The organism is Cohnella fermenti (assembly GCF_004801405.1).
GTDB classification, from domain to species: Bacteria; Bacillota; Bacilli; order Paenibacillales; family Paenibacillaceae; genus Cohnella; species Cohnella fermenti.
In genome coordinates this window covers 1-115,343 of the sequence record NZ_SSOB01000020.1, presented here as the reverse complement: position 1 = coordinate 115,343, position 115,343 = coordinate 1, and the positions used below count along the sequence as shown (strand labels likewise).

The 115,343-nt window shown below is 60.1% G+C and carries 81 protein-coding genes, 1 pseudogene and 2 riboswitches (1 of these 84 running past the window's edge); of the genes and pseudogenes, 16 read left to right on the top strand and 66 right to left on the bottom strand.

Features of this window, described 5'->3' with window-relative positions; all coding sequences use genetic code 11:
* The 17 genes from E6C55_RS16835 to E6C55_RS16755 all read right to left on the bottom strand — a co-directional run.
* Positions 1 to 2,092, bottom strand: partial view of a sialidase family protein gene (locus E6C55_RS16835; RefSeq protein WP_136370973.1) — the 5' portion only. Its footprint begins 1,817 nt before the window's first position; only the first 2,092 of its 3,909 coding nucleotides appear in the window; its start codon is at positions 2,090 to 2,092; its stop codon lies beyond the left edge, outside the window.
* A 168-nt stretch (positions 2,093 to 2,260) separates the two neighbouring features.
* Positions 2,261 to 3,040: a response regulator transcription factor gene (locus tag E6C55_RS16830; protein WP_168735698.1), complete on the bottom strand. Its 780-nt coding sequence runs from the start codon at positions 3,038 to 3,040 to the stop codon at positions 2,261 to 2,263.
* A 19-nt stretch (positions 3,041 to 3,059) separates the two neighbouring features.
* On the bottom strand, positions 3,060 to 4,817 hold the full coding sequence (locus tag E6C55_RS16825; protein WP_168735697.1) for a sensor histidine kinase: 1,758 nt from the start codon (positions 4,815 to 4,817) through the stop codon (positions 3,060 to 3,062).
* 49 nt (positions 4,818 to 4,866) lie between these two features.
* On the bottom strand, positions 4,867 to 6,573 hold the full coding sequence (locus E6C55_RS16820; protein ID WP_168735696.1) for an extracellular solute-binding protein: 1,707 nt from the start codon (positions 6,571 to 6,573) through the stop codon (positions 4,867 to 4,869).
* Positions 6,574 to 6,661: 88 nt separating this feature from the next.
* A complete protein-coding gene (locus E6C55_RS16815) occupies positions 6,662 to 7,552 on the bottom strand; it encodes a carbohydrate ABC transporter permease (RefSeq protein WP_136370969.1) in 891 nt (296 codons plus the stop codon).
* A 23-nt stretch (positions 7,553 to 7,575) separates the two neighbouring features.
* A complete protein-coding gene (locus E6C55_RS16810) occupies positions 7,576 to 8,376 on the bottom strand; it encodes an ABC transporter permease (protein WP_230986719.1) in 801 nt (266 codons plus the stop codon).
* Between the two features lie 332 nt (positions 8,377 to 8,708).
* The gene (locus tag E6C55_RS16805) at positions 8,709 to 10,472 is read right to left on the bottom strand and encodes a glycoside hydrolase family 2 protein (protein WP_136370967.1); all 1,764 of its coding nucleotides are present in this window, start codon (positions 10,470 to 10,472) and stop codon (positions 8,709 to 8,711) included.
* Positions 10,473 to 10,475: 3 nt separating this feature from the next.
* Positions 10,476 to 13,232, bottom strand: a complete 2,757-nt coding sequence (locus E6C55_RS16800) for an FG-GAP repeat domain-containing protein (protein WP_168735695.1) — start codon at positions 13,230 to 13,232, stop codon at positions 10,476 to 10,478.
* 106 nt (positions 13,233 to 13,338) lie between these two features.
* Positions 13,339 to 13,815, bottom strand: coding sequence for a YhcH/YjgK/YiaL family protein (locus tag E6C55_RS16795; RefSeq protein WP_136370965.1), 477 nt, complete (start codon positions 13,813 to 13,815; stop codon positions 13,339 to 13,341).
* A gap of 47 nt (positions 13,816 to 13,862) precedes the next feature.
* Complete coding sequence (locus tag E6C55_RS16790; RefSeq protein WP_136370964.1) at positions 13,863 to 16,838, bottom strand: DUF2341 domain-containing protein; 2,976 nt, start codon at positions 16,836 to 16,838, stop codon at positions 13,863 to 13,865.
* Between the two features lie 73 nt (positions 16,839 to 16,911).
* Entirely contained in the window at positions 16,912 to 17,832 is a 921-nt protein-coding gene (locus E6C55_RS16785) for a dihydrodipicolinate synthase family protein (RefSeq protein ID WP_136370963.1), read from the bottom strand.
* Between the two features lie 46 nt (positions 17,833 to 17,878).
* Positions 17,879 to 18,823: a succinylglutamate desuccinylase/aspartoacylase family protein gene (locus E6C55_RS16780; RefSeq protein ID WP_168735694.1), complete on the bottom strand. Its 945-nt coding sequence runs from the start codon at positions 18,821 to 18,823 to the stop codon at positions 17,879 to 17,881.
* A 51-nt stretch (positions 18,824 to 18,874) separates the two neighbouring features.
* Positions 18,875 to 19,615: an MBL fold metallo-hydrolase gene (locus E6C55_RS16775; protein WP_168735693.1), complete on the bottom strand. Its 741-nt coding sequence runs from the start codon at positions 19,613 to 19,615 to the stop codon at positions 18,875 to 18,877.
* On the bottom strand, positions 19,612 to 20,628 hold the full coding sequence (locus E6C55_RS16770) for a Gfo/Idh/MocA family protein (RefSeq protein ID WP_136370960.1): 1,017 nt from the start codon (positions 20,626 to 20,628) through the stop codon (positions 19,612 to 19,614). Before E6C55_RS16770 ends, E6C55_RS16775 begins: the two co-directional genes overlap by 4 nt.
* A 25-nt stretch (positions 20,629 to 20,653) precedes the next feature.
* Positions 20,654 to 21,859: a threonine synthase gene (locus tag E6C55_RS16765; RefSeq protein ID WP_136370959.1), complete on the bottom strand. Its 1,206-nt coding sequence runs from the start codon at positions 21,857 to 21,859 to the stop codon at positions 20,654 to 20,656.
* Between the two features lie 48 nt (positions 21,860 to 21,907).
* The gene (locus E6C55_RS16760; RefSeq protein WP_136370958.1) at positions 21,908 to 22,864 is read right to left on the bottom strand and encodes an aldo/keto reductase; all 957 of its coding nucleotides are present in this window, start codon (positions 22,862 to 22,864) and stop codon (positions 21,908 to 21,910) included.
* 232 nt (positions 22,865 to 23,096) lie between these two features.
* Positions 23,097 to 23,774 carry a FadR/GntR family transcriptional regulator gene (locus E6C55_RS16755; protein ID WP_168735692.1) on the bottom strand — a complete coding sequence of 226 codons (678 nt, stop codon included), beginning with the start codon at positions 23,772 to 23,774 and terminating at the stop codon, positions 23,097 to 23,099.
* A 240-nt stretch (positions 23,775 to 24,014) separates the two neighbouring features.
* Here E6C55_RS16755 and E6C55_RS16750 point away from each other — a divergent pair, with 240 nt between their 5' ends.
* Positions 24,015 to 24,692 (top strand): FadR/GntR family transcriptional regulator, encoded by a 678-nt coding sequence (locus E6C55_RS16750; protein ID WP_136370956.1) that lies wholly within the window; start codon positions 24,015 to 24,017, stop codon positions 24,690 to 24,692.
* On the opposite strand, the gene E6C55_RS16745 is transcribed toward E6C55_RS16750, so the two are convergent.
* From E6C55_RS16745 to E6C55_RS16700, 10 genes are all read right to left on the bottom strand, one after another.
* Positions 24,664 to 25,461, bottom strand: a complete 798-nt coding sequence (locus E6C55_RS16745; RefSeq protein ID WP_211093598.1) for an SDR family NAD(P)-dependent oxidoreductase — start codon at positions 25,459 to 25,461, stop codon at positions 24,664 to 24,666. The genes E6C55_RS16750 and E6C55_RS16745 overlap by 29 nt on opposite strands.
* A gap of 33 nt (positions 25,462 to 25,494) precedes the next feature.
* On the bottom strand, positions 25,495 to 26,313 hold the full coding sequence (locus tag E6C55_RS16740; RefSeq protein WP_168735691.1) for a carbohydrate ABC transporter permease: 819 nt from the start codon (positions 26,311 to 26,313) through the stop codon (positions 25,495 to 25,497).
* Positions 26,314 to 26,326: 13 nt separating this feature from the next.
* The gene (locus E6C55_RS16735) at positions 26,327 to 27,199 is read right to left on the bottom strand and encodes a carbohydrate ABC transporter permease (RefSeq protein WP_136370954.1); all 873 of its coding nucleotides are present in this window, start codon (positions 27,197 to 27,199) and stop codon (positions 26,327 to 26,329) included.
* An 84-nt stretch (positions 27,200 to 27,283) separates the two neighbouring features.
* Entirely contained in the window at positions 27,284 to 28,615 is a 1,332-nt protein-coding gene (locus E6C55_RS16730) for an ABC transporter substrate-binding protein (protein ID WP_168735690.1), read from the bottom strand.
* 345 nt (positions 28,616 to 28,960) lie between these two features.
* Entirely contained in the window at positions 28,961 to 30,115 is a 1,155-nt protein-coding gene (locus E6C55_RS16725) for a Gfo/Idh/MocA family protein (RefSeq protein ID WP_136370952.1), read from the bottom strand.
* Positions 30,115 to 31,005: a fumarylacetoacetate hydrolase family protein gene (locus E6C55_RS16720; RefSeq protein ID WP_136370951.1), complete on the bottom strand. Its 891-nt coding sequence runs from the start codon at positions 31,003 to 31,005 to the stop codon at positions 30,115 to 30,117. Before E6C55_RS16720 ends, E6C55_RS16725 begins: the two co-directional genes overlap by 1 nt.
* Positions 31,002 to 32,531 carry a M81 family metallopeptidase gene (locus E6C55_RS16715; RefSeq protein WP_136370950.1) on the bottom strand — a complete coding sequence of 510 codons (1,530 nt, stop codon included), beginning with the start codon at positions 32,529 to 32,531 and terminating at the stop codon, positions 31,002 to 31,004. Before E6C55_RS16715 ends, E6C55_RS16720 begins: the two co-directional genes overlap by 4 nt.
* On the bottom strand, positions 32,528 to 32,923 hold the full coding sequence (locus E6C55_RS16710; protein WP_136370949.1) for a RidA family protein: 396 nt from the start codon (positions 32,921 to 32,923) through the stop codon (positions 32,528 to 32,530). Before E6C55_RS16710 ends, E6C55_RS16715 begins: the two co-directional genes overlap by 4 nt.
* Before the next feature lie 18 nt (positions 32,924 to 32,941).
* Positions 32,942 to 33,733: an IclR family transcriptional regulator gene (locus tag E6C55_RS16705; protein WP_136370948.1), complete on the bottom strand. Its 792-nt coding sequence runs from the start codon at positions 33,731 to 33,733 to the stop codon at positions 32,942 to 32,944.
* Between the two features lie 18 nt (positions 33,734 to 33,751).
* Complete coding sequence (locus E6C55_RS16700) at positions 33,752 to 35,071, bottom strand: aspartate aminotransferase family protein (RefSeq protein ID WP_136370947.1); 1,320 nt, start codon at positions 35,069 to 35,071, stop codon at positions 33,752 to 33,754.
* Positions 35,072 to 36,328: 1,257 nt separating this feature from the next.
* Between E6C55_RS16700 and E6C55_RS34215 the strand changes: the two genes are divergently transcribed.
* A complete protein-coding gene (locus E6C55_RS34215; protein ID WP_136370946.1) occupies positions 36,329 to 36,571 on the top strand; it encodes a hypothetical protein in 243 nt (80 codons plus the stop codon).
* 399 nt (positions 36,572 to 36,970) lie between these two features.
* On the opposite strand, the gene melA is transcribed toward E6C55_RS34215, so the two are convergent.
* A complete protein-coding gene (gene melA / locus E6C55_RS16690; RefSeq protein WP_136370945.1) occupies positions 36,971 to 38,272 on the bottom strand; it encodes an alpha-glucosidase/alpha-galactosidase in 1,302 nt (433 codons plus the stop codon).
* A gap of 147 nt (positions 38,273 to 38,419) precedes the next feature.
* Here melA and E6C55_RS16685 point away from each other — a divergent pair, with 147 nt between their 5' ends.
* Complete coding sequence (locus E6C55_RS16685; RefSeq protein ID WP_168735689.1) at positions 38,420 to 39,262, top strand: AraC family transcriptional regulator; 843 nt, start codon at positions 38,420 to 38,422, stop codon at positions 39,260 to 39,262.
* Between the two features lie 82 nt (positions 39,263 to 39,344).
* Here the strand turns inward: E6C55_RS16685 and E6C55_RS16680 are convergent, their stop codons facing one another.
* Positions 39,345 to 40,427: a DUF3048 domain-containing protein gene (locus E6C55_RS16680; RefSeq protein ID WP_136370943.1), complete on the bottom strand. Its 1,083-nt coding sequence runs from the start codon at positions 40,425 to 40,427 to the stop codon at positions 39,345 to 39,347.
* A gap of 312 nt (positions 40,428 to 40,739) precedes the next feature.
* On the opposite strand from E6C55_RS16680, the gene E6C55_RS16675 reads away from it, so the two are divergent.
* Positions 40,740 to 42,482, top strand: a complete 1,743-nt coding sequence (locus E6C55_RS16675; RefSeq protein ID WP_136370942.1) for an alpha-glycosidase — start codon at positions 40,740 to 40,742, stop codon at positions 42,480 to 42,482.
* Between the two features lie 372 nt (positions 42,483 to 42,854).
* Here E6C55_RS16675 and E6C55_RS16670 read toward each other — a convergent pair whose 3' ends face one another.
* The 4 genes from E6C55_RS16670 to E6C55_RS16655 form a co-directional block, all read right to left on the bottom strand.
* Positions 42,855 to 51,689, bottom strand: coding sequence for a choice-of-anchor L domain-containing protein (locus E6C55_RS16670; RefSeq protein ID WP_136370941.1), 8,835 nt, complete (start codon positions 51,687 to 51,689; stop codon positions 42,855 to 42,857).
* 363 nt (positions 51,690 to 52,052) lie between these two features.
* Positions 52,053 to 53,342, bottom strand: a complete 1,290-nt coding sequence (ltrA, locus tag E6C55_RS16665) for a group II intron reverse transcriptase/maturase (RefSeq protein WP_230986718.1) — start codon at positions 53,340 to 53,342, stop codon at positions 52,053 to 52,055.
* A gap of 192 nt (positions 53,343 to 53,534) precedes the next feature.
* Positions 53,535 to 53,735, bottom strand: a complete 201-nt coding sequence (locus E6C55_RS16660; protein WP_136370940.1) for a hypothetical protein — start codon at positions 53,733 to 53,735, stop codon at positions 53,535 to 53,537.
* Positions 53,736 to 54,095: 360 nt separating this feature from the next.
* Positions 54,096 to 55,382, bottom strand: coding sequence for an MFS transporter (locus E6C55_RS16655; protein ID WP_136370939.1), 1,287 nt, complete (start codon positions 55,380 to 55,382; stop codon positions 54,096 to 54,098).
* A gap of 220 nt (positions 55,383 to 55,602) precedes the next feature.
* On the opposite strand from E6C55_RS16655, the gene E6C55_RS16650 reads away from it, so the two are divergent.
* Positions 55,603 to 56,538, top strand: a complete 936-nt coding sequence (locus tag E6C55_RS16650; RefSeq protein ID WP_136370938.1) for a LacI family DNA-binding transcriptional regulator — start codon at positions 55,603 to 55,605, stop codon at positions 56,536 to 56,538.
* Between the two features lie 457 nt (positions 56,539 to 56,995).
* Here E6C55_RS16650 and E6C55_RS34210 read toward each other — a convergent pair whose 3' ends face one another.
* The 9 genes from E6C55_RS34210 to E6C55_RS16610 all read right to left on the bottom strand — a co-directional run bounded on the left by E6C55_RS34210 (position 56,996) and on the right by E6C55_RS16610 (position 73,642).
* A complete protein-coding gene (locus E6C55_RS34210) occupies positions 56,996 to 57,601 on the bottom strand; it encodes a transposase (protein ID WP_211093597.1) in 606 nt (201 codons plus the stop codon).
* A complete protein-coding gene (locus tag E6C55_RS34205) occupies positions 57,570 to 58,184 on the bottom strand; it encodes a transposase (protein WP_211093596.1) in 615 nt (204 codons plus the stop codon). Before E6C55_RS34205 ends, E6C55_RS34210 begins: the two co-directional genes overlap by 32 nt.
* A gap of 194 nt (positions 58,185 to 58,378) precedes the next feature.
* The gene (locus E6C55_RS16640; RefSeq protein ID WP_136370937.1) at positions 58,379 to 58,963 is read right to left on the bottom strand and encodes a Uma2 family endonuclease; all 585 of its coding nucleotides are present in this window, start codon (positions 58,961 to 58,963) and stop codon (positions 58,379 to 58,381) included.
* A gap of 301 nt (positions 58,964 to 59,264) precedes the next feature.
* Positions 59,265 to 65,978: an S-layer homology domain-containing protein gene (locus E6C55_RS16635; protein WP_136370936.1), complete on the bottom strand. Its 6,714-nt coding sequence runs from the start codon at positions 65,976 to 65,978 to the stop codon at positions 59,265 to 59,267.
* A gap of 418 nt (positions 65,979 to 66,396) precedes the next feature.
* Positions 66,397 to 68,943: a glycoside hydrolase family 31 protein gene (locus tag E6C55_RS16630; protein WP_136370935.1), complete on the bottom strand. Its 2,547-nt coding sequence runs from the start codon at positions 68,941 to 68,943 to the stop codon at positions 66,397 to 66,399.
* A gap of 154 nt (positions 68,944 to 69,097) precedes the next feature.
* On the bottom strand, positions 69,098 to 70,450 hold the full coding sequence (locus E6C55_RS16625; RefSeq protein WP_230986717.1) for a sulfatase-like hydrolase/transferase: 1,353 nt from the start codon (positions 70,448 to 70,450) through the stop codon (positions 69,098 to 69,100).
* A 68-nt stretch (positions 70,451 to 70,518) separates the two neighbouring features.
* Positions 70,519 to 71,352: a carbohydrate ABC transporter permease gene (locus tag E6C55_RS16620; protein WP_136370933.1), complete on the bottom strand. Its 834-nt coding sequence runs from the start codon at positions 71,350 to 71,352 to the stop codon at positions 70,519 to 70,521.
* Positions 71,349 to 72,299 carry a carbohydrate ABC transporter permease gene (locus tag E6C55_RS16615; protein WP_136370932.1) on the bottom strand — a complete coding sequence of 317 codons (951 nt, stop codon included), beginning with the start codon at positions 72,297 to 72,299 and terminating at the stop codon, positions 71,349 to 71,351. The genes E6C55_RS16620 and E6C55_RS16615 overlap by 4 nt, the downstream gene beginning before the upstream one ends.
* A 14-nt stretch (positions 72,300 to 72,313) precedes the next feature.
* Positions 72,314 to 73,642, bottom strand: coding sequence for an ABC transporter substrate-binding protein (locus tag E6C55_RS16610; protein WP_136370931.1), 1,329 nt, complete (start codon positions 73,640 to 73,642; stop codon positions 72,314 to 72,316).
* 259 nt (positions 73,643 to 73,901) lie between these two features.
* Here E6C55_RS16610 and E6C55_RS16605 point away from each other — a divergent pair, with 259 nt between their 5' ends.
* Together E6C55_RS16605 and E6C55_RS16600 are read left to right on the top strand one after the other, a co-directional pair.
* Positions 73,902 to 74,669 (top strand): response regulator transcription factor, encoded by a 768-nt coding sequence (locus tag E6C55_RS16605; protein WP_136370930.1) that lies wholly within the window; start codon positions 73,902 to 73,904, stop codon positions 74,667 to 74,669.
* Complete coding sequence (locus E6C55_RS16600) at positions 74,659 to 76,428, top strand: sensor histidine kinase (protein WP_136370929.1); 1,770 nt, start codon at positions 74,659 to 74,661, stop codon at positions 76,426 to 76,428. The genes E6C55_RS16605 and E6C55_RS16600 overlap by 11 nt, the downstream gene beginning before the upstream one ends.
* 368 nt (positions 76,429 to 76,796) lie before the next feature.
* Here the strand turns inward: E6C55_RS16600 and E6C55_RS16595 are convergent, their stop codons facing one another.
* The 6 genes from E6C55_RS16595 to E6C55_RS16570 form a co-directional block, all read right to left on the bottom strand.
* Complete coding sequence (locus E6C55_RS16595; RefSeq protein WP_136370928.1) at positions 76,797 to 78,257, bottom strand: ABC transporter substrate-binding protein; 1,461 nt, start codon at positions 78,255 to 78,257, stop codon at positions 76,797 to 76,799.
* A gap of 156 nt (positions 78,258 to 78,413) precedes the next feature.
* Positions 78,414 to 79,229 (bottom strand): carbohydrate ABC transporter permease, encoded by an 816-nt coding sequence (locus E6C55_RS16590; RefSeq protein ID WP_136371003.1) that lies wholly within the window; start codon positions 79,227 to 79,229, stop codon positions 78,414 to 78,416.
* 94 nt (positions 79,230 to 79,323) lie between these two features.
* Complete coding sequence (locus tag E6C55_RS16585; protein ID WP_136370927.1) at positions 79,324 to 80,244, bottom strand: carbohydrate ABC transporter permease; 921 nt, start codon at positions 80,242 to 80,244, stop codon at positions 79,324 to 79,326.
* Between the two features lie 96 nt (positions 80,245 to 80,340).
* Positions 80,341 to 81,654 (bottom strand): response regulator, encoded by a 1,314-nt coding sequence (locus E6C55_RS16580; protein ID WP_136370926.1) that lies wholly within the window; start codon positions 81,652 to 81,654, stop codon positions 80,341 to 80,343.
* Between the two features lie 18 nt (positions 81,655 to 81,672).
* On the bottom strand, positions 81,673 to 83,481 hold the full coding sequence (locus E6C55_RS16575) for a cache domain-containing sensor histidine kinase (RefSeq protein ID WP_330999631.1): 1,809 nt from the start codon (positions 83,479 to 83,481) through the stop codon (positions 81,673 to 81,675).
* A 148-nt stretch (positions 83,482 to 83,629) separates the two neighbouring features.
* Positions 83,630 to 83,866 carry a cysteine-rich CWC family protein gene (locus tag E6C55_RS16570; RefSeq protein ID WP_136370925.1) on the bottom strand — a complete coding sequence of 79 codons (237 nt, stop codon included), beginning with the start codon at positions 83,864 to 83,866 and terminating at the stop codon, positions 83,630 to 83,632.
* 238 nt (positions 83,867 to 84,104) lie between these two features.
* On the opposite strand from E6C55_RS16570, the gene E6C55_RS16565 reads away from it, so the two are divergent.
* Together E6C55_RS16565 and E6C55_RS16560 are read left to right on the top strand one after the other, a co-directional pair.
* Positions 84,105 to 84,365 (top strand): DUF4183 domain-containing protein, encoded by a 261-nt coding sequence (locus tag E6C55_RS16565; RefSeq protein ID WP_168735688.1) that lies wholly within the window; start codon positions 84,105 to 84,107, stop codon positions 84,363 to 84,365.
* 25 nt (positions 84,366 to 84,390) lie between these two features.
* Positions 84,391 to 84,810: a DUF4183 domain-containing protein gene (locus E6C55_RS16560; RefSeq protein ID WP_136370923.1), complete on the top strand. Its 420-nt coding sequence runs from the start codon at positions 84,391 to 84,393 to the stop codon at positions 84,808 to 84,810.
* Between the two features lie 13 nt (positions 84,811 to 84,823).
* On the opposite strand, the gene E6C55_RS35080 is transcribed toward E6C55_RS16560, so the two are convergent.
* From E6C55_RS35080 to E6C55_RS16550, 3 genes are all read right to left on the bottom strand, one after another.
* Positions 84,824 to 84,955, bottom strand: coding sequence for a hypothetical protein (locus tag E6C55_RS35080; protein ID WP_269145551.1), 132 nt, complete (start codon positions 84,953 to 84,955; stop codon positions 84,824 to 84,826).
* Between the two features lie 299 nt (positions 84,956 to 85,254).
* Positions 85,255 to 86,076: a histidinol-phosphatase HisJ gene (gene hisJ, locus E6C55_RS16555; protein ID WP_230986716.1), complete on the bottom strand. Its 822-nt coding sequence runs from the start codon at positions 86,074 to 86,076 to the stop codon at positions 85,255 to 85,257.
* A gap of 103 nt (positions 86,077 to 86,179) precedes the next feature.
* Positions 86,180 to 86,611, bottom strand: a complete 432-nt coding sequence (locus tag E6C55_RS16550; RefSeq protein ID WP_136371001.1) for a MarR family winged helix-turn-helix transcriptional regulator — start codon at positions 86,609 to 86,611, stop codon at positions 86,180 to 86,182.
* A gap of 146 nt (positions 86,612 to 86,757) precedes the next feature.
* Here E6C55_RS16550 and E6C55_RS16545 point away from each other — a divergent pair, with 146 nt between their 5' ends.
* The 4 genes from E6C55_RS16545 to E6C55_RS16530 all read left to right on the top strand — a co-directional run bounded on the left by E6C55_RS16545 (position 86,758) and on the right by E6C55_RS16530 (position 91,503).
* On the top strand, positions 86,758 to 88,266 hold the full coding sequence (locus E6C55_RS16545) for an MDR family MFS transporter (RefSeq protein WP_136370921.1): 1,509 nt from the start codon (positions 86,758 to 86,760) through the stop codon (positions 88,264 to 88,266).
* A 141-nt stretch (positions 88,267 to 88,407) separates the two neighbouring features.
* Positions 88,408 to 89,169, top strand: coding sequence for an SDR family NAD(P)-dependent oxidoreductase (locus tag E6C55_RS16540; protein ID WP_136370920.1), 762 nt, complete (start codon positions 88,408 to 88,410; stop codon positions 89,167 to 89,169).
* Between the two features lie 28 nt (positions 89,170 to 89,197).
* Entirely contained in the window at positions 89,198 to 90,553 is a 1,356-nt protein-coding gene (locus E6C55_RS16535) for an LLM class flavin-dependent oxidoreductase (RefSeq protein ID WP_230986715.1), read from the top strand.
* Complete coding sequence (locus tag E6C55_RS16530) at positions 90,550 to 91,503, top strand: D-2-hydroxyacid dehydrogenase family protein (RefSeq protein WP_136370919.1); 954 nt, start codon at positions 90,550 to 90,552, stop codon at positions 91,501 to 91,503. Before E6C55_RS16535 ends, E6C55_RS16530 begins: the two co-directional genes overlap by 4 nt.
* Positions 91,504 to 92,414: 911 nt before the next feature.
* Here E6C55_RS16530 and E6C55_RS16520 read toward each other — a convergent pair.
* The 13 genes and pseudogenes from E6C55_RS16520 to gcvH form a co-directional block, all read right to left on the bottom strand.
* The gene (locus E6C55_RS16520) at positions 92,415 to 94,025 is read right to left on the bottom strand and encodes a gamma-glutamyltransferase family protein (RefSeq protein WP_136370918.1); all 1,611 of its coding nucleotides are present in this window, start codon (positions 94,023 to 94,025) and stop codon (positions 92,415 to 92,417) included.
* Between the two features lie 48 nt (positions 94,026 to 94,073).
* A complete protein-coding gene (gene cysK / locus E6C55_RS16515) occupies positions 94,074 to 95,009 on the bottom strand; it encodes a cysteine synthase A (RefSeq protein ID WP_136370917.1) in 936 nt (311 codons plus the stop codon).
* A gap of 72 nt (positions 95,010 to 95,081) precedes the next feature.
* Positions 95,082 to 96,944, bottom strand: a complete 1,863-nt coding sequence (locus tag E6C55_RS16510; protein WP_136370916.1) for an ABC transporter ATP-binding protein — start codon at positions 96,942 to 96,944, stop codon at positions 95,082 to 95,084.
* The gene (locus tag E6C55_RS16505; RefSeq protein ID WP_230986714.1) at positions 96,937 to 98,898 is read right to left on the bottom strand and encodes an ABC transporter ATP-binding protein; all 1,962 of its coding nucleotides are present in this window, start codon (positions 98,896 to 98,898) and stop codon (positions 96,937 to 96,939) included. Before E6C55_RS16505 ends, E6C55_RS16510 begins: the two co-directional genes overlap by 8 nt.
* A 6-nt stretch (positions 98,899 to 98,904) precedes the next feature.
* A pseudogene (locus E6C55_RS16495) lies at positions 98,905 to 99,660 on the bottom strand (class II aldolase/adducin family protein); the annotation flags it as partial.
* Positions 99,661 to 99,712: 52 nt separating this feature from the next.
* The gene (locus E6C55_RS16490) at positions 99,713 to 101,056 is read right to left on the bottom strand and encodes an LLM class flavin-dependent oxidoreductase (RefSeq protein ID WP_136370913.1); all 1,344 of its coding nucleotides are present in this window, start codon (positions 101,054 to 101,056) and stop codon (positions 99,713 to 99,715) included.
* A gap of 40 nt (positions 101,057 to 101,096) precedes the next feature.
* Positions 101,097 to 102,440, bottom strand: coding sequence for an LLM class flavin-dependent oxidoreductase (locus E6C55_RS16485; RefSeq protein ID WP_136370912.1), 1,344 nt, complete (start codon positions 102,438 to 102,440; stop codon positions 101,097 to 101,099).
* 17 nt (positions 102,441 to 102,457) lie between these two features.
* A complete protein-coding gene (locus tag E6C55_RS16480) occupies positions 102,458 to 103,531 on the bottom strand; it encodes an ABC transporter substrate-binding protein (protein ID WP_136370911.1) in 1,074 nt (357 codons plus the stop codon).
* A 50-nt stretch (positions 103,532 to 103,581) separates the two neighbouring features.
* A complete protein-coding gene (locus tag E6C55_RS16475; RefSeq protein WP_330999629.1) occupies positions 103,582 to 104,430 on the bottom strand; it encodes an ABC transporter permease in 849 nt (282 codons plus the stop codon).
* A 42-nt stretch (positions 104,431 to 104,472) separates the two neighbouring features.
* Positions 104,473 to 105,249 carry an ABC transporter permease gene (locus E6C55_RS16470; RefSeq protein WP_136370910.1) on the bottom strand — a complete coding sequence of 259 codons (777 nt, stop codon included), beginning with the start codon at positions 105,247 to 105,249 and terminating at the stop codon, positions 104,473 to 104,475.
* A gap of 16 nt (positions 105,250 to 105,265) precedes the next feature.
* Complete coding sequence (locus tag E6C55_RS16465; RefSeq protein WP_136370909.1) at positions 105,266 to 106,045, bottom strand: ABC transporter ATP-binding protein; 780 nt, start codon at positions 106,043 to 106,045, stop codon at positions 105,266 to 105,268.
* A gap of 734 nt (positions 106,046 to 106,779) precedes the next feature.
* Positions 106,780 to 107,526, bottom strand: a complete 747-nt coding sequence (locus E6C55_RS16460) for a hypothetical protein (protein ID WP_136370908.1) — start codon at positions 107,524 to 107,526, stop codon at positions 106,780 to 106,782.
* A 156-nt stretch (positions 107,527 to 107,682) separates the two neighbouring features.
* A complete protein-coding gene (gene gcvH / locus E6C55_RS16455; RefSeq protein ID WP_136370907.1) occupies positions 107,683 to 108,078 on the bottom strand; it encodes a glycine cleavage system protein GcvH in 396 nt (131 codons plus the stop codon).
* A gap of 325 nt (positions 108,079 to 108,403) precedes the next feature.
* Positions 108,404 to 108,512: riboswitch (glycine riboswitch) on the top strand.
* A 3-nt stretch (positions 108,513 to 108,515) separates the two neighbouring features.
* A riboswitch (glycine riboswitch) is annotated at positions 108,516 to 108,619 on the top strand.
* A 115-nt stretch (positions 108,620 to 108,734) separates the two neighbouring features.
* On the opposite strand from gcvH, the gene gcvT reads away from it, so the two are divergent.
* The 3 genes from gcvT to gcvPB are packed head-to-tail and all read left to right on the top strand — an operon-like array spanning position 108,735 to position 112,810.
* On the top strand, positions 108,735 to 109,883 hold the full coding sequence (gene gcvT, locus E6C55_RS16450; protein ID WP_136370906.1) for a glycine cleavage system aminomethyltransferase GcvT: 1,149 nt from the start codon (positions 108,735 to 108,737) through the stop codon (positions 109,881 to 109,883).
* Between the two features lie 9 nt (positions 109,884 to 109,892).
* Positions 109,893 to 111,254: an aminomethyl-transferring glycine dehydrogenase subunit GcvPA gene (gene gcvPA, locus E6C55_RS16445; protein WP_136370905.1), complete on the top strand. Its 1,362-nt coding sequence runs from the start codon at positions 109,893 to 109,895 to the stop codon at positions 111,252 to 111,254.
* Positions 111,251 to 112,810, top strand: a complete 1,560-nt coding sequence (gene gcvPB / locus E6C55_RS16440) for an aminomethyl-transferring glycine dehydrogenase subunit GcvPB (RefSeq protein ID WP_230986712.1) — start codon at positions 111,251 to 111,253, stop codon at positions 112,808 to 112,810. Before gcvPA ends, gcvPB begins: the two co-directional genes overlap by 4 nt.
* Positions 112,811 to 113,245: 435 nt before the next feature.
* On the opposite strand, the gene E6C55_RS16435 is transcribed toward gcvPB, so the two are convergent.
* Both E6C55_RS16435 and E6C55_RS16430 read right to left on the bottom strand, forming a co-directional pair.
* Positions 113,246 to 113,815 carry a TetR/AcrR family transcriptional regulator gene (locus tag E6C55_RS16435; protein ID WP_211093594.1) on the bottom strand — a complete coding sequence of 190 codons (570 nt, stop codon included), beginning with the start codon at positions 113,813 to 113,815 and terminating at the stop codon, positions 113,246 to 113,248.
* A gap of 186 nt (positions 113,816 to 114,001) precedes the next feature.
* A complete protein-coding gene (locus E6C55_RS16430; RefSeq protein WP_136370903.1) occupies positions 114,002 to 114,769 on the bottom strand; it encodes an SDR family oxidoreductase in 768 nt (255 codons plus the stop codon).
* Positions 114,770 to 115,343 lie beyond the last annotated feature (574 nt).

The window sequence follows — 115,343 nt, the reverse complement described above, 5'->3', positions numbered from 1 at the left end:
CCCGCTCGTACTCGAAGTCGTCTAGCGCCCCATGGCTCCGGTACAAATACCGGTAGAAATCCTCCACGAGAACGGAGCCCGTCTGCGTTCCCCCGGACCACGAGAACAAATACGCATTCTCGCCCGCCGGCACTTTGTCGGACTCGACGGCCTGCCGACGCTCGCCTTCCGAATACCAGCCCGGCGTCGACAGAATCGTCCGATCGAGCACATTCCGGTACCCGTCCCAAGTCAATGTCTCGTCTTGGCTGTAGGCAATCGTCAAGTCGTTGCGCTGATAGCTCGTTCCTCCCATCGCGTTGTGCCCCGACCAATTGAGCAGAATCGAACCGTCTTCGTCGCGGCTGAGCGCGGGGAAGGTATTGCTGCTTAGGATGTCGCTGTCCTGCGCCGCGGACCAGGTGGTTCCGTTATTGACGGATACGGACTCGGCCAGAGTCGTCTTGTCTCCTCGCTGCTGCCTGGCGTAGATGATCAGAGATCCGTCGGCACGCTCGATGATCGCCGTCTCCGATACGCCGCCTTCCCCGCCGATGGACGGGATTGTCAGGTCGGATGCGCTCTTCGTCCAGGTCAAGCCGTTGTCGTCCGAGTATGCGACTCCGGCGGCGAACGTGCCGTCGTCCCCGATCGCGAACCCGAACGTCACGACCAAGCGTCCGGTACTCGTCCGAATCGGATTGGAATAAGTAACCGCGTAATTCACCGGATTGCCAAGCGAGGACATCATCCCGCTCACCGCAACGGGAGCGCCGAAGCTCGGTTTCCCGCCGGAAAATCCGGTCGCCTTGACGACATACAGGTCCGAGCGACAGACAGAATCGTCCAGGCAACTGTGGACTCCGTCCCATACGCCGAAGTAATGGTACGAGTAGAACGCGACGAACAGGTCTCCAGTCGTCTCGTCCACGTAAGCCCCGCCCGGGCTATCGAGGGATATGCCCGAGCGGCTTCCCGGAGAGATCAGCGGCTCCGGCACCGACCACGTCATCCCGTCGTCGAACGAATAACGGGCATAAATCCCGTTGTCGATGTCGGTCTGCGCCATAAGCATCAACGTACCGTCCGGGAGCCGGACAGGCTTGATATTGGCTCCGAATTCCAAGCCGTCGTCACCTTGCGGAGTAAAGGTTTTGTTGCCGTACTCGACTTGCAGCGCCTCTTGCCCTCCTCCGCTGAAGGCGGCCTGCGGATTGCCGTAATAGAAGTATACCGTAGCCGTCGCGAGCGGCGCCATCTCCGGAAGCCGGACGTAGAAGCCTCCGTCGTCCTTGTAGAAGCTCAGTTCCCGCCCGGCCGCATCGGCGAACCGGACATCGCGGTAGTCCGCTTGCAGACGCCCGGCCGAGATTAGGGCGGAAGTGCCGAGCGAACTGCCGGACAGGTGAACCGGACGGTCGTATATCGTCTCGTTATTCGGATTCGTTACCGTCACGGCCTTGCGGTAACTCCACTCCCCTCCTCCGCTCGCGGTCCACGTCCCTGCCGGAAGCTCGTAAACTTCCAACATCGCCTGCAGGTTCGAGCCGGAGTACTCGGCATTCGTATCGTCGTAATGGCTATGAACCTTGACGTAACGGGCCGTCTCGGAGAAATTGTAGAGCAGCAAGGAGCGATCCAGCTTCAGGAAGTCCCAATCCGGTACTTTCTCGTACGTGACGTTGTCATCGCTCACGTACAATGACAAGTCCGCCTTCTCGACGCGATGGGTACCGTTGCCGTCCGAGTCCAGCTCGATCAGATTGAAGGTCTCCTCCGCTCCGAGGTCGGCGCCGAGGCTGTTCAGCCCGCTGTCCAGGGAGAATGCGCCTGTGGAACCGAACGAAGCCAGCGATCCTTGGTAGGGATTGCGCTCTCCCGTCGCCGAGCCGATCGACGCTGGAAGCTTATCCGTGCTGGACTGGTAACCCGAACTAAGTGATAAGGAATAGACGGAAGAGGAGACGGAAGAGGAGACGGAAGCGCCCGGGTCTGCCTGCGATTCTGCCGCAGCGGAAGGCGCGGCGGCTCCGGGTCCGAAATTCAGCGATGCCATAACGAGAGCGGCGCAGATCAGAAGCTTGCCTCTTGCCCTTGCAGCCAACGATGCCATTCGTTATCCTCCTAAGGGAACCAGCGATCCCATATTATGGTATGACCTCAATACTCAAGCAAAAGCCGTCTATCCCATTCCTGTTCGGATATTGTCTCAACGAGCCGAATCCCAATTGTCTCAGCCATCCGAGTCCTTATTGTCTATACCTTACGAATCCTAACGATCTCAGCCGACCGAATCCCTGCTGCTCCGATAATCCCGCGGGTTCACTCCCGTATAGAGCTTGAACTTCTCGTAGAACCAGTCCATGTCGTTGTAGCCGACCGCGGAAGCGACCTCGTACACCTTCAGATCCGTTCCCGCGAGAATCTCTTTGGCTTTCTCCATTCGCACCTGCAGCACGTACTCGCCGAAGCCGATGCCGGTCTGGGTCTTGAAGAGGCTTCCGAGGTACGCCGGATTCATGTATAGCTGCGCGGCGATGCCCTTTAACGTAAGCGGACTCGCGTAATGATCCTTCACCCACTGCTTGACGAACCGGGCCACTCCCTTCTCGTTGCCGAGATCGCCCGAAGGCGCCGCACGATCCTCTTCGGACGGGACGGGCTTGTCACGCTTATCCAATTCCCCTCTCACCCTGGCCAGCAGCCTCGCCAGATCATCCTCTTCGGCCGGCTTCAGCAGATAGTCCTTCACCTCAAGCTGAAGCGCCGCCCTCGCATAGGCGAAATCCTCGTATCCGCTCATGATCGCGACGGTAATATCGCTTCTCTCCCGAACGGCCGCAATGAAGGCAAGCCCCTCCATCTCCGGCATTCGAATGTCCGTAATGACGAAGGAATAAGGGTGCTCCGCGAGGCATTCCAGCGCCTGTCGGCCATTGGAGGCTTCTCCGGCGATCCGGAAGCCGGCTTGCTCCCAATCCAGCAAGTACTTAAGCGACTTGATCGCCCCGGGCTCATCGTCAACTAGCAGAACGTCGTACAGCTTGTTATGCTGCTTCACGCCAATGCCCTCCTTGTTGTCAGGTCGTGCCGATCCGTTCGTACAGGGGGATGCGCATCGAGGCCTCGGCTCCCTCTCCGGGCTTGCCCGCCAGACGGATTCCGTATTCGGAGCCGAAGCTCTGCAGCCGCTGATGCACGTTAACCAATCCGATGTGGTTCCCGTCCTCCGAAGACTCCGACAGCTTCGCCTGAATCTGCGCCGCCCGGGCGGGCTCCAGGCCGGCGCCGTCGTCCTCGACCCGCAAGAGAATCGCCTCGTCTTCCATCTCGGCCGAGACGACGATCGTCGTTGGAGACTCCTTGGGCTCGAGCCCGTGCACAATCGCATTCTCCACCAGAATCTGCAGGGACAGCTTCGGAACCCGCAGCCGCAGCAGCTTCTCGTCGACGTCGATGCGGTACCTCAGCCTGTCCGGGTAGCGGAAGGCCTGAATCCGGAGATAGGTCTCGACGATTCCGAGCTCTTCCGCGAGCGGGATCGTTCCTCCGCTCTTGCCGAGCATCTGGCGGAACGACTTCGCCAGCAGGCCGACGATCTCCGCGTTCGGCCGATCTCCGTTCTCCAGCAGGTTGCCGCGAATCGAATTCAGCGTGTTGTACAGGTAATGCGGGTTGATCTGCGTCTGAAGCGCGTACAGCTCGGCTTCCTTCGTGCGAAGCTGAAGCTCCTTCTCTCTGAGTTCCGATTCGTACACCTCGCCAAGCAGCCTCTGCATGCGATTCACCATGTCATTGAACATATGGCCGAGGTGGCTGACCTCGTCGTTGCCCCGAACGTGCCCGATCGGCTGCAAGGAGTCCATGTCGGTCCGCCTCATCTTCGACGACAACTGCCGAAGGCGCCTCGTGATGCGTCCGGACACGATAAAGTTGACGATGGCGAACGCGGCAAGCATAAGAAGGAAGAAGAGAATGGCCATCTGCCGGATGACGCTTGTCTTCGCTTCCAGCTCCGCAAGCGGAAGCAGGGAAGCTACTTGAAGTCCGTCCACACTGTTCCGGGAGGAGAGGCGCTGTGCATTAAGGAGGTAATCCTCCCCCTCCAGATTCACGATTCGCCCTCCCTCCGCCGATGCCAAGGACGCAATCAGCTCTGCCTTGCTCTCGGCCGATCCTTCCACACTGTCCATCACACTCGCCCCGTCCGGCAGCAAGACGAGGAAGCGGCTCCTCTCCCCCTCCATTTTGATCAGATCGGTCACTTTGCTTGCGTCCATCTCAATGTGAAGGAACAGACACGAACGGGAGTTCAAATGATTCAGTCTCTGCGTAAGCGCCAGACGCTCCGGATGATCGCGGGACACGCTCCATGTTCGCAGCGATTCGGTGCCGACCTCCCCTCCCTCAAGACAGGACTGAACCTGCGACAGCCCGAGACCGGACATCTCCTCAAGCGGCCTTATGCTGCCGACGTGGAAGGACGAGTTGTCCGTATAGATGGCGATATCCCGGATTTCCGTGGAGGAGCTGATCGAATACAACTGAGGCTTGACGGATTCGAAGTACTCCTCGTGGGCCTCCGGATACGTATCGAACTTCTTGAGCAAGCGATCCTGAAGAAGGTCGTCCATATAGAGGTAATCGGCTACTTGCTCGTAGGACCGAAGCGCGCTGTCGACGTTCTCGGCGAGCTGGGACAGAGAATGCCCTGCGCTCTCCTGGAGGGTGTCCAGCATGGAGCTTCTCGCGTAATTCTCCAGACAAAACGTCAAGGACGCGGTCAGAATAACAACAACCGCGCCGTTGGTCCAGAATAGCTTGGTGCGTATATTCATCCCGCATCCCATCCTTTCTGCCTTAGTTGCAATATTCGAATAAATCAACTCATTGTAAAATCGTTTGGTACCTCTCCATGGTAGTCGCCCACAATTGCTCGTACGCGTCCGTCGCCTTGGCCGCGCCTTCCTTCTCGAGCGACTTCTGCATGGAATCCCACTTGGCGTCGAACTCCTGCTCGTCCTTCGAGAAGATGATCTTCGGCGAATCCTTCAGCCATGCCTGCTGGAGCCGCTTCATATCCGCGCGGACGTCCTCGATATCCCCGAGCTGATAGAGCAGAGCGGGCATCAGTTGAATCTTCGGCAGGAAGTCCGACCAGACTTCTTTGCCATACTTGGCGAGCACTTCCTTCGTTCGGTCGTCATAGCCGCTTATGACGGACTCCTTCGTCGTCGGCGTCGCATAGTCCCCGTCCGCCAGCTTCGTGCCATGGTCGAGATAGATCGACGTTCCCATGAACGGGGAAGCGGTCTCCGTCCATTGAAGGTCCGGGTTGGCGGCCTTCTTCTCGTTAAAGTCCGCAAGCACGGTGCGCTTGCCGTCCTTCACCTCGAAGTGGCGGCCCTCGATGCCCCAGTTGATCAGGATTTGGCCTTCGTCGGAGAAGATGTAATCGAGAAGCTTCATGACTTCTTCCGGATGCTTCGACTTGCTGGAGATGACCCAGTTCCAGTTCGAACGCGTCATCAGGGAGGTGAACGACTTGTTCTCCGCGGAGCTGTCGAACGTGATCGGGAAGTAAGCGTACTGATGGTCGTAATCGCCGGATGCCCTGAGCACCTTCTCGACCTCAGGCTGAACCCACCAGGAAGGGAAGTAGCCGGCCAGGACGCGGCCTTCGGTAATCTTCTTGACCAGGCCCTCGGAATTAAGGGTGAAGAACTCCTTGTCCAGCATATTCGAGTTGTATAGCTTGCTCAGGAATTGATAGTACCGCTTCATCTCGTCCGTGGAATACAGAAGCTGCGCATTATTCTCGTCGTCGATCGTGAAGTTGCCTTGGTTGACCAGGCCCGATGCATCGAAGGTCGGGCTCGACAGGTTGTCCGCCCCGTTGCCGTAATAATCGAACCCCGCGAACGGGATCGTCTCCTTGCCGTCGATGGACGGGTTGCTCTCATAGAAGGTGTTCAGCAGATCATAGAGCTGATCGAACGTCTTGATCTCCGGATAACCGGCGTCTTCCAGCACATCGTAGCGGACGGCGAAGTTCGCTTGCAGCAGCGGAGACGGCTCCGTCGAGAGCTTGGGCACATACAGCGAATAGATATGGCCGTCGGAGCTGCGGAGCAGGTCGAAGTACTTGCCGTACTTCTCCTTGATGTTGGGCCCGTACTGCTCGATCAGGTCGTCGAGCGGCATGAGGGCTCCCGCCGTCCGGTATTTCTCGACGTAATCGGGCTTGAGCACGAGAGTATCCTCCGGATAATCCCCCGACGCCAGCCACAGGTCGAACTTCTGGTTGCGGTCTCCCGTGACGGTGATCAGGTCGAAGGTCGTGTTCGTGCGCACGGACAGCTCCTTCATGACCGGATTGTTCACGTCCAGATTGGGGAATAAATTGCCGATCTGGATCTTCGTCGGCTCCTTCGCGGCCGAAGGCGAAGCCGCTGCCGAACTCGACGGCGCTGCTCCTCCGCCCGACGCCGCCCCCTCCTGCTGCGCGCCATTCTCGGAGTTGTTGCCTCCGCATCCGGCCAGCAAGCCAAGCGACAGGGCCAGGACCGTTAGTGCGATTCCTTGTCTTCTCAATGAATCCACCCTTCCCATTCTATGATTATATCATCCGGACTAGCCGGCAGATATCCATCTGATTCTCGCCGATTCTCGCAAACCTCCGTCATCCCTTGACGGCGCCGAGCGTCATGCCCTTGATGAAGTAGTTCTGCATGAACGGATAGACGAACAGGATCGGAATCGTGACGATGATCGTCATCGTCGCCCGAATGGATTGGGGAGTCGTCATGCGCATCATCTCGGCGTCGACATTGTTGCCGGCGCCGGCGCCGATCTGATCGGTCGACTGCATCAGGATCTTCATCAGCTCGTATTGCAGCAGCGTCAGAGACTCGTCGGTATTGAACAGGTAATTGTCGAGCCAAGCGTTCCAGTGTCCGACGGACAAGAACAGAGTGATCGTCGCCAGGACGGGAAGGCTGACCGGCAGGACGACCCGGAACAAAGTCGTGAATTCGTTCGCCCCGTCCAGCTTGGCGGATTCGATCAGCCCCGGGGGAAGCTCATCGAAGAAGCTTCTCATGATCAGGACGTTAAACGCGCCGAGCAGCCCCGGAAGCAGATAGACGAGGAACGTGTTCGTGAGCCCGAGCTGCTTGATGAGGATGTAATAAGGGATCAGTCCGCCGTTCACGTACATGCTGATGACGAGCACCGTATTCAGAAGCTTGCGCAGCATGAACTCCCTTCGGCTAAGCGCGTACGCCACCATCGTCGTCGCGATCAAGGCGGCCGTCGTTCCGAGCAGCGTCCGCGCCACGGACAAGCCGGTTGCGGAGAACAGCCGTTGATTCTGGAAAATAAGCTTGTAGTTATCGAGCGTAAACTCCCGGGGAAGCAGGTAAATTCCTCCGCGCACCGTGTCCATCGAATCGTTGAGCGAGATTGCCAGCAGATTCAGGAAGGGGTAGAGAGTCCCCGCCCCGAGCAGGGCCAGCAACGCGCAGTTCGCAATCTGGAAGGCGGCGCCGCCCCATGTCCATTGAACTCTCATGAATGGTCACCTCGGATGTATCTTTATAGAACGTGGGACTGGCCGACCCGCTTCGCGATCGTATTGACCCCGAGCACAAGGACGATGCTGACGACTGATTTGAACATGCTGATCGCCACGCCGTACGAGTAATCCCCGATCGATAGCGAGTAGTCCAGCGCATACAGGTCGAGCACCTGGGAGTAATCCATGACGAAGCTGTTGCCCAGCAGCATCTGGGACTCGTAGCCCGTCGAGAGCATCTGACCGACCGCAAGGATGAGCAGCAGCGTAGCGGTAGGGAGAAGACTGGGAAGCGAGATGCGCCTCATCTTGGCGAAGCGTCCCGCTCCGTCGACGTCGGCCGCTTCGTACATCTCCGGATTGACGCCGGCCAGAACCGCGAGATAGATGATCGTGCTCCACCCAAGCTCCTTCCACAGTCCCGCAAGCGTATGGATGACCCAGAACCACTTCTCCTTGGACATGAAGTAGATCGGTTCGCCGATAACTTCGAGACCGGCCAGCAGCTCGTTCAGAGGCCCGTGATCGGGAGACAGCAGGTAGATGACGATGTTGGAGATGACGACCCAGGAGACGAAGTGCGGAATATAGACGATCGTCTGGATCGTGCGCTTGTACAGCGAGGAGCGGACTTCGTTAAGCAGCAAGGCCAGGCCGATGGCGCAGACGAAGCCGGCGATCAGGCTCATCCCGCTCATCGCGAACGTGTTCCGAAGAGCTTGGTAGAAGCGGCTGTCCCCGAACAATTCCGCGAACTGGCCGAATCCGATAAAGGGGCTTCCCAGAATGCCCAGAGGAATGGAATACTTCTGGAAGGCCATCAGCCAACCCCATAGGGGGAGATAGTGGAAAACGAACAATACGGCGATGAACGGCACGGACATCAGGATCAACTGGTATTGAGAGATGAGCTTGCGAAGCCGCCCCTGGCGTCCGGATGCGCGGGGAGCCGCTTGCTTCTTGACCGGATGCGCTTGAATGTCGATGATCTCTCTCCCCTTCGGATTAATGTTTCTTTAAGTATAGGAACCCGAGGCGACTGGGCCTATCCGGGAAGTTAAAGAGGAATGCCGGGGAAACTGCAGGGGATGTCACGGAAGCTTACATTACCGAAGAGCAACGCCCTTCCTCCATCGAGAAAGGGCGGCTCCGTTCAGTTGCCTTCGTTAATGGAACGAATAATTTCAAGCTGAATCTTCGGCTTCCGGTCATAGGTCAACAGGCCGTTGATCTCCTGCTCCACATCGGTCAATTGGGTGAAGCAATAGCCTTGAACGACCGTATCGGCAGCGTGGTACGGCCGGATGACCGCGCGCAGCCGGGACTCGTAATCCGCGTCGTCGCTCGCTCCCGAATAGCCCCAGCCTTCCTGCTCGCTTGTGCGATAGGCGATGCCTCCCATCTCCGTGACGAGGATGGGCTGCCCCTCGTAGGGATAGCCGTCCACGTACAGATTCATGCCCGCGGGAAGAGCGCTGACGGCCTTCGCCGCCGAGCGGTACCGTTCCGTCAGCAGCTCTTCGTTCCAGCCGTAGTCGTGGATGGTGAACAGATCCGTCTTCACGAGCTCCCAGCCGTCGTTCGAGACGACCGGACGGGAGCTGTCAAGAGATTTGGTCAAGTAATAGAGAGACATCGCGTGCGCCTCCTGCCTGCCGTCGCAACGGATGTCCGAAGCCCCCCAGCTCTCGTTCAGGGGCACCCAGACGGCGACGCACGGATGGTTATAATCCCGTTCGACCGATTCGATCCATTCGTTCGCGAACCGGCGCACGTTGGCGTCCGAGAACTCCATGGCGTTCGCCGCCTCGCTCCACACGAGAAGGCCCAAGCGGTCGCACCAATACAGATACCGCGGGTCCTCCAGCTTCTGGTGCTTGCGGGCGCCGTTGAAGCCCATCTCCTTCGTCAACTCGACGTCCCGGCGAATCGCTTCGTCGCTCGGAGGAGTGAGATTGCCATCTGGAAAATACCCCTGGTCCAGCACCATCTTGCTGAAGCAGGGGCGATTGTTCAGGTAGAAGCGCCCGTTCTCGACCGAGATTTTCCTCATGCCGAAGTAGCTCTTCACCTCGTCCAGCAGCTCTTGGCCGTCGTATAATCGGAAGGCGATATCGTACAGATTGGGCGTATCCGGGGACCATAATCCTTCCAATCCGGGAGCCCGCTCGTTGCCGTCGCGCAACGTCACGATCCGCTTCTCCTGCTCGTGCCTCACGCTGTAAGAGTCTTCCGCGACGCTCTTGCCGCCGAACGAGATCGAAGCGTGAAGCCTTAAGTCCCGCCCCTCCAGCTCGCCTTGGACGAAGGCCTGAATCTCTACCTGCTTCGCGTCGAGATTCGGCGTCAGCTTGACCCTGTCGAGGTGAACGGACGACACCGCCTCCATCCATACCGTCTGCCAGATCCCCGTCGTGCGCGTGTAGTAGACGCCCGCGGACTTCGGCTTCCAATATTGCTTGCCCCGTGGGAGCGTGCGGTCCCGACTGCAGTCGACCGCCTTGACGACAAGGACATTGCCGTTCTTATTCAGCAGCCGCGTGATATCCGCCTTGAACGGCGTATGTCCTCCTTCGTGCCGCGCGGCCAGTTGACCGTTCACCCAGACGCTCGCCTCGTAATCGACGGCCCCGAAGTGCAGGAGAATCCGCTTGTTCGCGAACTCCGCGGGGACATCGAAGCTCCTCCGGTACCAGACCGTGTCGTGAATGTCCGGATCGGCAATTCCGCTTAGTTTGCTCTGGAAGGCGAACGGCACTTGAATCCGCAACGGCAGCGGCTTGTCGCCCAACTGCCAGCGTTCTTCGTCTCCGGCATTGCCGTCGTCGAAGGCGAATTCCCATTCTCCGTTCAGATTGACCCAACTGTCCCGGACGAATTGCGGACGAGGATGCTCCTGTCTCGGCTGCTCGCTCATCTCTTATCTCTCCTCGATCTGGTCATAGATCAATCGAATTTCGCTTACGCGGGGCGTCCCTCCGCTGTTCAGGGCTCCAAGGGCCAGCTTGTATTGAATCCATGGGCCGGCTAGGGGAGCCGACGATTCCGCCCCGTTCCCGTACCAACTGTCGGCCGTTCCGTCCGGTCCTTGCCACGCTGCGCCAAGAAGCGATTCCTTGCTTGCGGCCGTGCGGATCTGCGCCTTGACCCAGGTCTTGGGAGCAAGGTCCGCCGTCCAGGAGATTCCGGTCAGCCCGCTTCCCATCGGCAGCTCAATCGCCCTCGACTCGTAATATTCCTCCGGCCCGCGGTCCATGACGTTGCCGATATCCGAGTGGGTAATCCCATGGGGACCGGCGGTCGGCAGCCGGGTGACGCGGCTCCTGGAGAAGCCTTCCGGGCCGTTATGCCAGACGAAGGACTCGCCCGGGTGATTGCCGAACGTCTTGTGGTTCGCCATCGCCAGGTCCACATAGCCGTCTTCGTCGAAGTCGGCCGCCAATACCCCTGCGGCGGAGTGGCCGGGGAACTGCGTTCTCTTCTCGACGGAGAAGCCCCCTCCCGGCTCTCCCCAATAAATATAGGAATCGATATCGCGGGTTCTCGTGCCGTGGTAGCAAGAGACGAACAGATCGAGAATGCCGTCGTTGTTGAAGTCGGCCACCGCGAGATCGGCCGCGAAGTGCGCCGGCAGCTCGGTCCGGCGGTCGTTCGAATACCCCTCCGGGCCTCCCCAATAGATAAACACGGACGTGCCGTACGGATCGCCGATATCGGGACCTTTGTAGCCGCCGATAATCAAGTCGAGCCAGCCGTTGCCGGTCAAGTCGGCGGCCCTGGAGCTGATGCCCGATCCTTCCGGAAGCAGGGAGCGGCGCTCGATATCGAAGCCGTCCGGTCCGCCCCACAGAATGAGCAGGTCGTCCGTCGCCCCGCAATCCGGAATAACGAGGTCCAGCCAGCCGTCGTTGTTCAGGTCGGCCAGCGTCATGAACCTCGGCTGCCTGTAGACGACTCCGTCCACGATCAGCCGGATGCGAACCGGCTCGTCCGCGAAGCCGTTCTCCGAGCCGTAGAAGATGAGCAGCTCGTCGTTGTTATGACCGACGACGATAAGGTCCAGATAACCGTCCCGGTTCAGGTCGGCGCAGACGCCGTTCATCGCATACCTGGTCGGCAGTTCGACTCTTCGGTCGACGGAGAACCCTTCCGGACCGTTGTAATACACGAACGAGCCGTTATCGAGATGCATCGCGTTCTCGTTGCTGTTGGCCATGAAGATGTCCGGGCAGCCGTCGTCGTCGAAGTCGCAGATCCGCACTTCCGTCGCGGCCCATCCCGGAAGCTCGAGCCTTCGCTCCGGCGAGAAGCCGTCCGGTCCGCCCAGGTAGATAAATACCGGCACGTCGCCTTGGACACGATTGGTCAAGTGGTTGAGGAAGATAAGCTGGGGCCGCGGCTCGTCCATCGTTCTCGCGACGAACGCGGCGATCGCGCAATGCGTCCGAAGCCGCGTCGGTTCCTCCAGCCTTCCATCCGGATTCGCCTTGAAGATAAGAGATTCGAAGGTATAAAGCCGCTCCGTCTTGTCCTGGCAGACGACGAGCTCCGCGCGGCCGTCGCCATCCAGGTCGGCGGCGATCACGTCGGCGGCGCTTCTCGTGACGAACGCCGTGCGATGTTCTTCGGAGTAGCCGGCATCATCGGTCTGCCAATAAATCCAGGAACGTTCGATCCCTTCCTCGTCCGCTCTCCGGGCAGAGAGGATCAGGTCCTCGCGGCCCTGCCCTCGCAGGTCGCCGACACACGCACTTGTGACTCCTTCGCAGCCGATCGCGAAGGGGGTTCCCGCACTTCGGTTCGGCAGGATCGGAATGAACGAAGCCCTGTCCGCCCTCCCGGCGAACAGATGGGGGATGCCTCCGAGCGAGAGCGCCTTGAGCTTGGGTCCCTTCGGCACGTTGCAGACGACGAGGGCTCCCGCTCCCGCGCCGCTCGCGGCGCTGTCGATTCCCGCATCCAACGGCTCTTCTCCCGTCAGATCCGAATCGATCCAGGTCCGATTGTCCGCGCGGATGCCCTCCGGCCCGCCCCAATAGATGACCAAGCGGCTGTTGCCGGTGCGGATGACCAAGTCATCGAACCCGTCGCCGTCCAGATCCATCGAGGCGAGCGAATCCAGCGTATGGTCCAATTCGAGGTCGACGTAACCGCGCGTACGGAATCCTTGAACGTCCTGGTAGAAGATTCTTAGCTTGTCGAAGCTGACGAAGGCGATATCCTTGCGCCCGTCCCCATTGAAGTCGCCGATCGCGACGCTGCGGACCGAAGGCGCCCAGAGGCGAAGCATCCGCTTCGTCCCGTACCCCTCCGGCGATCCGTAATACACCTGGGCGTAGACGTAATTCGACGCTCCGTCGTATTGATTGCCGATCACCAGATCGTCGTAGCCGTCTCCGTTCAGATCCGCGACGGCTCCGGCGAAGGCCCCGTCGGACGGAATCTCGATGCGCTTTCCCCCGCCCAGCGGATCGACGTACACGTAGGCAGGCACCCGCACCCCGTCGTCATGGGAATTGGCGAACGGCAGATCGATGTACCCGTCCCCGTTCACGTCGAAGAGATGGATTCTCTGCAAAACTCCTTTTTTGGATACGTAAAGATTGTGGCCCGCATTGCCGAACGTGCCTTGGCTCAAGGCTTCGAAGCCCCGGTCCCGTATGATTCCTTGTCCCATCCAGGCGATTCCTCCCGTCATGCCTTCCTTCCCGTTCATCTCCTACTTTAAAGAAAAAGCCTCCCGCGGGAACCCGGGGAAGCTGCAGAGAATCATAGGGGATAATTCAGGAATTCAGGCGATCCCGGTGAATCTTCACCACGACCTTGCGAAGCGGAGCCGGCGCTTCCAGATACATTCCCGGCCGATGAATCTCGCCCGGCAGGAAGACGGCATACATCCCTTGGTTCAGATAAAGGCAACTCTCTTCCTCCAACTTATCGTACAAGACGGCATCCTCCGTCTCCAGCAGATTCTGCTTGACCGATGCCCCGTCCGCTCTAAGGGCGAACCCCATCCGTTCCGTCCCCTTGAGAACATAGTGAACATCGGCGTAGACTCCGTGAGCCTCGCCGAGAGCTTCCTCGGGCGAACGTGTCACCGACTCCGACACGATGGCGTACATCCCGTCTCCGTCCAACTCGAGCCGGCCGGTCGGCATCGAGCCGAAGTCCGTCTCCCGCAGAACCTCCATTGCACGCCTCAGTCCCTCCGGTGCAGTTTTTCCTTGCTTAACCCAATTTTCCAAGCTTCCTGCCATCATGCTGTTGCTAATCCTCCTGTCACGGGAAAACCGAAGCTTCAAAATTCCTAAGCCGATTGCTCCGTCCCCACCGTTCCTGCCGTCGGAAGCCCCAATTCCGTGTTCCGGATCGTCAGATCGTCGATGTATACATCGGTTCCGGTCGCGGGCGTGCTGGACGAAGCTATGTTGAAGTGCGTAATCAGGTTGCCGCTCTTGTAGGTGCCGGCCGTTCCCTTGGAGACGCCGTCGACATAGACCGCGATCGTGCCGGCCGTCGCGTCGAAGCGAAGCTCGATATCGTGCCACGCGTCCAGCGTCAGATCCGTCGCCACCGGCAGCTCGACCCGGCTGCCCGCCGAATTGTACACCTTAAGCGAGCCGTCCGTCTCGACGAAGAATTGGAACATCGTCCCTTCTGCCGCGTGCACGTAGGAATAAGGCTCCCGCAGCGAGAAGGAGAACGAGTCGCCCAGGCTGTGAGCGTACAGGCTGAACTTGACGATGCCCTGTCTCATGCCGGGGAACAGACGGCTGCCTGCGGTCAGATTCGTCGTGTTGTCGTCCAGCAGACGGAGCGATCCGGCTCCGCTTCGAGCCTGGTTATGGCTGACTGCGATCGTCGAGCCGAGCTGCCACCAGTAATCGTTCTTCAGCTCTTCATATTCGAAGTCGTCGGACACCCCGTGCGATTTGTACAGATAGCGGTTAAAGTCCTCGACAAGAAGCGTCTGTGCGGTCGACAGGTTCGTCCCCCACCAGCCGAACAGATAGGTGTCGCTGTCGATCATCACGGTGGACGGCTGCGTCGCGGGACGGCTGATCGTATCGGCATTCACAGCGGGTCCGGACAGCCGGGTGCGGCCGAGCAGGTCGCGCATCGCGTTCCAGGAAGCCGTCTCGTCCTTGCTGTAGGCGAGCGTGAGCGGGTTGCGAATGTAGCTCGTTCCTCCGAACGCATTGTTGCCGGGCCACAGCAGCAGCACGTCGCCGTTCGAGTGGCGGGTCAGCACGGACTTCGTATTGGACGAGAACATATTCGCATCGACCGGAGTCGACCACGTCCGCCCATTGTCCGTCGAGACGCTCTCCGCCAGCCTGACCTTGGTCGCGACCTGCTGCCTCATGTACATTTGGAGCGTGCCGTCGGTCAATTGGATGATGGAAGGCTCCGACAGCCCTCCCTCGCCGCCGCTTGCTGCGACGGACAACTGGCTTGCGCTGCGCTGCCAGGTCGCTCCTTTATCCGTCGAGTAGACGACGCTGACGGCGAAGCCGCCGTCGGGGTCCTTCACATAGGCGAATGGGAGAACCCAGTCTCCGTTAGCGAGCTGAATCGGGTCCGCATAGGTAACGTTGTACTTGACCGGATAGGTGACGCCATCGTAGACGAGCGTTCCCGTGTCGATCTGCGCCGGAGTCTGGAACGTCTGCCCGTTGTCCGTCGATCTGGCCATGTACAGATCGCTCCGGCACGCGTTCAGGCAGTCGGTCGTGGTGTAGCCGTAATACGAGTAGAAGAACAGCAGCACATCGCCGTTATCCGGATCGACGAACAGTCCCGCCGGCTCGTCGCGGCCCGCGTTGTTCAGGTTCATGATCTCGACCGGCGTTGTCCACGTTCGTCCCCCGTCCTCCGAATACTTCGCATAGATGCCGCTGGTCGTCGACTGAACCCGATTGGCCACCATCATCAAGTCGCCGTCAGCGAGCAGCACCGGCTTGGCGTTGTCCTTGAACGGCGTCGTCGTGTGATCCTCCAGCGTCTTGTTGCCGTATTCCACCTGCAGCGCTTCCTGGCCGCCTCCCGTGAACGAAGCCGACGGATTGCCGTAATAGAGCCAGATCGTTCCGCTTCCGCCCGCCGCAAGGCTCGGGACGCGAACGTAGAAGCCGTTGTCGTCCATCTCGAACGCCAGCTCCCGCCCGGCGGAATCCGCGAAGCGAACGTCCGCGTAATCGTAGCCGAGCTTGCCCGCCGCCTGCAGCGCGCTTGCGCCGATCGCCGCCTTCGTCACGTACACGGCGCGGTCCTCCAGAAGCTGCGCCCCGCCGTTCGAGACGGAGATCGCCTTCTTGTACGCCCACGAGCCTCCGCCCCCCGCCGTCCACTGTCCGGCAGGCCGGTTCGCCGCAGAGAGCATCTGCTGCAGATTCGAGCCGGAGAACGTGAACGCCGCATCGTCAAAATGATTGTGTACTTTAATATACCGGGCCGTCGCGGAGAAATTGTACAGCACAATCCGGTTGTTCAGCTTGAGGAAGTCGAAGTCCGTCACCTTGGCGAACGTCGCGTTGTCGTTGCTGACGTACAGGGACAGGTCGGCCTTCTCGATCCGCGACGGTCCGGAGGCTTCCTTCAGCTCGACCGTGTTGAAGGAGACGGCCGCCCCCAGGTCGACGCCGATGCTGCGATACTGATAATCGAGCGCCGCCGCTCCCGTCGAGCTCCAATTGCCGATAGCGCCCGACGCCGGATTCCGGTCGTCGTTCAGGTAACCGACCGAGCCGCTCAGCGTCCCCGGCTCGGGTCCGGTATCGAGCACCTCCAGCAGGTTCTGCAGATTGGCTTGCTTCATCCAGACGTTCGTGCTTCCCGCATCGGAGAAGTTCGAATGGACTTTGACGTAGCGCGCCGTCGCGGAGAAGTCGCGAAGGACGATGGAGTTCCCCGTCTTGTCGAAGCTCCACCCGGTCAGCGGAGCATAGGTGACGTTGTCGTTGCTCGTATAGACGGAGAGGTCCGTGCTGCGGTTCACCCGGTTCGTTCTGTCGTCGTCGATGAGCCGAATCTCGTTAAACGATTGAATCGTCTGAAGATCGATGCCGACGCTGCGGCCGAAGTAATCGAAGGCCGCGGCCGCAGAATAGCCGAAGCTGCCGAGCGAGCCGCCGGTCGGCGAGCTGTCGCCGTTAAGGTAACCGACGCTGCCGGACAGTCGCTCGGCATACGCCGCCGGCACCTCCCCCGCCCACGGCGCGGGAACGAACGGAACGGCCGCGAGCGCGGCGAGCAGCAGACAGAGCTTGGATCGTTTGAACATGAATCAAGCACCTCTCTCATCGTCTATGAATGGTTGTGGCCTTTGCCTTGACTTGTCCCTTTGCCTCCCGGAGTTAGCGGACGGCCGCGAGCTCCCGGACGGCGAGCTCGATCTTCGCATGCAGCGCATCGATCTGCTCGGCATGGGCAGCCGACAGCTTCGGCAGCGGAGCCCTGACATCGCCGCAGTCGACTCCCCGACGGCGAACAAGCTCCTTCAACGCCGCATAGATGGGCACCGCCAGCATATCGGTAATGATATCGTTGATGCGGAACTGCACCTGACGGGCCGCCTCGATCCGTCCGGCGGAATACTGCTTCTCAAGCTGGACGAACAGCTCCGGCATAGCGCCGTACGTGCCTCCGATGCCGGCGTCCGCCCCCATGATCCGTCCGGCAAGGTATTGCTCGTCCGGGCCGTTGAACATCAGGAAGCTCTCGCCGCCCATCGCCTTGAATTGCTGAAGCTCGTACGTGCTGGCCGTCGTCGTCTTGATGCCGATGAACTTCGGATTGGCGAGCAACTGCTTCAGCAGCCCCTTCGTCAAGCTGAAGCCGGTCGTCGCCGGAATATGATAGATGATGAACGGCAAGTCCGCGCTGTCCGCGATAGCCGACCAATGCCGGCCGACCGCTTCCTCGGAATAGCCGTAGTAGAACGGCGCCACCGCCGACAATGCGGCAGCGCCCGCCTTCTCGGCATGCACGGCCAGCTCGATGCCGTCCTGCGTGCTGAGCGCGCCGACGTGTGCGATGATCGGCACCTCCCCGGCGCTCGCCTCAATCGCGGCCTCCAGGACCAGCTTGCGCTCTTCTACGCTCTGGAGCAGCCCTTCGCCGGTGCTGCCTCCGACATACAGCCCGTTGACCCCCTTGTCGATCAGGAACCGCGTCAGCTTCTTGACAGCGGCGGGGCTAACCCGGCCCTCCGCGTCATAGCAGGAATTCATGGCGACGATGACTCCTTTGAACTTCTCGGACCATTGAGCTGTCATAGTAAGATATCCTCCTGTAAGTCAAACCTGTTAGTGTGGAAAACAATCAGTCGCGAATAGGAGCAATCAGATAGATGGAATCCCCGCTTCGAACGATCGGCGTGCCCAGCAGCATCACCAGAACGCCGTCCGAGGAAGCGCGAACCTCGTCGAGCACTTCGCCGCCGTAGGATCGAATGGTGCCGATGCGCTCGCCGGCCCGAAGCTCCGCCAGCAGCGGAACATCCGGGACGAAGAAGCCGTCCGCGGCGGCGACGACCGATTCGTCGAAGTTGCCGTCGCCGTGGATCGTCCGAATCTCCGCCGGCGCCTCTCCAAGCTCGGCCGGATTCGAACGGGCAAGCATCCCGAGATGATTCATGAGACGCAGAGCCCCGCTGTAGAACAGGGCCGAATCCTCCGGCCGAATTCGGCGCCCGCCGTACGCTTCGGTGTACAGCCATGGAACCCCGAGCGCCTGGGCGGACGACACGCTTCTTCCCGGAGCGATGCTCTCGTGGCCCCAGAGCAGCGGGCTGCCGAACGCTTCGGCGGCAGCCCGGCAGCGGCGGCCGAACGCCGAGCCGGGGTCGTGATAATACCCGGCCAGCGTGGCGACGGAATAGTGGGTCCCTCCGCTGTGCAGATCGAGCAGGAAGTCGCTTCCGGCGATCAGTCCGTGCAGCTCATAGGCAAGCCGCTCCGTCACGGTGCCGTCCGGCTTGCCCGGGAAGACGCGCGCCAGGTTCTTGTCGTCATCGGGGCTGATGCGGACTCCCGCGCGGTAGGCATAAGGATTCGCAATCGGAAGCATGACGAGGGTTCCGGCCAGTTCCTCGGGCGAGAGCCTCTCGTAGAGACGAAGAATCGTCTCTACGCCTTCATACTCGTCTCCGTGCACGGCGGCGAACACGAGCAGACGCGGTCCGGCTGCCTGCCCCTCGATCGTGAGCAGCGGAATCGACACCGATTCGTCTCCGTTCTCCAGCTTGAGGAGACTGCTTCTTTTCACAGATGGTTCACTCCTTCCATGGTTGATGCAAGCCGCGGCCGCCTCCGTCGGTCACACGATGCTGAGCGGAGGCAGGCCCGCGGCGAACCGGGCGTTCGCCGCCGCGATGCTCGCGCCGCCGGCCGCCGTCAAGGGCGGACCGTGCCCGGCGTACAACTGCTCCACCTCCAGCTCCGCAAGCCGCGCAATCGTCTCCCGGTACGCCTTCTCGCTGTAATCCCGCGTCGTCTGCACCGCCAGCTTCCCGCCGGGGAACACGGCGTCCGCCGCGAACAACGCGCGAAGCTGCGGGCAATAGAGCGCGATCATATCGGCGCTGTGACCCGGCGCGGGCAGCACCTCCAGCGTCAGCCCTCTGCCAAGCCGCAGCGTCTCCCCCGGCGATAGAACCCGCTCGACAGGGCAAGCCGCGAACCGGTAGTCCGACGGATACACGCCCGCCGCCCGCGCTTCGATCAGGCCCATCCGCTCCTCGTCTCCGTTGCCGACGATATCGGCGGTCATCGCGGAAGCCGCCACGCTCGGTGTCTGCAAGCGAGAGCGCAAGCCGAACGCTCCGCCCGAATGATCGGCGTGGGCGTGCGTCAGGATCAGCAACCGGATGCGCTCCGGCTCGATTCCGTCCGCCAGCAGGTTGGCGACGATCGCTTCCGTCCCGAGCCCCGCTCCCGCGTCGATAAGAACGTAATCGTCTCCGGCGCGAAGTGCATAGACGTTGCAGTCGAGAGCGTCGCTGACGAGCGGGCCGAGCGCTCCCCCGCCCACCGCGAATACGTGCTCCGTCAGCTTCATGGCGCTCCCGCCGACTCGCTTAAGCGCACGGCCCTTCCTTCCGCGGCCGACCTCTCCACGGCGGCGGCGACCTGCAGCGCGCGAAGCGCGTCCCGGGGCCTGAGCACCTCGGAGGGACGCCCCGCCATCGCGCATTCGGCGAAGTGGCTCAGCTCGGCGGCGAGCGCTCCCCCCGTCTTGCCATGCAGGACGTAATCGTTAAGCAGGCCCTGAACGTCGGTTCTTCTATCGTTCGAATAATAGACTCCCGGCTCGGGGTCGATAATCGTGACCGCTCCTCTCTCCGCGGAGATCTCCATGCGCACATCGGCCGGGGCCGGCGCGCCTTCCGGGAGTAGCCAGTTGTTCTCCAGGATGCCGATGCCTCCGCCCCGGAAGGTCAGCATCGCCCAACTGACGTCCGGCGGGCCGTCCGCGCCCGGAGCGGAGCGCAGGGCGTACACCTCCTCAACCTCGTCGTCCATATACCAATGCATCAGGTCGATGTCGTGAATGCCGAGGATGTACACCGGATTAACCCGATTGTAGATGGGGAAAAAAACGCTGCCGTTGTTGCGCTTGGCGTAAATCGTGCGAATTCGTCCATACGGGCTCTCGGCCAGCCGGGTCTTCACCGCGGCGTACCTTGGATCGAAGCGCAGCACGTGCCCGATCATCAGCACCTTGCCGCCGTTCTCGGCCGCTTCGATCATCCGCGCCGCCGCCTCCGGCCGGTGGGCAATCGGCTTCTCCGCGAAGACGTGGGCGCCCGCCCGAAGCGCGGCGATCGCCGGTTCGTCGTGCAGATGCTCCGGCGTCAGCACGTCAACGGCGTCGAAGGTGCGGCTGTCCAGCATCTGCCGCCAGTCCGCATAGCACTCCGCCTCCGGGAACAACTCCTTGAACAGCGGGAATCTCGCGGCGTCGCTGTCGCAGAGCGCAGTCACCTTCACCCCCGGCATCTGGCTCCAGATGCGCGCGTGAAGCGTCGCGAACCTGCCGAGTCCGATAATTCCCAGCCTTAGCTCTCTCATCGCGTACCTCCTCGTTGCGAATGAATTATATGCCCAGCGCGGCCGCTTCCAGGAGCGGCACGTCCCGATCCTTCACCATCTCCTCCACGCTGGCCCCGTCCTTGAAGCCGACTCCGCTGACGATGCAGACAACCGGTCCGCTATCGAACGTCCTCCCGTTGTCCCGCTCGCGGATCAGACCCGCCAGAGCGGTTGCGCCCGCAGGCTCGCAGAAGATGCCTTCCTCTTCCGCCAGCATCCGCTGAGCCGTATAGATGTCGCCGTCCGCGACCGATACGGACGAGCCGTCACCCGCCGCCATCAGCGCAAGCGCGGCCTCTCCGTCCGGCGGGTTCGGCACCTGCAGGCCGGAGATGCGCGAGGTTGCCGGTCCGGGCGCCGGATGCTTCTCTCCCAGCTTATAAGCTCTCGCGATGTTGGAGCAGCCGTCCGGCTGCACCGCAACCATGTGGGGCTTGCCTGTGGCCAGCCCCAACCGGCTCAGCTCGTCGAAGCCCTTCCAGATGCCGACGTACAAGCCGCCGCCGCCCGCCGGGGAGTACACCCTCGCGGCAGCCGCTTCGCCCAATTGCTCCGCGATCTCGTAGGCGATCGTCTTGACGCCTTCCATCGCATAAGGGTTGAAGCGGAAGGCGGTCACCATGATCTCCCAGTTATGCTCCTTCGACGCCGCGACAACGCGGTCGAACACCTCCTCGCCCACCTCCGGGCTATAGCCGAAGCCGACCACCTTGCGGACGTCCGCTCCGTAGGCCAGCACCTGCGCCAGCTTCGCTTCCGCCATGTTCTCCAGCACGAAGAGATGGTACGGAAGCTTCGCACGCGCCGCATAGGCCGCCGCCGCCGCTCCGGCATTGCCGGACGAGGTGCCGATGCACGCCGCTTTGCCTTGAGCCAGCGCCCAGGAGACCCCCATCGCGGCGATGCGGTCCTTGTACGAGCCGGTCGGATTGCCGCCTTCATACTTGAAGTACAACTGCTCGATGCCCAGCCGCTTGCCTAACGACACGCTGCGCACAAGCGGCGTTCCGCCTTCGCCCAATTCGATTCGGCTGGAGGCGGGAACGTTCGGCAGCAAGGCTGCGTACTTCCAGATTCCTTGACGCGCTCCCTTGTTCCAGTTCCCGTCCGGACGCTCGTATTGAAGCAGCAGAGCGCCTCCGCAGAGGGGGCAGGAATACGGCGTTCCGGACGGAGCCGTGCTCCCGCAAGCGCTGCATATCGCGTTCATGACGTTCCTCCTCCTATTATGGTATGACCACCAAAGAGCTTTCAGCCCCTAACCTTTCCGCCACTGACCGGGAATAAGCAGCTCCTCCGGCACCTCGCCGAAGAGCTTGCCGATTGCCGCCAGCGCCCGTTCGGAGAGCGGTGGTCCGCTCAGCAGGCGGATGTTGGCGTCAAGCTGCTCCGGGCGCTCCATCCCGACGATCAGGCTGTCGATGCCGGGATAATCCCTGACGAAGGAGAACGCGAGCTGAAGTGTGGATACGCCTTCTTCCTCCGCCAGACGGCGCAGCGACCTTAGCGAAGGCTCGGCCTGCCGCAGCCCGCCCGGCAGCGAAGCGGGCTCCAGGGCGAACAAGCCCTGCAGGAACACGCTTCTCGCGACGATCGCCTTGCCCTCTTCGCGCATCCGTTCAATCGCGCCGACGCGGAGAAGGCGATGATCGAAGACATTAAACGGAACCTGGACGACCGTGTAGACGTCGTCGCGGATCTGATCCGCCAGCGCGAGGTATTGCTCGGCCGTGTGTCCCGTCAGAGAGACCCCTCCCGCAGCGATAAGACCTTCCGCCCTCAGCCGGCGCATCGTCCTCGTCACCGCGCTTCCGCAGCGTCCGAGCACGTCCGGATCGTGAAGCTGCAGCACGGACAAGCGCGGCAAGCGAAGCCGCTCCAGACTCGCCCTTACGCTGTCGTACATATAGGCTTCGATCTCTCGCTCGCTCATCGCCGGGTCGGCCGGCAGCTTGACCTTGGTCATGACCGTTCGCTCCGTCGGCGCCACTCTTCTGGAGAAGCAATCGCCGAGCCGCTGCTCCGAGCTCCCGTATTCCGGAGCCGTGTCGAAGGAGCGGATGCCGGCTTGCTCGCACGCCGCCAGCATCCGGTCGGCATCCACCTCCTCTGCGGCATTCGCGATGCCGTAGCCCTTCAGTCCGAGCTGCGCCGTTCCGAGCGTCAGCCTGGACAACGGTACGCCGCCCTCGTACCGTCCGCTCATTTTTATCATCCCGCCGCGCCTCCAATATGATGGTATGACCAAGTTCGCAGCTATCGCCGTGCTGGTCGATATTGCGCTATCCCTTTTCCAGAAAGGGTACCTTATCCCATGCGATCAGTATCCTAATTATTGGAAACCACCAGCCTGATCAGCAGGGATAAGGCACCCTTTTTCTGGAATGATAGATGGCAGATGCCCGCGTCCCTGTTATCGGACCCAATCGGACAACGGATCGAACCTGCTAGATAAACTTCTGAAGAGGGGCCAGGTGAATCTCCATCTCCCGCTTCGCTCTTGCCACGTCCTTCGCCCGAATCGCATCGATCACGTTCTGGTGCTCGTCAACCGACTTCCTCGAGCTCTCCACGGAATCGAAGTGCTGCGTGCGGATCTTGAGGAAGAAGTCGCTGATCAGCCCGCTCAGCTCCAGATACGTCTCGTTCCCGGTCGCCCGGAACAGCGTCTCGTGGAACGCCAGGTCCTCCTCGATCGGAGGCAGCCCCTGATCGACCTTCTCCGCCATCCGGCGATTCCACTCGTCCATCCGATCCAGGCAGGCGACATCATAGTTCTCGATCGCCATCTCCACGGCGCCCAGCTCCAGAATGCGGCGGGTCTTCACCAGCTCCGTCATCTTGCGCTCGTCCTGATGCCAGCGGAACGACACCTGCTCCAGAATCGGCTTCAGCGACGGCCCTCCGACATAGATCCCGTCGCCCGTCTTGATCTTGACGATGCCGAGCATCTCCATCGACTTCAACGCTTCGCGAACGACCGTCCGGCTTACGCCCAGCGCGTCGATAAGCTGCTTCTCGGAGGGGAGCTTGTCCCCTTCCCGCATGTCTTTCTCCAAGATGTATTCCTTGATTCGTTCGCTCACGATGTGGGACAGGTTCACTTTCTCCGACGAATTCAACATGCGCTCACCTCCGGCGATTCGCCACTCTATTGGACAATCCTTATGCCCCTTCACTGTTCTCCCAATCATTCTTCCAAATAATGTTGCTTCAACTCTACTAGCCGCCTCGTTCGCTGTCAATCGCCGCCCGTGCCTCTTCCTCCAATTGACAGAGTATGCAAAGCGGGGTACCCTTGTTTATAGTGGTCTGACCAACGGCGAAGCCAGCCGTTTCGTCGAACGCAGAAGGAGCTGCCGCCCATGAAGCCGATTGCCAAGAGCGAACGATACACGCTGACCGAGCTGATCGTTCGCAACCTGAAGACCTATATCATCAATCGCGAGCTGAAGCCGGGCGACAAGCTTCCGGCCGAACGCGAGCTTTGCCAGACGCTCGGCGTCAGCCGCGCCGTCCTGCGCGAAGCGCTGCGTTCCCTCGAGAGCGCCGGCCTGCTGCACATTCGCCACGGCGAAGGCAGCTATGTCGCCGTTCATTTCTTTAACCCGCTCTATGAACAGCTTCACTTTATCCGGCGAATGGACCCGAAGCGGCAGAGCGATGTGCAAGGCATCCGCTATATAATAGAAGCGTCCGCCCTCGAGCCCGCCTCCAGGCTTGACGCCCGCGAATGGGACAAATTGCTCGGACTTGCCGAACGCTTCGAGAGCGCCGACCTGTCCGATGCGGCTTCGCGAAGCGAGCTGGACACCCAGCTCCATCTGGCGCTCATTCGTTCCTTGGGCAACAGAACTCTCGAGGAGATGGCCGAAGCGTTCCTGCGCCTGGATGCCCGAATCGACGACACCGACGGGGAGCATCGCGCACACGCCCGCGAGCACGATCTCTACCTGGGCGCCATCCGCGAAGGGGACATGAAGCTCGCCAAGGAGCTGCTGGGGAAGCACCTGTCTACCAGTTGCTCCATCCCCCGTCCATAACGAGATTATGTCCCGTGATGTAGGATGAAGCGCGGGAGGCCAGATACACGACCGCGCCTTTGATATCGTCGTCGTCCGCCATTCTGCCGAGCGGCGTTCTTACCTTGTAATTCCGGAGGAATTCGTCGTTGTCGTCCTCCAACGCTCCGGACGGGTTATAGCCGCCGGGGCTTATGCTGTTGACCCGGATGTTGTACGGCCCGTAGTAATTGGCCAGCCACTTGGTCATGCCGACCAATCCCCACTTGTTGTACGTATATTCGATTCCGCTTGTTCGACCGGTGTTGCCGTATACGGGAAAATTCGGGCCCAGAATTCCTTGAATGGAGGAAATATTAATAATATTTCCTTCCCTCCGCTCTCTCATCGAGGGGACGACCGCCTTCGTCAGCAGCATCGTTCCGAGCCCGTTCACCTGCTCGGCCGCGCTCCAGCCGCCCGCCTCCGTCTGCTCCAGATCGGCCAATCCGACCCGCGAGACGGCGTTGTTGACCAGAATGTCGATGCGCCCGCAGCGCTCCAGCGTCTGCGCAACGAACGATTGAATGCTCGCTTCGTCGCCCAGGTCGAGCGGGAGCGCAACGGCGTCCGCGCCTTCGCCGCGAAGCTTGGCCGCCAGAGCTTCGCATTCGGCCACGCCGCGCGAAGCGATAACGACGGCAGCCCCCGCTTGCGCCAGAGCGGCAGAGATGTGGGCTCCGTACAAGCCGGAGCCTCCGGTCACGACCGCCACCTTGGAATCGAGCCGGAACAGCTCCATCACATTCATCGCAGCTCCTCCTCCTTTTTCCACACTCGTTCTTTATCCCTTCACGCTGCCAACCGTAATGCCCTTGACGAAATAACGTTGGAACGCGATAAATACGACAAATATCGGAATGAAGCCCATCGTGGCCGCAGCCATCTGCGCGCCGTAATTGGCCGAGAATTCGCTGACTAGAGTGGAGATGCCGACGTTGATCGTCATCTTCGATTCGTCGCTGAGCATGATGAGCTGCCACAGGTAGTCGTTCCAGGAGAACGAGAACACGAAGATGGCGAGCGCGCCGATTCCGGGCTTGACCACCGGCAGGAACAGCTTTGTGAACAAGGCAATCTCGCTGCAGCCGTCGATCTTGCCCGCCTCGAGCAATTCGTTCGGCACCGTCTGGCTGAACTGCTTCATGAGGAAGGCGGCGAACGGCAGAGCCATGACCGGAAGGATGACGCTCCAGCCGTTGTTGACCAGATGCAGGTTCTTCATCAGCGTGAACAGCGGCACAAGCCCCAGTTGGCGCGGAATCATCATTGTGACGATGACCAACCCGAACAGAACGGCCTGCCCGGTGAAGCGATGCTTGGTGAACGCATAGCCGGCCATCGTCGCCACGATGCAGGCGAGCAGCGTCGAGCCTCCCGCGATCAGCACGCTGTTGAGCAGCCAGCGGACCACCTCGCTCTCCGCGAACAGCTTCGTGTAGTTGGCTGTCGTCGGTGCGGAAGGGAACAGCTCCGGCGGAATTTGAACCGCCATCGACTGGCTCTTGAACGAGCCGGTGATCATCCAGTAGATCGGGAACAGGAAGAACAACGCGCATAGATAGAGCACCAGGTCGGCAGCCCATTTAAGTCCTTTGGTCATCGGCGGCGCCTCCTTAATACTCGACATCGGACCGGAAGAATTTGAATTGAATCAGGGAGAAAATCGAGATCAGCACAGCAAGCAAAACACCCATCGCGGAAGCGAGACCCAGATTGCCGTACTTGAAGGCTGTCTCATACAGCATGTACATGATCGTCGTTGTGGAGTAGTTCGGGCCGCCGCCGGTGAGCAGTTGGATGACGACGAACGTCTGGAAGGCGCCGATGGTCGTCGTCACGACGACATACAGCGTCGTCGGCTTCAGCAGCGGCAGCGTAATGCTCCAGAACTTCCGCCAAGGCGAGGCCCCGTCGATCGATGCCGCCTCGTAGTAGGAAGACGGGATGCCTCCGAGCCCGGCCAGATACAGAATAAACGGCTGTCCGACGCACCACGTAATGACGACGATGATGACCGCAACAAGCGTAACCGAGGAATCCGACAGCCACATAACGGGCTCTATCCCGAAGAGGGAGAGTCCGTAATTCGCGACCCCGGTCATCGGATTGTAAATCCACAGCCAAGCGATCGACAGGATAACCTGCGAGGTGACGATCGGCAGATAGAAGCTCGCCCGGAAGAACGAAGCGACCGCCGCCGACTTGTGGATGACGATGCTGGCCGCCGCCAGCGAGAAGCCTACCGATAGCGGCACGACTCCCAGGACAAGCAGGAAGGTGTTGCGAATCGACTTGAGGAACACGTCGTCCCCGAGCAGATGAGAGTAGTTGCCGAAGCCGATCCATTCCTTGCGTCCGATGCCGTAATCGAACAAGCTCAAATAAATCGCGTCAAGGAACGGATAAATCTCGAAGGCGGCGAACACGAGCAGGAACGGAAGGATGAAGAAGAAACCCCAGAATTCCCGGTAAGCTCTAGATGCCATGATCTTATCCCAACTCTCTTCATGAACTTGCCGGAGGAAGTCCGCTGCAGCGCTGAAGGCTCCCCCCGGCATGGCTCCTGCACCTTACTTGGAATTCGTTGCGATAATCTCGTTGGCCTTGGCAACCCAGTCGTCGAGCGCCTGCTGCGCGGTCTTATGCTTCGTGAACGCGGCTTGGAGCTCGGGGAAGAAGGCGTTGCGGGTCTCGGAGTAGCCCGGAATCGACAGCCCGATATCCTTCGCATAGGCAGACAGCTTGATCGTCTTGCCCTGCGGAGAATCCTCCGCATAGCTCGCCGCCATCGACTTGCGCGTCGCGATGACGCTGGCGGCCTCCGCCATCTTGGCCATGCTTTCCTTGCTGTTGACGAAGGTCGCGAATTCCTTGGCAGCGCTCATCTTCGCTTCGTCCTTCGTATTCCATACCCAGGTTCCGTAGCCGAGCAGCAGCGAATTCGAGCTCTCGCCGTCCTTGCTCGGGTAAGGGACGATATCGTAGTTGAACTTCTTGGCCGAGCCTTCCGCGAAGGCTTTGTCGAACGCGCCGAGGTTGGCCAGGCTTCCGAAGGTCATGCCGATCTTGCCCTGCAGGAACATCTCGTTGATGACCGCGCCCGCCTTGAGACCCGGTGTTCCCGGAGGCGTCAGCCCTTCGTCGATCAGGCTTGTCAGGTACTCAAGGCCTTCGACCCCTTCCGGAGAATTGAGCACCGCCTTCGTCTTGTCGTCCGACCAGGTGCTGGCGCCGAAGCCCCACAGGAACAAGTGATGACTCTGATCGCCGCCCGTATCGCCGGCATACGTGCCGAAGCCGTAGATGCCGTTGGCCGGGTCGTTGACGGCCTGCGCCGCTTCCTTGAACTGATCGTACGTCCATGTGGCCATGTTCTTCGGCAGCAGATCGGTTGCTCCCTTGGCTTCGAACAGATCCAGGTTCACCATCATGCCCGGTGCCGTAATGCTGTTGGGAATGATGTACAAGTGCCCGTCCACCGACAGCGAATCCAGAACGCCCGCCTCGAAGTCTTCCTTGTCGATAGCCTCCTCCAGCGGGACGAGCAGATCCTTCTTCGCGTAGGTGAGCGGCCAGCCGATCGCCCCTTGCTGAACGTCCGGAAGCTCTGCGGTGTTGATCGCGATGCTGATTCTCTCCGCGATCTTGTCGTCCGGCGTCTTGACGAGCTTGATCGTCGTGCCGGGATGGGCCGTCTCGTAATCGCCCTTGATCGATTCATAGGCGCTCTGCAGGTCCTCCCGCGCATCGACCCACCATGTCAGCTCCACCTTCTGGCCCGAAGCGCTCGCGCTTGCCGGAGAGCCTCCTTCCGCCGTCCCGCCATTCCCGTTGTTGCCGCAGCCTGCCATGAATCCGATCGATAAGACAAGTGCTCCCGCTGCCCAATTCGCTTTTCTCATGCGTATCCCCCCAAGGTTTGAAGTTCGAGTTGCCGCCTGCCGATTCCTCCTCCGCTCGATTCGGAACCGGCCCAAGTCCATAAGCCCCATCTCTTGATGCTCAAGCTCGTCTGCTGCTCAACCTTGCCGTATCTAACTTCCAACCGCAGCCTTTGTTTCGAGAGACACCTCCGAATTAGTATTATGGTCTTACCACTTAGTCCGAGCAAAAAATTCCTGTCTGCGATCCCGCCTAAATAGAGAGTATGGTATGACCAGATGATAGATAAAGCTTACACTTTCGCTCCATGCCTGTCAATCGTTTATGTGCACTTTGCGAAAATTATGTTAGGTTATCTGACATGGTTATCCAATGTAATCGCAATCATAGGATACGGATGTCATATCGAGAATGCGGCCTTCCGCGCCGGATCTCATCGCCGCCTCCGCCATCGCCACCGAGCGAAGCGCCGCCGTCCCGTCTATCAGCGCTTGAATATCCGCCTCAACCGGCCTTCCTCTCACGGCGGCGAGAAATACGAGCATCTCCCGCTTCATCGGAGCCTGAAGGAAGCTTGGCGGCCGTTCCTCCGGGCTTCCGAAGACAACTCCGCCGCCCCGCTCGCCGCGAAACAATGCGGCACGCTCCCCGTCCTCTTGCGCGTCCCCGTTCAGCCCGATGCGGACGGGCGCAGCCCCTTCTCTCCTAAGCTCGATCTCGGACTTATGCCAATCGATCCAGACGGAGCCGCCCGTCCCATTCACCTTCACCCAATGCTCGCCCCGGCGATAGCTCGTCCCGTAATGAAGCGTGCCGAGCGCGCCGCTCTGGAAGCGAAGGGTCAACAGCAGCACGTCGTCTTCGCCGGAGAAGCCGTCCTCCCCGCGATGGGCGACGTTGCCTGCCAGCATGACAAGACGCTCGACCGGCCCCATCAGCGACAGCAGCAAATCCAGCTCGTGAATATGGTGGAACAGTTGTCCCCCGGACTGGGCGCGTTGGCCCTTCCAACCCGGATGCGGGCGCACGTCCTCCCAGCCCGTTCGGGCCGCGTGAACGGCAACGAGCCGGCCGATCTCCCCCGCCGCCAGCCAGGCTTTGACTTGCCGGATGCCGGGAAGGAAGTGCAGAATATGGCCGAGCATCAGCCGCACGCCGTTCTCGCGGCACGCCTTCACCATCTCCCGGCAATCGCTCAGCGACAGAGCGGCGGGCTTCTCGCAGAAGACATGCTTGCCCTGCAAGGCTGCCGCGACAACGGCCTCCTTGTGCAGATGATTCGGGCTTGCCACGATAACGGCCTCCACGTCCGCTCGGCGGAGCAGACGATCCGCCGTCGACTCTACCTCGCAGCCCAGCTCGGCCGCAAGCCCGGAGAGGTCCCTGGCGCCTCCGCCGCAGATGGCCGCCACGCGGGCTCCCTCCAGCCCGCGAATAATCCGTGCGAACTCCGCGCCGAAGTACCCGCAGCCGATAACGCCGACGCCTATGACTCTATCGACTCCATCGCTCCCGCCCATCAGACCATCCGATTCGTCAGGCGGCCGAGCTTCTCGATCTCCACCGTCACGATGTCCCCGGACTTCAGGTAAACCTGCTTATCGGCCGGATAACCGAGCACGACGCCCTCCGGCGTTCCGGTCAGAATAAGGTCTCCCGGCTCCAGCGTCATGTGCCGCGACAGGTAGCTGACAATCTCGTCACAGTGGAAAATCATATCCGCCGTGTTCGACGATTGCCGGGTTTCTCCGTTGACGGTACAGGAGATGGCGAGCTCGTTCGGGTTGCCGACCTCGTCCGCCGTCACCAGATACGGCCCGATCGGGGCGAACTTGTCGCAGGTCTTGCCCAGCAGCCATTGGGACGTGCGCAGTTGCAGATCCCGCGCCGACAGGTCGTTGGCGTTGCAATAGCCGAAGACATAACCCAGCGCTTCCTCGCGCGAGACGTCCTTGGCCTTGCGCCCGATGACGACGGCAAGCTCCGCCTCATAATCGACCTTGTCCGAGACGGCGGCGGGCAGCGGAACGTCCTCCCCATGCGCGGCCAGGGCGTTGCCGTACTTGCTGAACAGAATCGGCGACTGCGGAATCGGCGCATTCGTCTCTTCCGCGTGCTTGCGGTAGTTCAGGCCTACGCAGATGATTTTGCCCGGCTTCGGCACGCAGGGGGCCAGTTCAAGCTCCTCCTCGCGAAGCAGCGACGCTCCGCTCGCATTCTCCGCCAATGATCGCAGCGCGGCGAGCGCCCCCTCGCCTCCTGCGATCGCTTCTTCGACGGTCGAAGGCAGGCTCGAGCCCGCTTCGCCGGCCGCCCCGCCGCGCGCCTCGGTCACGTCCAGCACGGAGCCTTCCGCAGCCTGAATGCCGAGACGGCTAACGCCGTCCCGAATAAAATGAACCAATCTCATCGACAATTGCTCCTCTCTCGAAAGACGGACAAGCGCGGACGCGGTTCTCCTTCGTCCAGCGGATAGACCGGCCGGGCGACGGACTCGTATCGGAAGTGGGCGAGATTCGCGCTGCAGCAGCCGGGGGAATCCACGTGAACGATGCCTTGGGCGAAGGGGCCGAAGGCGGTCTGCCAAGCGATGGCCGACTTGGCCAGGATAATGTCGTAATCGGCGGGCCACAGCCCCACGGAACGAACGTGGCCGAGATCCCACGGGGGCACCCGCTTCTCCGTCAGGACAAGCGTCAGGCTGCCGCACTCCACTACCGCCGTATGTCCCATGAACGCCAACTGTCCCGTCATATAAGGACCTACATGACGGTACTCGCCGTCGGACAAGAGACGGACCTTGCCCTCCACAGCCACGGGCGACCCGTGAAGCTCGTCGTGCCGCCCGCCGACCGCTCGCCGGAACGTCCCGCCGATTCCGGCGAGCGCGGCCGCCTTGACCGCCGCTTCGTCGCAGATCACGGCGAGAGCCCGCTTCGGAAGCTTCGTCAGGCACGCCAGCGTATGCGTGGCATCCGCCGGGGCGCCGCCTCCCACGTTGTCCGAGCCCTCGACGAGGACGATTGGACCTTGCGGGGCGGCAAGCGCGGCCGCGACCGCCTCGCCGGGAGGCAATGCCGACAGGCCGAACCTCGTCTTGAAGCCGACCGCCATCCTGCAGAGCTCCTTGGCATATCTGGCGGCGAGCTCTTCGTCACCGTCCGTCGTCACGATAAAGCTCATGCCCGCATCGGCTACGTCGCTATAGGGGAATCCCCCGGCGACCGTCACGTTAAGCACTCCTGCGGTTTTTTCCATCGCGAATGCCCGCTCCATCAGCTCCTTCATCGCACCCTGCTCCGTCATCATGGCTTGCGGAACGACAAGCATGTTCGTATGCGCGAGAGCTCTGGCCGGACGAATCTCCGCGTTCGCGCAGCCAACGAGCAGTTCGAACGCTTCCGCCGCGCGCTCGAACATATCGACGTGAGGATAAGTGTCATAGCCGACGATGATGTCGGCGAGCTCTGCCATATCGGCGCTGACGTTGCCGTGAAGGTCGATCGTCGCGACAATCGGGAAGCTTGCTCCAAGCTTCCCGCGAAGCCGGCGCAGCAGCTCGCCCTCCAGATCCGGATAGGAAGCGGCGACCATGGCCCCGTGCACGATGAGCAGCAGGCCATCCGATTCGGGGGAGACGGAATCGACGACCGCCTCCAGCAGCTCCTCTGCCGCCGTATCCGTCAACGTCCCGCTGGGCGTCGCAGCCGCATAGAAGCCCGGCGTCAGCTCGACTCCGAGCTGCTTCGCCGCGGCGATCGCGCCTCCCATCGAGGTGCGGGTTCCCTCATAGCGGCCGACAAAAGCTTCCGGGCCTGCGACGCGCTCACTGGCGAAAGCCTCGAGCTCCGTTACGAACGGGGCGAACGTGTTCGTCTCCTGATAAAGACCCGCCACGGCGAATTGCCGGGCGCTTCGCCCGTACTCGGACGTCATCGGGCTTCTCCCCGTACGGAAGGAGCGTGAGCGATCACGTCGATCTCGACCAGGTAGTCGCCGATGCCGGCATGAACCGTCGTTCGGGCCGGGTATGGCGCCTTCATGACGCTTGCGTACGCTTTGTTGTAGCCGGGGGAGTCTTCTCCCTTCGACAGAATCGCGTTGACTTTAATAACATGATCCAACGTCAGACCCGCTTCGTTAAGAATAAGTTCGATGTTGCCCAGCGCCCGAACGGTCTGGCTCTCGATCGTATCCCCGTCCTTCGCGAGCGTCTTCGGATCGACGCCGACCTGTCCGGAGACATAGACATAGTCTCCGGACCTGACCGCATGGGAGAACGGCAACGGGAATTGCGGCGCTTGGCCCGCTTGGATGCATTCGGACATGCTGATTCCTTCTTTCTGCTATTTAATCTGTCTGTATCCCATCTTGCGAGAGATGGCGTTCGCGGCCAGCACGACCTGCTCCGCGATCTCCTCCACCTTGTCCTTCCCGAAGCGATGCATCGCCCCGGACAGGCTGATCGCGCCTTCCACTTTGCCGTACAGATTATATACCGGAGCGGCGACGCAGCGCGCGCCTTCGACAATCTCCTGATCGTCCAGCGCATAGCCTCTGGCGCGTACCGTCTCCAACTCGGCGCGCAGCTTGTCCCACTCGCCGATCGTGTTCCCGGTCAGCCGCTTCAGGCCGTGTTGCTCCGCCAGCGCCAGCGCTTCCGCTTCCGGGAGCTGCGAGACGATCGCCTTGCCGATGCCCGTCGCGTGGAACGGCGAACGCGAGCCCACCGTATCGGTCATGCGCAGCGGGTACGAGCTCTCGATAATTTCGACGTACAGAACCTCGCCGTCCGCCAGCACGCCCAGATTGACCGTATCTCCGTATCGTTCCGACAGCTTCTTCATTTCCGCGAGCGCCGCCGTCCGCAGGTTGCTTCGCTCCAACATGCTGCGGGTCAGCATCAACTGCTTGTAGCCGAGGCAATACTTGCCGTCCTCGTCGTCCCGGTCGATGAAGCCCCGGTTCTGCAGCGTCAGAATAATCCGGTACGTCGACGACTTCGGCTGCTCCAGCAGCTCGGTCAGCTCGATCAGGCTAAGCGAACCCCGCTCCGCCAGCAGCTCGATCAGCGTCAGCGCCTTGTCGATCGTCTGGATCGTGTACCTATCCGGCTTGTCGGCCAAGTCCTTGTCCATCCCATTCGCTCCGTTTCATTATTGCAAGCCGCCGAGCACCCGATCGGCCGCCCGAAGCGTCGCTTCGATCTCGGCATCCCCGTGGGCCGCCGAGACGTACCATAGGCCGTTCGTGCGGACGAGCACCCCGGCGTCCAGCATCCGCTCCGCGAACAGCGCGTACTTGGCGGAGTCGCGCAGGTTAAACGACGCGAAGTCCTCGACGACGGACTGCTCCGTGAACATGAAGTGGAACACGGGGCCGATGCCGTTGATGACGCCGCGAATGCCGTGCTTGCCGAGAAGCTCCCGCAGGCCGACGGTCAGCTTGCTTGCGTTTTTCTCCATTTTAACATAAGCAGCTCCGTCGTCCTTCGCCAGTTCGCCGATCGTCGCCAGCGCGGCCGCCGTCGCGACGCAGTTGCCGTTAAGCGTGCCGAGGTGGCTCACCGTTCCGTTCTCGATCAGCGCCATCAGCTCGGCCCGGCCGGCTACCCCGCTCACCGCGAAGCCCCCGCCCATCGCCTTGCCGACCGTCACAAGATCGGGCTTGATGCCGAAGCGGCCGTGCGCTCCTCCGAGCCCGAGGCGGAAGCCGGTAATGACCTCGTCCAGAATCAGGACGATGCCGCGGCTTGCCGTCGCCTCGCGCATCAACTCCAGATAACCCGGACGCGGCAGAATGCAGCCGGAGTTGCACATGACCGGCTCGGAGATGACTGCCGCGATCTCGCCCTCATGCTCGTCGAGCGCCGCTTCGAGCGCGGCCGCATCGTTCCAGGGAAGCAGAATGACGTCCCGGAGGCTGAGCTCGCTCTGACCGGCGGTTCCCGGAGGCACGGCATGCTCTCTCTCGGCGGACGCAGATGCGGATGCGCTCGGCATGTCCGCACTCGGGAACGAGGTGTAGATCGAATCCGACCAGCCGTGGTAATGGCCGTGGAACCGGATAATCTTCGACCGTCCCGTGTACGCGCGGGCGAGCCGCAGCGCCAGCATGACGGCCTCGGTGCCCGAGCCGCTCAGCACCGCCTTGTCGGCGCACGGCAGCACCTCCGTCAGCAGCTTGGCGAGCTCGATCTCTCCCTTGTGCTGGAGACCGAACGTAATGCCGCACTGCATCGCCGCGTACACCTTCTCATTCACCGGGCCGTACGCGTGCCCCAGAATGAGCGGCCCATACGCGAGCAGGTAATCGACGTACTCGTTGCCGTCGACATCGCGAACAATCGCCCCTTGAGCGGATTCCGCGAACAGCGGCACCGGCTTCATCGCCGCCCGCAGCGAGCTGGCAACCCCTCCCGCCAGATAACGCTTGGACAAATCGTAGCTGGCTCTCGATAATTCGTACGTGCTCATCGCTCTGTTATCCACTCCTCGCAGCTATGTTTCACATATTAAAACTAATGTTTCATTTTTAATATAACATCAAAATCCCGCCTTGCCTATCCTCAAAATTCCCTCAACTCCTCCGATGGCCGCCGAAGCTCCGCTCATTGCTCCCCTCGGCACTCTGTACGGTCCCCTCCGGTAAGCACCACGACACCGTGAATCCCCGCGGTAATCCCGCGACATTCTTCCCCGACAATGCTATTTGCCCCCCTGGTCCGATGACTTTGACGATTTTATGTGGTTTAATACGAAAATTAACCTCCGCTAATGGCACATCGCCCTCGCCAACTGCCTCTTCGGAGCTCCGTTATACGGATTTCCCGTACATCTCCCTCTCCAACTTCCTCTTCGGAGTGGCGATGAGCGCGCGGAGGGACCGAGGTGGGTCACCATTACTCAAGTGCGGGCGTATGAGCAGGCATGGTGGGGGCAGATGAGTAACTCCACTAACTCTGCCCCCCCAGCCTCTTCACAGCAGGTTTTTACAGCCACGAAGACTGCGTACGGAAAATTTTCATTGCAGGGATGACAACGATCCCTGTTGTCACAGAGGTTAATACGGAAATACAGGTTTCCCGCACCTCTCTCTCTCCCACCGCCTCTTCGGAGCCCCGTTACACGGGTTTCTCCACTAACTCCGCTCCTGCTGCCCCTCCGCAATTGACTTTTCATCACTGCGGATGGCCGCATACAGAAAATTTTCATGGTAGGGGGTGACAACTGTCCTTTTTGTCATAGAGGTTTTTCGCATAAAAACGGGCAATGTGCCCGTTTTGGGGCAGTGCCAATGTGATTTAATACGAAAATCAAGTCCCGCCAATAGCGGTCTGTACCGGATTGAGACAGAAAAGTCCCGCCACCGTCTACCGTACCGACGCGATCGGCATGTTGACGGGTTGGCGAGTCAATTGCCATATTATGGTGACGATGGGGGCGCTATCCCTCTTCTGACCCCTTATGCCTCTTCTCCCCTTGGATCAGGAGCCTCCGCTTGCCGATCATGCGCTTGGGTCTTAGGACAGCCCATTCCCCTTGCTCCTCCTTATCCTGAGCGAAAGGGAGAAGAGACCTAATCCCGCCAGAGGGAATACACCCATGGGGGGAATTAGTGGGTTCGCATTTTGGTGGTTTCGGTGGTTTCGCTGGTTTCGCTGGTTTCGGTGGTTTCGCTGGTTTCGCTGAGTTCAGCGGGGTCAGCAGGGTCAGTGTGGAGGTTGTTGAGTTTTGTTGGGGTTAGTTGGTTTGCCGGTTTTGCCAGGTTTGCTGGGGTTGCTGGGGTTGCTGGGGTTGCTGGGGTTGCCGGGTTTGCTCGGTTCACGAAGATTTCCCACCCTGATCCGCTCCGATGTGCGCCGAGCCATTATGATCGAAATTTCGATCATAATATTTCCCGTTCGCCCGTTTCAGGCGAATAAGATCGGAATTTCGACTTTATTTCGCGGTCGATCGCCCGACCAGGGCAAATAAGATCGAAATTCCGACTATAATTTGCATTTGGAGCCCACTCCGTGCAAATAAGATCGAAATTTCGACTACAATTCCCCTTTCCGCCTGCCGAAGGAGTTTGGGGGCAATGTCAGAGTCGATGCCAGACAAGATAAGGCGCCCCGACACTTGTGCTTGCTGTTAATATCGCCAAAAACCGCCCGACCCGGGTTCCCCCGGATCGAACGGTCTATGGCCACGAGGCGGCGAACTCCGCCGAACTCGGCCCTCACTCGCCTCACTCAATCTCTCGCTTGCTTTCTCTCACTCGGTCCGCCTCACTCAATCTCTCGCTTGCTCTCTCACTCTATTCGCTTACTCAATCTCTGGCTTGCTCTCTCTCACCCGTTCCGCCTCGCGCAATCTCTCCGCCGAACGCCCTCACTTGAACGCCGGAAGCCAGTTCCCGTGAGCCTCGATCAGGTCGTCGCACAGCGAGACGATGTCGTCGATCGACAGCTCGGCGGCCGTGTGCGGGTCGAGCAGCGCTGCGTGGTAGATGTGCTCCTTCTTGCCGGTGATCGCCGCTTCGATCGTCAGCAGTTGCGTGTTGATGTTCGTGCGGTTAAGCGCTGCGAGCTGCGGAGGCAAGTTGCCCACGTAGGTCGGAGTCACGCCGGAAGCGTCGACCAGGCATGGCACCTCGACGCACGCCTCGCGAGGCAGGTTGGCGATCAGGCCGCCCGTGTTCATCACGTTGCCGCCGATCTTGAACGGTGTGTTCGTCTCCATCGCGTCGAAAATATACGAAGCATACTCGTGAGAACGTTCGTGAGTCAACGATTCGTTGTTCACCATGCTGTCGCGCATTTTCGCCCAGCCCTCGATCTGGTTCACACAGCGGCGCGGATACTCGTCCAGCGGGATGTTGAAGCGCTCGATCAGCTCCGGGTAGTTGCGCTTGATGAAGTACGGGTGGTACTCCGCATTGTGCTCGGACGACTCGGTCACATAGTGGCCGAACCGGTTCATCAGCTCGTAGCGCACCATGTCATGATGCTTCTCCTTCTGCCTCTCCGCCGCGCGACGTTTGATCTCCGGATACAGATCGACGCCGTCCTTCTTCACCTCGAGCAGCCACGCCATGTGATTGATGCCCGCGATCTTCGATTGCACGCCCGTATCGTCGAGCCCCAGGTCCTTGAACAGATGGGAGACGCACACCTGAACGCTGTGGCACAGCCCGACCGTCTTCACGCCGCCGTGCGTGTTCATGACGTTCGTCAGCACCGCCATCGGGTTCGTGTAGTTCAGGAACCACGCGTCCGGACACACTTCGCGGATGTCGCGGGCGAAGTCGAGCATCACCGGAATGGTGCGCAGATTGCGGAAAATACCGCCAATGCCGAGAGTGTCCGCGATCGTCTGGCGCAAGCCGTACTTCTTCGGCACCTCGAAGTCGATGACCGTGGACGGCTCGTAGCCGCCGACCTGGATCGCGTTGACGACGTACTTGGCGCCGCGCAGCGCTTCCTTGCGGTCCGAATAGGCGACGACCCGGCAGCGGCTTCCCGACGTCTTGCTCAGGTTGTTCAGCATGTTCTCCGAGTCCTTCAGCCTCGCCGAATCGATATCGAACAGCGCAAGCTCGAACTCCTGAAGCGATGGCGTCATCATGACGTCACCCAGGACATTTTTGGCGAAGACGGTGCTTCCCGCACCAAGGAACGTAATCTTGGACATCTGTGGCATCCTCCTGAATCACTGGTAGAATAAAGACTCTCTGCGTTTTATAATAAGGATATAGCGTTTCCAGGCATATGGATGAAAAAATGCGATATATGTACTTTTGTCTTCTCTACTCATCAACATCGACTCAGGAGGTTCACCATGCGCAGAAGACCGGTCAGCATCACCGCCGTTCACCCGTCGCCCCGTCCCGGAGCGCCGCTCTCCGTCCTGTTCTCCGGCCATTCGCAGACCGAGCCGGAGCATCGAATGGGGCCGCAGCGGCTCGAATATATGCTGATCCATACGGTCATCGAGGGGACCGGCTGGTTCCGCTGCCGCGACCGCCATTACGACCTCGCCGCCGGCGACAGCTTCGTGATCCTGCCGGGCGAGATGCACTCCTATCAAGCGTCGGCCGACACCCCCTGGCGCTATCGCTGGGTCGCCTTCCGCGGCATCGAAGCGGAGCGCTGGCTCGCCGCCGCCGGCATCCACGCGGACGCCCCCATCCTTCGCGGCGGGGCGGACGTGGCGCTCAAGGCGATGAACGAGATCGAGCGGACGTTCCGCAAGAAGGAATGGACCGCCGACTGGGAGGCGGAAGCATGGCTGAAGCTGGCCTTCTCCGCCTGGGCGAAGGCGAGCCACCCGAACGGGCCGCCCGTCGCCGCGAGCAAGAAGAGCATCGCCGCTGCGGAAGCGGACCGCGCCGCCCGCTGGCTGCAGGCGCAGGCCGCCTCCTCCGTCTCGATCGCCCGGATGGCGCAGGAGCTTGGCTACCATCGCACCTATCTGACGAAGCTGTTCCATCAGGAGATCGGCGTGTCGCCGGTCCGCTACCTGCAGCAGCTCCGCATGGATCGCGCCAAGCTGCTCCTGCTCGAGCCGCTCTCCATCGAGGAGGTCGCCCGCTCCGTCGGATACGCCGACCCGCTCTACTTCTCCAAGTCGTTCAAGAAGTGGTTCGGCATAACGCCCAGCGAGTATCGGAAGCAGTCGTAGCGGACAGCCGCCGCAACATACGGAAGCCCGACCGCCTTCTCCGGCGACCGGGCTCCCTCTTCCGTGCGTTGCGTCTATCTTCTCACTGGTACGTCACATGCTTCTCGAACGCGTCCGAATTCGGCACGATGTGGTAATACGTCACGCCCGGCACGAACGACAGCTCCTTGCCGTCCTTCACGAGCCGGATAATGTCGCCCTTCGTCCGCTGCCACTCGCACTCGATCACATAGCCCTTCTGGAACAGGACGGCCTTGCCGCCGCTGTTCAGGTCGATCTCCAGTCGGCCGACATCGTCGTAGGCCCGGTGCTTCGTGGACAGGACGACGAGGTTCGCCGCGGTCAACTGCTGCCCGTTGTTCAGGTCGATGTGCGGCTCGTTGTTGATCGAGCGATCATACAGCCCCGTCGACGCATCGAACGCGTACTCCACCTCGTAGCTGGACAACTGGAACTTGATGTTGATCTGCGAAGCCGGCGCCGCAGTCGACACGTCCGGCTGGTCGTTGAACGTCAGGAGCGGCACGTCCGCCGTCTCGTCGTACTTGTGCTTCGCCGCGCCCTCGCGCAGCTTCTCCAGCGTCGAGTACAGATTGTGCGGGGCCTTGCGCGAATTGTCCCGGTAGAAGTATGCGCCCGCGTTGTTGATCTCGTCGAGGTCGGCCTTGCCGGAATGCTGAAGCAGCGCAAGCGCGTCATTGCTCGCTCCGGCATGGACGAGCACGCCTCCGTAGCTCTCGCCGATGTCGATCAGGTACGGGCGGATGCTGCGGATCGGGCCGATCGGGTCCGTGAACTCCTTGCTTTGGAAAATCCCCACAAGACGCGTGATCCCCCCCTCTGCCAGAACCTCCCACACCGTGTCCGCCTGCGTCAGTCCCGATTGCGGGCGCGCGGCTGCGTAGTTGTTGATCATGATGGACAGAGGGCGCTTCGTGACGCTCGCCTCCGCCGGGAGTCCGGTCAGCGGCGCCAGGAACGCGGCCGTCGGCGCTTCGGATGCTTCCGGGCTGGAGGACGCCGATTCGCTGGGCGCGCTCTCCAGGGAAGGGGTCGCTTCCGCGGGCTTGTCGCCGCCCCCGCCGCATGCCGGCAGAACGAGCAAGCATGCCGTAAGGGCCAGTAGAACAGAGTAGCGCTTGGTCCGGTTCGTCGTTGCGGTCATTGTGCCGAATCCTCCGTCTTTTCGCGATAATTCCCCTTTTTCCCACAGGGGCTCTCTTCCTTATTAAACCACACCCTCTCCGCGCTTGTCTCGGTTCCCGATGTCAAAAAAGCATACAAAATTCCAAGAAACCCGGTATTGGCCTCCTGCGGCGCTTGCCTTATAATGAGGGAATGTAAGCGATGACAACCTAAAGGCAATGTTACCGATAAGGTACAACCTCGGCTCGCAAGACGCGGCGGGAGGATTGTGCCTTTTTTTGACGATTCCGGCCTTCCGACCCGCTCCATTCCACCTTAAGGAGAGATTCGCATGTTGAGAGAAGCGATCCACCACCGCCCGAAGCACAATTGGTCGTATGCGTACAACGGCAACACCATCCATCTGAGGGTTCGCACGAAGAAGAACGATGTCGACGACGTGAGCGTCATTGCGGGAGACAAATATGCCTGGAAGGAGACGAAGACCTCCGTGCCGATGCGACGCTTCGCCTCGGACGACCTGTTCGACTACTGGGAAGCGGCCGTTCGCCCTCCCTACCGCCGCCTGCGATACGCCTTCCGCTTCCGCCAGGGAGACGAGCAGTTGTACCTGACCGAGAAGGAGTTCCGCGAGAAGGCCCCGACCGACTCCGAGAACATGTTCGAATTCCCGTTTATCAACCCCGTCGACGTGTTCGCTCCTCCGGCCTGGGTTCAGGACGCGGTGTTTTATCAGATTTTCCCCGAACGGTTCGCGAACGGCGATCCTTCGATCAGCCCGGATAATGCCGAGCCTTGGGGCGGCAAGCCGACCCCGAGCAACTTCTTCGGAGGCGACCTGCAAGGCGTCATCGACCATCTCGACTATATCGAGCAGCTTGGCGTGAACGCGATCTACTTCACCCCGCTGTTCGAGGCGACGACGAATCACAAGTACGACACGCAGGACTACTTGAAGGTGGACCCGCACTTCGGCACGAACGAGAAGCTGAAGGATCTCGTGGACGAGTGCCACAGGCGCGGCATCCGGGTGCTGCTCGACGCGGTGTTCAACCATGCCGGGAAGACGTTCCCGCCGTTCGTCGATGTCCTTGAGAAGGGCGCGGATTCCCCTTATGCGAATTGGTTCCACGTGCGGGAGTTCCCGCTGACGGTCAAGGACGGCATTCCGACGTACGAGACGTTCGCGTTCGAGCCGATCATGCCGAAGCTGAATACCGAGAACGCCGATGTGCAAAAGTATCTTCTCGAGGTGGCCCGTTATTGGGTGGAAGAGATCGGCATCGACGGCTGGCGGCTGGACGTGGCGAACGAGGTCGATCATGAATTCTGGCGTCAATTCCGCAAGACGGTCAAGGCCGTCAATCCGGACGCTTACATTCTCGGCGAAATCTGGCATGATTCCATGCCGTGGCTCGAGGGCGACCAGTTCGACGCCGTCATGAACTATCCGTTCACGAACGCCGTGCTCGACTTCTTCGCCAAGGGCACCATCGACGCCGCAACGTTCGCCGGCCGCATCGGCAAGCAGCTCGCCTCCTATCCGCAGCAAGTGAACGAGGCGGCATTCAACCTGCTCGGCAGCCACGACACGCCGCGCCTGCTCACGCTGTGCAAGGAAGACGAGCATCGGATGCGGCTCGCGGCGCTGTTCCAGCTTGCGTATCCCGGAGCGCCGTGCATCTATTACGGCGACGAGATCGGCATGACAGGAGAGGGCGACCCCGGATGTCGCAAGTGCATGGAGTGGGATGAGGCGAAGCAGGACGCCGTGATGCTGAGCTTCTACCGCAGCACGCTCGCGCTGCGCGCCCGGCACGCGGCGCTGCGGAGCGTCGACCTCCGCTTCCTCCAGGCCGAGGAGGGCGGCAAGACGCTCGTCTTCGAGCGGCGCGCAGACAGCGGCGATCGGCTGATCGTCGCCATGAATGCCGGCAAGGGCAAGGCGCGCCTGAAGCTGGCCGCAGACGGCGAATGGGCGAACGCCTACTCCGGCGAACCCGTACCGTCGGCCAAGGGGAAGCTCGACCTCCGCCTTCCGGGCTATGGCTTCCTGGTTCTGAAGCAAGCGTAGAAGAAATGCGAGAGGGAATTCGCGGCTCTTCCCTCTGCTGGTCCTGCGACATTTTCGAATGTATATGAAATTTCGCATTCGTCGGCCAGGATTGAAGGGCATTGAGGTATTATGCGATTTTTAGCATATATGCAGAATTTCCGGCCTGAATTTCCTCCACGAATGCGATTTTTCGCATATAACCGTGCAAAGTATCCGTTATCGGGCAGTGCCAATGTGATTTTTCATATAAATCTTTGCAGATATCGTATCTCCAACCTATGGCTTTCCAAGCCCACACGTCTCCGTCGTCCTCTGACGCCGAAGTATCATTGACAAAGACGAGCATTGAAAAAGACGAGCCTGCAATCGGCTCGTCTTCTTGTCCTTATGTTACGGCTTCAACTGCTCTCCGCCTTCGGGGCGGATCTCGTAAGAGTGGTCGCGGGAAGCTTCTTCGATGTCCTTGAAGGCCCAATAAGCAGCCGGAACATCCTTCCACATCGGTGCGGTCACGCCATACAGCGGTCCCCGTCCCAGCATGCGGTTGATAATCGTCACAGCTTCGGCTCGCGTCAATAGCTTCTGAGCTCCGAAGGTGCCGTCCTCGAACCCGTTCATGATATTCGCCGCGCTAACCGCGTCGATCGCGCTTGCTGCCCAGTGGTTGCGGACATCCGCGAACTTCTGGGAATCGGCGAATCCGTCTGCGACTTGCAGATTCAGGTAACGGGCGACGAGCATCGCCATCTCCGCGCGAGTGATATTGACTTCGGGGAGGAAGTTGCCTTGCGGGTCTCCCTTCATCAATCCGGCATCCGTCACTTGGCTGATATACTCGGCTGCCCAATAAGCGCTCTTCACGTCCGGATACGATGTCGGATTCGCGTCGGAGCCTCCCGTCAGGTTGCGGGCGATCAGTGCAGCCAGCTCGGCTCTTGTGATCGACTGATTCGGACGGAACATTCCATCTTGATATCCTTTGATATAAGCGCTGTGTGAGCCGGTCTCCGTATGCTCGGCAATGCTCAGAACGACATACGTTCCGGACTTGGCTGCGGAGATTTGGACTCCATATCTTCCATTGCCCAGATCGACGATCGTCCCGGTTACCGTTCCGGTCGTTCCGTCTTTGTACTCCACAAATACGACAATTGATTTCAAATAGTCGTCGCGCGCCCCGGATTCCGATGGAACGAGGCTGGCATCGAGCGGAAGGACGATAGACACGGAATCAAGGGAACCGATGCCAAGCTCTACCGGGCGACCCGCCGACGACGGTGTATTCCCGTCCGCAAGCTGCTTAACCGATGCATCCGAAGCCGCTCGTTCGATCCATCCCTTCTGCTGAGTCTCATTTTTAACAGGTGTCAATGTGATCTCGATGTTGCCCGAACCTCCGGTCAACGAGCCGGACGGAAGAATGATCTCTCCACCGGATGTCGAGAAGACCAGATTGATCTTCGAGTCCGCCAGCTTATCCGCCGCGTCGCGATCCAGCACGACACGAGTGCTGGTGACTTCGTCCTTCGGATCAGGAATCGTAACCGTTACCCGGCCGACTCCGGACACCTTAGCCTGATCGATGATTTCCTGGGCTTGTTGGCTGGTCACCTTCACTTCATCGTTCACGCTTCCCGAAGAATCCCTCGTGCGTTGAACGTCCAGCTTCACTTCGCCTTCCTTGCCTGATGCACTCGTACCGGCTTGAACCGTCTCCGCGCCCGAAGATCCGGAAGAGCTCAAGGTCTGGAGATACACGATGGTAAAGGTACTGAACCGATCGATCTTGAATTGAATTCCGGTCGCATTGCCTGCGCCGTCCTCCACAAGCGTCCCCGTAACGAATTCCGTCGTTCCATCGCTGTGCGCGATGTAGATGCGCAGCTTCGACGTATCCAAGTTTGCCGTCTGGATGCCGTTCTTCGCGAACGGAATGGTCAGCGTCGTCTCGTAGTTGCTGTAATTCGTCTCGATCTCAAGCGAATTGCCCTGCGGCAAGACACTCAGCCCTTCATAGCTGCTCGGAATCGCTTGTTTGATCTCGCCAATCTTCGCGTTGTCCTTAATCGGAACAAGACGGAAGTAGAGGTCTGTCAAGCTGTCCCCCAGACTGCGAAGCACTTCCGCCGACAAAGTCAGCGTTGCATGCTCGGTTTGGATATTGAGCGAGAAGCCTTGTTCGGTCAGAAGGGCTACCGAATCCGTCGGGATCTCAACCGCCACTTCGTCGGGAGCATCGCCTGCCGGCTCGTCGACATAGATCGTCGCTACGTTCCCGGCCGCGTTCTGAACGACTTCTTCTGCTTTATTCGGCGCCAGTACGACCTTATCGATCAACGACGTCGTGCCGGTCGATCCATTGCTGACGGTTATGCGAGTAACCGGCAGAACTGCCGCAGAAGAATCATTGCCGTCCTTCACTTCGACAATACGGGTATCGGCTTGCTCCGTCTTCGTCTCCCCGATTGCTTTGACGACCAGCAGGAACGTCCGGGAGCGTGTTTTGCCGCCTCTGTCCAAGGACGCCGTCACAATGACGGTCTCTCCGGTAAGTTGTCGGTGAACCACCCCTTCGATCTCCGCTCCGCCGGTCCCCGGAATTTCAATCACGGATGGCTTGGAAGAGGTCCAAGTAACGCTAGAACCGTATATGCCCGTCGAGAGCACGTAAATTGAAGAGGTAATGCTCTCCCATGTGTCGCCATCGGTATAACCGACGCTAAGCGCCCGGACCTCTTGATCCAAATACTGATCGTCCGTGATCGTTACAGTCTTCTCGTAGGGTTCGCTCTCCAGCTTGCCTGGCTCGGTGAACGTTACCCGAATGACATCATCCTTGTTCAGAACGTCTTCGTCGAACGTAACGGTCACCGTCGCAGTGGACGAACCTTCATTGGAAGCCTCGGCAATGACATTGCCTTCCTCATCGTACACACGAATAACTGTGCCCGCCGGAACGGAGTCGACGATCAGGGTTCTGTCGAAGACGTTCTCTTCCAGCTTATTCTTCTCATCCGCCGGTCTGCCGCTCTGATCGCTGGCGGTTGCCGAAGTTTCCGTGCTCTCGTCCTTGTTCGCTTCGGTAATCGTCACCTTGACCGTATCGTTCTTGGTGAGTCCATTCGCGATGCTTACCGTGACAGAATCCGTCGTCGCTTCCGTGTTTGTCGCGGTACCGATCTTGTTGCCGGTGCTATCGTACACGGTAATGACTGCGTCCGCAGGTACGTCTTCTACCGTCACATTGTCCGTCGTCGCGTTGGCTACGATTCGATCCGCAGCCAATGACGCGCTCCTGTCATGAATGGCCGTCGCATCTGTCGCTGCACTCTCGTCCTTGTTCTCTTCGGTCAAGGTTACCTTGACCGCGTCGTTCTTGGAGAGTCCTTCGGCGATTGTTACCGTCACGGAGTCTGCCGACGTTCCCGTGTTCGTCGCCGTGCCGATCTCCTCGCCCGTGCTATCGTATACAGTTACCGTCGCGCCTGCCGGCACGTCCTGCACCGTCACCGTGTCCGTCGTCGCGTTCGCCGCGATCTTATCCGAAGACGGCGCTGTGCTAACTTCGAAAATAGCCGTTGCGTCTGTCGCCGTGCTCTCGTCCTTGTTCTCTTCGGTCACCGTTACCTTGACCGTTTCGTTCTTGAAGAGTCCGTCGGCAATCGTCACCGTTACCGGTCCCGGCTCCGTTCCCGTATTCGTCGCCGTGCCGATCTCCTCGCCCGTGCTGTTGTACACCGTTACGGTCGCACCTGCCGGTACATCCTGCACCGTTACGATGTCCGTCGTCGCGTTCGCTGCAATCTTATCCGAAGACGGCGCTGTGCTGACTTCGAAAATAGCTGTTGCGTCGGTCGCCGTGCTCTCGTCCTTGTTCTCTTCGGTCACCGTTACCTTGACCGCGTCGTTCTTGGAGAGTCCATCGGCAATCGTCACCGTTACCGGTCCCGGCTCCGGTCCCGTGTTCGTCGCCGTGCCGATCTCCTCGCCCGTGCTGTTGTACACAGTTACCGTCGCACCCGCAGGTACATCCTGCACCGTTACCGTATCCGTCGTCGCGTTCGCTGCAATCTTATCCGAAGACGGCGCTGTGCTGACTTCGAAAATAGCTGTTGCGTCGGTCGCCGTGCTCTCGTCCTTGTTCTCTTCGGTCACCGTTACCTTGACCGCGTCGTTCTTGGAGAGTCCATCGGCAATCGTCACCGTTACCGGTCCCGGCTCCGGTCCCGTGTTCGTCGCCGTGCCGATCTCCTCGCCCGTGCTGTTGTACACAGTTACCGTCGCACCCGCAGGTACATCCTGCACCGTTACCGTATCCGTCGTCGCGTTCGCCGCGATCTTATCCGAAGACGGAGCTGCGCTGACTTCCGAGATTGCTACGGCGTTGACCGTCGAACTCTCATCCTTGTTCTCTTCGGTCACCGTTACCTTGACCGTTTCGTTCTTGGACAAGCCATCCGCGATGGTTACCGTCACCGGTCCCGGCTCCGTTCCCGTGTTCGTCGCCGTGCCGATCGGCGTGCCCGCGTTATCGTACACAGTTACCGTCGCGCCTGCCGGCACGTCTTGCACCGTTACCGTATCCGTCGTTGCGTTCGCCGCGATCTTATCCGAAGACGGCGCTGCGCTCACTTCCGAGATTGCTACAACGTTGACGGTAGAACTTTCGTCCTTGTTCTCTTCGGTCACCGTTACCTTGACCGTTTCGTTCTTGGACAAGCCATCCGCGATGGTTACCGTTACCGGTCCCGGCTCCGTTCCCGTGTTCGTCGCCGTGCCGATCTCCTCGCCCGTGTTATCGTACACAGTTACCGTCGCGCCTGCTGGCACGTCTTGCACCGTTACCGTGTCCGTCGTTGCGTTCGCCGCGATCTTATCCGAAGACGGCGCTGCGCTCACTTCCGAGATTGCTACGGCGTTGACCGTCGAACTCTCGTCCTTGTTCTCTTCGGTCACCGTTACCTTGACCGTTTCGTTCTTGGAGAGCCCGTCGGTAATGGCTACCGTGACGGCATCCGCTTCCGTTCCCGTATTCGTCGCGGTACCGATTTCCTCTCCCATGCTGTTGTACACAGTTACCGTCGCACCCGCCGGTACGTCTTGCACCGTTACGATGTCCGTCGTTGCGTTGGCCACGATCTTATCCGAAGACGGCGCTGCGCTGACTTCCGAGATTGCTACGGCGTTGACCGTCGAACTCTCATCCTTGTTCTCTTCGGTCACCGTTACCTTGACCGTTTCGTTCTTGGACAAGCCATCCGCGATGGTTACCGTCACCGGTCCCGGCTCCGTTCCCGTGTTCGTCGCCGTGCCGATCGGCGTGCCCGCGTTATCGTACACAGTTACCGTCGCGCCTGCCGGCACGTCTTGCACCGTTACCGTATCCGTCGTTGCGTTCGCCGCGATCTTATCCGAAGACGGCGCTGCGCTCACTTCCGAGATTGCTACAACGTTGACGGTAGAACTTTCGTCCTTGTTCTCTTCGGTCACCGTTACCTTGACCGTTTCGTTCTTGGACAAGCCATCCGCGATGGTTACCGTTACCGGTCCCGGCTCCGTTCCCGTGTTCGTCGCCGTGCCGATCTCATTGCCCGTGTTATCGTACACAGTTACCGTCGCGCCTGCCGGCACGTCTTGCACCGTTACCGTATCCGTCGTTGCGTTCGCCGCGATCTTATCCGAAGACGGCGCTGCGCTCACTTCCGAGATTGCTACGGCGTTGACCGTCGAACTCTCGTCCTTGTTTTCTTCGGTCACCGTTACCTTGACCGTCTCGTTCTTGGACAAGCCATCCGCGATGGTCACCGTTACCGGTCCCGGCTCCGTTCCCGTGTTCGTCGCCGTGCCGATCTCATTGCCCTCGCCGTCGTACACAGTTACCGTCGCACCTGCCGGCACGTCCTGCACCGTTACCGTATCCGTCGTCGCGTTCGCCGTGATCTTATCCGAAGACGGAGCCGCGCTGACTTCCGAGATCGTCGTTACGTCGACCGTCGAACTCTCGTCCTTGTTCTCTTCGGTCACCGTTACCTTGACCGTTTCGTTCTTGGAGAGTCCGTCGGTGATTGTTACCGTCACGGAGTCTGCCGACGTTCCCATGTTCGTCGCCGTGCCGATCTCATTGCCCTCGCCGTCGTACACAGTTACCGTCGCACCTGCCGGCACGTCCTGCACCGTTACCGTATCCGTCGTCGCGTTCGCCGTGATCTTATCCGAAGACGGAGCCGCGCTGACTTCCGAGATCGTCGTTACGTCGATCGTCGAACTCTCATCCTTGTTCTCTTCGGTCACCGTTACCTTGACCGTTTCGTTCTTGGACAAGCCATCCGCGATGGTCACCGTTACCGGTCCCGGCTCCGTTCCCGTGTTCGTCGCCGTGCCGATCTCCTCGCCCGTGTTATCGTACACAGTTACGGTCGCACCTGCCGGCACGTCCTGCAGCGTTACCGTGTCCGTCGTCGCGTTCGCCGCGATCTTATCCGAAGACGGAGCCGCGCTGACTTCCGAGATCGTCGTTACGTCGACCGTCGAACTCTCGTCCTTGTTCTCTTCGGTCACCGTTACCTTGACCGTTTCGTTCTTGGACAAGCCATCCGCGATGGTTACCGTCACCGGTTCCGGCTCCGTTCCCGTGTTCGTCGCCGTGCCGATCTGCGTGCCCGTGTTATCGTACACAGTTACCGTCGCACCTGCTGGCACGTCTTGCACCGTTACCGTATCCATCGTCGCGTTCGCCACGATCTTATCAGAAGATGGAGCCGCGCTGACTTCCGAGATCGTCGTTACGTCGACCGTCGAACTCTCGTCCTTGTTCTCTTCAGTCACCGTTACCTTGACCGTTTCGTTCTTGGACAAGCCATCCGCGATGGTTACCATTACCGGTCCCGGCTCCGTTCCCGTGTTCGTCGCCGTGCCAATCTCCTCGCCCGTGCTGTCGTACACAGTTACGGTCGCACCTGCTGGCACGTCTTGCACCGTTACCGTATCCATCGTCGCGTTCGCCACGATCTTATCAGAAGATGGAGCCGCGCTGACTTCCGAGATCGTCGTTACGTCGACCGTCGAACTCTCGTCCTTGTTCTCTTCGGTCACCGTTACCTTGACCGTTTCGTTCTTGGACAAGCCATCCGCGATGGTTACCGTTACCGGTCCCGGCTCTGTTCCCGTGTTCGTCGCCGTGCCGATCTGCGTGCCCGTGTTATCGTACACAGTTACCGTCGCGCCTGCCGGCACGTCTTGCACCGTCACCGTATCCGTCGTCGCGTTCGCCGTGATCTTATCCGAAGATGGCGCCGCGCTCACATCCGAGGCTGCCGTGACGCTGACACTCGAGCTCTCCGTCTTCCCGCTCTCGGTGATTGTAACATCGACGTTCTGGCCGTTCGACAGACCGCCCGCAATCGTCACCGTTACCGGTCCCGACTCCGTTCCCGTGTTCGTTGCCGTGCCGATCGGCGTGCCCGCACTATCATACACAGTTACCGTCGCACCCGCAGGTACATCTTGCACCGTCACCGTATCCGTCGTCGCGTTCGCCGTGATCTTATCCGAAGATGGAGCCGCACTCACATCCGAGGCTGCCGTGACGCTGACACTCGAGCTCTCCGTCTTCCCGCTCTCGGTGATTGTAACATCGACGTTCTGGCCGTTCGACAGACCGCCCGCAATCGTCACCGTTACCGGTCCCGACTCCGTTCCCGTGTTCGTTGCCGTGCCGATCGGCGTGCCCGCACTATCATACACAGTTACCGTCGCACCCGCAGGTACATCTTGCACCGTTACCGTATCCGTCGTCGCGTTCGCCGTGATCTTATCCGAAGATGGCGCCACGCTCACATCCGAGGCTGCCGTGACGCTGACACTCGAGCTCTCCGTCTTCCCGCTCTCGGTGATTGTAACATCGACGTTCTGGCCGTTCGACAGACCGCCCGCAATCGTCACCGTTACCGGTCCCGACTCCGTTCCCGTGTTCGTTGCCGTACCGATAGGCGTACCCGCACTATCATACACAGTTACCGTCGCACCCGCAGGTACGTCCTGTACCGTTACGGTGTCCGTCGATGCATTAGCCGCAATCTTATCAGTTCCAGGAGGACTGCTTGGATCTGGAGTACTGCTGCCTGTAACGGGAATGTCCGCTAGGTTTACATTCGTGCTGTCCGGATCAATCGTCGCTCCTCCCTTCGGATTGGACAGAATGATCGTCTTTGTCGCCGAAGGAACCAGAATATCGATATCGTCCACGCCGTCCGGGAAAGTCAGCGTCCCCGAATCAACTGTCTGGCCATTATCGTCAACCGCTTTCCAATCGAAAGATACGGTTCCATCCGTTCCTTCCTTGCGCTTCACGTTGATATTGACTTTGCCGTCGCCATCCGGAGGATCTTTGGACTCGATATCGATGACGCCCGGCTGAGCCTCCCGGTCGTTCATGCTGCCGGCTTTAATAAAAACATTGGAATCATAGCTATTGTCCCCGCCGTCGGCAATAGCCAGTTTGATATGGTTCGTAACGCCTGCATTCACGGCAACGGATACCGACATGACAATCGTTAACCCGTCCGCCTGCGTATTGAGGTGCTTGTCCTCGTTATTGATGAAGTATTCACTGTTCTTAGCGTTGGTCCCAAGCGGATTGCCTCCATTGACCGTATTAATCGACACCGGAGTCAATATCACGGGAATCAGAGCTTGGTTGCTGCCGTTGACAAAGAATGCGAACGTATCGTTAACGGATTCATTTGCATATTCATTATATTCTTCTGACGCAAAAACATATTGGAAGGATATCTTGCTGTTCTGCGGAATAAAATCAAACTCTATAACCGCAGCGTCAAACGTATTCATTCCGGCCAGCGCTTTCAAATCGTTATCGCCGGACTTCCCATTATTTGTCGACTTGTTGGTAACATTATTCGGCCCCACCACATCCGCGGCTTTCCCGGTACTAAGAATGATACCGGAGTCGAACCCGATGATGTTGGCGCCTCCGCTGAACTTGCCGAAAGCCACGCCGACTCCCGTAGCTGTTATATTCGAGACCGCAATCCCTGTCCCGACGATGGTGTTTACCAATTCCGTCGCCTGCGCAACCGAAATTGCAGTTCCAGTCATCGCCGTAACGGATAAAGCATCCGCCGCATCCGCCTTTGGTCCCGGCAGCCACGGAAGCGCTATCGCTAACGCAAGCAACCAAACTGTCGTGAGCCGAAGTCTTTTCATCATGAAACAAGTCCCTCCCCGTTATTCTTGAGTTGCTCCCATTCCCTTAAACAAACGCAGATTATTGACTCTTTACCCCTTGATTCCCCAAGAAATTACAGCATTCAACATAATATATTTAATGGTAGCTTTCCGCACTTAACAAACACTGAAAAAGACCTATTATCCACACTAGAAATAGTTCCAAGAACCTACTTTTTTTGGTGTATTCGCACAAACTAAAAAGGGGGCATGCCTGGAAAGCCCTCCCCCTATCGCAATAGCCCTTCATCGGGCAGCAGCCGGAATCGAGTAGGCCCATGAATGAATTCATGGGCCTCTCACAGAACCAGGACGTGCGGGTCGTCGCATCCGGTTCCTCCGTGGCTATCCCCGCTGGGGATGTTGAATGTTGTAGATATCTACCAGGCTACACAGGCCGATCTCCTCAAACCACTGGTTGGGCATAGCATAGTGTGCTTGTTTACATTTTGAGTTGCGCCAAGCAGTCATTCGGATGCTTCTAAGTTCCCCTTTCCAGCCCCGCCTGCGCATCTCTCGTAATAATCTTCGCACTTTCCTCCAGCTTCGCATCTGCACCATTCTAAGCCGCCGCCTTATCCATGCGTCCAGTTGCGCGAACAACGTTTTACTGTCTCCGCCGCCGTAGTAGTTTCCCCATCCCCTGACATAGGGGTTGAGGACTTTCTTGACCAACGTGCTCACTTGGATGGTTTGGTTCCTCCGCGTAATTCCCTTTGTTCGTTCCTTGAATTTCCTAATGGCTTTTGAGGACGGTGTAATCCAGCCACCCGGTTTAAATGCATGGCCCAAGAATATGAATGTCTCTTCACGGGCATTCACAATCTTGGTTTTCTCCGGATGCACCTTTAACCCCAATTCCTCTTCCAAGAATCGGACAATGGTCTTTAGGACGCGCTCTGCTCCCTTTCGCGTTCTGCAACATATGACGAAATCGTCGGCGTAACGCGTCATGCGGTGCCCTCGCTCCTCCATGAGCTTATCCAGCGGATGCAAATATATGTTCGCTAATAGCGGACTACACACGCCCCCCTGAGGGCTCCCGACGTCACTTTCGTGTACGACCCCATTTTCCAACACGCCTGCTTTCAGGAAGCTTTCAAGGACTTTCAACACACTGCCATCCACGACTTCTTCCCTGACTTCCTTCAGCAGTCGTCCATGCGGAATCGTGTCAAAATACGATTTGAGATCGGCGTCAATCACATAGCTGTACCCCTCCAGCAAGTCTTTGCGGATGGTGTTTATCGCCATGTGCGCACGGCGTCCCGGGCGGAACCCATAGCTGCGCTCACTGAACTTGGCTTCGAAGATCGGCTCCAGTATACGCTTTACTGCTGCTTGCGCGATGCGGTCCACCACTGCGGGTATACCTAATGGTCTCTGGCTACCATCATTCTTTTCGATGTATACGCGCCGTACCGGTTTCGGGATATAACCTTTCGTTCGCAGGGCGGTTTGAAGGGCTCTTAAGTTGTCCTCCAACTTCGACTCATATGCCTTGATGGTCACTTTGTCCACGCCCGGCGCTCCCTTGTTTGCCTTCACCTCTTTGAAGGCGGCTAACAGGTTCGGCATCCCCCAGATTTTATCCATCAGGCTGTACCACTTGCGTCGCTTGGTTCCTTCTTCCACACGAAAGCTCCTCTGCGTTGGTCTCCTTACAGGTACTCGTTTGCTTCCGCTCCACGTCTTCGCCTGCTTTAGCCGTTCTTGCTGGCATTTCGGCGTGCGCCGAGCGTACTCCGCCTCAGACGGCCTACCCTTTTGTTCGGCCCCGGTTCTTCGCTCTTCTTGGCTCCCCGGCTTCTGCCTGATTACCTGTCGCTATTCCACGTTGGTTCGCTTTTCTTCCACGGTTCCAGGCTTCGCGTCAAGTCCTCGCCTTTTGAGTCGAGGCTTGCACCGGCAACAGCGTGCCGGTTCACCCGCCATTGCGGCTTTTCCTGCGGGCTTTCTCACTACTATCCCTTCATATGACTGCTCGCCGCCCATAGTCTCGGCCTTGATCTTCGCGATCTTGTCCATGGTTTACCGCCTCAAGCGGGGACGGCAGGGCTCTCCTTGGGTCACGTCAACCGACTTTCCCCCGGATCCAGTCCTCTTAACTTCCGAGATCCAACGGTGGTATTGGATGTTCTCTTCTTTGGCAGAGTTATCCGATCTCGTCAGCCAACACGGTTTCAGCCGCCTGTTCCGGGGTTTGCCTTCAAGCCCTCCGCACGCATCCTTTCGGACTACGCACTGCCTGTCAGCTATGCACTTCCGCCACCTGCGGTATGCTCGGGACTTTCACCCGTTAGTCGTTGCGCTGCCAAGCGCACCAAAAGGCAAACTTCTTCTTTAAAATTTGTATAAAGTTCATCAATCTATCCCGAATCCAGAGGCCTACCGATATTCTCGAATCGACTTCAGCAGATAGACGGAGAAAACGCCGCAAACGAACAGTCCCGCGCTCTGCCAAGCCAGCACATCCGCCGCTCCCCAGCGGTCCGCGAACACGGAAGCGACCGCGAGTCCGAGGGAAGGAGCTACGCTGGAGAACGCCCCGACCGTCCCGAAGACCCTCCCCTGCCACTCGCTGCTCGTTTCGCTCTTAAGAATGATCTGGGTGATCATCGAGCAGAAGGAGAACAGCAACCCTCCCATCAGCACAAGAGGAATCGCCGCATGCGGAGACTTCATCATCGAGATCAGCCCGTATACCGGGCCTAAGAGGAGAAGCCCCAGGAAGACCAACCTTCCCCGGCGGGTCAAGCGATGCCCGAAGGCGATCAGCAAGCCGGCTCCCGTCACGTAACCGAGCGGAACGCACATCTCGATCAGACCGAATTCGATCGGCCCCGCCTTCCAATCTCCTATTGCAATAACCTGTACCAGCATAATAGCCACTAGGAAAAACGCGGACAGAAGCGGGCTCAGAATGACAATCGACCGGATAAGGGCATCCCTCCGAATGTAGGACAGCCCGCTTCTCCAATCGCGCAGGAAGGAAGCTCCCGCCTCCCCCGAAGTTCTCGCCGCCGAAGGGAACCGCCCCGCCAGCAGCGTGCACACGAAGGATAACAAGTATGCCGCCGAGGTCGTCAGAATCGCCGCCAGCCCTCCGAAGGCCGACACGACGACGCCCGCCAGCGCCAGCCCCGAGATGCGGGCCGCATTGTCGAACAAATAGATCGAACTCGACGCCTGCTGGACTCGTCCCGCTCCGACCATCTGCGTCGTAGACGCATGGAAAGCCGGCCCGTGCAGCAGCCCCGCGAACATCGCAAGAGACACGAGGCCCAGCATTACAGGGAACGGGGCGTCCAGCACGAACAAACTCACTCCCAGCAGCGCCGCAATGACGCATCTCGCCCCGTCCGACAGCAGCATCAGCTTCCGCCGATCCATCCGATCCGCCAGCGTCCCCGCGAACGAGCCGAACAGGAACGCGATCGCCATCGAGCAGATTTGCACCGCCGCCATTCGCCGCGCACTCCCCGTCGTCTGCAGCACCCACAGGCTGAGGGCGATGCCGTTGAAGCTGTCCCCGAAGACCGAGGACGTAAAACCGGTCAACAACCACATATAAGGACGATTGCGCCAGATCGGCCGTTCCTGTTCCGACGCGGTCGCCGGTCGGGCATCCTCTCGCGGCGATCCGGCCGCCTCCTGGTGAAGCGGTGCCTCCATCCTATCTCCACTCCTCTGGCAACGATTCTACACTTAAACGTTTAAGTTACTTTAGTATAGGAACCTTTCCGTTGGCTGTCAATCCCGTTCTTCATGGCATCCTTCTCTGCTCTGCACGAATTCCCTGATCAACGCCCGCGCGGAAGCCGACTCCCGTCCGGAGCGCGATTATGATAGCATACGATAAGGGGATGTCGATGAAGGAGGCGAAGTACATCTAATGAAGAAAACAACGCTAAAAGACGTAGCCAACGAAGCCGGGGTGTCGATCGCGACTGCCAGCTATGTGCTGAACAAGGTGTCCGGCCAGACGATTCCCGAGGAGACCCGGCAGCGGGTCGTCGAAGCGGCAGCCAAGCTGAACTACGTGCGGAATCTGGCCGCCCGCTCTCTCTCCTCCGGCAGAACGAACCTGCTCGGCGTTCTTCTTGTCGGCGATGACGCCGACCCGGTGTCCAAATACGTCGGCTACGGCAAGTTCATCGACGGACTCGAACGAATCTGCCGCACGAACCGCTACCATCTCATGGTCGCTTGCATCGACCCAAAACAGCCCGACTTCTCGATCATCGCGGAGCGGAAGTTGGACGGCGTCTTCCTGATCGACGCCTGCGAGAGCTCCTTCTATCGGGTGTCGGAGAAGTTCCCCTACGGCTCTCCCGTCCTGCTCATCGACGGAACAATCGAGGATTCGCTGTTCCGCAAGCTAACCTCCGATTACGGGCAACTGTTCGGCGCTGTCCGAGAACGGCTGAACGGTGCCGACGAATTCGCGGTCCTTCATGAGCGTTACCACAACCAAGCGGTCGGTCAAGCAATTCGGGAAGCGAGCGGCTCCCCCCCGGACCGGATCACGGCGATAGACGGATCTGGCGGAAAAATTGAGCTGAGAGCGTTCGCGGAACGCCATCGGAAGCGGCCCGTCGTCGTGTTCGGCGAATTCCTTGCCCTTCGGCTGCTCGCCGTCGATCCTTCTCTCCACCTGCTCGCCGTCTGCACGTCAGGCTGCCCCGAATACTTGCCGGAGCGCGTCGATCGCCTCGTGCCCAAGCTGTCCAAGGCCGAAGCGGCGGCGGACATGATGTTCGGCCTGCTCGGCACCTCCGGCGGAGATGTGGCCGATCGGACGATCGCATTCGAATTCGAATTCGCCTAAGCGTTCGGGAGCTTGGGGCTGCGCCGAACATACGCGGCTGCTCAATCGGTGTCGCGCCGCAGCCCGTCCCGGCATTTTTATGCTATTTTTCACATTCATTCTCCGCCGAGCCGCCCATTCTACCGTTTCTATGTGAATTTTCACATTCATTCGCCTCTGAAGCGCCTCTACCCGGCGATTGTATGCGATTTTTCATATATATCCGTCTCCGAATCCCCTTCCCCCGCCAATCGTATGTGATTTTTCACATTCATTCGTCGCCCAACGAAGAAAAGAGCCCTCCCTCGCGGGATGTCATTAAGTTAGACACTAAGACAAGATCGGGAATAAGCAAGAACACCGAAACGGCATGGGGAAATCACCTATGCCGTTTATTTTTTGGGAGCAAGCAAAGAAAAAGGGGACAGCAAACAAAGCAGATAGAATATCCGCTTGAAAAATGTTCATGTGAAACGAATTATGCTACTCTGTAAACGAAGCTAACGACTGATTTCCAACGGATTTTGCGCACATTCTCCTGCCCCGGTCGGATGGGTCGAATCGGCAAAATGTTTTTGCGAATCAGCGCTTCAACATCGGGCGGGGGCCTATCGCCTCGAGAGCGCAAAAAATGTCTACAAACATGAACGGCAACCGTGAAATTGACGTGGTAGGCATGCCGTTTATCCATTTGCGAAATGACGACGTGCGAGGTCATCATTTCTGCGAAGTTGTAGAGGATCATTCTTGCGAACACCTCTTGGGCGATAGAGTCCTGTTTCTTTGCGTGAAAACTCGTCAGACCGACGGTGTACTTTAATGCCCGGAAAGAGGTTTCAATGCCCCAACGCATGTTATAAATGGACTTGATTTCATCAGGTGGGAAATCAGCGGCAGATAGATTCGTAATAACCGTTTCATAAGCGCCACTCGGCAGAACGAAACGTACAACCCGAATAGAAATCGGGTAAAACAAATTTTCATGCAAATCCAAAAAATCAAAGATAGACGAGGAAGAAAATATTCTGTATATCTCGGGATGGGCCTTGACTTCATTCGTTTGTTTTTTGGTGAGTGCTTTCATAACCGCGATCTGCAATCACAATGGTTTTGTCCTTGATGGGGGAGCGGTCGACCATGTCCGCTAGTGCTCGTCTCTCGTTGCATAGTCTTCGTGGCTGAACAATAGCATCCACATACAGTCTGTTGCAGAGGTCATAAACGGCATTCAAATGCAGAAGGTTAAAGCCCTTCGAATTCGGTTGACTTTGAAAATAGCTATCCAAGTCCGCAGGGTTTGTTGCGATATGCAAATCCGAACCGTCGATGGCAAGTAATCGATATCCCCGGTAATCCTTGATGTCCGTATACGATTGCGTAAATTCGTGAAACAAGAATTCCAAAGCAGACGGCAGGATTTTATTGCGTTGTTGAATAAAAGCAGAAGTGGTTGCGGTGTTTACATCATAGCCCTGCGATTCCAATAACTCTTTGTATAAGCTGTTGCCTCCCATAGAGATCAGGAGTTGCATAACCGTTTCAAAGGGCAGTTTTTTCTTGCGGGTAAAATCTTTTTCAGGGTTTTTGACATAAGGCGCAGGAGCATCTGCCATCCCTCTTATGAGTGATGTCAGTTTCGTTTTAAGCGAATGCGCGTACTCGTCCATCGGCGTACCCTCCTCGTTTTTTCAAAGGGGCTACGCCACACATTTCAAACTGCTTGTCAAGCTCTATTTTCCATTTTCGCGCAAGAAAAAGAGCAGGCTATCTTTTTGATAACCTGCTCTTTCCTTAACTTCAGCTCTTCACCTTAACTTAATGACATTGACCTCGCGGGACGGCCCTCCTTGCTTCTCGTTCGCTATACAATCTGCAAGCCGTCCTTCACGACGAACTTCACGCACGGAAGGCGTTCCGACGTTACCGTATCGTTCTCCGTGAACACTTGCAGGAGCTCGTAAGGCTCGCCCGGCGTCGTCAAGACGTACTGTTCGATCGCCTGGTTCGCGTAATCCGCGATCCAGTATTCCGGCACGCCGAATCTCGCGTATGACTTCAGCTTCATGACCCGGTCGCGCTTGACGCTGTTCGGGGACAGAAGCTCGACGACAAGGTCGGGAGGACCGTAGATGCCCTCGCGCCGGACGATCTCCGAGCGGCTGCGGTGGACCATGAGCAGATCGGGCTGGCGCGTCTCGCGTTCGGACAGGATGACGTCAATCGGCGACAGGATCATGATGTAGTGGGATTCGCACCTATCCGACAACACATGATCCATGTTCCGAATGACCCGCTGATGGTCTGTCGTCGGCGACGGCTTCAATTCGAGAATACCGTTCACAATCTCATACTGATTGCCGTCCTCCGGCAGCTCGAAGTAATCGTCGACCGTCCAGCCCGACTCCTTGACCATCGGCGGCAGCTGCCGCTTGTTCCCGTATTCCATGGAATCCCCCTCGCCCAACAAGGTTTCCCCCATTATATCACAGTCCCGGCGAGCCGATTACTCGTTCCATCGCGGCTATAGCCCGACCGGAAGAACCATCTATTTTTCCAAAGAGGGCGCCTTATCCCTGCTGTTCAGGCCCCTCCCTTTTCCCAGTAATTAGGATACTGATTGGAAGGGATAAGGCACCCACTTGCGAAAAGGGATAGGGGCCATATCGCCCAACAGCGCGACGTATACGAGGTGGGGGTATCCGGACCGCTCTGCCGCCTATCCCAGACGGCAGCCCAAAATCATTCTGCTAGTCGATAAACCCGACCGCCTGAAGCAGCCGCTTCAGCATCGTCGCCGCTTCTGCTCGGGACGCCTCCGCCGCCGGAGCGAACCGACCGTCTTCCGTGCCTTGCAGGATGCCGGCTCCGACAGCCGAGACGACGGCCTCGCGAGCCCAGCCCGAGATCGCACCGCTGTCGGCGAACGTCGCAAGTGCTTGCTCGCCCGCACCAGACGCCGCCCCGCCAGACACAGACGCTTGCTCGCCTGCCCCGGACGCCCCGCCAGCCCGTGCGAAGGCCAACGCCCTCGCGATCATGACCGCCATCTGCTCGCGAGTGATTCCGTCGTTCGGACGGAAGCTGCCGTCCGACAGCCCTTGCACGAAGCCGTATTCCGCGGCGACGGCCACTTCTTCCGCGTACCAGGCGCTCGCCGCCACATCCTTGAACGTGCGGGCAGCGGCGCCCGCCTCGTGCTTCAGGCCGAACGAGCGAACGAGCAGCGAGGCGAACTCGGCGCGGGTAATGCCGCGATTCGGGGCGAACTCCGTCCCGGACACGCCATTCACGATCAGCTTGCCGGCCAGCAGCTCGATGTCCTTCTTCGCCCAGTGCGAGGCGATGTCGGCATATGTCTTCTCGCTCTTCGCCACAACGTACAAGCTGTTCGTCGGGCTGACAATCGTCGCGGTCGTCTTGCCGCCGGAGGAGGCGAACGTCGCCGGGACGAACCGGAAGCTGCCGGTCTCCGGATCGAACACAAGCACGGTAGAAGCGGTCGATTCCAGATCTCCCGCAACCTCCAGCGTCCGCTTCACATAGGTCGAGCCGAAGCTGCCGATCTCCTCGCGAACGCCGCCGATCTCAAGCTGCAGGCTGAATTCCGTCGGCTCGCCGGCAAGCTCGATTCCCCGCACGGCGGCCGCTGCCTTCGCCCGTGCCGCCGTGGCCGCATCCGCAGGCCGGACAACGAAGCTCCATACCGCATTCGCAGGATCGGCGATGCTCCGATCCTTCAGCAGCTCCGCAATGACGGAGAGCGGAAGCGAGTACGAGGCCGAGCCGTTCGAGACGACGATGACGCCTTGCGGGTTCGCCTGAATTGCCGCGAGCAGCCCCTTCACGCTGAACGGGACGATGCCGTTCGCCCCAAGCTCCGCCGCATCGAACGCGATCTGCCCTTCCTTCGCCTCCAGCAGCTTCCGGTCGTTCGCATCTGCACTGCCGCCCGCCTCCTGCCCCGTCCCGCTGCCAGCCGTGCCCGTGCCGCCTCCGCCCGGGGTCGCCGCCGTTACCGTCACCGGATAAGCTCTCGTCTCCCCGAGCACCGACACGAGCAAGTACGTCGAGCCGATCTGCCGTCCCGACAGCCGGTTGCCTTCCGAGAGCGTCGCCGCCGTATCGCTGACAAGCGTCAGCTCGGCTTCCGACGTCACGTCGCCCGCCGTCCGGTGAACGACTCGCACCGCCGCTTGTTCGCCAACCTTCAAGCTGACGCCGCTCGCCGCGCTCGCCGACGTTCCGCCGACATGCAGCTCGAACGGAATCGCGAGGCTGGACAATCCGCGTCCAAGCTTGCTAATAACGAGTGAAGAGGACGCATTCGACACATCGGCGATTCTTGCCCCACGGATAATGACGTTGTCAACCTTGAGCGCTCCCTTCACGGTGGAAGCGACCTCAACCCCCTGCGTCCCCGCGCCATCGACGACCAGATTCCCGATCGTCACGTTCTGCAGCGCGAAGTCCCCTTGCACCGCCACGCCAAGGTATGTGCTGTCCAGCGCGACATTGTCGCGGATAACGATCTTCCCGCTCATGTCCTTGTCGCTCGCGAACACCCAGAGGGCGCCGAGATCGCGCTGATACCCCGTGTCGTAGCTGCCCGTGCGGATCATCGTGTTGCGCTCCACGATCGTCGTTCCGTCGAACGGCACCGGGTTGAAGCGCGTCGACACCGCGATGCCCGCTCCGTTCGTGATCGTATCGGAGACGATGTTGTCCTGCACCTTGTTGTCCGTCCCGCCGAACACAACGATGTTGTCCGCCAGCCACGGCAGCGAGACGTTGTTGAAGCGCGCCGCGTTGCCGATGCTCGCCCGCCCTTCCGCCGACCAGATCGCGATGCCGTCGTCGCCCGGATAACGAATGTCCGATTGCTCCATCAGGCTGTCCGCCGTCCCGACGCAGAAGTTGATGCCGTCCGCCATCAGGTTGCGAATCCGCAAGCCGAGCATGTACAGGCCGTGCGTATACTCGTCGCTGTCCTTAAGCTTCGTCAACCACAGACCGGCCTTCGTGTGCTCGATCCAGACATTTTGAATAACGGAGCCTGGACCAAATCCCCCGTGAAAAGCATTCGTGATCGCTTCGTCGTCCCGCTCGTTGATTCCCCCGTCGATGAGCAGGTCGTACACCTGGATGTTGTCGCCCTTGCCCACGAACTTGGCCCCGTTCAGTTGAGTGTGCCACATGCCCGCCCCGCGAATCGTCACCCGATCCAGATAGAGCAAGCCGTCGCCAAGCTCGAATTCGCCGGCCGGGAACCAGATCTTGTCGTTCTCCTCCATCGCTTCCCGGAAGGCGGCCGTGTCGTCCAGCCCGTCATTCGCAACCGCGCCGTAATCCGTGACGGAGACGAACCCTTCCGGCTTCGCGAACGGTTCCGCCACCTGCTCCAGATCGGCCAGGTCCACGATGTAATAGTCGGCGTTGCTGTCGGCATCCTTCTCCAAGCGGACCGTCGAGCCCGCCGGGATGTCCCCAACAAGCGCATGAATCTCGTCGAAGAACCGGTGTCCGCTCCCTTGCTTCGGATCGTTCGACCAAGGATAGCTTCCATATTCCCATGCATACTTCGAGGTGAGCGCAAGCTTCTGACGGAATTCGCCGTTGACGTACAAGCCGAGCGTCCCGTTAAGCCCTTGCCCGTCCTCGCTGTCCGGAATGGAGTAGCGCAGAACGATGGAGTTGGCGTCCTTCGCCGTCCTGAATTCCACGTAATCTCCGGTATCCGACAGCTTCACCGCCTGGCGGCCCGAAGCCTCGGAGGCAACCTCCCGATACACGCGGGACGGTCCGATCAACTCGCCATTCGTCGCTCCTTGCTCCGCTTCGTACGTGATATACGGCAGCGTCGCTCCGCGGTAGGCCTTGGCCACGCTGTCCATCACGGTCAGCGAGTCGATCCGCACGACGGCCGCATCCGCCGCATCCGACTCGAGCGTCACCGAGTTGATCCCGGCGCGCAGGGCAAGCGCCAGCGGCAGCTCGGTCCATTCCTCCGCCCCCGGCAGCGACAGCGTCTGCACGCGCTCGCCGTTCACGTACAGCCCAAGGCTCTTCGCGCTGTCCGCAGCCGAGCGGTAGCGAAGCTTCGCTTCGTAATCCCCCGCGGCTTGTGCGTTGACCGCCCAGACGAGCTTGTTGCCCGCGGACGCGAACCCTTCCGCATACGTTCCGCTTCCCGCGTCGACCTGCCCGCTCGCGAACGCCTCTTCCGCTTCATACACGACGTCCGCGGCCATCGGCTCGAACGCCCAGGAAGCGGCGGATGCGCCCAGCTTGACGGAGCCGGCTTCGCTCGACAGATACAAGGACGGATTCGCCGCACTGCGGACGGTCCGGTAGCCCAGCGTATCCTCGACGATCCATTGGGTTGCCTCAATGATCTGCAGCGCGGCTGCGGTCGTCTCGAGCTTCCCGCTCGCCGATACCGCCAGCAGCTCGCCCGACTCGCGGTTCTTGATCAGCTTGCGGCCGTTAAAGTCTTGCAGCAGCCACTGCGACGAAGCGCCCTCCGCTTCGGTCAGCGCAACCGTGCCGTCCGCTCCCGTCAGCCGCTTCCCGCCGCTGGAGATCGCGACGTACCCGGTATCGTCCTGAACCGGCGTCGCCGTCTGGTCGTTGCGAACCGCGCTATCCGCCGGAATCTCAAACTCGCTCGGAGCTGCGGCCAACTGCCAGACCAGCGAGCCGTACGACACCGGCAGCAGCCCCCTCTCCGCGTAGCCGAGAGAATGGTCGACGTGCACGTACTCGTCGTTCATGCTGCCGTACAAGCTGCGGATGCGCAGGCTGCTTCCATCCGAGGAAGCCGATTCCAGCGCCCAATGCGTCTTGGAGTTCGCCGAATCCGCCGCTATGCTCTCCAGATAGCGGTAGTCGCCGTTCACCGCGAGATAATGGCCGGTCACCCGGTTCTTGATGCGCGTCTGTCCGTCCGTCGTCTCCAGCAGCCAATGCGAGTAGCCGTTGGACGAAGCAACGTCGCCGTAGAGCACGACGCCCGACTTGTTCTCGTACAAGCTCTGTCCGTTGTAGGCGCTGCGAAGCTGAATGTAGCCCTGCGGCCATTCCGGGCTCGCCGCATCCACGGCCTCCAGCTTATATTCGGCCGAAGCCGCAATTGTGCCGTCGCCGGCCTTGACGGACTTGCTGACCTTCATGCCGCCTCCGCTCTCGTCGGCGCGGATGTAGTGGGACGCCCAGGCGCTGCGAAGACTGACGTAGCCTGCATCCGTCGCGTTCTCGAGGAACCACTTCGCGCTTCCCCATACCGGGTAGATCGTCTTCAGCGTCTGCAGCGGCTGAGGCGGATCGGCGAGCTCGACGTCGCCGCCGACGTTCTCCATCGCGACGTAGTTGCCGGTCGCGGCATTCTGCAGGCGAATCGAGCCGTCGCCCGCATCCTCGATCGCCCAGACGGAAGAACGGTCGGAGACGTCCCTGTCCCCGTACTTGACCGTTCCTTGCTCGTCGTTTGCGGAATCGACCTCCTCGTAGAGCGGCTTGCCCGTCTGCTTATTGATCAGGCGCGCATACGCCGGGAGGTCGTCGGAGACGGTGACGAACGTCCACCTCGGGCTTCCCCAGCCGCGATTGATGGCGGCGTACTCGGCGTACTTCGTCAGGTTCTGCAGGTTGATCAGCCGGTCGGTCTCCCCGCCGGTGGCCGGATCGTCGACGCTCCGGATCAGCTTCGCGCCGCTGACCGTCTCGATGACCCAGACCGCGCTGGTCCAGTCGTCCTCGACGTCCGTCACGCGGACATGCCCTTCGTTCATCGCCTCCAGGTTGATGTAGTGGCCGGTCGCGCGGTTCTGGATTCGCTTGCGCCCGTGATACTTCTGAATCTGCCACTGGTCGCGCTGGTCCGATCTCGGATTGCCGTACTTCAGGTCGCCGTTGTCGTCCTCGTAGAGCACGTACGGCTGCCAGACGTTCTGAATCCGCACATAGGGATTCGTGCCTGCCGGAACTGCGGGGTCTTCCAGCAGCCATTGCGCCCCGTTCGACAGCGGGTCAACCGCTGAAGACTCGATGGCGGCCGCGGAGGATTCGCCGCCCGCGAGATTGACATACTCGCCCACATTCGCGACGCTGCCGATCGTCACGTAGTCGTCGTACTGCTCGGACGCCCGCAGCGACCACTCGGCGGAGGAATCGGCGACGGCCGGATCAACCGCCGTCAGCGGGCTTCCCGCCGTCACGTAATGGCCGGTGGCCGCATTGCGAATCCGCTTCGCGGCGTCGTAATCCTCGACGACCCATTGATACAGCGGATTATACGCGTTCGCGGCGTCAAGCGCGCCGTGCTTCACGACTCCGCCGTCCTCGTACAGGTAATCCGTGCCGACGTCGGCTTCCGTGAAGTTCACGATGCGAACCGGAGTCTCGCCCACCGGCTCGATTCGCCAATGCGCGTTGGCCAGCTTCGCGTTGGACCAATCGTTGGACCGTGCGAAGCTGTCGTCCGGGAACTGGCTGTTCAGCACATAAGCCGGGTTCACGGCGCTCTGGAACGTCACGTAACCGGCATCCGCGGCGTCCGACAGGTTCATCGCCGCCGCAACCGTCCACTCCGCCTCCGTCCCGTTGTCCGGCGTTCCCGTCTCGATTTTCCTCCAATAGTCGTCCGCCCCGAACTGAACGATGTATTGTCCGGTGGACTGGTTGCGCAGCTTGACCGTGCCGTCCTCTCCGGACTCCATCAGCCAGATGTAGCTCGCGCTGCCCGCGTCCAGCTTGCCGAAGGCGACCACATCGGCCGTTCGCTCCGGCGCGTCCGGGTTGGTCGTTGCGTACAAGTACTGACCGGCCCGCTCCTGGTTGCGAATTCGCACCGGAATCGGGTCCGAGATCGGAGCCAGCTTCCATTGCGGACTCTCGAACGTCACGTTGATGTCGGTGCTCGCCTCCGCGAAGCCGAGCTGATCCTCCTCGTGGATAACCAGATTGCCCGACGACGGAACAGTTGCGCTCTTGATCAGCGAATACCCCGCGCGGCTGGCGTCCTCGATCCGCCACCTCGTCTCCGGCGTGCTCTCGTCCGCTTCGCTTGCCGTCAAGGCGTCCCGGCGCTGGCTCACGTTCTCGATCGTTATGTAATGGCCGGTCTTGCGGTTCTGAATTCGTGTCGTGCCGTCGGCATCGTCCTGAAGCTGCCAATGGGAAGTCTCGTCGCCCGGCGATGTCATGCCGTACCGGACCGTTCCGTCGGACGCTTCGTACAGGAAGTTGCTCTGCCACTTGTTCTGAATCCGCACATAGACGGCCGACAACACCGAGCCGTCGGGTTCGCCGGCAGCGAGACCGGCCCCCTCCGCCGCCTGTCCGGACACCGTCTCCGGTTGCCCTCCCGCCGCTTCCGTCCCCGCTTCTTCCGCATGCACGGGAGCGGCGGTCAGCAGCAATATCGCCACCAGGAACCGGGATAACCACACTCGTAACCTTGCCATGAAGGAATGCCCTCCTCTAATATGGATGAGTTCCCTCCCATCCTAGTAGAAAAGCGCTTCCAATTCGAGGTGTGTTTCCCTAAAGGTTAGGTTCATTCTTACGATCTATAACAATACCGTCAGGAAAAACCGCGCCCTCTCTAGCTATCCCCATGCAATCCCCTCCGCGACCTCCTCCGGAGTCTCCCTGTCGCGATTTTATATGAATTTTCACATTCGTCGGCTTGAATTGGCGGAAATCGCAGCTTTTTATGTGGTTTTTAGCATACCTGGAGCAACTCGTGCCGGAATTGCCTCCATGAATGTGATTTTTCGCATATAATCGGGCAAAACCCCCGTTATCGTGCAGCGCGAATGTGATTTTTCACATAAATTCGGCTGGCATCGATATTGGGGGTGGCATCGGTATTGGCGCGGTTCAGCCGACTGTTAGCCGGAACTCGCCGTCTATGGCAAGCGCGATGGACAGCCGCTTCAAGCTCGCGTCGTAGGTCCAATCCGCCGTCTCCCCGCTGCCGGACAGCAGGATGGAATCCGGCCGGCGCTCCAGCCCCTCGACGATAAGCTCGAGCGGCTGCCCGGAGCCGATATGGCCGTCGTTCAGCAAGGCGGCCGAGAGCGTCCGTTCGCTGCCGGATTCCGCCCAGACGAACTCCCGCAGCCGGTACGCGCCCTGCTCGTAGCCGAACGTGCGGCCGTCGTCCTCGAACAAGCGGAAGCTTCCGCTGCCTCCGGAGTAGACCGTCAGCTTAAGCGGCCCCTCCGGCCGCTCATTCGCATGCAGCGCAAGCGACTGCTCGGGAATGATCGCCCCTGCGCGGACGTAGATCGGCATCGTCTCAAGCGGCGTCTCCGCCAGAATCGAACGGCCTCCCTCGTGCCTTGCGCCCGTCCAGTAATCGTACCAGGCGCCCTCCGGCAGATAGACGGAGCGCGCCGGCGTTCCCGGCCGCAGCACCGGCGCCGCCAGCACATCCTTGCCGAGCAGGAATTGATCGCACAGGTTCGAGACTTGGCGATCTTCGGGGTATTCGAGCAGCAGCGGGCGGACAATCGGAAGACCGGTGGCCGTCGCTTCGTAGAACAGCGAATATAAGTACGGCATGAGCTTATACCTTAGGCTCAGGTAATCGCGGCAGATCGCCTCGACGCGCTCGCCGAACCGCCACGGCTCCTGATGGATCGTATCGATGGCGCTGTGATTGCGGCAGAACGGGAACAGCGAGCCGAGCTGCGTCCAGCGGGCAAGCAGCTCGCCGGTCGCATGATGCGAGAAGCCGCCGATATCCGGCCCGGCGAAGGCGACGCCGGAGAGCCCCAGGTTAAGCACCATCGGGATGCTCATCGCCATATGCTCCCAGTAGCTCCGGTTGTCTCCGGTCCACACCGCCGCATAGCGCTGAATGCCCGCGTATCCTGCACGGGTGAGGACGAACGGCCTGTCGCCGCGGAGATGGCGGGCCATTCCTTCATAGGTCGCCTTGGACATGAGCATCCCGTACAGGTTGTGCCACTCGCCGTGCGTCTTCGGGTTGCCTTCGTTGCGGTGAACGACGTCGACGTCCATTGTTTTGGAAGGGACGCCGAACACCGAAGGCTCGTTCATGTCGTTCCAGATGCCGTGAATGCCATCGTCGATATAGAAGCGGTGCAGATCGCCCCACCATCGGGCGGCGGCCTCATCCGTATAGTCGGTGAAGGCGCTCGGCCCCGGCCAGACGTCGCCGACGAACAGCTCCCCCTCCAGCTTCGTGCAGAAGTGCCCGTTCCGTATCCCCTCCGCATAGACGGAGTACCTCGGATCTTTTTTGACCCCCGGATCGACGATCGGCACCACCTTGAACCCCATCTCCGCCAGCTCCGCAATCATGCCGCGCGGGTCCGGGAAGCGCTCGGTGTCCCAGGTGAACACCTTGTACTCCTCCATGTAGTGAATGTCGAGATACAGCACATCGCACGGAATCCGCTTCTCGCGCATCGTCCGGGCGACCGTCAGCAGCTCCTCCTGGTTCATGTAGCTGTAGCGGGATTGCTGGAAGCCGATCGCCCAGCGCGGCGGCATCGGCGGGCGGCCGGTCAGCGCCGCGTAGCGCTTGACGACGTCCTTGAGGTCGGGACCGTCCACAATATACAGATCGAGATTGCCGTTCTCGGACGCGAGGATCGCCCGATCGCCGCCGCTTCGCATGTCGAACGTCGTCCGTCCGGGATCGTCCAGGAAGAGACCTGCCGCCGGAGCGCCGCAACGGTAATGGATCAGGAAGGGAATCGACTGGTACAGCGCGTCGATGTCCGGCACATGCGGCTCGTACACGTCGCTGTTCCACATGTCGAAGCTCTCGCCCTGCTTGTCCAGGAAGCCGGTCTTCTCGCCGAGGCCGTAGTAGTGAGAGCCCTCGCCGCCCTCGATCGTCGCGGTCGTGCGCCGCTTGCCCGTCCACTCGATCGCGGATAGGACGAGGAGCGGCGGCGCTTCCGCTTGCGGGCCGGAATCTTGGGCTGCGGAATCCCCGCTTCCGCTCGGACTCCCGCCTCGATAAATCTCGATTCGGCCGGACGGCTTGTGCACGACAACCCGCAGCTTCGCCAGATGCAGCTCCCAGCTCCCATCGTCCTCGGTGTACGCAGGCTCTTCGCTTGCTGCGGACTCGCGGCTTCTCACGGACTCGCCGATTCTCACTGACTCGCCGATCCCCTCGCGCACGATGGCCGGCGTCGTCCTCAAGTCGGGCTCCGCACCCTTGCCTTGAGCGAGCTTCAGGCGGACGATGCCGTCAGCCGCCGCAACAATCGCCAGGCCCGCCCGCGCCCCGCGAAGAAGAAAACCGTTCTCTCGCCCAGTCTCTATTCTCGTTATCTCGTGCACGGCGTCATAGCGATGAAGCCGCCGCAGCGCGGCGCCGGAGCCCTCGCTTGCCGCCTCGTTGCTTGCGTTGTCGGGATGAATCTCTTCGCTGGTCAACATGTGTGAATGGCCACCTCAATCCTTCTTGATGGCCTAATCATATCGAAGCTCGTTGGCGGCGCCTATTCGCAACGTTACGTATTGTGTGCGCGATTCTACGGGATTGCTCCTGTGCCAGCTCGGTCCAGCTCGGTCCAGCTCGGTCCCTGCCTCCCTACTCCTCCAGCTCCTCCGCGTACACCTTCCGCTGACCGCCGGAACGTGCCGGCGCCGGGACGATAATCGGCTCGGCCTCGCCGGCTTCGACCATGCGCCCGATCAGCCGTGCCCGCAAGCGGTCCGCCACCTGGCGATGCGAGTCCATCCCCGCCAGATTGGTCAGCTCGTACGGATCGGCCGTCAGATCGTACAGGAACTCTTCCTCGTAGCGGTCCGCTCCCGAATCGGCAATCGGGTCCCGGCCGGGAGCGCTGACGCTGTACTTCCATCGCTTCGTGCGGATGGCCCGGCCGACCTGGGACTCGCTGATCTGCACGAACACCTCGCCCGGCCAAGCGGCATCGCGCCCGCCGCCCCGAACCAGCGGCAGCGCAGATCGCCCTTGCATCGTCGGCGGCACCTCAATTCCCGCCGCGTCCAGCAGCGTAGGCGCCAGGTCGACGAGGCTGACCAGCTCGCGGACGGTGCCGCCGCCGGTGAACGGCCCGCCGTACAGGGCGGACGGGATGCGGATCGAGCTCTCGTGGCAGGAGCGCTTGTACTCGCCGTTGCGCGTCTTGAAGTGCGAGCCGTGATCGGACGCGAACAGCACAACGGTGTCCTCCGCCAGCCCGAGGCTCTCAAGCGCGTCCATGACGCGGCCGAGAGCTTCGTCGAGCCGCTTCACCATGCCGTAGTAGCCGCCGAGCTGCTGCTGGGCGTTGCCGCCGAGCGCCGCCAGATCGGGCGGCGTGTAGCGGCCGGCGAAGCTGTCGCGGTACACGTGCGGAGCGGGATAGTCGTCGCGGTGGTTCTGGTGATGCGGCTCCAGGAACGACAGGAAGAGGAAGAACGGCAGCTCCTTCCGTTCGTCCATGAAGCGGATTGCCGCGTCGGTCAACGCGTCGACGCGATAGCCCGGCAGTTGCACGGCGTTATTGTCGTTGTCGTACAGCTTGGTCCGGTAAGCGTCGGAGGTGTGCTCCAGCGAATCGGCGGCCAGCCAGTACCGATAGCCGGCGCGCAGCCGCTCCGGTACGGGCTCCGTGCGGGTCGCAGCCAGGTGCCACTTCCCGATGTAGCCGGTCTCGTAGCCGTGCTCGTTGAAGCAACGCGCAAGCGTCGGAAGCTCTTCCGGCAGCGGAATCCCGTTGGCGAAACAGCCGTTGACGGTCGCATACGTGCCGGTCTGCAGGCAGGCGCGGGCCGGCGTGCACACGGGCTGGCAGGTGAAGGCATGCTCCAGATGGGTGCCGTACCGGGCCAGCCGATCGAAGTTCGGCGTCAGCCCGAGCGGGTTGCCGTGTATCCCCGCCGTATCCCAACGCTGCTGATCGGTGAAGAACACCACAACATTCGGCCTTTTCATTCGTTGTTCCCCCATTCGTTGCTCTCTTCCCTTCATTACGTTGCTCCCTCGTCCGCTCCTTCCCTTCGTCAGCCCTTCAGGCCGGTGGTGGCGATGCCTTCCACGAAGTGCTTCTGCGCCGCGAAGAAGACGGCGACGCAGGGAACGATCGTCACGACGCACATCGCCAGCACCTGGTTCCAGTTCACCGCGCCTTCATTGTCGAGCACCATGCGCAGGCCGAGCGCCACCGGGAACTTGGAGACGCTGTTGATGTAGATCAGCGTGTTGAAGAACTCGTTCCACGTCCAGATGAACTGGAAGATGCAGACGGAGATCAGGGCCGGAACGCACAGCGGCAGCAGCACTCTCGTCAAGGTCCGGAAGCTGCCGCAGCCGTCGATCTCCGCCGCTTCGTCAAGCTCGCGGGGAATGCCCCGAAAGAATTGGACAAGCAGGAAGATGAAGAAGGCGTGAACCGCCAGCAGCGCCGGGATATAGAACGGCCAGTACGAATTCAGCCAGCCGAAGTTCCGGTACAGAATATAGCGCGGGATCATGATGACCGCATCCGGCAGCATCAGCGTCGCGATCATAAGCGAGAACAGCGTCTTCTTGAGCGGGAAGCGGAATCGGGCGAAGCCGTAGGCGACGACCGCACTCGACAGGGCGGTCAGCGCCACGACCGGGACGACCAGCTTGACGGTGTTGAGGAAGAATTGGGTGAACGTCACCCGGCCGATGCCCACCCAGCCTTGCTTGTAAGAGCTCCACTCGATATGCGACGGGATCAGGCCGATCGTCGTGAACACGTCCGCGTTCGGCTTAAGCGAAGCGGCGACAAGCCACAGCAGCGGATAAATAAACGCCAGTCCGAACAGCGACAGGAACAGCGTTGCCGGCCAGCTTCTTCCTGCGGTCATCGGCCGTCCCCCCCGTCTTCGTAATGCGTCCACCGATCCGAGGTTCTGAACAGCACGAACGTGAACGCCATAATGATAATGAACAAGATCCAGGACAGAGCCGAAGCGTAGCCCATCTTGAAGTAATGGAACGCATTCTCGTACATCAGCAGCCCGTACAGGTTCGTCGACTTGACCGGGCCGCCTCCGGTAATGACGAACGCCGCGGTAAACTGCTGGAACGCATTGATCATCTGCATGATCAGGTTAAACAGAATGACCGGCGACAGCAGCGGCAGCGTCACGCGGAAGAAGGTGCGAACCCGCGAAGCTCCGTCCACCCGCGCCGCCTCGTACAGCTCCTTCGGCACCTGCTTGAGCCCGGCCAGGAACAGCACCATCGACGAGCCGAACTCCCAGATCGGCAGCAGCGAGATCGTGAACAGGGCCAGCTTCGGGCTGCCGAGCCAATCGACCGGACCGAGCGAGACGTAACCGAGCAGCGTGTTGACGAGCCCTTCCCGCGTGAACAGGAACCGCCACAGCACCGACACGGCGATGCTTCCGCCCAGAATGGACGGGATGTAGTAGATCGTGCGGAACACGCCGATGCCCCGAATGCCGATATTAAGCGCAAGCGCCATCAGCAGAGCGAACAGCAGCTTGCCGGGCACGGCCATCAGGACGTACAGGAACGTGACCTTAAGCGAGTTGGCGAAGTCCGGATTCTTGGTGAAAATATCGATATAGTTCGCCAGGCCGACGAACGCGGGAGCTTTGATCATGCTGTAGTCGGTAAACGAATAGTAGAACGACATGATGAACGGAAACAGCGTCAGGACGAGGAATCCGATCAGCCATGGACTGATGTAAAGCAGGCCGACATATTGTCGGCTCCGCTTCCGGGAACGCGAGGAGCTCATGAGCTTCGTTGTCATGGTCGTCGCGGTTGCCGCTTGCTTGCTCATGCCTTATCCCCTCTTTACTGCAGGCTTGCGAGTTTGTCCTTCATCCGCTCGATCAGTTCCTTGGCCGCCTTGTCGGGTGCGGATTGGCCGAAGGCAACCTGCTGCATGTAATCGTTGACCAGCTTGGCAATCTCCTGGTTGTTGCTGACGCCGTTGATCGGATCGCCGGGATCTTGCAGCGCCGTCTGGACCGCCTTGGCAACGGTCGGATCGATCAGGTTCTGATCGGCCAGCGATTGCGCGTTGGCCGCTGCCGGCGGCACGCTGAAGTTGTCGCGAAGAATGGCCGCCGATTCCGGGGCGGTAAGCAGCCAGCTCGCGAACTTGGCCGCTTCCTCCGGGTACTTCGTATCCTTGTTGATCGCCAGCGGATTCGCCGGCACGACGAGCACGCCCGACGTCTTGGCGTCGGCCGCAATCGGATACGAGGCCACATCCAGCGAAGGCACGTACGTCTTCATCTGCGGAAGCGCGGAGGCCAGCGAGAAGGCGAGACCGATGCCGCCCTTCTGGAACAGAACGTTCTTGGCCGGTTCGGAGTACAGGCTGCTCTCCGCGGCCGGCTGCATGACGCCGTCGTCGAACAAGGACTTGTAATAGGCGAACGCTTCGGTCAGATCGGCTTCCGTGAACCCGATCGTCTTGTCGTCGTTGATCCACTGATTGCCGGTCTTCTGCGACATGTACGGCTGCAGGAACGTGCGGAAGTCGAGCGTGCCGAGCAGGTAGACCGAAGAATCCTGCTGATGCACCTGCTGGCCGATATCGTGAATCGTGTTCCAATCCCACTGCGTATCCTCCGGAATGCCGTACTTCTGCAGGAAGTCCTTGTTGTAGGCGGTCACCATTCCGTTGACCCCCATCGGAAGGCCGATCATCTTGCCGTCGTAGACGACATACTTCTCGAGGAACGATTGATCGAACGCCTCCAGGTTGATTTGATCCTTGAGCGTATACAAGTCGAGCACGAGGTTGCCCTTGACGGCGATATCGTCGATCCAGTCGGCCGACAGCGGCGTCAGGTCCGGAGCGGTATGGCCGGATAATTGCGTGACGAGCTTCTGATAATAACCGTCGAAGCCGCCGTACTCGGGCTCGATGGTCACATTCGGATTTTGCTCCATATACAGATCGATCGCTTCCAGAACCGCTTTATGTCGGGCTTCCGATCCCCACCAGGAGAACCGCAAGGTGACGTTCTTCGTCTCTCCGTCGCTCGCCGTGCCGTTCCCCGAGCCGTTCGCCGCATTCCCTCCGTCTTCGTTCGCTGCGCAGCCCGCCAGCACGGAACCGGCCAACACGCCGATCCCGAGCGCTTTGCCCCATTTTGTTATCTGCCTCATCGATAGGCTCCCCCTTCAACTCTGCACATTCGTTTGATAAAGCGCTTTCCCGTTGCTATCCTAACTATACGCTTCCTTCTCTGCGGAGCGATAGGACGGCCAACTGCGATTTGGTGTCCGAATTTGTGCCGTTTATGGAACAGGGTATCCTTATTTGCGAATTGTTCTCCGGATTTGCAGGGTATCGGGTGCGGCCTTGTGTGATCAGATGCGAAAATATATAGTCGAGAAGAAGACGCACCATCGGGAGGGACGCGCAATGTACAAGCTGGTACTGGTCGACGACGAAGCGGAGATCCGCAACGGGTTATCGCATTATTTCCCGTGGCATGAGATTGGCTTCGAGATCGCGGCTCAATTCGACAACGGCCGGAAGGCTCTCGATTATATGCTGTCCCATCCGTTCGATGCGCTGCTGTGCGACATCCGGATGCCGATCATGACCGGGCTGGAGGTTGCGGGCGAATTGTATCGCCGCGGCATCAAGTCGAAGATCATCCTGCTTAGCGGATACAAGGACTTCGAGATCGCCAAGCAGGCGATGAGCTACGAGGTGAGAGGCTACATCGTCAAGCCGACGAAGTATAAGGAATTGTTCGAGACGTTCTCCCAGCTCAAGCTGGAGCTCGACAAGGCCGGAGCGGAAGGCGGCGAGGCCGGGCAAGCCGAAGAAGCCGCAACCTTCAGCGAGAAGGTGATCGCGGCCATCAAGGACTACGTGGAGCAGAATTACGCGACTGCGACGCTGGAGGAAGCCGCTTCCCGGATTCACATGAACCCGTATTACGTCAGCAAGTACTTCCGGGACAAGACGGGCCAGCACTTCTCCCATTACCTCGTCGAGGTCAAGATGGCCAAGGCGGCGGAGCTGCTGAAGGACATCCGGTTCAAGACGTACGAGGTCAGCGAGCGGGTCGGCTATTCCCAAGCGAAGAACTTCACCCGCACCTTCAAGAAGTATTACGGAGTCAGTCCGCGAGAATTCCGCAACAGCAAGCTTCCGGCGACAGGACGTTATGAGAAATAAATTTTTCCTCAAAAACCTGCTCCTGTTCATCGTCCCGCTGCTGATCCCGATCGTCATTCTCGGCACGCTCAGCCTGATCATGACCCGCCAGTACCTTCAGGGGGAACGGAATCGGGCGAACCTGCAGGTGTTCAACCAGATCGACCGCAACCTGGACACGATCTACAACGAGACGAACTCGCTTAAGCTGCAATTCGGCAATGCCGACGTTCTCTACCGGCTGGAGGAGATCCTGCGGACGCAGCGAATCACGCTCGAGAACCTTCGTTTGCTCGAAGCCGCGCAGAACGATCTGAACGTCGCCGCCTATGCCAATTCGTTCGTGCAATCGATTTATGTCTACGTTCGCAACCCGAACGATCAATTTCTCGCAAGCGGCACCGGAATCGTCAAGTTCGAGGGCTTCTACGACGCCGGATGGATGGAGGGGGCCGACGTCCAAGAAGAGAACCGGGTTGGCGGCATCCGAACCGAGCGGCGCTTCGTCCGCCCCTATTCGTTCCAGGAAGCGATGCCGGTCATTACCTTCTATCAGAATGTGTATTCCGTCTTCAGCGCCGAGCCCATCGGCGTCATCGCCCTGAACCTCTATGCGGACAGTCTGGAGGCGCAGCTTGGCCAGACGACTGGCTATCCCAGCCAGGCTATCGTCATCGTGGACGAACGCGGCCGGGTTGTGCTGCAGAGCCCTTCCTTGGCTCCCTTGGATGATGCCGCGCTGGCGAAGATCGCCGCTGCGTCCTCCCCGTTCGTCCTGAAGTCGGGAGAGCGGAGCTACCAGGTCACCATGCCGGCCGCCTCCTCCAACCCGTTCGGATGGCGCATTTATTCGGTGGCGCCGACGCGCTGGTCGGACAATCCCATCGCGCAGCAGCTCAGCATCTTTACCGCTCTGTGCGTGCTGCTGTCGCTGCTGCTCGGCCTCGCCCTGTCCTACTGGCTGACGAGGAAGAACGTCCGGCACATCCGCACCATGATCGCCATTATCCACAGCGCGGAACGCGGCATGCCGATGCCGAAGCTGCCGACGACGAAGCGAGTGGACGAATATCGCTTCATTACCCAGCGGCTGATCCAGAACTTCATCGAGCGCAATTACTTGCAGGTGCAGTTGTCCGAGAAGAAGTACCGGCTTCAGGCGCTCGAGCTGACGGCCTTGCAGGCGCAGATGAACCCGCACTTCCTGTTCAACACGCTGGAGACGATCAACTGGAAGGTCGTCGGCCTCGCCGGCAGGCACAACGAAGTGAACGACATGCTGGAGAACCTGTCGGACCTGCTCAAGTATTCGCTGAGCGGGCCGGATCAGATCGTGTCGCTGGGCAAGGAGATCGACTACACGAAGAGCTATCTGGACATTCAGAAAGTCAGGTACAACGACAAATTCGACGCGATATGGGATTACGATCCCGAGGCAATTCAGCGGTACGGCATGCCGAAGCTGATGCTGCAGCCGCTGGTGGAGAACAGCATCTATCACGGCATCAAGGTGAAGGAAGGGCGAAGCCGCATCAAGATCAAAATCGTGCGGCTGCCGGACCGGCTGCGCATCGCCGTCATCGACAACGGCGTCGGCATGGACGAACTGCGCCTGAGGCAGGTGGAAGCGATGCTGCGAACGGACACGGAGCCGGCCGATCACATCGGCCTGGCCAACACGAACCGGCGCATCAAGCTGACGTACGGGGAGGAATACGGCCTGTCCGTTCGGAGCAAGCCGAATTGGGGAACAACGGTGGCGATCGAGATTCCGCTGTAGGCGGGCGGCGGCGGGCAGGAGCTGTGTCGGCTCGGACCGGAAAGCTCCCTCGCGACCCTCCGGCCGGATCGAGCGAATAAGCACGAAATTCCGACTATATTTTCCGGCCTTCAGCCAAAACGAGCGAATAAGCACGAAATTCCGACTACATCTCCCGGTCTGCGCCCAAAGCGAGCGAACAAGCACGAAATTCCGACTACATTCGCGCATTTCGCGGCTCGTATCCCCATTGCATGAAGCAGGGGGCCATCCCAAAGTCAATTTTATGACTTCTGGGACAGCCCCCTTGCTGAGCCTAGCCGCTTCTTAGCTAAACCCTAATCGCTGCTTACTGAACCTAACCGCCGCTTACTGAACCTAACCGCTGCTTACTGAACCTTGATCGCGTCGTAGAACTTCTCTTGCATCGACTTCGCGCCGATGTCGAGCTGCTTCGCGGAGTCGGTGCCCTTCTTCGTGAACGCCTCTTGGATCAGCGTCGTCATCGTGCCGTAGAAGTCCTGCGTGCTGTACTGCGCCTCCGGCTTGCCGTCGAGCAGCGCGTTCGACGCGTCGTCGTACTTGTAGACGTTGTCGTACTTCGCGAGAATCGCTTGCACCTTCTTGCCGTACTCGGAGTCGGCCTTGTAGTAGTCAAGGTGGGCCGGCACGAAGTACTTGCCTTCGGCCTGGAAGTCTTGAATGTTCTTCTCGAGCGACACCAGGTAGCTGTCGGAGAAGTAGTCGAACGTAATATAGTCGAAGGCCGCCTTCTGTTCGCCCGGCGAAGCGTTCGGGTTGATGACGAGGTAATCGCCGCCGAGCACCCCGGTGTGCTTGCCGCCCGCTTCCGCCGCAGGCATCGGGTACACCTTCAGATCATCCGGCGTGTAGCCGGCTTGCAGCGCTTGCTGCAGCGGCCCTTCGGCGCCGGCGATAACCATTGCCGCGCGTCCTTGCGCGAAGGCGCCGGTCGCCGCGCCCCAGTCGAGCGCCCAGTCCTGCGGGATCGCGTTCGCTTCCCAACGCAGCCTCTTGTAGAAGTCGAGCGCCTTGACGCCCGCTTCGGAGTTGAACGCCGATGTCACCTTGCCGTCCGCGATGGTCTGAATGTCGCCGCCCGCTTCGAACAGGAAGTTCGTCCAGTTCCAGCCGGCTTCGTTGCCCTTGCCCATCGGCGCGATGCCCGCGATTCCCTTCTTCGGATCGGCGACCGCCTTCGCCGTATTCAGCATGTCTTCCCACGTCCAGTCATAGGACGGAAGCGCGACTCCCTTCTCGTCGAGCATCTTCTTGTTGACCATCGTCGTCGTGACATAGCCCTTCTGCGTCACGCCGTACACCTTGCCGTCGAGGTTGAACTGGCTCTGCAGCACCGGGTTGATCTGGTCCTTGTATTCGTAGTTGTTCCACAGCTCGGTGATGTCGGCCGCCCAGCCCTTCTCGACGAGCATCTTCGCTTCCGTCGCGAAGGTGTTGAAGAAGGTCGGCGCTTCGTTCGCCGCCATCTTGATGCCGATCTCGTTGACATTGTACTGCCAGTCGTCCGGAACGACCGTCACGTTCGGGTACTTCTCGGTGAAGCGTTTGATCTTGTCGTCTTCCAGAGCGCGAAGCTCGGTCTTGTCTGCCGTCGGATAGTAGATCTTGATCGTTACCTTCTCTGCCGGCGCTTCGCTGGAAGCGGCAGGGGACGATTCGGAGGGCGAAGGAGACGGGCTCTCCGAAGCCGGGCTGCTTGCGGACGGGCTTGCCGCGCCGTTATTGTTGTTGCCGCCGCATGCGGCAGCAACGACGCTTACCATGGCCAGGCTGAGCAACATAGCGGACCACTTCTGCTTCTTCTGCATTTGTATTCCCCTTATCCATATGGAATTTTGTGCTACGCCCTCATCATAAGGGAGAGGCTTTCCGAATGGCGATGTGTATTCTTATTCCGATCGTGTGCAGGATTACGATTCCGGCTGCGGCCGTCTCTCCCGCTTCGTATCCCTTCCCTGCAGGCATTACCCCTTCACCCCGCCCAGATGAAGCCCTCTCAGAATGAACCTCTGGAACAGGAGGAACACGACGATCGGCGGCAGCGCCACCATGGACAGAATAGCGAATTTGACGTTCTGCTTCAGTCCCGTCGCCTGGATGACCTTCTTGTAGATCGCCGTGGCGAGCGGGTACTTCGGGTCCCCGTGCATGACGAGGGACGGCCAGAACCAATCGTTCCACGCGGCTGAGAAAATAAAGATGGCAAGCGTAGACACGATCGGGATCGACAGCGGCAGCGCGATCCGGCTGAACGCGTACCAGTTGGACGCCCCGTCGATGCGCGATGCCTCGAAGATCTCGTCGCTGATCGCGTCGAAGAAGCTTTTCAACAACAGGAGATTAAACGCCGACGCTCCCGCCGGCAGCCAGAACGCCCAGAACGTGTTCAGCAGATGCAGATCCTTCAGGTTGACGAAGTTCGGCACGATGTACGTCGAAGGCGGAATGAACAGCGTCATGAGGAAGAAGAAGTAGATCAGCTTGCGATGCGGGAGCCGCAGCTTCGACAGCGTGAACGCAGCAAGGCCCAGCACGAACATCGTCACGAGCAGATTGCCCCCGAAGAGCAGCAGCGTGTTCTTCAGGAACAGCGGAAGGTCCATGTAGTGCCAGCCTTCCTTGTAGTTGCCCCATTCCAGCCCTGCGGGCAGGAACTTCGGCGGGAACGAATTGACCTCGACGACCGTCTTGAGCGAGTTCGTGAACGTGACGCCGATCGGATACAGCATCGTGAATACCATAAACAGAATGACGACGGCCATGACGACCATGACCGCCATTGTGGACGGCCGGCGATAATCGTGGGCAGACAGAATTCCCCGCTCGACCGCTCTAGCCTTGCCGATCCCTCTTGCTGCTCTCTCTGCTCTCAAGTTAATCCCCCTCCCGATTCGACATCCGGAATTGAATGATGGCAAGCACGCCGAGCACCAGGAACATCAGTACGCCCATCGCGGAAGCCACCCCGTATTCCAGCCGGGTGAAGGCATATTTAACGATCTTGAGGCCATACGTCAGCGTCGCGTTCAGCGGACCGCCGTCGAGCATCGCAAGCTGCGATTGGTAGCCCTGCGACGTGGCGATAAGCTGCAGGATCAGCATCAGCATGACGAGATTCTTGATCGAAGGCAGCGTGATGTGGCGCACCCGCGCCCAGATTCCCGCTCCGTCGATCTCGGCCGCCTCGTACCAATCCTTCGGGATGCTCAGCACGGCCGCCAGGTAGATCAGCATCCCCGAGCCGAACTGCTGCCACGTCTCCATGATGACGAGCGAGAGCATCGACCAGCGGGTATCCGTCATGAAGAGAATCTGGTCCGCCCCGAGCTTCCCGAGCAGCGCGTTGATCGGCCCGACCGGATCGTAGATCCAGCGCCACAGGCCGTACAGCACGACGACCGGAATGACGTTCGGCAAGTAGGCGGCCACCCGGAACACGCCTTGGAACCGCTTGATCTCGGAGATGGCGATGGCGAACAGAATCGGCACCCAGAAGCCGATGAGCAGACAGAGCAGCATGTAATACAGCGTGTTCTTGACGGCCGTTCCGATCTCGGGATCGTGGAACACCGTTCGGTAATTGTCGAATCCGACGAACGTATCCCCGTTCACGAAGTCGATGTGGTAGAAGCTGAAGATCAATCCTTTGACAATCGGCACCCAGAGGAACAGGATAAACAAGACGGCGGCGGGCACCAGAAACAAGTAACCCGAGATGTTTTGCCGGTAAGGAGCGAACCTCTTCCTCTTGGTGCTCTGCGTAGACTGGGCTGCAGCGGCGGCAGTCTGATCCATGGCACTCCCTCATTCCTTTGCTATCGGTCTAGCCTCTATTGTAGAGAAAGCCGCAGCGAGGGAACATGTGCGATTCTATGAGGATCATGCCCGTTCTTACTTCTTCCAGTCGCTCGGACTGATGCCGTAATACTTCTTGAATATCTTGCTGAAGTGCTCCGGGGACTCGTAGCCGACCCGGTCCGCGATCTCGTAGCGGCGCAGATCGGTCGTCTCGAGCAGCCGCTTGCTCTCCTCCATGCGCAGCCGGATGACATACTCCCACAGGTTGCACCCCATGTACTTCTTGAACAGATAGCTCAGATAGTTCGGGCTGACATGGTTGCTGTGAGCGACCTCGTTCAGCGTAATGCCCTTCTTCGCGTAATTCTCTTCGATGTACTTGCGCGCCTGCTCGACGATCCCGTTGCTCTGCGCCAGCCCCTCTTCCGCGCCTGAGCCGTCCTCGCGGCTGCCCCACTTGTAGTCGCCGTAATAGAACACGCGGTGGTCCGGGTGCTCTTCTCTCCAGCGAAGGGCTCTGGCCGCCTGCAGCCCGACCGTCGGAAGGAACGCGAGCCCTTGCAGAATCTGGCTGATTCCGACGAATGACTGCTTCTGCAGATACTTCTCAATGTGAAAATGCAAACTGCGGCCGATATACTCCAATTGGTCGATCTTGTTCACGTTGGTCTCTTCGTACGCCTCGTCGCTCCACTCGATCAGCGCGCACAGCTCCCCCGCCCCCGAGTAGAACGCCTGGTGCTTCCATTCCCCGGCCAGCAGCTCGCTGACGATATTCAAGGCGGCGTAGCGCAGCAGCTCCCGGTCCTTCGGAGCGGCTTCGCCAAGCTCCAGCTTCATGCGGAACGCCGCGAAGTAAGGGCCTTCGAGCGCCACCCCGCAACGGCTCCGCAGCTCCTCCGAGAGAGCCGCCGCCTCCCCCGGCTCCGCCTCCAGCAAGCGGTTCAGCAGCACGTCCTTAAGCTCGCTCGGGGATTCCATCTGGAAGTTCGCCCTCAGGCTCGAGAGCAGATCGTCCGTTCTCTTCTCCGGCTTCTCCATCTGCAGCAGCACGTTGCGCACCGTATCGAGGAACTGCTCGTTGTTCAGCGGCTTGATCAGGTAGTCCTTCGCGCCGAGCCGCATCGCCGTCTGCGCGTACTGGAACGTCTCATGGGCGGAGACGACGATCGTCTCCACCCACGGCTTCATGATCTTCGCCTGGTGCATCAGCTCGATCCCGTTCATCGTCCCCATCTGAATGTCGGTGACAATCAGGTCGACCTCCTCCAGCCGCAAGTAATCGAGCGCCTCCTGGCCGTTGCTTGCCGTCAGAATCGTTCCGATGCCGAGGCCGGATGCCTGTAGAAGGCTGCTGAGCCCCCGACAGATCAGCGGCTCGTCGTCCACCAGCAGGATCGTGTACATGAGCAGGTTCCTCCTTCGTTATTCCGCTTGGCCGTCCGATGCTTGATAAGGAAGCGCAATCGTCGCCGTCGTGCCCCCGCCGGGCGTTCCGGAATAGAAGATTCCGTATTCCGGCCCGTAGTGGAGCTGAATTCTCTCGTACACATTATGAATGCCGTAGCCCGTCGCGGACTCCCCGCTCGGCTCGCGGACGATTCGGTTCAGCCATTCGAAGTCGACCTTCTGGTAGCCGTTGTCGGCGACCTCGACGATGACGCGATCGCCCTCCCGCCTGACGTTCACGACGATCAGGCCGTCCTCGCCCATGTTCCGGACGCCGTGCTGAATCGCGTTCTCGATAAGCGGCTGAAGCGTAATCTTCGGAATAAGCGCATCCGCGGCTTCCGGATCGACGTCCCAGCGAACGCGGAATTCGTATTCGTAACGCTTCAACTGCAGATTGGTATACGCCGTCGCGTGCTCAAGCTCCTCCTGGAGAGTGATCAGCTCGCGTCCCCGGCTCAGGCTGATCCGCATCAGCTTCGACAGCTCCTTGATCATCTCCGCGGAGTCCGAATTGCCTTCGAGCGTGCTTTTCCAATAGATGCTCTCGAGCGTGTTGTACAGAAGGTGCGGATTGATCTGCTGATAGAGCAGCCGCAGTTGCGACTCCTTCTGCTTGATGTCCATCACGTATCGTTCCTCGATCAGGCTGTTGAGACGATGCGCCAGATGATGAACCGAATGGATCAGCACCCCGACCTCGTCGTTCCGCTTCGCCCCGTCCTGCTCCGGTACCCGTCGCCCCGGCTCATAGCTGCGAACGAACCCGGCCAGCCGCTGCAGCGGCGTCAGCAGGGAACGCCAGAAGTACGCCATCACGACGATCGCGAACAGCGAATACGCAATCGAGATCCACTGGATCGCCCGCTTCACCTCGTTCTGCTGCTTCAGCAGCGCTTCCGTCGAGATGCGGTAAACCAGCTTCTGGTTCAGCTCGGGGCTCGCCTGCATGACATAAATAAACCCCGCCTCGATCACGCTCGCCATGCCGTCATTGTCCACCTTCGCCCCCAGCGCGGCGGGAAGCGCAAGCGTCTCCCCCAAGGAGGAATGCGTGGAGGCGAGCACGACATTGTTCGAGTCGGTCAGGTAGATCTCGCCGTTGTCCGGCAGCGACACGGTCTGCAGCGACTGCACAAGCCGCTTCTCCATATTCGTCGCGATGAGGACGCCGACGATCGCCCGGCCGCTCGTCGCGCTGTTGACGGCGCGGATGTACGCCAGCGTCTTGGATTCGGACGTCAGGCCGAAGCCGTCGATGATCTTCAGGTACCCCCGGCCCTTGCGCGAGATCGCGTCGTCGGCCCAGGACGGCTTCGAGCGGTCGGAGTAGAAGTAGACGCCGCCGCTCTTGTACAGCGAATTGGACACCGGCGCGAAGTCGTATTGATTCAGCGGGTCGTACACGAACAGGTAATAATAGTTGGCCCCGCCGCCGCTTAAACCCATCGAGAACGTCGAGATCAGCTTATCCGTCGTCTCGTACAGCTTCACCCGGTCCAGCGCGTCCTCCTGGCTCGCCTGCATCTGCTGCACCTGCGGGTTCTGAATGATCGTCGTCATGACGCGGTGAATCGTGTCGATGTCGCGGTTAAGCAGCAGATGGTTCTGCTTGTTCAGCTCGATGTAGGCGTTCGTGACAAGCTTCTTGAGAATCTGCTCCGTCTTCGTGTTGGCGTACCAGTTCAGAATAAACACCGGGCCGACGAGGATGACGAACAGCAGAATAAGCTGCTGGTTGACCTTCATTCTCGTGAGCGGGTTATGGAAGATGCGCTTGGGCACGACCGGTCCTCCTCGTCTGTCGGAAACGCTTCTAGTATATAACCTTGCGCTATTGGCGGAAGCGTTGTCATTCCATTGCGTAGAAAAGCCTACGATTCTCGTAACATCGCACACAGAGAGGAAGGCGGGGGCAAGATTCGCGCTTGCGCTACCGCGCGCTTCCGCCCGCGCATTCGCGGCACAGACAGGATTGCCCCTTGGCTTCGGGAGGAATGCGGCCCAGCGCATCCGCGGATAACGACGCCGCGAAGCACCAACAGGACTCGGGAGCCCGCCCCGCGGCCATCGCGCAGCCGTTCTCCTTCCCGCAGAGAGGGCAGACGGAAGGATCGATCCTCGCGCCGGCCCCGCCGTTTGTCAGTCTCGCACCGCAGTTGTCGTCCATCGTCCTCTCCCCCCTTTTTTTCCCCGTTGTGCCCATCGTACTTGCTTCCGGGCGATTATACAATACACGAGCGCCCCGCAGGGAAAAAGGCAGTCCCAGCAAGGGTACCTACACAGGCCGAGGCCGCCGATCCGAATACAATGAGAGCAAATCCTGCCCGATCAAGTTGGTGAATTCGATGGGAAGCTGCCGGAGGAAACGCATATCGCGAAGGAGACGGACTCGACGCGCCCGGATTGTGCGAACGAGCACAACGCTCTATTACGCCGTTGCGGACGGAGTCAAGAGAATCTATACCGACAAAGACGGCGCGGAGGGATACGGCTGCAATCGGATTCCCAATCCGGCCTCGGTCTCTCTGATCAACGTGTTCGTGAACGGCATGCTGCAGCCTCGAACGCTGTATCGCATCCAGACCGGCAAGCTCCGGCTTCTGTCGGACGATCTGCCCGCGGAAGGCGTGCCGATCATCGTCCAATCGATTCGAATCAAGGGCTGAACCGATTGGGAAAGGAGGTGAGTACATGGCTGCTTCGCTGATCAAGCTATTCATTACCGCTACCGCCTCGGCCCCCACGGCGACCGGAGGAGAGATCGAGACGACCGTCAGCCCGAACGTCACCCGATTCAACGCCACGATTGCCGGCGGGATGATTGCCGGAGGGAACACGACGATCCCGGCCGCCTCCTTCCTGGATGACGACGGCGGCACCGTCACCGATCTGCCCGCCCAGCCGACCGACGGCTACATCAACGTCTACGTGAACGGCGTGCTGCAGGAAGGCGGCTTGTCCACACTGTCGACCACGCAATTGGTGCTCAGCACCGTCGATATCGAGGAAGGCACCCCGGTTGTCCTGCAGGTGTCCGATTACTCGAGCACCACTTCCACGATTACGGTCGAGCCGACCATCTCCGCTCCTACGATAACGATAGTCGTGTAAGGCCAACGGACCGTCAGGGAAGATGCGCTGACGGTCCTTCTGATGGCGGGACAACTTTCCCTTCCTCCCCCTCACCCTCCTCCTTCTTCCTCTCCTCCTTCTTCCTCTCCTCCTTCTTCCTCTCCTCCTCCGTACCGCTATTCACTCCCCCTGGTCCGGCACTTTTGCGATTTTATGTGATTTTTCACATTCGTCGGCTTGGATCGGAGGCAAGCGCGGCGTTTTATGCGGTTTTTCACATACATACGGCAACTCGGGCCGGAAATTTCTCCATATATGCTATTTTTCACATAGAATCGCCCAAACCGCTCGTTATCGGCCCTTGCCAATGCGGTTTTTCGCATAAAATGCGGCGGATGCCAACAACAACAAACGAACCTGCGCGGTCTCGGGGACCGGCAGGCTCGTTCGCGTCTCGTCGCATGTCATAGATGATGCCGCCGTTCAACTCCGCGCCCGCTCCGCGAACCAGTCGTAGCTGAAGCCGACCTGCTCGGGCTTGTGGCTGTCGGAGCCGTACACCAGCCCGATGCCCTGCTCCAGGCACGCCTTCATGAACCATTCCGGCACATAGCTCTCCTCGCAGGTCGCCACTCGCAGGCCCGCCACGTTCACATCGACGCCGATGCCCGCCGCCTTCAGCTTCGGCAGCAGTCCCTGCAGCCGACGGCGAATGAGGTCCTGATCCATCTCCGGCAGTTCCTTATGGAACTTGCGGATCAGGTTCACGTGGCCGATCCGCTTGCGCATCGGAAGCGGCGTCGCCCACTCGATCTCCATCTCCACGTGGTTGAAGTACTCGTCGACTACCTTGTCGATCGAGCCGTAGTAACCGAGGAACGCGTCCTTGAAGTCGTCCGCCGTGTAGTCGATGCAGCGGATCGCGCCGCCGCGGCTCGGCAAGTAATGCACCGACACGACCGCATCCTCCATCCGCTGCGCCCACTTGTCGACGATTCGGTCGGAGAACGACTCGTTCTTGCAGAGATAATCCATCTCAAGCCCGATCGCGACCTCGAGCTTCCCCTCGTACCGCGTCTTCACTTCTTCCATATACGCGAAGTAATCCGGCAGCTCCCGCTCCGGCATCGCCAACTCCCGCATCAACTGCGGATCGTCCACCAGCCGATCCGGAAGCGGCGGATGCTCGGTCACGCTGTATCGCGCGAAGCCGAGCTCGATCGCCCGGTCCAGATATTCCTGCTGTTCGGCCGGATTGCCGTGATAACAGAACTTGCTGTGCGTATGTCCATCCCACTTCAACACGACGTCATTCCTCCCGCTGTTCGCTTCGCCCGATAGGCAATACCCCAATTGTAGCATTCGCGGCGAGCCCGGGGGAAGCTTGTGAATGCTTATGTTCTCCCGCCTATTCCGACAGAACGGCCGCGTTGCGGCTGACCTTGCGCAGAAGCCGGAGAAGCTGCTGCTCCTCTTCCGAAGTTAAACCGGAGATCAGCTTCACATTGAACCGGTCCAAAATCGCTTGCAGCACGGGAGCGAACCCGGTCGCCTTGGCGGTGGGGTAGAGAAGCGAGGAGCGTCGGTCCCGGGGGTCCGGCCTGCGTTCAATGTACCCGACGGCTTCCAGATGCTTCACCGCGCGGGCCGTCGTCGCCTTGTCGAACTTCATCTCCGCGGTCATCTGCTCCTGGGTGATGCCGGGCTTGCCGAGAATAAGCTTAAGGAACCCGTATTGACCGCCCCCGCCGAGCCCGTAGGGCAGCAGCTCCTTGGCGAGCGCCTTCTGATTCTCGCGATAAATGTACGAGATTAGCCTGCCGACCCGTTCTTGCTCCACTTCCAACGCGCCCCCTCCTCATGCCGTTTTGCCACTCTAGCAAAATAGTACAGCAAAGTAGTTGCACACGCAACTAAAATGGCGTACACTAGGCTTCGAACGAACTGGTTGCGCACGCAACTAAACGAGGAGAGTGTCACCAACCCATGTCATCTTCAACCAGCAGAACCGCGCCGGTCGTCGCCGGCCTGTTGCTCGGCTTGCTCATGTCCGCCATGGACAACACGATCGTCTCGGCTTCCATGCCGACGATTGTCGGCGAATTGAGCGGCCTTGGCCAATTCATCTGGGTTACGTCCGCCTACATGGTCGCCACGATGGCAAGCATGCCGATCTTCGGCAAGCTGTCCGACATGTACGGCCGCAAGCGGTTCTACCTGTTCGGTCTGCTTATCTTCCTCATCGGCTCCGCCCTGTGCGGCACCGCGCAGAACATGGAGCAGCTCATCGCTTACCGGGCCATTCAAGGGATCGGCGGCGGCTCCTTGATGCCGATTGCTTTCGCCATTATCTTCGACATCTTCCCTCCGGAGAAGCGGGGCAAGATGACCGGCTTGTTCGGCGCCGTATTCGGTCTCTCCGGCATTATGGGCCCGTTGCTCGGCGCCTTCATCACGGACCAGATCGACTGGCGCTGGATCTTCTACATCAACGTTCCGTTCGGCTTGCTGTCGCTCTGGTTCATTGCCCAGTTCTACCGGGAGACCGTACAGCGCAGGAAGCTGAGAATCGATTGGTTCGGAGCAATCACCCTGGTCGGTGCCATCATCTGCCTTATGTTCGCTCTCGAGCTAGGGGGCAACGAGTACGCGTGGGCGTCCGCTCCGATTGTCGGCCTGCTCGCCGCATTCGCCCTGCTCTTCGTCGGCTTCGTCCTGATCGAACGGAAGGCGTCCGAGCCCATTCTTACGTTTAACCTGTTCAAGCGGCGGCTGTTCTCCGCTACCCAAGGCGTCGCCTTCTTCTATAACTTCGCCTTTATTATCATCTCGGTGCTCATTCCGCTATTCGTGCAATCCGTGTACGGCGGCACCGCGACGAATTCCGGCGTCATCCTCATCCCGCTCATGGTCGGCTCGACGATCGGGGCGCAACTGGCCGGGCAATTGGTGAGACGATTCAGCTACCGCGGCATTATGCTCGTGTCCGTCGTCGTCTTCTTCCTCGGCATGCTGCTGCTCGGAACGATCGGCACGGACACGCCGCGCCTGGCGCTGACCGCCTTCATGATCGTCGCCGGCCTCGGAATGGGCTGCTCCTTCTCCATGACAAGCCTCGCGACGCAGCACGAGATGGAGCCCCGACAGCGCGGCATCGCTACATCGACGAACACGTTTTTCCGAACGCTTGGCACTTCGCTCGGGGTCACCGTTCTCGGCGCCGTCCAGAGCCGCTTGAACAACGCCAAGATGGCCGACTTGTCGGGCCAATACGACTCGAGCTCCGTTCTGACGGAGGCGGCCAAGGCGAAGCTGCCCGCAGACATCGCCCACCGTCTGACGGACGCGATGGCCTCCTCGATCTCGTCGACGTTCCTCTGGGCTCTCGTCCCGATCGCCCTGGGTGCAATCTGCGTCGCCCTGATGGGCAAGGAGCGGCTTGTTCCTCGGAAGGGAAGTGTTCCCGCGGCTGCGGCTGCGGTTCAATCGAAATAAATTGACAGGCAGTTGGTCGGGTGATAAAGTACACTCAACAAAAACAACTAATTCCAACCTGTTTACTAAGTTTATTGTCGAACGATTTCCAGTGTTGCATCGACCAGTGTTGAATCAAAATGTGCGAAGAGGGGCCGCCCAATGGAATTAAATCTGCACGGCAAGTCTGCGCTTGTTACAGGCGGCAGCAAAGGGATCGGCCAAGCGGCAGCCCTGACTCTTGCAAGAGAGGGAGCTCATGTTGCGATTCTGGCTCGAGGAGGCCAAGGACTGCGCGAAGCCGCCGAGCGGATTGCAGCGGAGACGGGGCGGGAACCGTTCGTCATCCAAGCGGACGTCACGTCGAAGGAGCAATGCGAGGAGGCCGTTCGAGCCGTCGCCGAGCGCTTCGGCAGGTTCGATATTCTGATCAATAACGCCGGCGGAACGTCCCAGGCTCCATTCGCGAAGGTGGCGACAGAGACGTGGACGGCCGATCTCGACCTCAAGCTGTTCGCTGCCGTTCACTTGTCCCAAGCGGCGGTGCAGCAGATGATGCGGATTGGCGGGGGCAGCATCGTCAACATCGTCTCCATCGTCGGGAAGGCTCCGAGAGCCGCGAGCTTGCCCACCAGCGTAAGCCGATCTGCGGGCATTGCGTTGACGAAGGCGATGAGCAAGGACTTGGCCGCGGACAATATTCGGGTCAATGCCGTGTGCCTCGGAATGATCGACAGCAACCAAGCCGCAGCAAGCTTGTTGCCGGATTCGGCTCGGGAGGAGAGGATCGCCCGGATTCCGCTGGGACGGATGGGCACGGTTCAGGAAGCCGCGAATGCGATTGCTTTCTTGGCTTCGCCTGCGGCATCCTATGTCACCGGAACGGCGATCAACGTCGACGGCGGTCTGGTCGATGTCGTCTAGTCCTGCCGAATAAGGAGCGAACGAAGGAATGAGAGACAAAGAAGGAATGAGAGACACATCCGAGAAGCTGCATCTCAATGTCGTCTTGCGCGGAAGCGGCCATCACGAGGCCGCTTGGAAGCATTCCCAGGCGAAGCCGCTGCAGGATCTGAGCCTTGAATATTATGCCGAGATTGTACGCATCGCGGAACGCGGCTTGTTCGACGCGGCCTTCATCGCCGACAGCTACGCCATTGCCGGACCTGCGCGGCGGTTGGAGCCGATTACACTGGTCTCGGCTCTGGCAGCCCTTACCCGGCATCTCGGATTTATTGCGACTGTGGATACGTCTTACCATGAACCTTATCATGTAGCCCGCAAGTTCGCCTCCTTGGATCATATCAGCGGAGGCCGAAGCGCTTGGAACGTCGTCACCAGCTCGCATTCCGTGGCGGAACGATTCCTCGCGAAGGAATACCCCGAGCCCTCCGTCCGCTATGAGATCGCGGGTGAATTCGTCGAGGCCGTCAAGCTGCTGTGGGACAGTTGGGAGCATGAGGGCGACGAGCTGGACCTGAGCGCGGACGAGCCATTCTCCCGCAGCAAGCCAAGGGAGATCCGATTCGACGGCCAGCACTTGAAGCTGCAGGGCCCGCTGAACGTCCAGCGTCCGCCGCAGGGTCATCCCGTGATTGTCCAGGCCGGAGCCTCCAATCCCGGAATCGAGCTGGCCGCGCGAACGGCGGACGTCGTATTCTGCGCGCAGCAGACGCTGGCGGAGGCCAAGCGCTTCTATGCCGATGTCAAATCCCGAATGTCCAGGTACGGCAGGCAGACGAAGCAATTGCTGGTCATTCCGGGCCTCGCCCCTATCGTCGCGGACACGGAGGCCGAGGCGAAGGAGATCGAACGCGAGTTCGGCGCTCTGGCGAACGAGAGAAGCTTGCTTGCCAAGCTGTCCGAGTGGTTCGCCGTCGATCTGAACGATTACGACCTCGACGATCCGGTGCCGCTGGACAAGGCGATTCCTTATCGCCAGTTGACGTCGGGAATTACGAGCCGGAGCGCCGTCTATATGGAGGCCGCGCGGGCCGAGGGAATGACGCTTAGACAGTTGGCCGCCAGAAGCGCCGCCGGGCACGGCCATATGACAGTGACCGGCTCCGCGATTCAGGTTGCCGATCGCATGGAGTCGTGGTTCCGGGAACGGGGAGCGGACGGCTTCAACCTGATGCCCCATCTTTTCCCCGCCGGATTGGAAGCGTTCGTCGCTAAAGTCGTGCCCGAGCTGCAGAATCGCGGCCTGTTCCGGGAGGCTTACGAAGGCGAGACGCTCCGGGATCGCTTGGGACTGAAACACGTGGAGAACGCCTTGAAGTCGAGAACGGAAGGAGGCCTCGCATGAAGCTGCGTTGCGCGATATTGGACGACTATCAGAACGTTGCGCTGTCGTTCGCCGATTGGTCGGAGTTGGAGGATCGTGTGGAGCCTGTCGTTTATCGGGAGCATACGGAGGACGAGCGGGAGCTGGCCGAGAAGCTGCAGGACTTCCCGATCATCGTGATCATGCGCGAGCGCACGCCGTTCCCCGCCTCGCTCTTCGCTCGCCTGCCGAAGCTGAGACTGCTCGTCACGACCGGCATGCGCAATGCCTCCATTGATCTGGCTGCCGCCGCCGCTCACGGCGTGGTCGTTAGCGGAACCGGCGGTGCCGGCGCAGGAACAGCCGAGCTGACGTGGGCGCTGCTTCTCGGGCTTGCCCGCTCCTTGACAGCGGAGAACGAGGCTCTCAGACGAAACGGCAGGTGGCAGAGCACGATCGGCGTCGATTTATACGGCAAGCGGCTTGGCCTCCTTGGACTGGGACGAATCGGGAGCCAGGTAGCCAAGGTTGGACAAGCCTTCGGAATGGAGGTAGCCGCCTGGAGTCAGAATCTCACGGCCGAGAGGGCAGCGGAGGTTGGAGTCCGATATGCGGCCAAGGACGAATTGCTGTCGGAAAGCGATTTTGTATCCATTCATCTCGTCCTGAGCGAGCGCACACGGGGATTGCTCGGACCGCGAGAGTTGTCTCTGCTTAAGCCTTCCGCCTATCTGATCAACACCTCCCGCGCGCCGATTGTCGATCAGGAGGCTCTCATCGACACGCTGAGGAACGGCCGAATCGCCGGGGCCGGGCTCGACGTCTATGACATCGAACCGCTGCCGCCCTCCCATCCCTACCGCTCCCTGGCCAATGTGTTGGCAACGCCGCATATCGGCTATGTGACGGAGGAGGCTTATCGCGTCTTCTTCGCGCAGGCGGTAGACAATATAAGAAGCTTCCTGGACGGCAGGCCGCTTCGAACGCTGTAGATTGAATGGACGGAGTGGAATCGGCAGCGGAATGATTCACGCTCAACTCCGACTTCCCCGCGACGAGCCCAGCCTCTGCCGGGACATCCTCTGCTCGCAGATTAAGAAAAACGCCTAACGGCGTCCTTTGAGTGCGAGCGTATCCGTTTATGCGAGCCTATTCACCGGTCACGGGGAATCCACCCCGTGACTTTCTTTTGAGCATCACTTATGTTGTCCTCCTATCCATCGACTCCAGCGTAATGCAGCAAGGCGCTATCCCCCCTTCTGCGCGTTTATGCCTCTTCTCCGCACGGCTCAGGAACCTCTTGGAGTTTCGCCGCAGCCCGACCGCCGCCGGGTGATCCCCACTCCTTCCCCTCCTGAACGAGCGGGTGAGGAGACCTAATGCCTCCAGAGGTGGCGAAGGCGCAGGGGGAGACGGTGCAGGGGGAGACGGTGCAGGGGAGGAAGTGCCGCGTACCCGATGCCTGGCAAGCTGATCTCTAGGCGTGGTGCGCGGCGCTCCTCTCCCGCTCCGTGAGCCCATTTTGCCCTCTGATCCGCCGGCTCTTTTGCGATTTTATGCGGTTTTTCACATTCATCGGTTTGAATGAGCCGCGATCTCGGCGTTTTATGTGATTTTTAGCATACATGCGGCAACGGGAGCCGGAATTTTCTCTATATAGGCTATTTTTCACATAGAATCGTCCAACCTGCCCGTTATCGCGACGCTCGAATGTGATATTTCACATACATTCCTCGTATCCGGCGAGTCCGACGAGATGCCCGGCCCCGGCAATAGCCTTGTTTGTCTGTACGCTGAAGCTCCGTCGGACGCAGGACCGTCCCTTCCTCGCTGTCCAACGGCTCTTCCTCTTTCTCTTCCTCTTCCTCTTTCTCTTCCTCTTCCTCTTTCTCTTTCCCTTTCTCTACCACGCCGCAACGACGCCGTCCGTCCGCGAATCGGTGCCGCCGCACAGGACGCCCGATTCCGGGTCGCGCAGGATGATCTGTCCCCGGCCGAAGGAGCCGGATTCGAGCGCGATGCGAATGTCGTGGCCCCGGCGGGCCAGCGCCTGCGCAATCGCGGCCGGGAAGCCGGGCTCGACCAGCACGGTCCGGTCGTTCGTCCACTGCCAGCGCGGAGCGTCGAGCGCCGCCTGCGGATGCAGGCCGAAGTCGATCAGGTTCATGATCGCCTGGACGTGGCCCTGCGGCTGCATAATGCCGCCCATGACGCCGAACGGGCCGACCGGCGCTCCTCCCTTCGTCAGGAAGCCGGGGATGATCGTATGATACGTGCGCTTGCCCGGCTCCAGCCGGTTCGCGGCGCCCTCCTCCAGCGAGAAGTCGCGGCCCCGGTTCTGGAGCGCGATGCCGGTGCCCGGCACAACAAGGCCGGAGCCGAACTGCATGTAGTTGCTCTGGATGAACGATACCATCCCGCCTTCCCCGTCCGCTGCGGCCAGGTAGACGGTGCCTCCGCCCTTCGGCTTCCCCGCGTCGGGCAGACCGGCCAGTTCGCCGATCAGGGCGCGTCTTCCCGCCGCATATTCGTCCGACAGCAATGCCCCTATGTCTTCCTTCATATAGAGCGGATCGGTCACATACCGTTTGCCGTCCGCGAAGGCCAGCTTCATCGCCTCGATCTGCTTGTGGTACGTGGCGGCATCGCCGGGGCGAAGCTGCTCGAAGCCCTTGAGCACATTAAGCGCCAGCAGCGCAACGAGCCCCTGGCCGTTCGGCGGCAGCTCCCATACCTCATATCCTCGATACTTCACGCCGATCGGCTCCACCCACTCGGGACGGAAGGCGGCCAGATCCTCCTCTCCCAGGAACCCTCCGGCCTCCCGAACGAACGAGGCGATTCGGCCGGCCAACTCGCCGCGATAGAACGCCTCCGCTTCGCTCTTGCCGATGAGCTCCAGCGTCCGGGCATGAGCCGGCGACGCCCACAGCTCCCCGGCGCCAGGCGGCCGGCCGCCTGGCGCGAACGTCTCGAACCAGTTCGCGAACTCCGCCCCCTGCAGCGCGCCCCGATACAGCTCGAACGACTTGCGCCAATGATACGCCGCCGTCGGCGACACCGGATAGCCCTCCTCCGCATAGCGGATCGCGGGCTTCAACGCTTCCGCGAGCGGCAGCCTCCCGAAGCGGCGCGACAGCTCCGCCCAGGCGGCCGGCGCCCCCGGCACGGTCACGGGCAGCGCGCCGTAGCTGGGCATGACGTCGTGCCCGGCCCGCTTCACCGCCTCGACCGAGATGGAGCGCGGCGCGGGGCCGCTGGCGTTCAGCCCGTGCAGCCGGCCGTTCGCCCAGACCAGGGCGAACGCATCCCCTCCGATGCCGTTGGAGCAAGGCTCGACGACGGTCAAGGCGGCCGCGGCGGCAATCGCCGCGTCCACTGCGTTGCCGCCGAGCTTGAGGATATCAAGCCCCGCCTGCGCGGCGAGCGGCTGCGACGTGGCGACCATCCCCTTGCGGGCATAGGCGGGCGTTCGATAGGAAGGGTACGGATGATAATGCGGATCGAATGTCATTGGAGGCTCCCCCGTTCTGCGCATCTTATTTCTTGTCCTGTCTCGCGGTCACCGATTGTCGTCGTCGAACACGTCGGAGCTCAGATAACGTTCTCCGTTGTCGGGAGCGATGCACAGCACCCGCTTGCCGGAGCCGAGCCGCCGCGCTTCCCGCAGCGCCGTCCAGACCGCCGCTCCGGAGGACGGACCGACGAGAATGCCCTCGAAGATCGCAAGCTGGCGCGCCATCTTCACCGCGTCGGCATCCGACACCTGCACGATCTCGTCGTACACGCTCTGGTTGATGACGCCGGGGATGAAGCCGGGACCCGCGCCGATCAGCTTGTGCGGGCCCGGCTTGCCGCCGGACAGCACCGGCGAGCCCTGCGGCTCGATGACGACGATCCGGATATCCGGCAGCGCCTCCCTTAGCACTTCGCCCGTGCCCGTAATCGTCCCGCCGGTGCCCGCCGGCGCGATGAAACAATCGAGCTGTCCGTCCATCTGCTCAAGAATCTCGAGCGCCGTCGTCGTCCGGTGAATGGCCGGGTTCGCCGGGTTCTCGAACTGCTGCGGCACGAAGCTGCCCGGAATCTGGCGCTGCAGTTCCAGCGCCTTGCGGATCGAGCCGGACATGCGCTCGCCGGACGGCGTCAGCACGACTTCCGCACCGTACGCCTTCAGGATATTGATGCGCTCCTTCGTCGCATTGGACGGCATCGTGATGATGAGCCTGTAGCCCTTGGCTGCCGCATTCATCGCAAGACCGATGCCGGTATTGCCGCTCGTCGGCTCGATAATGGTCGCTCCCGGCTTCAGCCGACCCGACTTCTCGGCTTCGACGATCAGATTGTAAGCGGCGCGATCCTTCAGGCTGCCGCTCGGGTTGAAGTACTCCAGCTTCACGTAAACCTCGGCGTCCCCTTCGCTGGTCAAGCGGTTCAGCCGGACGGCCGGCGTCTCTCCAATGAGATCGGTAATGCTGTTCACTCGTCTCGCTGCCATATGAATTCCTCCTCAATGCCTCCGTAAGCTCTTGTTCTCGTTCACCTGTTGCTCACGCATCGTCTTCCGTTCTCATGGCTCGACAGCCGCGCTTCCGCTTGCATCAAGCAGGCGGCGATAGTAGCCGTTCCGCTCCGTCAGTTGTTCGTGCGTGCCTTGCTCGACCGTCCTGCCCCCATCAAGCACAAGGATAAGGTCCGCCGTCTGCACCGTGCTGAGCCGATGAGCGATAATCACATTCGTACGTCCTTGCATCAGGCCGCGAAGCGCTTGCTGGACGCTCGATTCGGTGACCGTATCGATGCTGCTCGTCGCTTCGTCCAGCACCAGGATGACCGGATTCGCCAGAATCGCCCGCGCAATCGCCAGAAGCTGCCTTTGCCCCTGACTGAGATTGTTCTCCGCTCCGACGATGGTATCGTAGCCGCAAGGAAGCGCGGAGATGAAGCCGTGCGCGCCGGCCCTCCTCGCCGCCTCCTCGATCTCCTCGTCGCTCGCGCTCGGCTTGCCATAGCGAAGATTGTCCTTGACGGACATCTCGAACAATACCGAATCCTGCAGGACAAAAGCCATTCTGCCGCGAAGGGAACGAAGGTCGTAGTCGCCGATGTCGATTCCGTCGATCCGAACCTTCCCGACCGTCGACCGGTAGAAGCCTCCGAGCAGTTGGGCGATCGTCGTCTTGCCCGCTCCCGTCGCTCCGACCAGAGCCAGCGTCTGGCCGGGCCGTACGGCGAAGCGAATGTCGCGCAAGATGCTCCGGCCCGGCTCGTAGCCGAAGCCGACATCTTCGAATTCAATCTCCCCGCGCAGCCGATCCGCCTTTGTCTTCCCGGCAGCACCTGCACTCTCCTCTTCTTCTTCGCCCATCAATTCGAATGCCCGCTCCGCTCCCGCGATTGCCGCGAACATCGTATTGATCTGCGATGCGAGATCGTTCAACGGACGCGTGAACTGCCTGGCATATTCCATGAAGGTAACGATCGCTCCGATCGTGACAAGGTTGCCAAGCGCGAGCACGCTGCCGGAGGCGGCGATGATCGAGAAGCTGAGGTTGTTCAGGACGAAGAACACCTTCGGAATGAATCCGGAGTACGTCTGCGCCCAATACGAAGAGATGGACACCTTGCGATTAAGAACGCCGAACGACTCGAGCATCCTGCGCTCCTGCGCATAGGATTTGACGATCAGTTGGCCGGCGATCGTCTCGTCCACGAACCCCGCCATGCCGCCAAGCTCCTTCTGCTGCGCGCGGAACAGCTTGCCGGTTCGCCTTGTGATCCAGCGCATGCTCCAGAACATGAAGGGAATAAGCGCCAGACTGATAAGCGTAAGCCGCACATCGAGCCATAGCATGAGCCCGAGCATGCCCGCGAACGTCAGCAGGCTTGACGACACCTGGAGGCAAGTTCCGCTGAGCGTCTGGCTTACATTATCGATATCGTTCGTCAACCGGCTCATCAGATCGCCGGTCTTCTTGCCCGAATACGCGGACATGGCCGTCCGATGCAGCTTGGCGAACAAGTCGCGCCTGATGTCGGCCACCGTACGCTGGGCCGCGCCGATCATCGCGTAGCTCTGCAGCAGAACAGCGCCGGTCTGCACGATATATACCGCGGCCAGAAGAGTCAGCGCCTCCGCGAAGCCTTCGGTCTTCTTGCCTACGAGATAGGTTTGCACGAGATTGCCGAGCATGAACGGACCTGCGACGCCAAGCGTGGAAGAGACAACGATCATTGCGGCGACAAGCGACAGTCTCGCCTTGCTCCGCAGCAGATAACCTCCGATGATCCTTAGCGTCCCCAGGCTCGATGAAGATCGCTTGCCGGCAACCGATCGGCCGGGCGAAGCCGCCGTCTCCCGGTCCGTCCCCTTTGGAAGTCGGAGCAACGGAATCTGACCATACCGGGCGGTTATATCCGGCCATTTAGGCATTCAAAGTCGCCTCCTCCCTGTTCTGGGATGCAACGATTCGCCGGTAGAGCTCGCTTGTACGGTACAATTCCTCGTGAGTGCCCTGCGCCGCCAGTCTGCCTCCCTCAAGAAGAAGGATTCGATCCGTTGCCCGAGCGGCGGACACCTTCTGCGTAATCAGCAGCGTTGTCGCCTTCCTGGCGCGAAGCTCCCGAAGCAGCTCCCGCTCCGTCTCCGCGTCAAGAGCGCTGGTGCTGTCGTCGAGCAGCAGCAGACCGGAATTCCGGACAAGCGCGCGGGCAATCGCCAATCGCTGCCTCTGCCCTCCGGACAGATTGCGGCCACCCGCCTCCAGCATCGTCTCATATTGCTGCGGCATCCTCATGATCGGCTGATGAATCTGCGCTGCCGCCGCGGCAGCAACAAGCTCGTCGGTTGTCGCATCCGCCTTGCCCCATTGCAGATTGTCGCGAATCGTGCCCGAGAACAGCACCGATTGCTGCGGCACATAGGCGATCCGGGCGCGCAGTTGCGCCAGCGGCCATGCGCCGAGCGGCCGACCGCCGACAACAATCGTCCCCGCCGACGGCTCGTGAACGCGAGGCAGCAACTGCATGAACGCCGTCTTGCCCGCGCCCGTCGCTCCCATAATTGCAACCGTCTGTCCCGCTTCGATCCGGAACGACAGCTCGGCAAGAGCCGGTTCCTCCGCGTCCGGGTAGCGGAACGAGACCTTGTCGAAGAAGATATCGAGAGGCCGTCCCGAGTCCTCCGGCCCCTCGAATGGCCGGCGTCCTTCGGCTTTCCCGAGAGACTCCGCTTCGCTCGGCTCGACAGCCAGCAGCGCCCGGATTCGGGACCAGGATGCTCTGGCCCGCGAGACATTGGTAATGATGAGCGAGATGTACGTGAAGGAACCGGAGATGCGGACACCGTACTGCACCATCGCGAGCGCGGCGCCGATGCCGAGGTCCCCCGATTGTATCCGGCCTCCGGCCGAGGCGACGATAGCGACGATCATCAGGTTCATAAACAGCAGGGCGCTCGGAATCGTCATCTCCGACAACCGCAGCGCCGATCCCATCCGCTTCCGGAGGCTCTCATTGACTTGGGCGAACCGCTCCGTCTCCGAGTCGTCGCGCGCGAACGCCCGAATGAGCGGCATGCCGATCAGATTATCGCGAACAACGCCATTCGTTCGCTCCAGCTCCCGCTGAGCAGAGCCGAACAGGACAAACCCGCGGCGGATCGACACGTACAGCCCCAGCAACACCAGAGGTGTCGCCCCCATCATCCATACGGAGAGCTTCGCGTCCACCGTGAACGCAAGCGCCAGCGATATCGCCACGACCAGCGGAGCCCTTAGGAACATGCGAAGCCCGAAGAATACCGATGTTTGCACCTGATTCACATCGTTCGACAGACGAGTGCTCCAGGCGGAATTGGAGAATCGACGCACATGGAACAATGAGGCGAACTGGGTCTTGTGGAACAGCCGCTCCCTCAGATCGGCAGAGAAGCCGTGGCTGGCATAGGCGGCGAAGAACGTATTCGCGATACCGCAGACGAAGCCGAGCAGGGAGACGCCGATCATCGCCCCGCCCCACTTCGCGATCGCTGCCCGGTCCCCGCCGATGACTCCATCGTCGATGATTCTGCCGAGGAGGATCGGATGCCACACCTCCACAAGCACCTCGAACAGCATAAGCGCAACGGCGATTATCATCGCAAGGCGATAAGGCCTTAGCATGCCGAACAGGGACATTCCTCCGTCTTCCCCGCCGTTCCTGCCGTTCCCGCTTTTCCCGCCGTTCCTGCCGTTCCCGCTGTTCCCGCTGTCCCCGCCGTTCCTGCCGTTCCCGCTTTTCCCGCCGTTCCTGCCGTTCCCGCCGTTCCCGCTGTCCCCGCCGATCCCGCCATTCGTCTCGTAACCAGCCCTGCCCGTGTCTGTCTCCCTGGACTCTCCGCTGTGCACGTCCTGCTACTCCAGCAAGTCCGGCTGTTCTTTGACAATGCCGTCGTAGAGCGGCTGGAAGTTGAGCCATCCCGTGTGCGAGGTGAAGCCGTTCGAGATCCGCTCCGCGTGCTCGTGAGCGATAATCTTCGGCGTTCCGGCCGCTTGGGCAAGAAGCTGCACCTGACATACCTTCTCGAGCGAGATAAACAAATATGCCGCTTCGTCGACGCTCTGACCGACCGTGACAATGCCGTGATTCTCCATGATGATCGCCCGATTGTGACCGACGGCGTCCGCCAGATTCTGTCCTTCTCCGAGCGTAAAGCTGTCGTAGAGCTCATGCCTTCCGTAGAAGACGGCAGCCTCCGCGGAGATCGGATCGATCTTCCGGTTCAGCGTCGACCAGGCTCTGCCGTAAATCGAGTGGGTATGGACGGCAGAGATAACGTCGGGCCTCGTCGCCAGAATCGGAATATGCAGGATGGTGTTCCCGCGATGAATGTAAGGCGTCTTGCCCTCGACGATCTCTCCTTTGAAGTTGTAAAGCACAAGGTCGCTCACCTTGATCGTTCCGAAGCTGTATGCGAACGGGTTAGCCCAATAGTGGTCGGTGAACTCCGGATCGCGCGCCGAGATGTGTCCCATGACACCTTCCTCGAAGCCGAATTTGGCGAACAGCCGGCAAGCGGCGACCAGACGCTGCTTGCGGTACAGCCGTTCCTCCTCGAAGGTCTTGAATACCGGGGGCTGGGGTCTTGCCAATACAGGTTGCGTCATGCTTGTCTCCTCCTTCCGTGAATTCCCTTGTCCTTATTCGGATTGCGATCGGTCGTCAAGCCTGACGCTCGCGTTCCGACTTGTATCGATTGTCCGGATACGCCAGGCCCAGATTGCCCCGCAGCGTGTCGGCTTCATACTCCGTTCGAAAAAGCCCCCTCTTCTGCAAAATCGGAACAACCTGCTCGACGAAGTCGCGAATCCCCTCGGGTTGAACGTGGCCCGAGACGATATACCCATCGATATCGCCCGATTCAAAGCGCTGCTCGATGCGATCGGCGATCTGCTCCGGCGTGCCGACGAAGTCCCCCTTGGGGGTTGACGCCCGCAGCGCCAGTTGGCGAAGCGTCAGCTTCTCCTCCCGCGCCATCTTCAGGTACAGCTCGGCCGTCGACTTGAAGCTGTCCTTGCCGATCTCGCCGAGCTCGGGGAGCGGCTCGTCGAGCGGATACCGCCCGAAGTCGAAGAAGCTGAAGTAACGGCTTAAATACTTGACCGCCGTGTCGATATCGAGGTAAGCGGACGTCTCCTCGTAGCGGCGCAGCGCTTCCTCCTCCGTCGAGCCGACGATCGGCGTAATCGACGGGAAGATCAGAATCTCCTCCGGCCTTCTGCCGAATTGACGCGCCCGGGCACGAATATCCTTCGCGAACTCCGCAGCCAGCTTGGGATCGCTGTGGCGCGAGAAGATCGCGTCCGCCTCGCGCGCCGCAAGCGACTTGCCTTCGTCCGAGCCGCCCGCCTGGAACACGATCGGCCGTCCCTGCGGCGATCGCTCTATGTTCAGCGGCCCCTGAACCTTAAAGAATTCGCCGACATAATTCAGCGTGTGCATCTTGTCGAGGTCCGCATATCGGCCGGTCTCCTTGTTGCGGACGAACGCATCGTCCTCCCATGAATCCCACAGCCCCTTCACGACCTCGATATATTCCTCTGCCAACTTGTAGCGAAGTCCATGCTCCATCAGCTTCTCTTGACCATGGTTGCGGCCGAGCCCCTCCAGAGCCGAGGTGACCGCGTTCCAGCCGGCCCGCCCGCCGCTCAGCTTGTCGAGCGAAGCGAGCTGTCGCGCCGTCGTGAACGGCTCGCTGTACGAGGTCGTGAAGGTGCCGACGAGCCCGATCCGTTCCGTGACGGCCGACAGAGCGGACAAGATCGTGAGCGGCTCGAAGCGGCTGAGAAAATACGGGGTCGAGTCCTTCGTAATATAAGCGGAATCCGCAATGAACAAATAATCCAGCTTGCCCGCCTCCGCTGTCCGGGCAATCGTCTTGAGATGCTCCAGATTGACCGGAGCGTCCGAAGGCGTCGCGTGATGCCTCCACGCGGCTACGTTGGAGCCCGCTGCGGTCGCGAAGGCGCCGAGCCTTAAGCGGCGCCGGGATGGGGTTGTCGTCATTCCACTCGCCTCCTCTTGCCTGCTTGCGCAAGCACTCTTGTCAACTGTGCACCGATGATCGGTTCCTTGCCGCCGAGTGGCGATTCTCCGGATAGTCGAGGCCCAGATTGCCGCGTAGCGTATCCGATTCGTACGCGGTTCGATAGATGCCCCGTTCTTGAAGAATCGGAATGACGTGCTTATTGAACTCATGCAGACCTTCCGGTACGAGATGCGCGCTCAGCACGAAGCCGTCGACAATTCCGCTCTCCCACAGCGACTGAATCCGGTCCGCCACCTGCAGCGGCGTGCCGACGAAGTCCCCCTTCGGAGAAGCGACGCGCAGCGCCAACTGGCGGAGCGTCAACTTCTCTTCCTTGGCCATCTGCAGATACAGCTCGGCCGTCGACTTGAAGCTGTCCTTGCCGATGTCGCCAAGATCCGGAAGCGGCTCGTCAAGCGGGAACTGGCCGAAGTCGAAGAAGCTGAAGAAGCGGCGGAGCACCTGGAGCGCCGCGTCGATATCGATCCATTCAAGCGTCTGCTGGTATTTGTCATTCGCTTCTTCCTGCGTAGCTCCGACGATCGGCGTTATCTGCGGGAAGATGAGAATGTCCTCCCTCTTGCGCCCGTAGGCTTCCGCCCGGCGCTTCAGATCGAGGTGGAACTCGGTAGCCCGCTTCACATCGCTGTGGCGGGAGTAGATCGCATCGGCCACCCGGGCCGCCATGTCCTTCCCTTCCTCCGAGCCTCCCGCCTGGAAGATGACCGGACGCCCCTGAGGCGAACGCTCCATGTTCAGAGGCCCCTGAACCTTGAAGAACTCGCCGACATGATCGAGCGTGTGCATCTTGTCGAGGTCCGCATACTGGCCGGTCTCCTTGTTGCGGACGAACGCGTCGTCCTCCCAGGAATCCCACAATCCCCTGACGACGTCGAGATATTCGTTGGCGATTCGGTAACGAAGAGAATGATCATGAATCTTGTCGTGGCTATGATTGCGCCCCAGACCTTCAAGTGCGGAAGTGACCGCGTTCCAGCCCGCGCGCCCTCCGCTCAGCTTGTCGAGCGAAGCGAGCTGCCGCGCCGTCGTGAACGGCTCGCTGAACGACGTGGAGAATGTGCCGACAAGTCCGACATTCTTCGTGACGGCGGCAAGCGCCGACAGCACGGTGGCAGGCTCGAAGCGGCTGAGGAAGTAAGGGATCGAATCCTTCGTAATATAGGCGGAATCCGCGTTGAACAGGAAGTCGTAGAGCCCTTCTTCCGCCGCTGCGGCGACCTTCTTGTAGCCTTCAAAGTTAACCGCCGCATCCGCCGGCACCGAAGGATGCCTCCAGCCGTTCGGTCCCGAGAATGCGCTGAGGAACGTGCCCAGCTTAAGCTGGCGTCTTCCGTGTGTCATCGCCATCGTCCCCTTCCTTATTTAAGAATCCATTCGTTGATATCGAAGTCTTGGGCGGCCAGCTTCTCTTCCACCAGGAACGTCTTCGTTCCCGTAATGCGCGCGATTCCTTCATCCGTGAAGTTCGTCGGCGAGATATCGTCGATCGGATACAGCACCTTGATCGCTTCGATGTCTTGGCCCAGATTGTCGGAGAGGAACTGGTAATACTCGTCCTGATGCGCCTTCAGATCTTCCAGCGACTTCTCCCGCGCCGCGTTCCAGGCTTGCGCGATCTCGGGGAACTTCTCCAGGTAGCTGTCCGTGACGATCGTCGCGTTGGTCGCCAGCAGATCCGGATGGTCGTAGGCATTGTCGATAACCTTGTAACCGCCGCCCTTCAAAAGCTTGTAGACGAGGGCATCCGTAGCCGCCACCGCGTCGACATCGCCCTTCGCCAGCGCGGCCAGGGAATCCGCCGTATTGGAGCCGATGCTGATCTGCTTCACTCCCTGCACATTCTGCTCCTTCAAGACGCCTACGAGATAACGGTGCATGATCGAACCCTTGACGACCGCGACGGTCTTGCCGGCAAGCTCGGCCACCGTCTGAGGGCCGTCATCCTTCACAATGATCAAGCTGTTGGAGGAGACGATCGGCAAGCCGATCAGATGCGTCTTCGCTCCCGCCGCGCGATTGAGAATCGGCGGCGCGTCGCCGGAGAAGCCGATGTCCACGCGTCCGCTCAGCACCGCTTCGTTCAGATCGGGGCCGACCTTGAACGGGATGATATTGACCTTCTTCACGCCGTATGGGGCGAGCTCCTCTTGGAAAATCCCTTTATAAATCCCCCACGATTCCGCTCCTGCCGTGTAAGGCGTGCTTCCGACAAAGCCGAAGTTCAACTCCTCGGGAGCGTTCGTCGTTGCCGGAGCGGCGGATGCCGGTTCGCTCGCGGACGGAGAAGGGGCGACGGCGGATGCGGACGGAGACGCGGCGGAATTGCCGTTATTGCTGCCGCATGCCTGCAGTACGAGAGCCAGCAGCGCGAACGCGCCGGCCTGCAATAAGAATCGGGACAATCGACGATGAGAATGGATGAATGTCAACATGAATGTGCCTCCCAGTAAATAAACCTGTTTTGTATGATTTAAGTTTGCAATCAGCCTTTAAAATTATCGCGCCACCCAAGCAATCGTCTCTCCAGATAACGGACGAACGAATCCACCAGCTTGCCGGCTGTTGCGAAGAGAATAATGCCTACGAATATATAATCGATGCGCGAATTGTATTGTCCGAAGTAGATCAAGTAGCCGATTCCCGACTTCGAATTGATCATCTCGGCCACGACGACGCTAAGCCAGGCCACCGCCAAGGACAGCCGAACACCGAGAAGGATGCTCGGAACCGAGGATGGAACAATAAGCTTCGCAATCTGGCTGAACCGGCTGTACGCCAACACCTGCGATACCTCGACAAGCTTGTTGTCCACGTTGCGAATCCCGAGCACGGTGTTCACGTAGATCGGAAAATAAGCGCCGACCGCGATAATGAGCACTTTCGACGTCTCCCCGAAGCCGAACCACAAGATGAACAACGGAGCGATCGCCAGGCTCGGCGTCATTCGCAGCAATTGGAACAGCGGGTCGATCATCATCTCCGTGCGGCGGGAGAAGCCGGACAGCAGGCCGAAGATCAGCCCGAGCGTGCCGCCGATCGCGAAGCCGCACACCACTCTCCACAAGCTGATCCCGATGTCCCGGAACAGCTCTCCCGATCTCGCCAGCTCTCCTATCGCCGAAGCGATGTCCGTCGGCGACGAGAAGAAGTTCGCGTCCAGCCTCCCCGTCTCGTACAGCATCTGCCACAGCACGAGGAATACGATTGGAATCGCCGCGCCGACCGCGATATCGTTTATCGTCAGCCTGCGCCTGCGGCGTGTCCCCTTCTTCCCGGCGACAGCCGATTGAGCGGGAAGAGCCGCTTCGACTCTATCACTCAACCGAATCACCTCCTTCCATCTAGTAAGCCGCTTTTCTGCGTTGCTGCCTTTTTATCCCCGATATGTGTCGTTCCATCTCAGCGCCCGCCGTTCGATCCCTCTCACGAGCGAATCCGACAGCTTGCCTATAACGGCGAATATCGCAATTCCGACGAAGACGACTGACGTCCTGCCCAGCATCCGGGCATCCATCATCAGATAACCGATCCCTTCGGTGGAACCGAGCAGCTCCGCTACGGCGAGACTTAACCAGGCAACGCCGAGAGACAACCGAATGCCGAGGAAGATGTTGGGCAAGGCGGAGGGGAGCGCCATCAAGAACGACCGCTTGAAGAATCCGAAGCCAAGTACCCGCGACACCTCATGCAGCTTGTTGTCCGCATTGCGAATGCCAAGGAACGTGTTGATGTAGAGCGGGAAGAACGCCCCCTTGGCGATGAGCAGCACCTTCGACGTCTCTCCGATGCCGAACCACAGGATGAACAGAGCCGTAACCGCAAGATGAGGAATCATGCGAATCATTTGGAGCGACGGATCGATCGCCCGCTCGAGCTGGCGGAACAATCCGACCAACAGCCCCGCCAGCGCCCCCAGTCCTCCTCCAAGAAGGAATCCCCACAGCGCCCGAACCAAGCTGATGCGAAGGTTCGTCCACAGCTCGCCCGAGACGAGCATGGAATGGAAGTCCTCATAGATTCTCGACGGCGTCGGGAACAACAGGGGAGAGATCATCCCTCTCGCACCGAGAATCTGCCATGTCGCAAGAAGCAGCACAGGAATAATAAGTCCGTAGAGCAAAGGCTTGACGGCCACGACCCGCATACTCATCTGCCGGACACCTCCCTCATATCCCCGCTCCCGCTTCGCCCCAGCTCAGCTCGTCGATTCGCTCGAACTCGTTCAGCACTCTCATGCGGAAGTCCTGGAACGCGGCGCTCGCCTTCTTGCGCGGGTAAGGCAGATCGACGCCGATCTTGGCGCGGATCTCGCCGGGCCTCGGCTTCAGAATAACGATCCGGCTGCCGAGGAACACCGCTTCGTCGATATCGTGCGTGACGAAGATCATCGTCGTGCCGTTGCGCCTCCAGATGTCGAGCAGCACCTCCTGCATGTGCGCCCTCGTGAAGGCGTCCAGCGCGCCGAACGGTTCGTCCAGCAGCAGAATGCGGGGATTGCGCAGCAGCGCCCTCGCGATCGACACGCGTTGCGCCATGCCGCCGGACAGCTCCTTCGGGTACGCCTTCTCGAAGCCGTTAAGCCGCACCAGCTCGATCAGTTCGCCGACCCTGCGCTTCACCTCCGGATTTCTCAGCGACAGGTCCGCCGCGATGTTCTTCTCGACCGTCAACCAAGGGAACAAGCGCGGCTCTTGGAAAATAAACCCTTTGTCGATGCCCGGTCCCGAGATCGCTCGGCCGTCCAGCGTCGCTTGGCCTTCGTAGCCGACGTCCAGTCCGGCGACGATGCGCAGCAGCGTGCTTTTGCCGCAGCCGCTCGGGCCGATGACCGTGACGAATTCTCCTTCTTGCACGTCCAGCTCGATATGGTGCAGCGCTTGAACGGTTTTGCTGTCGGTTCGGAAGCTCTTCGACAGCTCGCGAATCTCCAATAATGCGGCACCCATGGTGAACACTCCTCTCCGCCTGTCATGGTTCGGAGCCGAATGGGACATGCCCCCTCCGCCGACCGCAGTCGCTCGGGCTCGCTTAGGCTCGTTCCGGCCCGCTTAGGCTCGTTTGAGCTCGGTCGAGCCTGTTCGGGCTTGTTCCGGCCTGCTCGGGCTCGTTCGAGCTTGTTCCGGCCTGCCGGCAAGGGTGCCTCCGTCTGTACGGTCAGCAAACTCCAATCAAGCGGCAATCAAATCTCATTCGACATTAAACCAAGTTATCAGGTATGAATTCTAGATATATCTTGAGTGTACAATAGCACCCGTCCAGATCGATGTCAATCCATTATTTCGCAAGAGAAAGCTTATATTTACGAGGCTCGCGGAGAGAACCAGGCTGCGGAAATCCTGTGATTTCCATTTTCCAACTCAAGTTTATTCCGACTCTGTTAGTGTGTATTAGGCGTTTGCAATTCCTCCGGAATGGGGTAGTTGAAGCCGGGGGCAAGGGGAGGAAGGTTCGGATGGAAGTGACGAGGCGGGGGCGATCGGGGCTGGCTGGAAGTGTCCAGGCTGCGGCTGGGCTGCATGAGCTGCGGGGTTGTCGGACGGGGAACGCATCCATCCGTGCATCCGTGGACGCTGGACGAGGAGACGAGGAGGCCGTTCAATCGGCCAAGCTCCCAATGAATGTGAAAAACCACATTCATCCCGGGCAAAACGTGGCCTTCTGAGCGAATTTATGTTAAATTTCACATAAATACCGCCCCTCCCGTACCGCTCCCATCCAATGAATGTGAAAAACCGCATAAAAACGTTATTTTCGGCGATATACGAGGCTGCGAATGCGAAAAACCACATAAAACCGGAGTTTGTCGACACCCGAACGCTTCCATGGACGGGAAGCCGGGCTGCGGAAAAGTGCGGCGGCGGGTGTGCGGGCGGGGCGAGTGTGCGGGGCGGAATGTGCGGTACGAGATGCCATACTTCGGCGGAAAGCCGAAATTGCGAGTCAATGTGCGGTACGGGATGCCATACTTCGGCGGGAAGCCGAAACTGTGAGCCAATGTGTGGTACGGGATGCCATACTTCGGCGGAAAGCCGAGATTGCGAACCAATGTGCGGTACGAGATGCCATACTTCGGCGGAAAGCCGAGACTGCGAGTCAATGTGCGGTACGGGATGCCGTACTTCGGCGGAAAGCCGAGACTGCGAGCCAATGTGCGGTACGGAGTGCCACACTTCGGCGGAAAGCCGAGACTGCGAGTCAATGTGCGGTACGAGATGCCATACTTCGGCGGAAAGCCGAGACTGCGAGCCAATGTGTGGTACGGGATGCCATACTTCGACGGGAAGTCGAAACTGCGAGCCAATGTGCGGTACGGGATGCCGTACTTCGGCGGGAAGCCGGGACTGCGAGCCAATGTGCGGTACGAGATGCCATACTTCGGCGGAAAGCCGAGACTGCGAACCAATGTGCGGTACGAGATGCCATACATAGGCAAAAACCCCCCTCGACGTTCGAGGGGGCCGCGGTCAGAGGCACGCTTATACGTGCCCCTTCTCCTTATGACGCTTCTTTATGACTTGACGCTTCTTTATGTCGCTCCTTATGACGCTTCGCCGCGATCCGCCTATCGGGCCGCTTTTGCCGCTTATTTCGAAGCGATAAACTCCGCATACTTCTCCGAGCTGATCAGTCCCGCCACCGCGTCCGCCGCATCGCCCTGCACCTCGACTTCGACGATCCAGCCTTCTCCGTAGGGCTCTTCGTTCACCTTCTCCGGCGCATCGATCAATGCCTCGTTCACCTTGACGACCGTGCCGCTTACCGGGCTGAACAGGTCCGATACCGTCTTGACGGATTCGATCGTGCCCATCGTCTCGTTCGCCTCAAGCGACGTTCCCACCTCCGGCAACTCCACGAACACGATGTCGCCAAGCTGGCTCTGCGCGAAGTCCGTGATGCCGATGCGCACGACATTCGCCCCCTGCGCCTCCGCCCACTCGTGCTCTTCCGTGTAACCCAATCCCGCTTTAACTTCGCTCATCTCGTCAACATCCTCTCAGATCATCGTAATGATTATGGGCCAAACTCGATCTCTCTATGCAGAAATAGACAGCGAACCGGCTCGCGCCAAGTCCTCTGTCCCGGGTACCTGAGAGTTTATACGGTCTTCCGGTCTTCGCAAGACTCGTCATCCGCTATATTCGGTTAATGCATCGCTGCAACGTGCTTAGATTAATCCACAATCGGACACCATGTCAAGGCGGCGGCCAAAAAACGTTGGAAAAAAATATATTTTTGCGCATTTTGTCATTGACACTCCCTCCCCCTCTCGTGTAAGAATATACAGTGATAATAGAATACAGCGGATGATGGCAGCGGGAGAGATCGCCCACAAGCAACACGGAGGCGACGCCGAAGGAGCAACCCCTCGCAAGGCGAGGCGAATCTCTCAGGCAAAAGGACCTTTGCCGGACGCAACTCTGGAGAGCATTCCGCTTGGCGCGAAGCCAACGGCGGAATCACCCACGGGGAAACTTACATCCGTCTGGATCTAAGGTAACTCTCAGGTACAAAGGACAGAGCAAAGAGAAGACGCGAGATCAGCTTCGGCTGCGGACGCGCTTTCTTTTTGCGACTGTCCTTTTTGGCGTACACTTCATGTTGACGTACAATTCCCCCGAGGAGGAGACACCTAGGATGACCGCTTCGATCGATTCGAACGATTTGACCCAATCCAGCAACGAACTCAAGCGAACACCGCTCTACCCTCACTACGCGCAGCTTCCCGGCGTCCGCTGCATCGACTTCGGCGGCTGGGACCTTCCGGTGCAATTCTCCGGCATTCAGAAGGAGCACGACGCGGTGCGCCGGCAAGCCGGACTGTTCGACGTCTCGCACATGGGCGAATTTCTGGTGACGGGACGCTCCGCCGAGAGCTTCCTGAACCGGATGACGACGAACGACGTGACCAAGCTGGTCGACGGACAGGCGCAATATACGCTCCTGTGCTACCCGGACGGGGGCGTCGTCGACGATCTGCTCGTGTACCGCATCTCCGCGGACCGCTACCTGGTCGTCGTGAACGCGTCCAACATCGACAAGGACTTCGCATGGCTGCAACAGCATCTGGATGGGGACGTCCTCTTGGAAAATGTCTCCGACAATTATGCCTTGCTCGCGCTGCAAGGCCCCCGGGCGGTCGAGATTCTGCGTGCGTTAGGCGCGGGCGATGAGGTGCTGGAGCTGCCGTCGTACCGCTTCAAGACCGACGTTGCGGTGGCGGGTGCGAATGTCATCGTCTCCCGCACCGGTTATACCGGCGAAGACGGCTTCGAGCTCTATGTCCCGGCCGGGCAAGCCGGCGATGTCTGGAATGCGCTGCTCGCGGCGGGTGAGCCGTTCGGCCTGCTTCCGGCCGGACTCGGCGCGCGCGACACGCTGCGCTTCGAAGCCCGCCTGCCGCTGTACGGCCAGGAGCTGTCGAGCACGATCACTCCGCTCGAAGCGGGGGTCGGCTTCTTCGTTAAGCTGAACAAGGACGACTTCATCGGCAAGGACGCGCTCGTCAAGCAGAAGGAAGAGGGGCTGCCGCGCAAGCTGGTCGGCATCGAGATGATCGATCGCGGCATCCCGCGCTCCCACTATCCGGTCTACGCCGGAGACGTGCAGATCGGCGAAGTGACGACGGGGACGCAATCCCCGACGCTGAAGCGCAACCTCGGGCTTGCGCTGATCGACGCCGCCCATTCCGCTCTCGGCACCGTAGTGGACGTCGAGATTCGCGGCAAGCGGCTGAAAGCCGAAGTGATCAAGTCCCCATTCTACAAGAGACTTCCGAAGGAGTGAATCCCGCGCATGGCTACTAATCTGCACCGCTACATTCCGATGACCGAGCAAGACCAGGCCGAGATGCTGGCAACGATCGGCGTATCGTCCACGGAGGACCTGTTCCGCGACATTCCCGAAGCCATTCGCTACAAGGGCACGATGCCGATGTCGTCCGCGCTCGACGAGTTCTCTCTGCTTGAGCACATGAAGGAGCTGGCCGGCCGCAACGCCGACACCGATCGCTACAAGAGCTTCCTCGGAGCCGGCATCTACGATCACCATCTTCCGGTCGTCATTAACCATATGATTTCCCGTTCGGAGTTTTATACCGCCTATACCCCGTACCAGCCGGAGATCAGCCAGGGCGAGCTGCAGGCGATCTTCGAATTCCAATCGTACATCTGCGAGCTGACCGGCATGAAGGTCGCCAACGCGAGCATGTACGACGGCGTCACGGCGATGTCCGAAGCCGGCGCCCTCGCCGCAGGCGCGACGAGGCGCAAGCAGCTTGTCGTCTCCCGCGCCGTCCATCCGGAGGCACGCGAAGCGCTCCGCACGATGGCGCACGGCCTTAATCTCGAGATCGTCGAGATCGGCTGCACCGGCGGCGTGACCGACCTCGACGCCCTGCGCGCTGCGGTCACGACCCTTACTGCCGCCGTGCTCGTGCAGTCGCCGAACTTCTTCGGCGCGGTCGAGGACATCGCCGCCATCGAGCCGATCATCCACGGCGCGAAGGGCCTGCTCGTCGTCAGCGCCAACCCGATGGCGCTCGGCCTGCTCGAGACGCCGGGCAAGCTCGGCGCCGACATCTGCGTCGGCGATGCGCAGCCGCTCGGCATCTCGCAATCGCTCGGCGGCCCGACCTGCGGCTTCTTCGCCGTCGCCGAGCCGCTTATGCGCCGGATGCCCGGCCGGATCGTCGGCCAGACGACCGACCAGGACGGCAAGCGCGGCTTCGTGCTGACGCTGCAAGCCCGCGAGCAGCACATTCGCCGCGAGAAGGCGACGTCGAACATCTGCTCCAACCAGGCGCTGCTCGCCCTGTGCGCCTCGATCTATCTCTCGACGATGGGCAAGCAAGGCCTCATCGACGCCGCCACTCTGAACCTGCAGAAGGCTCACTACGCGGCGAACACGCTGAAGGCTCAAGGCTTCGAGCTTCCGTTCGGCGCTCCGTTCTTCAACGAATTCGTCGTGAAGCTGCCGGAAGGCGCCTCCGTCAAGGAGACGAACCTTAAGCTGCTCGAAGCCGGCTACCTCGGCGGCTACGACCTGGGCATCGCATATCCCGAGCTTAAGGGCCATATGCTGATCGCCGTCACCGAGAAGCGCACGCGCACCGAGATCGACAGCTTCGCAAGCAGATTGGGGGAAGTGGTAGCATGACCACGCTGAACGAGAACACGACGATGACAAGCGCCGCAGATCAAACGGAGACGGCCGTTGCCGCCGCTTCGACCGCAGGCGGATTCCAGAACGTATCGACCAAGCCGGAGAAGTCGCTGATCTTCGAGCTGAGCAAGCCGGGCCGCGTCGCCTACTCGCTGCCGCCGCTCGACGTGCCGGAGGTGCCGGTGTCCGAGCTGATCCCGGCCTCCATGCTGCGCGCGACGCCGGCTGGGCTGCCGGAAGTGTACGAGGTGGACGTCGTCCGCCACTACACCGAGCTGTCCCGCCGCAACTTCGGCGTCGACAACGGCTTCTACCCGCTCGGGTCGTGTACGATGAAGTACAACCCGAAGATCAACGAAGACACGGCGCGCTTCGCCGGCTTCGCGAAGATCCACCCTTACCAGCCGGAGGAGAGCATCCAGGGCGCGCTCGAGCTGCTTCACACGCTGCAGCACGACCTCGCCGCCCTGACCGGCATGGATCAAGTGACGCTGCAGCCAGCCGCAGGCGCACACGGTGAATGGACCGGCCTCATGATGATCCGCGCCTACCACGAGAGCCACGGCGAATCCCGCACGAAGGTCATCGTGCCCGACTCCTCGCACGGAACGAACCCGGCGAGCGCAACCGTCGCCGGCTTCGAGACGGTCACGATCAAGTCCAACGAGCGCGGCATGGTCGACCTGGACGCCCTGCGCGCGGCCGTCGGCGCCGACACCGCGGCGCTGATGCTGACGAACCCGAGCACGCTCGGCCTGTTCGAGGAGCAGATCGTCGAGATCGCCCAGATTGTCCACGATGCGGGCGGCCTGCTGTACTACGACGGCGCGAACTCCAACGCCATCATGGGCATCACCCGCCCGGGCGACATGGGCTTCGACGTCGTTCACCTCAACCTGCACAAAACAATGAGCACGCCGCACGGCGGCGGCGGCCCCGGCGCCGGCCCGGTCGGCGTCAAGGCCAAGCTGATGCCGTTCCTGCCGAAGCCGCTCGTCGCCCGCCGCGAGGACGGATCGTACTTCTTCGATTACGACATCCCGCAATCGATCGGCCGCGTGAAGGCGTACTACGGCAACTTCGGCATCCTCGTCCGCGCGTACACGTACATCCGGACCTACGGGCCGGATGGGCTGCGCCGCGTCTCCGAATGCGCCGTGCTGAACGCCAACTACATGATGGCCCGCCTCGCGCCGCACTACGAGATCCCGTACCCGGGCGTATGCAAGCACGAGTTCGTCATGTCGGGCCGCGGCCTTAAGGCCTTCGGCGTCCGCACGCTCGACGTCGCGAAGCGGCTGCTCGACTTCGGCTACCACCCGCCGACCATCTACTTCCCGCTTAACGTCGAGGAGTGCATCATGATCGAGCCGACCGAGACCGAGAGCAAGGAGACGCTCGACGGCTTCATCGACACGATGATCCGCATCGCCGAAGAAGCGCGCACGACCCCGGACATCGTCCTGAACGCGCCGTACGACACCGTCGTCCGCCGCCTCGACGAGACGACCGCCGCCCGCAAGCCGGTGCTCAACTGCGCTTGCAGCTAATCGCTTGCTCGAAGAACCGTCAGGGAAGTCGCCTGACGGTTCTTTTTCGGTTTGCGGGACCTCTCCGCCCCCTCTCCCCTGCGTTTGCCTTGCGATTTCCCGCCATCTTCCCCGCCCTGCGCTCCACTTCTCCCCCGGTCCGGCGCGCGGTGCGGCGGCTTTGGCGTTTTATATGATTTTTCACATTTATCGGCCGGAATTTGTGGGAATCGAGGCGTTTCATGTGATTTTTCGCATCCATCCAGCACCTTGAGCCGGAAATTCCTCCATGTATACTATTTTTCACATATAATCGTTCAATCCACCCGGTATCGAGCCGCGCCAATGTGAATTTTCACATAAATCCCGGGCATCCATCGTCGGCGCCTCCTCCCCAACACTGCAAAAAGAAAAGCCCCATCGCAAACGCGAAAGGAGCCTTCAGGATCGCTGCCGCTAAGGAGCGAAATTTTGCAGCTTGATGTAATACGTCAGCTCGTCGTTCATCGCTTCGGGGCTTCGTGCGAAGCCTTCCTCGTACCACTGAATAAGCAAGCCCATAATTGCGTTCGCCTGGTATGAGATCATCATGGTGGGGTCGCGCTCCAGTCGGACGTGCTCCTTCAACGTGTCGCTCATCAGCCGCTTTATTTTCTCCAGGAGGGAGTAATAATAGGACAGCGGCGAGTTGCGGTCGAAGACGATCTCGTAGAACTTCTGGTACTTCTTCACATGGTGGAAAATCCGGATCGTCGTCGGATCAAGCTGGCGAGGAAGATCGAGAGTTCCGTGGCGATAAGGCTCCATATAGGAGTCCTCGAGGTCGCGCAGCAGCGAGCCCAGGTGCTCGTCGAACACCGCTCCGACATCCTTGTAATGCAAGTAAAACGTCCCTCTCGTAATCGTCGCCTTGGCGCACAGGGCCGAGACCGAGATCGCCTCGAGCGGCTTGGCCTTGAGCAGCGACAGAAGCGCCTCGTGCAGCGCCCTCTTCGTCTTGATAACTCTAAGATCGTTCTCGTTCAACTCACTGTTCTCCTCAAATCCGTTTGCGTTTAATGAACGTTTTGTCCACAAACTGTCCGATAAAAATGAATATGAAGAGTATATTATCACGATGTTGGCAAATTGTATAGTCGGTGGATGCTCCATGAGAAAAGGCAACAAGCGACGGTGCGCCTGCTGCCTCTGAGGTTGCGTTTGGGAACCGGATCAGAACGCCGCCGTCCAGCCCGCGTCCGCCGTGACGATGGCGCCGTTCACGAAGCTCGACTCGTCGGAGCCGAGGAACAGCGCCACTTGGGCGATCTCCTCCGGAGTGCCGACGCGCGGCATGATGCTCGCCGTCAGTTGCGTGCGGGAAGCGCCGAACGGATTGAAGTTCGCGATGCCGACGCTGGACGTGATGTTCGTCGCCGTGCCTCCCGGAGCGATCGCGTTGCAGCGGATGCCCTGCTGGGCGTACATGAACGCCGTATTCTTCGTCAGGCCGACGACCGCATGCTTGGAAGCGACATAAGCCGCGCCCGCATGAGCGCCGCTGAAGCCGCCGGTGGAAGCGGTGTTGACGATAACTCCCTTGCCCTTCTCGAGGAAAATCGGAATCGCCTTGCGGATCGCGCGCATGACGCCCTTCGTGTTCACGTCGAAGATGAGGTCCCAGCGAGCGTCGTCCACATCGCCTACCGCCGCCATGTTGTCCATGATGCCGGCGTTGTTGACGAGAATATCGAGCGTGCCGTATTCGCTAACCGCCGTATCGATCATCGCATTGACATCGTCGAGATTGCCTACGTTCGTCTTGATCGCTACCGCCGTTCCGCCGTTTGCTTTGATCCCTTCCACGACGGCTTGCACGCCCTCCAGGTTCAAGTCGGTCGCAACGACCTTCGCGCCTTCCTTCGCATAAAGTTCCGCAATTGCCTTGCCCATGCCCGACGCCGCTCCGGTAACGATCGCTACTTTGCCTTCCAAACGCATGATGTATCCCTCCACACGGAATTTTATTAGACAATTGTACGATTAAATTATAAATCGCAGGTGCCCGCTTGTCAATTTGGCAGGCCGAAGACTTCTCGCGGGATATCTTTCCCTCTCTTCGCCTCCCCCGCAGCCCCCTCGCATCTTCCGGCTTCTTCATGTATCTTCGCGCACCTTCACGCAACTCCGCACATCTTCCGGCTTCTCCACGCATTTCCGCGCACCTTCACGCATCGCTGTCCGCTCCCTTGGCCCCCTTTGCCCCCTCTGGCCCGAACACTTTTTGCGATTTTATGCGATTTTTCACATTCGTCCGCTTAGATTGGAGGCAATCGCGGCGTTTTATGTGGTTTTTCGCATATATACGGCACCTCGGGCCAGAATTTTCTCCATGTATGCTATTTTTCACATAGAATGGCCCAAACCACCCATCATTAAGCTGCGCGAATGGTCGAGTAGGTAGGGCCTCTCCTTTCGAGGATTGTGCCCGTCCCCCTCACAGATCCGTACGTGCGGAATTCCCGCATACGGCTCTTCGACGCATCTTTCACAGAATGGTTATTTGTAGATATCG

Bases quoted from the DNA above. Each gene is read 5' to 3' on its own strand.
- E6C55_RS16825 (WP_168735697.1), bottom strand. From the start codon at position 4,817: ATGAATATACGCACCAAGCTATTCTGGACCAACGGCGCGGTTGTTGTT.
- E6C55_RS16815 (WP_136370969.1), bottom strand. From the start codon at position 7,552: ATGAGAGTTCAATGGACATGGGGCGGCGCCGCCTTCCAGATTGCGAAC.
- E6C55_RS16810 (WP_230986719.1), bottom strand. From the start codon at position 8,376: ATGGCCTTCCAGAAGTATTCCATTCCTCTGGGCATTCTGGGAAGCCCC.
- E6C55_RS16805 (WP_136370967.1), bottom strand. From the start codon at position 10,472: ATGAGCGAGCAGCCGAGACAGGAGCATCCTCGTCCGCAATTCGTCCGG.
- E6C55_RS16800 (WP_168735695.1), bottom strand. From the start codon at position 13,232: ATGGGACAAGGAATCATACGGGACCGGGGCTTCGAAGCCTTGAGCCAA.
- E6C55_RS16795 (WP_136370965.1), bottom strand. From the start codon at position 13,815: ATGATGGCAGGAAGCTTGGAAAATTGGGTTAAGCAAGGAAAAACTGCA.
- E6C55_RS16790 (WP_136370964.1), bottom strand. From the start codon at position 16,838: ATGTTCAAACGATCCAAGCTCTGTCTGCTGCTCGCCGCGCTCGCGGCC.
- E6C55_RS16785 (WP_136370963.1), bottom strand. From the start codon at position 17,832: ATGACAGCTCAATGGTCCGAGAAGTTCAAAGGAGTCATCGTCGCCATG.
- E6C55_RS16775 (WP_168735693.1), bottom strand. From the start codon at position 19,615: ATGAAGCTGACGGAGCACGTATTCGCGGTGGGCGGGGGAGCGCTCGGC.
- E6C55_RS16770 (WP_136370960.1), bottom strand. From the start codon at position 20,628: ATGAGAGAGCTAAGGCTGGGAATTATCGGACTCGGCAGGTTCGCGACG.
- E6C55_RS16765 (WP_136370959.1), bottom strand. From the start codon at position 21,859: ATGAACGCGATATGCAGCGCTTGCGGGAGCACGGCTCCGTCCGGAACG.
- E6C55_RS16760 (WP_136370958.1), bottom strand. From the start codon at position 22,864: ATGATAAAAATGAGCGGACGGTACGAGGGCGGCGTACCGTTGTCCAGG.
- E6C55_RS16755 (WP_168735692.1), bottom strand. From the start codon at position 23,774: ATGTTGAATTCGTCGGAGAAAGTGAACCTGTCCCACATCGTGAGCGAA.
- E6C55_RS16750 (WP_136370956.1), top strand. From the start codon at position 24,015: ATGAAGCCGATTGCCAAGAGCGAACGATACACGCTGACCGAGCTGATC.
- E6C55_RS16745 (WP_211093598.1), bottom strand. From the start codon at position 25,461: ATGAATGTGATGGAGCTGTTCCGGCTCGATTCCAAGGTGGCGGTCGTG.
- E6C55_RS16740 (WP_168735691.1), bottom strand. From the start codon at position 26,313: ATGACCAAAGGACTTAAATGGGCTGCCGACCTGGTGCTCTATCTATGC.
- E6C55_RS16735 (WP_136370954.1), bottom strand. From the start codon at position 27,199: ATGGCATCTAGAGCTTACCGGGAATTCTGGGGTTTCTTCTTCATCCTT.
- E6C55_RS16730 (WP_168735690.1), bottom strand. From the start codon at position 28,615: ATGAGAAAAGCGAATTGGGCAGCGGGAGCACTTGTCTTATCGATCGGA.
- E6C55_RS16725 (WP_136370952.1), bottom strand. From the start codon at position 30,115: ATGGGCGGGAGCGATGGAGTCGATAGAGTCATAGGCGTCGGCGTTATC.
- E6C55_RS16720 (WP_136370951.1), bottom strand. From the start codon at position 31,005: ATGAGATTGGTTCATTTTATTCGGGACGGCGTTAGCCGTCTCGGCATT.
- E6C55_RS16715 (WP_136370950.1), bottom strand. From the start codon at position 32,531: ATGACGTCCGAGTACGGGCGAAGCGCCCGGCAATTCGCCGTGGCGGGT.
- E6C55_RS16710 (WP_136370949.1), bottom strand. From the start codon at position 32,923: ATGTCCGAATGCATCCAAGCGGGCCAAGCGCCGCAATTCCCGTTGCCG.
- E6C55_RS16705 (WP_136370948.1), bottom strand. From the start codon at position 33,733: ATGGACAAGGACTTGGCCGACAAGCCGGATAGGTACACGATCCAGACG.
- E6C55_RS16700 (WP_136370947.1), bottom strand. From the start codon at position 35,071: ATGAGCACGTACGAATTATCGAGAGCCAGCTACGATTTGTCCAAGCGT.
- melA (WP_136370945.1), bottom strand. From the start codon at position 38,272: ATGTCCAAGATTACGTTCCTTGGTGCGGGAAGCACCGTCTTCGCCAAA.
- E6C55_RS16685 (WP_168735689.1), top strand. From the start codon at position 38,420: ATGCGCAGAAGACCGGTCAGCATCACCGCCGTTCACCCGTCGCCCCGT.
- E6C55_RS16680 (WP_136370943.1), bottom strand. From the start codon at position 40,427: ATGACCGCAACGACGAACCGGACCAAGCGCTACTCTGTTCTACTGGCC.
- E6C55_RS16675 (WP_136370942.1), top strand. From the start codon at position 40,740: ATGTTGAGAGAAGCGATCCACCACCGCCCGAAGCACAATTGGTCGTAT.
- E6C55_RS16670 (WP_136370941.1), bottom strand. From the start codon at position 51,689: ATGATGAAAAGACTTCGGCTCACGACAGTTTGGTTGCTTGCGTTAGCG.
- E6C55_RS16660 (WP_136370940.1), bottom strand. From the start codon at position 53,735: ATGGACAAGATCGCGAAGATCAAGGCCGAGACTATGGGCGGCGAGCAG.
- E6C55_RS16655 (WP_136370939.1), bottom strand. From the start codon at position 55,382: ATGGAGGCACCGCTTCACCAGGAGGCGGCCGGATCGCCGCGAGAGGAT.
- E6C55_RS16650 (WP_136370938.1), top strand. From the start codon at position 55,603: ATGAAGAAAACAACGCTAAAAGACGTAGCCAACGAAGCCGGGGTGTCG.
- E6C55_RS34210 (WP_211093597.1), bottom strand. From the start codon at position 57,601: ATGAAAGCACTCACCAAAAAACAAACGAATGAAGTCAAGGCCCATCCC.
- E6C55_RS34205 (WP_211093596.1), bottom strand. From the start codon at position 58,184: ATGGACGAGTACGCGCATTCGCTTAAAACGAAACTGACATCACTCATA.
- E6C55_RS16640 (WP_136370937.1), bottom strand. From the start codon at position 58,963: ATGGAATACGGGAACAAGCGGCAGCTGCCGCCGATGGTCAAGGAGTCG.
- E6C55_RS16635 (WP_136370936.1), bottom strand. From the start codon at position 65,978: ATGGCAAGGTTACGAGTGTGGTTATCCCGGTTCCTGGTGGCGATATTG.
- E6C55_RS16630 (WP_136370935.1), bottom strand. From the start codon at position 68,943: ATGTTGACCAGCGAAGAGATTCATCCCGACAACGCAAGCAACGAGGCG.
- E6C55_RS16625 (WP_230986717.1), bottom strand. From the start codon at position 70,450: ATGAAAAGGCCGAATGTTGTGGTGTTCTTCACCGATCAGCAGCGTTGG.
- E6C55_RS16620 (WP_136370933.1), bottom strand. From the start codon at position 71,352: ATGACCGCAGGAAGAAGCTGGCCGGCAACGCTGTTCCTGTCGCTGTTC.
- E6C55_RS16615 (WP_136370932.1), bottom strand. From the start codon at position 72,299: ATGAGCAAGCAAGCGGCAACCGCGACGACCATGACAACGAAGCTCATG.
- E6C55_RS16610 (WP_136370931.1), bottom strand. From the start codon at position 73,642: ATGAGGCAGATAACAAAATGGGGCAAAGCGCTCGGGATCGGCGTGTTG.
- E6C55_RS16605 (WP_136370930.1), top strand. From the start codon at position 73,902: ATGTACAAGCTGGTACTGGTCGACGACGAAGCGGAGATCCGCAACGGG.
- E6C55_RS16600 (WP_136370929.1), top strand. From the start codon at position 74,659: ATGAGAAATAAATTTTTCCTCAAAAACCTGCTCCTGTTCATCGTCCCG.
- E6C55_RS16595 (WP_136370928.1), bottom strand. From the start codon at position 78,257: ATGCAGAAGAAGCAGAAGTGGTCCGCTATGTTGCTCAGCCTGGCCATG.
- E6C55_RS16590 (WP_136371003.1), bottom strand. From the start codon at position 79,229: ATGGCGGTCATGGTCGTCATGGCCGTCGTCATTCTGTTTATGGTATTC.
- E6C55_RS16585 (WP_136370927.1), bottom strand. From the start codon at position 80,244: ATGGATCAGACTGCCGCCGCTGCAGCCCAGTCTACGCAGAGCACCAAG.
- E6C55_RS16580 (WP_136370926.1), bottom strand. From the start codon at position 81,654: ATGTACACGATCCTGCTGGTGGACGACGAGCCGCTGATCTGTCGGGGG.
- E6C55_RS16570 (WP_136370925.1), bottom strand. From the start codon at position 83,866: ATGGACGACAACTGCGGTGCGAGACTGACAAACGGCGGGGCCGGCGCG.
- E6C55_RS16560 (WP_136370923.1), top strand. From the start codon at position 84,391: ATGGCTGCTTCGCTGATCAAGCTATTCATTACCGCTACCGCCTCGGCC.
- E6C55_RS16545 (WP_136370921.1), top strand. From the start codon at position 86,758: ATGTCATCTTCAACCAGCAGAACCGCGCCGGTCGTCGCCGGCCTGTTG.
- E6C55_RS16540 (WP_136370920.1), top strand. From the start codon at position 88,408: ATGGAATTAAATCTGCACGGCAAGTCTGCGCTTGTTACAGGCGGCAGC.
- E6C55_RS16535 (WP_230986715.1), top strand. From the start codon at position 89,198: ATGAGAGACAAAGAAGGAATGAGAGACACATCCGAGAAGCTGCATCTC.
- E6C55_RS16530 (WP_136370919.1), top strand. From the start codon at position 90,550: ATGAAGCTGCGTTGCGCGATATTGGACGACTATCAGAACGTTGCGCTG.
- E6C55_RS16520 (WP_136370918.1), bottom strand. From the start codon at position 94,025: ATGACATTCGATCCGCATTATCATCCGTACCCTTCCTATCGAACGCCC.
- cysK (WP_136370917.1), bottom strand. From the start codon at position 95,009: ATGGCAGCGAGACGAGTGAACAGCATTACCGATCTCATTGGAGAGACG.
- E6C55_RS16510 (WP_136370916.1), bottom strand. From the start codon at position 96,944: ATGCCTAAATGGCCGGATATAACCGCCCGGTATGGTCAGATTCCGTTG.
- E6C55_RS16490 (WP_136370913.1), bottom strand. From the start codon at position 101,056: ATGACGACAACCCCATCCCGGCGCCGCTTAAGGCTCGGCGCCTTCGCG.
- E6C55_RS16485 (WP_136370912.1), bottom strand. From the start codon at position 102,440: ATGACACACGGAAGACGCCAGCTTAAGCTGGGCACGTTCCTCAGCGCA.
- E6C55_RS16480 (WP_136370911.1), bottom strand. From the start codon at position 103,531: ATGTTGACATTCATCCATTCTCATCGTCGATTGTCCCGATTCTTATTG.
- E6C55_RS16470 (WP_136370910.1), bottom strand. From the start codon at position 105,249: ATGAGTATGCGGGTCGTGGCCGTCAAGCCTTTGCTCTACGGACTTATT.
- E6C55_RS16465 (WP_136370909.1), bottom strand. From the start codon at position 106,045: ATGGGTGCCGCATTATTGGAGATTCGCGAGCTGTCGAAGAGCTTCCGA.
- E6C55_RS16460 (WP_136370908.1), bottom strand. From the start codon at position 107,526: ATGTATGGCATCTCGTACCGCACATTGGTTCGCAGTCTCGGCTTTCCG.
- gcvH (WP_136370907.1), bottom strand. From the start codon at position 108,078: ATGAGCGAAGTTAAAGCGGGATTGGGTTACACGGAAGAGCACGAGTGG.
- gcvT (WP_136370906.1), top strand. From the start codon at position 108,735: ATGACCGCTTCGATCGATTCGAACGATTTGACCCAATCCAGCAACGAA.
- gcvPA (WP_136370905.1), top strand. From the start codon at position 109,893: ATGGCTACTAATCTGCACCGCTACATTCCGATGACCGAGCAAGACCAG.
- gcvPB (WP_230986712.1), top strand. From the start codon at position 111,251: ATGACCACGCTGAACGAGAACACGACGATGACAAGCGCCGCAGATCAA.
- E6C55_RS16430 (WP_136370903.1), bottom strand. From the start codon at position 114,769: ATGCGTTTGGAAGGCAAAGTAGCGATCGTTACCGGAGCGGCGTCGGGC.